Raw genomic sequence first — 115343 nt, forward strand, 5'->3', positions numbered from 1 at the left:
GACGCGATGCACGCCGCCCTCGTACTTCAAGTGCGCCCAGACCCCCTGCGCGGGGTCGGTCGATGATCCCTTGATCGCGACCTGGACGTCCTTGTAGCCGCCGAGATCGGACTCCGTCCGCTCGAGCAGTTCGGTCTTCCAGCCCTTGGAGGCGGCGTACTGCAGGTACATCCGCAGCAGGTCGGCGGCGAACAGCGCACTCTCCGCACCACCCTCGCCGCCCTTGATCTCCATGATGACGTCGCGTGCATCATCGGGGTCTCGCGGAATCAGCAGCCGCCGCAGGCGCTCCTGCGTCTCGGCGACCTTCTCCTCGAGCACCGGAACCTCTTCGGCGAACGCCTCGTCCTCGCGGGCGAGTTCGCGTGCCGCTTCGAGATCGTCGGCGGCCGCGACCCACGCATCGTTGGCGGCGACGATCTTCGACAGCTCGGCGTAGCGCCGGTTGACCCTCTTCGCGCGGGCGGCGTCAGCGTGCACAGCCGGGTCGGAGAGCTCGACCTGGACGGCCTTGTGCTCTTCGATCAGTGCGCGCACCGAGTCGAACATCGCGGGTTCGGACACTGCTTCCCCGGTACGTCAGCGGATGCTGTTGTCGTGCGCGTGGCTGTGACCGCCGCCGGTGGGTGCGGGGATCGACTTCTGCATCTGCACGAGGAACTCGACGTTGGACTGCGTCTCTTTCAGCTTGCCGAGCACGACCTCGAGGGCCTGCTGCGGGTCGAGCCCTGCGAGGGCGCGACGCAGCTTCCAGGTGATCTTGACCTCGTCGGCCGAGAGGAGCATCTCTTCGCGGCGCGTGCTCGACGCGTTGACGTCGACCGCCGGGAAGATGCGCTTGTCGGCGAGCTGACGGCTGAGGCGGAGCTCGCTGTTGCCGGTGCCCTTGAACTCCTCGAAGATGACGTCGTCCATCTTGGACCCGGTCTCGACGAGCGCCGTGGCGAGGATCGTGAGCGATCCGCCGTTCTCGATGTTGCGCGCGGCGCCGAAGAAGCGCTTGGGCGGGTAGAGCGCCGACGCGTCGACGCCGCCGGTCAGCACACGACCGGAGGTCGGGGCCGAGATGTTGTAGGCGCGGCCCAGACGGGTGATCGAGTCGAGGAGGACGACCACATCGCGGCCCAGTTCGACGAGGCGCTTCGCACGCTCGATGGCGAGCTCGGCGACCGTGGTGTGGTCTTCCGCGGGGCGGTCGAACGTCGAGGCGATGACCTCGCCGCGAACGGTCCGCTGCATGTCGGTGACCTCTTCTGGGCGCTCGTCCACGAGGACGACCATGAGGTGCACCTCGGGGTTGTTGTGCGCGATGGCGTTGGCGATCTGCTGCAGCACGATCGTCTTGCCGGCCTTGGGCGGGGCGACGATGAGGCCGCGCTGGCCCTTGCCGATCGGTGCGACGAGGTCGATGATGCGCTGCGTCAGCTTCTCGGGCGCGGTCTCCAGACGGAGGCGCTCCTGGGGGTAGAGAGGCGTGAGCTTGCCGAACTCCACACGGGTCGCTGCGTCCTCGACCGAGAGGCCGTTGACCGCATCGACCTTGACCAGCGCGTTGTACTTCTGGCGGCTGGACTGCTCGTTCTCGCGGGGCTGCTTGATGGCTCCGACGACGGCGTCGCCCTTGCGCAGGTTGTACTTCTTGACCTGGCCGAGCGAGACGTAGACGTCGCTCGGACCCGGGAGGTACCCGGTCGTGCGGACGAACGCGTAGTTGTCGAGCACGTCGAGGATGCCCGCGATCGGGATGAGCACGTCATCCTCGCCGATCTCGGTCTCGAACTCGTCGCCCGTGGTGGCGGGACGACGCTTGTTGCGCTGACGGTTGCGGTTCCCGGCCAGTGCCGACTCCTGCTCGTCATCGGCCTGGTCGGCGTTCTGAGCGCTCTGCTGGGGCGCGTTCTGAGCGCCCTGGTTCTGAGCGGGCTGCGCGTTCTGCGCGTTCTGGGCGTTCGGCTGCTGAGCCCCCCCGTTCTGCGCGCGGTTGCGGTTGCGGCTGCGCGAACGGCTGCGAGAGCGCGACGGGGTCTCATCGCCTGCCGCCTCGGCACCGGATGCTTCGCCCTGCGCCTGCGCTTCGCCATCGGCCTGCTCGGCGTCGGTCTGCTCGGCAGTCTGCGCGGCGTCGGCCTGCTCTCCGGCCTGCTCGGCGTCGGCCTGTGCGGCGTCGGCCTGCGCGGCCTCGGCCGTCTGCTCCGCCTCGGACGCGGTGACCTCGGTGCCCGGCTCTGCGGGCGCCTCGGTGGAGACCTCGGTCCCCTGCTCAGCGGAAGTCTCGATCGCCTCGGCGGCCGGAGCCTCGGGCTCGGCGGCGGGCGCCTCGGCGTCGACGGGCTTCACGTCGGTGCTCTTGGCGCGGCGGGGCGCACGCTTGCGGGGCGCACGCGCGGGCGCGACGGCCTCGACGGGGGCCTCAACCTCTGCGGGGGCCTCGGCCTCGGCGGCCTCGACGGCCGGCTCAGCGGGGGCCTCAGCGGCCGGCTCAGCAGGCGCCTCAACGGCCTCTTCTTCGGCGACGAGCCGTTCGTCGACGGCGACAGGCGCGGCCTCTTCGGCGGGCGCCTCGGCGGCGGGCGCCTCGGCGGCGGGCTCATCGACGGTCGCCTCGGCGACCTGGACGGGCGCATCCTCGAAGGATGCTGCTTCGGTCTCGGCGACGACGTCGCCGGTCACTGTCGCCTCGGCTTCGGGCGCATCGGTGCGCTCCTCGTCCTGCGAGTCGACGGTGTGGATCTCGGAGATGGACTCCACGAGTTCTCCCTTGTGAAAACGGAATGGATATGCACGAACGCACAGTCACAGCGCGTGGCAGAATGTGCCCGCGCGGCCCCGAGAACAGCTCAGATGCCGCAACGGCCGCTGAGCGTTCGGATGGGGCGGGGGATGCGCCAGGGGTTTCGCAGAATTGCGACGGAGGCCAGATTCACGTACTTACGTGGAACCCTCCGCGTACTCCTTCACTGTACCACCCTTGAAGTCGACAGCGAGCAGGAGCGCCTCCCACGGGGTGTCGGTCTCGGCTTCGACCACACGGGCCGCCTCGAGGCGCCGGCCGGGACCATCAGCGAGCACGAGGACGCTCGGGCCCGCACCGGAGACGACCGCCGCGAAGCCACGCTCGCGCAGGAGCCGCACGAGCCGATCCGTGTCGAGCATCGCCTGCGCCCGGTAGCTCTGGTGCAGCTTGTCCTCGGTGGCCGCGAGCAGAAGCTCGGGGCTCTGGGTGAGCGCTGCGATGAGCAGCGCGGAGCGCGAGACGTTGAACACGGCGTCCTCTCGCGGCACCTGCAGCGGCTGCAGGCTCCGCGCGAGCTTCGTCGACATCGTGAACTCGGGGACCAGCACGAGCGGCGAGACACCCCGATGCACGAGGAGCTTCTTGTGCTGCGGACCCGTCTCGTCCATCCACGCGATCGTGAGGCCGCCGAAGAGCGCAGGGGCGACGTTGTCGGGGTGCCCCTCGAGCTCCGTCGCGAGACTCAGCAGGGTCTCGTCTCCGAGGACGACGTCACCCGCCAGCAGTCCCTTCGCCGCGAGCAGCCCGGAGACGACGGCCGCGCCGGATGACCCCATCCCCCGGCCGTGCGGGATCACATTCCGAGCCTGCATCCGGATGCCGGGCATCCGTCGTCCCACGGCTTCGAACGCGTACGCGATCGAGCGCACGACGAGATTCGACGCGTCGCGCGGGACGTCCTCCGCGCCTTCGCCGGACACCTCGATCTCGACGCGGCCCTGCGGCAGCGCCGTGACGATGAGCTCGTCGTAGACGCTCAGCGCGAGCCCGAGCGTGTCGAACCCGGGGCCGAGGTTGGCACTCGTCGCCGGCACGCGAACCACCACCGAGCGCCCCTCGGGCACCATCGCAGCGGCGGCTGCGTTCACGCGGTGGCCTCGCGGGCGAGGCCGAGAACGGACGCCACCTCCGATGTCGTCGCGTCCACGACCGTGGGCTCCACCTTCGAGCCGTCGCTGTTGCGGAGGGCCCACTGGGGGTCCTTCAGGCCGTGGCCCGTCACGGTCAGCACGACACGTGCTCCGGGCTTCACGATGCCGGCCTCCGCGCGATCGAGGAGGCCCGCGACACTGATCGCCGACGCGGGCTCGACGAAGATGCCCACCTCGGCGGCGAGCAGCTTCTGGGCTGCGAGGATCCGGTCGTCGTCGATGGCGCCGAAGTAGCCGTCGGTCGCCTCGCGTGCGTCGAGCGCGAGCTCCCACGAAGCCGGGTTGCCGATGCGGATCGCGCTCGCGACCGTCTCGGGATTCTTCACGACCTCGCCGAGCACGAGCGGGGCGGAGCCTTCGGCCTGGAAGCCGAACATGCGCGGGATGCGGGTCGAAACGCCCGCGTCCGCCTCTTCGCGATACCCGCGGGTGTAGGCGGTGTAGTTGCCCGCGTTGCCCACAGGGATGAAGTGGAAGTCCGGCGCGTCGCCGAGCTGCTCGACGATCTCGTAGGCCGCTGTCTTCTGCCCGTCGATCCGGTCGGGATTGACGGAGTTGACCAGGTGCACGGGGTAGCTGTCCGCGAGCTCGCGGGCGATCTCGAGGCAGTCGTCGAAGTTGCCGCGGATCTGGATGAGCTGGCCGTTGTGCGCGACGGCCTGGCTCAGCTTGCCCATGGCGATCTTGCCCTCGGGGACGAGGACGGCCGCGGTGATCCCGGCGTGCGCCGCATAGGCTGCGGCCGAGGCCGAGGTGTTGCCCGTCGACGCGCAGATGACGGCCTTCGCGCCGTGCTCGATCGCGCGCGAGACGGCGACCGTCATGCCGCGATCCTTGAACGAGCCGGTGGGGTTCATGCCCTCGAACTTGACCCAGACCTCAGCGCCGGTGCGACGCGAGAGCGCGGGAGCGGGGAGCAGGGGCGTTCCCCCCTCGCCGAGGGTCACGACGGTCGAGGTGTCCGTGACGCCCAGACGGTCGCCGTATTCGCGGAGGACTCCGCGCCAGACGTGTGCCATGTCAGTCTCCTTCTACACGCAGGACCGAGACGACGCGCTCCACGACGCCGCTCGCGGCGAGACGGTCGACCGTCTCGCTGAGGTCCTGCTCCAATGCCTTGTGGGTTCCGATGACGAGGCTCGCGGTGCGCGCGTCCTCGCCCGATACGGTCTGCTCGACGGTCGCGATCGAGACGCGCCCCTCGCTGAGGATCCCGGCGATCGTCGCCAGGACGCCCGGCCGGTCGTCCACCTCGAGGGTGATCTGGTAGCGCGTCGTGACGCGGCCGACTTCGACGATCGGAAGGTTGGCGCGTGTCGACTCGCCCACGCCGACGCCGCCCGCGATGTGGCGGCGCGCGGCCGACACGACATCGCCGAGCACAGCGGACGCCGTCTGGACGCCACCGGCGCCCGCGCCGTAGAACATGAGGTTGCCGGCGGCCTCGGCCTGCACGAAGACCGCGTTGTTGGCGCCGTGGACGCTGGCGAGCGGGTGGTCCCTGCTGATCAGAGCGGGGTAGACCCGCACCGAGATGGCCTCGCCCGTAGGGCGAGGCTGGTCGTCGAGTGGTGACGAAGCCGCGGGTCCGGCATCCGTCTGGCCCGTCAGGCGCTCGCAGACGGCGAGCAGCTTGATGACATAGCCGGCGTGACGCGCGGCATCCATCATCGTCTTGTCGATGCCGGTGATGCCCTCGCGGTGCACCGACTCGAGCGGCACGGTCGTGTGGAAGGCGAGGCTGGCGAGGATCGCCGCCTTCTGGGCCGCGTCATACCCCTCGACATCGGCGGTCGGGTCGGCCTCGGCATAGCCCAGGCGCTGCGCGTCGGCGAGCACGTCCTCGAGTTCGGCGCCCTCGGTGTCCATGCGGTCGAGGATGTAGTTGGTGGTGCCGTTGACGATGCCCATGATCCGCTGCACACGGTCACCGGCCAGCGAGTCGCGGAGCGGCCGGATGATCGGGATCGCCCCGGCGGCGGCTGCCTCGTAGTAGACCTGCGCCCCGACCTGGTCTGCGGCCTCGAAGATCTCGGTGCCGTGCGTGGCGAGAAGCGCCTTGTTCGCGGTCACCACATCGGCGCCCGAGTTGATCGCCTGCAGCAGGTAGGAGCGCGCGGGCTCGATGCCGCCGAGCAGCTCGATGACGATGTCGGCTCCGACCACGAGAGTCTCGGCATCCGTCGTGAAGAGCTCCCGCGGAAGCTCTGTCTCTCGGGGCGCCTCGACGTCGCGGACGGCGATGCCCACGAGTTCGAGGGTCGCGCCCGCACGATCGGCGAGCTCGGGGCCGTGGCGCAGGAGCAGCGACGCGACCTGGGAGCCGACGGCGCCGGCTCCGAGGAGCGCGACCCGCAGGCGGCGGTAGTCGGTCACAGGGATTCGCTCCGCTCACTCGGTACAGGCATGAATTTCCCTTCGGTGGTGAGGGTCAGTCCGGCGTCGCGTCCGAGCAGGTCATCGACCGTCTCGCCGCGGACGATGACACGAGCCTCTCCCCCGCGCAGCGCCACGACGGGCGGGCGGGGGACGTGGTTGTAGTTGCTCGAGAGCGAATAGCAGTAGGCGCCGGTCGCCGGCACGGCGAGCAGGTCGCCCGGCGAGACGTCGCCCGGGAGGTATTCGGCATCCACGACGATGTCGCCCGATTCGCAGTGCTTGCCGACCACTCGCGCGAGCACGGGCTCGGCGTCGCTGACGCGCGACGCGAGCCGCGCCGAGTACTGCGCTCCGTAGAGGGCCGGGCGGGCGTTGTCGCTCATCCCGCCGTCGACACTCACGTAGAGGCGGGTCAGGCTCTCATCCACCTGCACCGGCTTGGTCGTGCCGACCTCGTAGAGCGTCACTCCCGCCTGGCCGATGATCACGCGGCCCGGTTCGAACGCCAGATCCGGGACCGGGATGCCGCGCACCGCGCACTCCTGAGCCACGGCGTCGACGATCCCGGCCGCGAGCTCCTCGATGGGCGTGGGGTCGTCCTCCGCGCGATACGCGATGCCGAATCCGCCGCCGAGGTTGAGGACGGGCACCTCACCCCCCGCCAGGAGCTGGGCGTGGAGCTCGACGACGCGGCCTGCGGACTCGCGGAAGCCGGCGGTGCCGAAGATCTGCGAGCCGATGTGGCAGTGGAGCCCGACGAAAGTCAGTCCGTCGATCTCGCGGATGCGGGCGACGGCGGAGGGGGCATCCTCGAGGGTGAAGCCGAACTTCTGATCCTCGTGAGCCGTCGCCAGGAAGTCGTGGGTCTCGGCGTGCACCCCGCTGTTGACGCGGACGAGCACGGCCTGCTGGGCGTCGCGGCGCTCGACGATGGCGGCGAGGCGCTCGAGTTCGATCCAGCTGTCGATGACGATCGAGCCGACGCCCACCTCGACGGCGCGCTCGAGCTCGGCCACGCTCTTGTTGTTGCCGTGGAATCCCAGCCGGGAGGGCTCTGCTCCCGCCGCGAGCGCGACGGCGAGCTCGCCGCCCGTGCAGACGTCGACGGCGAGTCCTTCTTCGGTGACCCAGCGCACCACCTCGCTCGAGAGGAAGGCCTTTCCCGCGTAGTAGACACGCACCTGCGCGTCGTGCTCGGATGCTGCGGCCCGGAACGCCTCGAGCGTCCTCCGCGCGTGATCACGGACCTGGTCTTCGTCGATGACGAAGAGGGGCGTGCCGAAGCGATCGCTCAGCGCGGTCGCAGGGAGCCCGCCGAGGCGCAGGATCCCTTGCTCATCGCGGCTCGCGCCTGCCGGCCACACCCGAGCGGCAAGGGCATTCGCGTCTGCCGGCACAGGAGGAAGGTCGGGTCGGCTCTGCGGGGCGGCGGACACGGGTGAGACCAATCGGTGGGGGCTTCGGCGCGACGTCGTCCGGACGGAGCCGGGCAACGGATGCCGCGGCCGGAGTGCTCACGCGCCGGGCAGTCCTTGAAGTCTAGGGCACTGCGCATGCCCCTCCCGGCTTACCGCCCGGGCGTTCGAATCGGCGTCACGCGCACGTGCCGTTGGCCTGGAGGGCCGGGTCGCCGAGCATCTGTCCGTCGACGTCGAAGTCGGCGATGAGCTCATCGCCGTCGACCTTCAGGGAGGTGAGCGTCAGTCCGGCGGGGATGTACTGCGCGATGCACACCGTCCAGTCCCGCAGCACGGCATCCGCGATTCCCCCGAACTGCTTGCGCAGCCCGGCCGCAGTGATCTCGCCGTTCGCGAGCTCGAGCGTGGAAGGCGTGAGGACGATGTCGCCCTCCGATGCCGAGGGCGTGAGGGCGACCGTGACCGGGATGCCGATTCCGAGCAGCCGCAGCTCGGTGGACATCACCAGGTCAGGCTCGTCGAGCTCCACCGTGTCCACCGGGAAGTCCTCGACTCCCTCGAGCATGGTCTGGAGCTGGTCGGCGTCGAGGCGCACCGAGGCGGTCGCGGCCTCCGCTCCCGCATCCCCCCGGGTCGCGATGCCCTGCGCGGTGACGGTCACATCGCCGGTGAGGGAGCCCACCGTGACGTCCTCCGAGGAAATGGTCACGTCATCGAGCTCGCCGACGATGAGCTGCGGGAGGACGGGACCTGCCACGTCGATGTCGATCGGGTGATCAGCCGGCAGCTCGAGATTGGTGATGATCTGATCGCGGATGCTGCGCTCGACCATTCCGCGCGCGACCCACTCTGCGGCGAACCATGCCAGGACGGCCAGCCCCACCACGATCACGATCGAGATGATCCACGGCCACGCACTGCGCCGACGACGCACCGGCGGCGCCGTGGTCCACTCCGGCAGAGGCTGGGTGGGCTGAGTGTCGCCGGCGGTCATGTCGTCACATCCGTTCAGGCGCCTGGACGCCCAGCAGGTCCAGGCCGTTGCGAAGCACCTGGCCGGTCGCATCGTTCAGCCAGAGCCGGGTGCGGTGGACGGTTTCGATGGGGTCATCGCCCTGCGGGATGACCCGGCAGTTGTCGTACCAGCGGTGATAGAGCCCCGCCAGCTCTTCGAGGTACCGCGCCACACGGTGGGGCTCCCGCAGCTCGGCGGCGAATCCCACGATGCGCGGGAACTCCTGCAGAGCGCCGAGGAGCGCGGACTCGGTCTCGTGGTCGAGCAGCTCGGGCGCGAACTCGGAGCGGTCGACGCCGGATCCTTCCGCGTTGCGGGCGACGTTGTGCGTGCGGGCGTGGGCGTACTGCACGTAGAAGACGGGGTTGTCGTTGGTGCGCTTGCGCAGGAGTTCGGGATCGAGGGTCAGGGGCGAATCGGCGGGGTACCGGCCGAGCGAGTAGCGCAGCGCATCGGTGCCGAGCCATTCACGCAGATCGTCCATCTCGATGATGTTGCCTGCGCGCTTGGAGAGCCGGGCCCCGTTGATCGACACGAGCTGGCCGATCAGCACCTCGATGTCCTTCTCGGGGTCATCGCCCGCCGCCCCGGCGAGGGCCTTGAGGCGGTGGACGTAGCCGTGGTGGTCGGCGCCGAGCAGGTAGATCTTGTGTGCGAAGCCGCGATCGCCCTTGTTGAGGTAGTAGGCGGCGTCGGCGGCGAAGTAGGTGTACTCCCCGTTGGAGCGACGGATGACGCGATCCTTGTCGTCTCCGAAATCGGTCGTGCGCACCCAGACCGCGCCTTCCTGGTCGAACACGTGGCCTTGCGCGCGAAGCCGGTCCACGGCTTCATCGACCAGGCTCGGCTGGCCGTCCGAACCCTCGGCGTGGAGCATGCGCTCCGAGAACCAGACATCGAAGTGCACGTTGAAGCGCTCCAGCGATGACTGCAGCTCGGCAAGCTGGAAATCGTAGGCGAGATCACGCGCGGTGATCACCTGCTCCTCGCCTGAGAGCTCGAGGAGGTCGGCGCGCTTGGCGAGCACGCGGCGGGCGAGCTCTTCGATGTACGAGCCCGCATAGCCGTCCTCGGGCCCCGCCTCGCCCTTCGCGGCGGCCAGCACGGAGCGCCCGAAGCGCTCCATCTGGGCACCGGCGTCGTTGATGTAGAACTCGCGGGCGACCGTCGCACCGCTGGCGAGCAGCAGCCGCGCGATCGAATCGCCGAGCGCCGCCCAGCGGGTGTGGCCGATGTGGAGCGGGCCGGTCGGGTTGGCGCTCACGAACTCGACGTTGATCGTGTTGCCACGCTGGCTCTCGTTCGAGCCGAACGCGGCGCCGGCCTCGACGACGGTCTTGGCGAGCGCGCCGGCGGCCGCGGCATCCAGCCGGATGTTGATGAAACCGGGTCCTGCGACCTCGACGTTCGCGATGCCGTCGACCTCGCCCAGCCGTGCTGCGATCTCGCCGGCGAACTCGCGGGGGTTGGCGCCGACCGCCTTCGCCAGCTTGAGCGCTGCATTGGAGGCCCAATCGCCGTGATCGCGGTTCTTCGGACGGTCGAGCGGCAGATCCGCGGCCGTCAGCCCTTCGCTCGACCCCTCACGTCGCGCCTCCGCGAGAGGGACGATGACGGCGAGGAGGGCGGCGGAGAGGGCATCGGGATTCATAGCCCGTCAAGTCTACGGGCGACGCCTCGCGGTTCCCTGATCAGCCGGGGCCGGCTGCCTACCGTCAGGACAGCTGGACGAGGGTGGTGAAATCGTCGGCAGCGGGATCGGACGCCTCTTCCCACAGCGGCTGACCGGCATCCCCGTCCAGGCTCTCGTGCGAGGCGTCATCCGGAACGACCCACGCGTCGACGCGCATGCGGGCGAGGGCGACGTGTCCGCCGTGGTAGCTGAGGAACGCGCAGTCCGAGGCATCCCGGCCTGTCGCGATGCGCACGAGCGAGCGGCGGTTCGCCAGTCGCGTGGCGTCGATCACATACCAGGCGCCGTCGTAGTAGGCCTCGGCGACCGCGTGGAAGTCCATCGGGCGAAGGCCCGGCGCGAAGCATGCGGCGTAGCGGGCGGGCATGTCCATCGCCCGCAGCAGGGCGATGACGACGTGGGCGTAGTCGCGGCAGACTCCCTGGCCCGTCATGAGCGTGGTGACGGCGCTGTCGGTGCCCTGGCTGAGCCCCGGCGTGTAGGTGGTGCTCGTCGCGACGAAATCGCTGACCGCGGCGATGAGCTCGTAGCCGTGCAGGCCGCGGAACTGGCGGCGCGCCTGCGAGAAGACCTCGTCGGACTGGCAGTAGCGGCTGGGCCGGAGGTAGGTGATGGCCTCGAGGTCGCTCGTGCGGCTTGCCGACATCTGGCCCTCGACGGTGGCCTCGTAGCGGATCTCGAGTCGCCCGGCCTCGCCCGTGAGGCGGTGCAGACGGCTGCCGGACTGGTCGACGATCTCGGTCGGAGTGTAGACGCGCTCGCCCTGCGTGAACGTCAATTCCTCGCTCACCACCGGCACCTGCTGAGCCGCCGTGATCTGGAAGATGAGGTCGACGGACGACCCCAGATCGAGGTCCAGTTCAGCGGTCACAACTCGTTGCACCGAAGTATCCTCGCATGCCGGATCGGGTGCTCCCTTCGCGCCGGCCGAATGCCAGCCGAGCACTCGCCGTGACGAGGTTGTGAGTCCTGTGGTGAGCGCCCTTGTGAGACCCGGTGTCGGCCGTCGGGGAACGCCGGATCGGCTGGTTTCGCGCCGATGCGGAGATTCGTCGAACGTGCCGTACACTCGCCCGCGTGTACCCGCTCGGACGCCCCCGCGCGCGGCGACCCGGGCGGCTTCTGATCGGCTCCCTCGCTGTCGTCGCGCTGGTCTGCGGCATCGCGGTGTGGAGGGCGTGGGCCGACCCTGCGGAGCGCGTGGCTCCGGTCGCGCGCGAGCAGGCGGCCGCGGTGTCGATGGCACCTCTGACATTGCCGGACGATCCGAAGGTCCTGATCTTCGGCGACTCGTGGACCTACGGATCCGCCGCGACCATCCCCACGCTGGGTTACGCGTACGTCCTCGGCGAGAGCGAGGGCTGGGACACCGTCGTCAACGGCGTGCGCGGAAGCGGATATCTGAAGCCCGGCATCGACGGCGGCAGCTACGGCGAGCGCATTGCGCAGCTCGACCCTGCGCTCGACCCCGACCTGGTGATCGTCGAGGGATCCATCAACGATCGGCGACTGTACCCCACGGGATACCGGGATGCCGTCACCTCCGCCTGGGATGACCTCGCCGGCCTCTACCCCGACGCGGCGTTCGTCATCATGGGTCCCGCGCCGCAGGTCCTGCCGGTGGAGAAGGCGACGGCTCGCATCGACGCCGACCTCGCGGAGCTCGCCACAGCCCGCGGCTGGTGGTACGTCTCCCCCGTCACCGATGGCTGGATCACGCAGGCCAACTACGCCTCGGTCATCGACTCCTCCGAGATCGGGCGCGACCACCCGTCCACGACCGGACACGCCTACCTCGCGGAGCGGCTGGCGGAGGCGCTCGACGCGATGACCGGCGCGAACATCGTCACCGCCGACGCCGGCTGACCGTACGGGGCCCCACCGCCGGCAGACCCCATCCCGGCCTGCCGCGGAAACACTGAAGGCCGCTCCTTGCGGAACGGCCTTCAGACCCTGTGCCCCCGACTGGAATCGAACCAGCGACCTTTGGTACCGGAAACCAACGCTCTATCCCCTGAGCTACGGAGGCGTACCGATCGAGGGTATCACCGCCGCGGGGGCGAGCTTCGCGCGTCAGCCCTTCGTGGCGCCTGCCAGCAGTCCCCGAACGAAGAAGCGCTGGAGTGCGAAGAACACGATGAGCGGCATGAGGATCGTCAGGAATGTACCGGCGGCCTGCAGATACCACAGGTTTCCCCACGTGCCCGAGAGTCCGGCGAGGGACTGCGTCATCGGCAGCGATGACGAGGGCGCGAATATTGTGGCCACCAGGAGGTCGTTCCACACCCAGATGAACTCCAGCACCGCGAAGGACGCGAGCGCCGGAGTGGCGAGCGGCAGGACGATCCGGAAGAACATCTGCCCGTGACCTGCGCCGTCGACCCGTGCTGCTTCGATGACCTCACTCGGGATCTCCGAGATGAAGTTGTGCAGGAGGAACACGGCGAKGGGCAGTGCGAAGATCGTATGCGCGATCCAGATGGTTGCGAAGCTGTGGTCGACGTCGCGCATCTCCAGTCCCGGGAAGATCGACACGCCGTTGATCGTGAGGCCTCTCGAGAAGAGGCTCAGCAGCGGGATCAGCGCCATCTGAATCGGCACGATCTGCAGGGCGAAGACCGCGATGAACGCGATGTTCCTGCCCTTGAAGTCGATCCAGGCGAACGCGTAGGCGATCATCGATGCGACAGCCAGGGCGAAGAAGACCACGGGGATAGTGATCGCCAGCGAATTGAGGAACGACTCGCCGAGCGACAGAGCCGTGCCGCCCGAGGTCAGCGCCAGCGCATAGTTCTCGAGTGTGAAGTCCGGGTTCACGAAGACCGTCCACCATCCCGAGGTCTGCGTGTCAGCGGCAGGACGGAACGACGTGACAAGCAGCCCGAAGGTGGGAATCGTCCAGAAGAACGCCAGGATGATGGCCGCGATGGTCGCTCCCCTGGAGGACAGCCTCTTGCGGGCCATCTCCTCATGCTTGCGGGTGTCCCGCGCGACCTGCCGAGCCGAGCGCCCGTCGGGGACCGGCTCGATCACTGCTGTTGAGGTGGTCATCGGATCTCCCTCTGCTTCCGGATCTGGATCACGTTGAACACGATGAGCGGGATGACGAGGATGAACAGGAGGACGGCGAGCGCCGCCGCATGTCCGTAGCTCTGGAACCGCTGCTGCTGGTTGACCATCTCGAAGGCGAGCACTGTCGTGTCTGACCGGCCACCGGTCATGACGGCCACCACGTCGTAGATCTTCAGCGCGCCGATGGCGATCGTGGTGACGACGACGACGATGGAGGGCCGGATGCCCGGAAGCGTCACGTTCGTGAACTTCTGCCAGGCATTGGTGCCATCGAGTTCTGCCGCCTCCATCTGCTCGACGGGCACGGCTTTGATGGCTGCGGAAAGAATGACCATCGCGAGACCGGTCTGGCTCCAGATGAACACCACCATGATGAAGAAGGTGTTCATCAGCGGCGTCCAGGCGAGCCACGACACCGGCTCGCCGCCGAGGGCCACGACGATCGCATTGAAGATGCCGATCTGCTGGCCCTGACGGTAGTCGTACTGCAGCTCCCAGATGATGCCCGCTCCCACGAAGGAGATGGCGAAGGTCATGAAGATCAGGATCTTCAGCACCTTCTCGCCCCGCGCCTTGTCGATGAACACGGCCGCAGCCAGACCGAGGATCGTCGCGACCGTGGGGACGAACAGCACCCAGATGATCGTGTTGATGATCGACCAGAAGCCCTCGGGATTGGTGAAGGCCCAGACGTAATTGTCCCAGCCGACAAAGGTGTCACCGCTCTTGTCGAAGAACGACTGGACGAACGTCGAGATCGCCGGGTAGACGAGGCCCACTAGCAGCAGGATGGTGGCGGGCGCCGTGAAGAGGACGAGCTGGAACAGGTAGCCCGCGCCGCTCGCGGCTCGGTAATCGGCGTAGAAGAGCACTCCGCCGAGAATGATCGCGATCGCCAGGACGTAGAAGACCGCGTTCTCATAGGGCCGAAGCAGCATGAACGCGATGACTGGGATAGCGAAGCATGCGATCAGCCGAAGCCAGAAGTAGCCGCGGCCGGACCGGGGTGCGAACTCGATCAGCACGAGCAGGATCGCCACCACAGCACCGAAGACGAGCAGCACGATCGGGATCTGCACGATCGGCCCCAGACTGCCGAGGGTCTGGAAGAAGCTGTTGAGCGAGATGCCGATCGATGTCGGCCGCGCGCCCTCCACGGGTGGCCGAGTCACCATGAAGATGAAGAGCGCCACGATGAGGATGAGTGCGACGGCGACGACGATGGATGTCGTCCGGCGCCTTCGCGCGAAGTACTCCTCGCGCGCTGCCGCGTCCTTCTCATCGGCGACGGGGACCGCCCTTGGCTTCTGCACCTTCGTCGTGTCAGTCATGGGAACCTTCCGATTCTTCGTCGACCGCTGGATCGATCCCGCCCCGATCAGGCGGTGGGAGGAGGTCCGTCAGCGGAGTCGCGCGGGCTGCGCGCGACTCCGCCGACGGAATTCGACCTAGTTCTCGTATCCGGCCTGGATGTCGCTCAGGACCTCATCGGTGGCCTTGCCGTCGATCCAGTCGACCATTCCGCGCCAGAACGAACCCGAGCCCACCACAGCGGGCATGAGGTCGGAAGCGTCGAAGCGGATCGAGACGGTGTCGTCCTGCACGAGCTTCATCGCGTCCTGGAGGAACACGCTGGATGCCTTGGCCGGGTCGGCGCCCTTGTTGGCGGAGATGACGCCGCCGAGTGCCACGCGGGCGTTCGCGAAGTCGGGGCTCGACATGTACTCGAGAACCTTCTGCGTCGCAGCGTCGTCGGAGAACCCGGCGACGTACTCGCCGCCGACTTCGATGGCCTTGGACGCGCTCTCCGTGAAGGCCGGGAGGACGAAGGCGTAGACATCGCCGTCAGGCGCGACCGTCGGTGCCTGGCCGTCCGCGTTCTCGACGTCGAGGAAGTTCGACGACAGGAACGACGCCTGGTGTGTCATGGCGCAGGTGCCGTTCGCGACGGGAGCGGCCATGTTGGCGAAGGCCGTCGAGTTGATGCTCGAGATGTCACCGAATCCGGCGTTCACGTAGTCCGGATTCTGGAGGATCTCGCCGACGTGGTCGAACGCCTCCTTGATCGGAGCATCGGTGAACTTGACCTCGTTCGCGACCCACTGGTCGTACACGTCAGGTCCGGAGTTGCGGAGGACGAGGTCTTCCACCCAGTCGGTGCCCGGCCACCCGGACGCCGTGCCCGACTCGAAGCCCGCGCACCACGGCGGCTCGCCCGTCGCCTGGCGGATCGTGTCGGTGAGCGTGATCAGCTCATCCCACGTCGTCGGAATCTCGACGCCCCACTCGGCGAACGACTTGGGCGAGTACCAGACGTAGCCCTTGACGTTGGCGAGCATGGGAGCGGCGTAGAAGGTGTCATCGATGGTGCCGTAGGTCTTCCAGTCCTTCGACCAGTACTCGTCGACATTCGACGAGACGGCGTCGGGGCCCGGCTTGACCTCTCCGGTCTCGACGAGAGCCTTCAGGAGTCCGGGCTGAGGCACGATCGCGATGTCGGGTGCGTCGCCGCCGGCCACCTTCGTGACGATGTTGCCCTCGAAGCCCTTGTCGCCCGTGTAGACGACCTTGATGCCGGTGTCCTCGGTGAGCTGGTCGAAGGACTGCTGAAGCAGGTCCGCCTCGCTGCCCGTGATGCCTCCCGAGATGCTGACGGTCTCGCCGTCCACCGAGCCGTCGTCGGTCGAGCTGGTGTCGCCGCCTTCGGCGCATCCGGCCAGAACGACGCTGGCGATCGCGGCGAGGCTGAGACCCGTCGCGACCCTCCGACGCATTGAGCGCCTTGAATTCATTTCTGCCTCCTCGATAAACGACTCGGGCCTCGCCCGACCGTTGCAGGTGATCGTCAGGAACCGTTTCCAGGGCCACGCTAGGGTATGCCCGCGCGGCCCACAATCGGCATGGGGTCACAACTCGATAAACACTGGAAATCAGTGTGGCACTGACCCGACCTGTCGCGCCATGATGGCCGGAACCGGTTCCAGTACTCGCCTGCAGTGAATCGTCGGATGCCGTCCGCCGAAGGCCCACGCCGAACGCCCGACGCGGAATGCGACCGCCGATCGCCGAACGTCGAAGGAGCGTGAACATGGCAGGAATCGCCGATGTCGCACGCACCGCGGGGGTGTCGAAGGCGACAGCGAGCCGTGCGCTGACGGGAACCGGCTATGTGTCGCACAAGACGCGGGACCGGGTGCTCGATGCCGCGGCATCCCTCRGCTACGTGCCCTCGACCGMCGCCGTGAGCCTGGCCACCGGCAAGTCGAAGAACATCGGCGTCGTCATGCCCTACGTCAGCCGCTGGTTCTTCGCGGAGGTGCTCGAAGGAATCCAGGACGCTCTCCTGCGTCACGGGTACGACCTCACTCTCTACGACGCACGGCCGGGAACCGAGGGCCGCGCGCGCGTGTTCGACGAGTTCCTCGCCCGCAAGAGGTTCGACGGGCTCATCGCCGTGGGACTGGAGCCGAGCGACCACGAACTCGAGCGGCTGGTGGCGATGGGTCGCCCCCTGGTGAGCGTGGTCGGCGAGTGGGGCACCACCAACGTCGTCGCGATCGACGATCTCCACGCGGCGCGTAGGGCGACCCAGCACCTGCTCGACCTGCAGCACACGAGCATCGCCTTTCTGGGCGGCGGAGGCGAGCATGGGGCGTATGTGGACGCCATGCGGGTACGGGGGTATGCGGCGACGATGGCGGATGCGGGCCTTCCGTCCAACCATGTTCCCTCCCCCGTGACCATCCCCGGCGGGTATGCCGCCGCCGTCGACGTCCTCGGCGATCCCCGCCGGCGGCCCACGGCGATCGTGGGGACGTGCGACGAGGTCGCGATCGGCGCGATCATCGCTGCTCGTCGCCTGGGGCTGCCCGTGCCCAGCATGCTGAGCGTCGTCGGGATCGACAACCACGAGTACGCGGAGATGTTCTCACTCACGACGCTCGAGCAGTCCCCGCGCGAGCAGGGAGCGCACGCCGTCGACATGCTGCTGAAGCGCGTGCTCGACCCGGCCGAACCACCTGGCGAGCGGCGCCTCGAGGCGACACTCATCGTCCGCAACTCGACAGCGCCGCCGTCCGGCACGCCCTCTGCGGCCGTCGGTGGGGCCGGTCCCCTCGCCGGGTGATCCTCAGGTCCAGCGGGCTCCGGCATCCCGGAAGGTGCGGCCGTCCCACGCGACGCGCTCGACGTCCCCGGCGGCAGAAACACGAATGCCCCGGGCGTGAGCCCGGGGCATTCGACAGCGAGATGCTGAGATTACTTGAGGGTAACCGTAGCGCCAGCCTCCTGGAGGGCTGCCTGAGCCTTCTCGGCGGCTTCCTTGGTCGCGCCCTCGAGCACGGCCTTGGGGGCACCGTCGACGACGGCCTTGGCCTCGCCGAGGCCGAGCGAGGTGAGCTCGCGGACGACCTTGATGACCTGGATCTTCTTCTCGCCGGCGGCCTCGAGGATGACGTCGAACGCCGTCTGCTCCTCGACCTCTTCGGCGGCAGCGGCGCCGGCGGCGGCCGGACCGGCAACCGCGACGGGCGCGGCGGCGGTGACGTCGAAGGTCTCCTCGAAGGCCTTGACGAACTCGCTGAGCTCGATGAGCGTGAGCTCCTTGAACGCCTCGAGAAGCTCCTCAGTGCTGAGCTTTGCCATGATTTTCTCCTTGTGTTTCGATACGGCCGCTAGGCGGCCTACTCATTGACCGGTTTGTCACCGGGCCTGACGTCAGGCCGCGGACTCCTGCTTCTCACGCAGCGCGTCGACCGTGCGAACGGCCTTCGACAGCGGAGCGTTGAAGAGATATGCCGCCTTGGTCAGCGAGGCCTTCATCGCGCCGGCGAGCTTCGCCAGCAGGACTTCACGGCTCTCGAGGTCGGCGAGCTTGTTGACCTCATCCGCGGTCAGGGGGTTTCCGTCGAAGAAACCGCCCTTGATCACGAGAAGAGGGTGTGCCTTGGCGAAGGCACGAAGACCCTTCGCGACGGCGACCGGGTCACCGTGCACGAACGCGATGGCAGACGGACCCTTGAGGTCGTCGTCCAGCGACGTGATCCCCGCGTTGTTCGCGGCGATCTTGGTCAGCGTGTTCTTCACCACGGCGTATTCCGCGTCCTGACGAATGCTGTTGCGCAGCTCCTTGAGCTGGGCAACCGTCAGACCGCGGTACTCGGTCAGCAGAACGGCGGTCGAGTCCTCGAAGTTCTTCGTGAGCTCGGCGACCGATGCTTCCTTCTGCGCCATGGCCACTCCTTGATCGCCTCGCGGGACGGACCCGCGAGGTGGGTGTACGAGACGCTCCGCAGTGGCGGGGCGTCGGCCGAGGCATCCGGTCTGCCAGACAATGAAAAAAGCTCCGGCGCAAGCGCACGGAGCTGGTTCCCGATTGGGAGTTCGTTCGTACACCTGCGCGGGCCCCTGCATTGCAGAGCTTCAATCCTGTGCACTTGCGCGCACACGATGACCAGCGGTCTTCGGCTTGCGTCAAGGTTACCCGATCCCTCGCCCCCGCCCAAATCGCGGCGTTGACTCATCGAAGTCGCCCGCATAGTGCTGCTCGTTGACTCATCTCGATGCGCCCGCGTCGCTCCACCGCTGGACAGATCTCGACGCGACGGGACTCGTTTGATCATCTCGGCACACCGGCAGACCTCCTCGACTCCTGCCGATCGCCCGTGCTCTCGCCGGCAGCCCCCGCAATGCGCCTGCATAGCGGGGGCGCTCGGTGATCGCACGGGCGATCAACGAGGTGCGAGGGAAGTTCACGTCTCGGAACCCGGCTCTCCGCACGGTCGCAGACGCCGGAGGCCGCGCCATGGCGTCATCTGGCTTAGCCCGCCACCCCTACTGCACGGGTGAGCGCCTACGGGCACCGGGATGACCGAGCGCCCGGCCGATTGGCACCCGCGACCGAGCCGCAGCGCTCAACGACCAGGGATGGAGATGCCGAAGGCAGCGAGCCGGGACGCCAGCGCCTCGGCGGATCCAATGTGCGCATCTTCGACACGCACGAACCGTCGCTGTGTGACCCCGCGAATCCAGTCCTCCCTGCGCTTCTCAGCGAGGAGCACATCGTCGAGGGAGCGGCCTGAGCGAAGCGACTCTGCCAGGTACTTGCCGTGTCCATCGAACTCGAGGAATGTCGCGACCTCTTCGAGGTCCAGATCGACGCGGTACACCGACCGGTTCGGCCCCGCCACCGGAACCTGGAGTTCGAACTGCGTGAAGCCGAGCCGGGCGAGCTGCAATCGGGTGACGCTCTCGCCCGGCAGTTCAGCGCGGCCATCGGCGAACCGGATCGCATCCGCCGCCTGCCGGATTCCCCGGGCACCAGGGAAGCGCCCGACGCGTTCAAGCATCTGCGACCGCCAAGCCTCCGCCAGGTTGAAGTCGTATCCATCCTCCGACCAGGCGACTTGTCGCAGTGCCGCATCGGCGAACGTGAGAGCCGCCTCGTAACTGAGGGTGCGGGCGGCGTCGAAGGTCGTCCGCTCGAGCGATGTGCACGGGATCCCGCCGCGCTCGGCCGTGTCCTCGTCAGGGAGCTCCTCGCGGTGCCGTATGAGACCCACACGACTCGAGGACCTACCCCCTGTGGGAAGTGTGACATGCACACGCTCCGGCACATGGCGATACAGCGGGATGCCGTGGAGCACGCCAGACGACTCGTAAGAAGCCACGGCGCCGCCCCCGCGCATCTCGGCGTGCGCCGCGACCACCTGAATCAGGTGTCGCGACTCTGGCCAGAGGTCACGCCACACCCTCTCGCGCACATACCGGTTCTGCTGCAGCCGAATGATCTCGCCCGCGCGGACCGCACTCTCGATGTCTCGCTGTCGCCAGCCGCGTGTCATGAGTTCCCCACGCGTTCGCACCGCGTCGCGCGCCTCGTCGGGAGACACGTGTCGCGGCATCCCCACAGCATCCAGGCACCCGCCCAGCACGATGAGCCCGCCCGCCCAGCCCGTGCAATCTCCCGCTGGCCAAGCCGTTGTGCAGGAGCGGCCAGGTGTGCGCCCGCATAGCAGCCGGGAACACTCGGTAGACATCCATAGCCCGAGCTCTCACCGAGAGCCCCCGTCGCGCGCGCGAATGGCGTGTCCAGTCGGCGATCGCACGGGCGATGGACGGCCGGGAACCATTTCCCACCCCAGCCGCAGGAGAAGTCCTCTCGGCGGTGTGGAACCCTCGGGTGTCGCGGCGGCGGACGTCGGGGACGCGGCGTACGGTGGAACGCGTGACACCTGAGCTCGCCGCACGCATCGTCGCGGACTCCCGCGATCGGGTCGCGTGGGTGCGGGCGAGGTCCCGCGGGATCACGGCGACGGACGTCGCCGCACTGACGTCGGCGAACGCGATCCCCCGTGCGGCCGACGCCAAGCTCATGGGCTCGGGCTTCTCCGGCAATGCGTACACCGACCACGGACGCCAGCGCGAGCCCGAGATCGCCCGATGGGTGGCCGCGACCCACGGCATCCAGCCGTCGTCGGCCCTGTTCCACGCGGTCGTCGAGAAGCGCCACCTCGCCACCCCTGACGGGATCGGCGTCGACCGCGACGGCCGCGTGAGTCTCGCCGAGATCAAGACCACCAACAAGGCGTGGCGCAGCATCCCGCGTTCCTATCTTCGCCAGGTGTGGTGGCAGCAGCACGTGCTGGGCGCCGAGCGGACGCTCGTCGCGTGGGAGCAGCACAGCGAGTTCGTGCCCATCGCCGATGAGCCCCGGTGCGCCTGGGTCGAGCGCGACGAAGCCGAGATCGCCAAGCTCGTCCGTCTGGCGACCGCACTCATCGATGAGCTGCATCGCCGGCACCTGGCCGTCCGGGCGACGGATGGCGAGCGGATGCCTCAGCCTGCGCCTCCGCGCCAGCCCTTCCGCGCGCTCGCCCTCGCCGACTGAGCTGCGCCGCGGCGCGAGCTCGGGCGGCACCCACTGCGACGCGGGCCTGACTGAACTCCACCGGCGACGCGAGCCCGACGCCACGGAAGGCAAGCGGACGACCGCCGTACGGTCCGACCGCCCTGCGCTCGAGGAGCCTAGTGCTCGAGGAGCCGCGCGAGACTGGCGAGGTCGCGCTCCAGGCTGAACTGGACGTCGTCGCCCATCCTGAGCGCCCATTCCGCCTCTCGCGGGCCCTCTAGTCGCGCGGACAGCTCGACCAGCGCACCCCCGGGGGCGGCGGAGGCGTCGTGGTGGACGGTCAGCTCGACGCCGTCGAGTTCCGTCGTGTCGGCATAGACGAACCCTGGCCCGATGGCAGTGACCCGGAACGGCGCCTCTTCGCCGCCCACAGCCTTCGATACGCCGCGTGCACCGAGGCCGAACGGCTCGGACAGCCGGAAGTACTCCATGCTCGGCGCCCAGTCGGGATGAGTCTCGATCGCGCACCACCGCTCGAAGAACGCCGACGCCTGCGCCGTCGACAGCCGACTCGTTCGTGCGATTTCGATCACCTCGCCGAGACTAGCGGCCACCCCCGACAGCTCCTGCGGGAATAGTTGACACGACTCAACGATTGTGTCTATAGTTGACTCTTCTCAACTGTTGATTGATGTCAACCATCTTCGCGCCAACGTCGTCGCGCATCCTTTCCGAACTCGATCCGAAGGATCCGCATGTCCTCTGCCTCTCCTCACGCGCCCGCCGCGCTCGACGGCGCCCCGCGCCCCGCGCGCGAAGTGCTCCCCGCACTGTCGGGCCTCCTGCTCGGCATGTTCGTGTCGATGCTCGCGTCGACCGTCGTCTCGACGTCGCTGCCGGTCATCGTGCACGACCTCGAGGGCAACCAGACCGCCTTCACGTGGGTCGTCACCGCGACGCTGCTGACGACCGCGATCTCCACACCCATCTGGGGCAAGCTCGCCGACCTCTTCAACCGCAAGCTCCTGATCCAGATCGCGATCGCGATCTTCGTACTCGCCACCGCCGCGGCCGGGTTCTCGCAGGACACCACCACGCTCATCGCGTTCCGCGCGGTGCAGGGCATCGGCGCCGGGGGCCTGGCAGCGCTCAGCCAGGTGATCATGGCCGACATCATCAGCCCGCGCGAGCGCGGCAAGTACATGGGGCTCTTCGGCGCGGTCATGGCCGTCGCCACCGTCGGCGGCCCGCTCCTCGGCGGCGTCATCACGGACACTCTCGGCTGGCGCTGGAACTTCTTCGTCGCCCTCCCCTTCGCCGTCCTGGCCCTGATCATCCTGCAGCGCACGCTGCATCTGCCTGCCAGGCCCAAGAAGAAGGCGCGAATCGACTATGTCGGAATCGTGCTGCTGTCGGTCGCCGTCTCGCTTCTGCTGATCTGGGTCACCCTCGCGGGCGACTCGTTCGAGTGGGCGAGCATCGAGACGGTCCTCATGGTCGGCGGGTCGCTCATCGCGACGGCGCTGTTCATCGTGGTGGAGCTGCGCTCCAAGGAGCCGCTCATCCCGCTCGGCCTGTTCCGCAACCGCACCTTCACGCTCTCGGTCATCGCATCGATCGCGACCGGCATCGCGATGTTCGGCGCATCGGTCTTCCTCAGCCAGTACATGCAGCTCGCACGCGGCGCCACGCCCACCGAGGCGGGGCTCATGACGATCCCGATGATCGCAGGGCTCCTGCTGTCGTCCGTCGGCGTCGGCGCGCTCATCACGCGATTCGGGCAGTGGAAGCCGTATCTCATCACCGGCTCGGTGCTTCTCATCGCGGGCTCGTACCTGCTCTCGACGATCCACTACGACACCAACTTCGCGCTCGTGTCGCTCTACATGTTCCTGCTCGGCGCCGGCGTGGGCATGACGATGCAGAACCTCGTGCTGGTGGTTCAGAACACCTCCAAGCCGACCGAGATCGGTGTCGCCAGCTCGGGCGTCACGTTCTTCCGCAGCCTCGGCGGCACGATCGGCGTCTCGCTCATGGGCGCCGCCCTCGCGACGAGTGTCACCAACCTGCTGGCTGATGCCAAGGACGAGCTGATGGCGGCCATCATCGCCCTCGGCGCCAAAGGCGCGGAGATCGCCGACCAGCTGCAGACGGGCACGCTCCCCCAGGTCTCGACGATGCCCGAGTCCGTCCGCGTGATCTTCGAGGACATCTACGCGCAGGGCATCTCGCAGTCGTTCCTCATCGCGGTGCCGTTCGCCATCATCAGCCTCATCGCGGTGATCTTCCTCCCGAACAAGCCACTGACCCGCATGACGACGAGCGAGCGGATCCAGGCGAGCGAAGCGGACTTCGCGACCGTCTCGGTCGCTGAGGGCATGGATGTCCTGACGGCTACGGCCACCATGCGCACCGTGGATGCGGAAGGCGACCGTCAGGGAACGACGGATGCCTCAGCCGGGGCGTCTTCGCAGCGCTGATGTCCGCAGACATGTCTGAACTCGAGTCCTCGGAGGCTCGCACCGATGCGGTGCGGGCCCTCGAGGCCGAGTTCGGCGAGCTCATCACCGGATTCCGGCGGGTGCTCGCAGTGAACGCCGACCGCGTGAGCCCGGGCATGCTCCCCGGCGCATACAAGGTCTTCACGACGATCGTGCGTCAGGAGACGACCACGATCTCGGCCCTCGCCGAGACCCTGCTCGCCGACAAGGGCCAGCTCAGCCGAACGGTGCGAGAGCTCGAGGCACTCGGCCTGGTGAGCCGCGCGCCGGATCCCGCTGACGGCCGCTCCGTGCTCCTCTCCCCTACGCCAGAGGGACTCGAGCGTCTGGCCGCTGCACGGCATCCCCGCGAGGGCGGCCTCATCGATGCTCTCGACCTCTGGTCGGTCGACGACATCGTGCGGCTCACCGAGCTTCTGCACGCCCTCTCGCGCGGTACCACGCCCTGATCGACGCCGCGGGCGATGCAGCATCCTGCATGCTTCTCGGCCCGGTAGCAACCCGGTAACACGGTGGAGACATTCACAGAGTTGACTGTCCCCACCAGACGGCACCAGTGCTGCCAACGTCGACACGCACAGGGAAGGAGCGCCAGATGCGAATCCGGCCGCTACGTCCGAGCTCGATCCACAACGACGAGCCCATCGCGATGCCCGACCCGCCTGAGGTCATGCGGGCGGCGGTCTTCGATGCTCCCGGACCCGCGGCCACGCTGCACGAGGCGTCCCTCCCTGTACCGGAGCCCGTGCTGAGCGAAGTGCTCGTGCGCGTCGTGGCCGCCGGCATCAACCCCATCGACGCCAAAACCCGCTCGGGGTCCGGCGTGTCGGCGGCGATCGGCTCGTACCCCGCGGTGCTCGGCTACGACTTCAGCGGTGTCGTCGTGCGTTCGCCGTACGAATCGCACGCCTTCCCGCCGGGCACCGAGGTCTTCGGGATGCTGCCCTTCCCCCGCACCCAGGGCTCCTACGCCGAGTACGCCGTCGTGCCCACGCTCTCGCTCGCCCGCAAGCCGTCGTCGCTCTCGCACGTCGAAGCGGCCGGCGTCCCCTTGGCGGCGCTCACCGCGTGGGGGCTCGTGGTCGAGACGGCCCACGCGCACGAGGGCCAGCGGATCCTCATCCACGCCGGCAGCGGCGGGGTCGGGCACTTCGCGGTGCAGCTCGCCGCGTACTTCGGCGCGCGCGTGACGGCCACCGGCTCCACCCGCAACACCTCCTGGCTTCGCGAGCTCGGCGCCTCGACCGTCATCGACCACTCTTCGAGCCGCTTCGAGGATGTCGTCTCCGAGGTCGACGTCGTCATCGACCTGGTGGGCAACGCACACGACGCGACCGGCACCCGCTCGCTGACGATCATCCGCCCCGGCGGCCTCTACGTGCTCGTCCCGACGGGATCCTTCCCCGGCTATGCCGAAGCCGCCGGCGCCGCGGGAGTGCGTGCCACCGGCTACAAGGTCATCCCGGACGGCACTGCGCTCGCGACCGTCGGCCGACTGCTCGACTCCGGAGCGGTCCAGGTCTATATCGACAGTGTCTTCGACCTCGCCGACGCCGCCAAGGCGCATGAAGAGCTCGAGAAGGGCCACACGCGCGGAAAGATCGTTCTGCGCGTGAGCGACAACTAGGCAGGTCGGCGGCGCCCGCCCCTGCGGGCTGCCATCAGCCTTGCCCCGCGAGCACCCGTCGTCCCTCGGTGACGATCTCGTCGGCGATCGCGTCGAGCAGCGGGGAGCGCAGGTTCCACTGCTGCCAGAAGAGCGGCACGTCGATCGCTGTGCCGCCGAGCCGCACGAGCCGCCCGTCGCTCAGCTCGGCGCGCGACTGGAAGTCCGGCAGCATTCCCCAACCGAATCCGAGCTTCACCGCGGTCGCGAAGTCGTGGGAGGCGGGAACGAAGTGTCGGGGCGGGGTGTCAGCGGCCACCTCCCATTCGGCGAGCCAGCGGGTCTGCAGGTCGTCGCGGCGATCGAAGTCGACCAGCGGTGCGCGCTCCAGCACGTCGCGTGACACTCCGTCCGGCATCCAGCGAGCGAGGTGGCCGGGAGTGGCGACCGCCTCGTAGCGCATGATTCCGAGCGGGCTGACTCGGCATCCGGCGACGGGCGCCGCCCGGGAGGTCACCGCCCCCATCACCGTGCCCGACTCCAGGAGTCCCGCGGTGAAATCCTGGTCGTCCCGATGCAGTTCGAAGACGACCGGATGCCGCAGTCCGAGCCGCGCGAGGGGCTCCAGGAACCACGTGGCCAGCGAGTCCGCGTTCACCGCGAGCGCCACCGAGACGATGGCGCCCTCCTCGTCCTCGGCTCCGAGCTGGGCCAGCGCGTCGTGCTCGAGGAGTGCGACCTGGCGAGCGAGGCGGACGACGGCCGCACCCGCTTCCGTCGCGCGCACCGGCTTCGAGCGGACCAGCACCACCTGGCCGAGCTGCTCCTCGAGTGCCTTGATGCGCTGGCTGACCGCGGAGGGAGTGACGTGAAGCCGACGGGCTGCGGCCTCCAGCGTTCCCTCGTCCAGGATGGCCGCCAGCGTCTCGGCGAGCTCGATCGGGATCCGCATGAAGCCACACTAACGCTGGTGAAGAAACATGAGCTGTACTGATCTTCCGTCCCCACGTACGGTCGATACCGTGATCTCCCCCGTACTCGCCGGAATCGGCCTCGGCCTCTCGCTGATCGTCGCGATCGGAGCGCAGAATCTGTTCGTCCTGCGACAGGGCATCCGGCGCGAGCATGTCTTCGCAGTCGCCGCGATCTGCGCGGTCTCGGATGCCGTGCTGATCGCACTCGGCGTCTCGGGCGTGGGACTCGTGCTCGCGGCTGTCCCCTGGCTCATCGACGTCGTTCGGTGGGCGGGTGCGGCGTTCCTCCTCGCGTACGGAGTGCTGGCAGCGCGCCGGGCCTGGCGCCCGAGCGGCCAGGCTCTCGCGATCGCCGAGACGGAGGATGCGGTATCCGTCCCGCTCGCAGACGCCCCGACCGGCGCGCCGACCACCACCGCCACCGCGCGGGGAACCCGGCTGGCCCCCGTCGTCCTGACATGCCTGGCGCTGACCTGGCTCAACCCGCACGTGTACCTCGACACGGTGTTCCTGCTCGGCTCCGTCGCCAACACCCACGGCGACGACCGGTGGCTCTTCGCCGCAGGGGCGATGATCGCGAGCATCGCCTGGTTCTTCGGGCTGGCGTACGGCGCCCGTTTCCTCGGCCGGTGGCTGTCGACGCCGCGGGCGTGGCGGATCCTCGACGGCATCATCGCTGTGGTGATGATCGCGCTCGGAGTGAGCCTCGTCGCGATGCCCTGAGCCGGCTACCCGTCGATCTGCGCCTTGCGCGAAGCCACGAGTCGGCGCACCATGTCATCCGGCAGGGGCCGGTCGGGCTGGAAACGGATCGTTCCCTTGGCGACGTCTGATGCGGGAAGCTCCTCCGCCACGGCGGAGACGGCGGCCGGGCTGAAGGGATAGACGCCGATGTGCTTCTTGGCCCGCATGACCGAGATGAGGGGCTTGCCGCGGTAGACCAGTGCCGGCATCCCGTACCCTCTGCCCTGCTCCGCCTCGGGGACCAGTTCCCGCGCAAGGTCGTACACATGCGCGATGGCGTCCTGGTCTGGCTGGTCGAGCTCGGTCAGGTAGTCGTCGACGGATCCCATGGCGGCATCCTGGCATCTCCCCGCGACACCGGCCAGGGCGAACGTGCACGATGGAGGCATGAAACGACTGCACGTGGTGGTCTCGGGCGATGTCCAGGGCGTCGGCTACCGGTACACGATGCTGATCGTCGCGCGTGAGGCCGGCGTCTCAGGCTGGGTGCGCAACCGTCGCGACGGCACGGTCGAGGCCGAGGTCGAGGGGACGCACGAGCAGCTGGACGAGATCCTCGCCTGGATGGCCGAAGGACCGCCCGGGTCGCGCGTGGAGAGTGCGAGCGTCACCGACATGACGCCTCAGTCGGACCGGGGGTTCGAGGTGCTGCCGACGGCGTGACCTGTCATCAGCGCGGAACGCCGGCACGCAGCTCGGCGAACACGTCCGCGGCCGACTCGTGAACAGCCAGCGCCGATGCCTGCCCTGCCCACAGCGAGAGAAGGTCGGCATCGCCGGTGCGCGCAGCCGCGGCACGGAAGACCCCGGTCAGCCAGTTCTGCGCGGGGAACGGTGCGATCATCCCCGCGGTCTCGATCTCTCGAAGGGCTCGATTCGGGATGCCGCGGGCCAGCCGGCCACTCATCGCACGCGTCAGGACGGTGTCGGTGTCACCCGCCCCGGCGATCGCACGACGGTGACCGTCGGTTGCCGCCGATTCCCGCGTGCGGAGGAAGGCGGTGCCGACCTGCACGCCGGCGGCACCGAGCGCGAAGGCGGCGGCGACACCCCGGCGATCGGCCACCCCGCCCGCCGCGATGACCGGGACCCCGACCGCGTCGACGACCTGCGGAACAAGGGCGAAGGTGCCGACGAGCGAATCCTCCGGCCGCCGCAGGAATGACACGCGGTGCCCAGCCGCCTCGGCACCGGTGGCGACGATCACGTCGGCCCCCGCCTCGTCGAGCAGGCGCGCCTCGGCCACGCTCGTGGCCGTCCCGATGATCCGGATACCTCGCGCCCGCGCCGCGGCGACGAGCCACGGCTGCGGAACACCGAACACGACGGACAGCGCGGCAGGGGCCGCGTCGAGGATGGCGGCGAGCTGGTCGCGGATGTCGGGCAGGAAGGCCGTCGGCGCAGAGGGCGGCACGACTCCGGCGGCGTCGAACAGAGGCCGCAGGGCCGAGGTGAATGGAGCCAGGTCGAGTTCGGATGGCGTCGCCTCGTCGCCCGTCGGCAGCCACACGTTCACGGCGAACGGCCGGCCGGTGGCCGCGCGAAGCTGGTCGATCGTGTCGTGGGTGCGCTCGGGCGAATAGCCGTAGAGCCCGTACGACCCGAGTCCGCCGAGCTCGCTCACCCTCGCCGTCAGCTCGACGGACGACAGTCCGCCGAACGGACCGAGGACGATCGGCTCGTCGATGCCGAGAAGCTCCTCCAGCGCGCGTGCCATGCGCCGACGATACCGCCGGGTAAGACGCTGCGGGTCAGTCCAGCGGCCGCAGGATCCGATCCAGGAAGCGGCGGGTGCGCTCCTCCTTCGGTGCGGTGAACAGCTCTCCGGGCGTGCCGCGCTCAGCGACCACCCCTCCGTCGAGGAAGAGCACCTCGTCGGCGGCATCTCGCGCGAAGCCGATCTCATGCGTGACGACGACCATCGTCCAGCCCTCGTCGGCCAGCTCCTTCACGACCTTGAGCACGTCGCCGACGAGTTCCGGGTCGAGTGCGCTGGTGGGCTCGTCGAAGAGGAGCAGGTCGGGCTTGAGTGCGAGAGCGCGAACGATGCCGACGCGCTGCTGCTGACCGCCGGAGAGCTGGAAGGGGTAGGTGTCGCGCTTGCTCGAGAGCCCGACACGGTCGAGGAGGGCTTCGGCGTTCGCGACCGCCTCGGCCTTCGGCACCTTCTGCACCCGCACCGGTCCCTCGATGACGTTCTGCAGCACCGTCATGTGCGGAAAGAGATTGTGGTGCTGGAACACCATGGCCGAGCGGTCGCGCAGCGCGAGTCGGTCCGCCGGCACGGGCGGCGCCGAGAAGTCGATCACGGGACCGCCATCGGCCGTTAGGATGCCGGCATCCGGGGTTTCGAGCCCGTTCAGCGAGCGGAGCACCGTCGTCTTGCCCGAGCCGCTGGGTCCGATGAGCACGACCACCTCGCCGCGACGGAGTTCGAAGTCCACGCCCTTCAGCACCTCGTGGTCGCCGAAGCGCTTGCGAAGGCCCTCGATCCTCAGCAGCGGCCGATCATCGGCGGCCGTGGGCGGCGCGAGAGGATCGTCAATGGGCGACATAGCGATCCAGTCTCTTCTCGATGCGGCCCTGACCGGCCGAGAGCACGAGGCAGAAGAGCCAGTAGATCAGGCCCGCCTCGATGTAGATGAGCAGGAACTCGAGACTGAACGCCGCGATCTCCTGCGCCTTGCGGAACAGCTCGCTGACGAGGATCAGCGAGGCGAGCGAGGTGTCCTTGACGAGCGAGATGAACGTGTTGGACAGCGGCGGAACCGATACGCGGGCCGCCTGGGGCAGGATGATGCGCCCGAGCGCGGTGCGCCGCGGCATCCCGATCGTGTAGGCGGCCTCCCACTGCCCCTGCGGCACCGAGAGCACGGCCGCACGGATGATCTCCGCCGCGTAGCCGCCCACGTTGAGCGAGAACGCGAGGATCGCGCACGGCCACGGATTCCACACGATGCCCAGCGACGGCAGCCCGTAGAAGATGACGAACAGCTGCACCAGCAGAGGCGTCCCGCGGATCACCGAGACGTAGAAGCGCGCGATGCCCGACAGCACGGGGTTGCCGGAGATCCGCATGAGGGCGATCCCCAACGCGATCAGCATGCCGAGCGCGAAGGAGATCACCGCCAGCGGAATGGTGCCTGTGAGGCCTGCCAGCGTGATCGGCCAGAACGAGTCGCGGAAGAGCTGCCAGAGCGCCCCCGCCGAGTCGGCCTGGGCGGACTGCAGGATCGTGTCGAAGGACACCGGCCAGGAGGTCATCGGCAACAAGTATGCCGTGAGGTCACTGCGAGACGTCGACGCCGAAGTACTTCTCGCTGATCTCGGCGATCGCGCCCTCTTCACGCAGCTCGTCGAGGGCCTTGTCGATCGCGTCGACGAGAGCCGTCTTGTCCTTGCCGAGCGCGAAGGCGTTCAGCGCCGGGTCGTCGGTCTCGGCGGCGATCTTGAGCCCGGTCGGGCCGTTCGTCGTCTCGTAGTCGAGGTAGGTGAGGTTGTCGTTGATCGTCGCGTCCACGCGACCCTGCTCGAGCAGTGCGACGGCCTGCGCCCAGCCTTCGACGGCCTCGACGTTGGCGCCGCTCTCCTGAGCCAGGGTGTACCAGTTGCTGGTGAGCGACTGCGCGGTGGTCTTGCCGGCCAGGTCGTCGAAGCTCGAGATCGAGTCGTCGTCCTCCTTCACGACGATGACCCCGGGAGAGACCGTGTACGGCTCGCTGAAGAGGTACTTCGCCTCGCGCTCGTCGTTGATCGACACCTGGTTGGCGATCAGGTCGAAGCGGCCCGCGTCGAGACCGGCGAAGATCGCGTCCCACTGGGTCTCTTCGAACTTCACGTCGAGGCCCAGCTTGTCGGCGACCGCCTCGATGATCTCGACGTCGTACCCGACGAGGTCGCCCGACCCGTCCTCGTGGTACGTGAACGGGCGGTAGGTGCCTTCCGTGGCAACCGTGAGCGTGCCGGGCGTGACCAGCCCGTACTCGTCTGCGGGGGCGCTCGAGCTCGTCGTGGCCGCTCCGCCGCTGCAGGCGGTGAGGACGGCTGCGGAAGCTGCGGCGAGGGCAGTGAGGGTGAGGATGCGACGGCGGGACATGTGATGCTCCTGGATGCTGTTTCGGGTGCTGCTGCGGCTGCTGTGGCGCGCGAGCGAAGTCTCCACGCTAATCGGGGATCTGCCGTGTTCCCTCATCGCGTTACGAAGTGCGACGCCCGAGTTCGCGTGGTCATGCAGAAAGGGCCCCGCCTCACGGCGGAGCCCCTCCTGATGATCCGTGGATCAGAAGATGTTCACGTCCAGCGGGATGCCGGGGCCGAACGTGGTCGACACGGCACCCTTCTGGATATAGCGGCCCTTGGAGCTCGACGGCTTCAGACGCACGATCTCTTCGAGCGCGGCGTTGAAGTTCTCGTTGAGCTGGTCGGCCGAGAACGAGGCCTTGCCGACGACGAAGTGCACGTTGGCGTGCTTGTCGACGCGGAACTCGATCTTTCCGCCCTTGATCTCCTCGACGGCCTTCGCCGCGTTGGGGGTCACGGTGCCGGTCTTCGGGTTGGGCATGAGGCCGCGGGGGCCGAGCACCTTTCCGAGACGGCCGACCTGGCCCATGAGCTCGGGCGTCGAGACGGCCGCGTCGAACGCGGTCCAGCCTGCGGCGACCTTCTCGATGAGCTCGGCGCCACCGACCTCGTCGGCGCCTGCGGCGATCGCGGCCTCAGCGGCCGGACCCGTCGCGAAGACGATAACGCGGGCGGTCTTGCCGGTGCCGTGGGGCAGGATGACCGTGCCGCGGACCATCTGGTCCGCCTTGCGCGGGTCGACGGCGAGCTTGAGCGCGACCTCGACGGTCGAGTCGAACTTCGCCGAACCGGTCTCCTTCGCCAGGGCGACGGCCTCGGTGGGCGTGTAGAACTTGTCAGCCGCGATCTTCGCGGCGGCGGCCTGGTAGGCCTTGGACTTGGTAGCCATTGTCTCTATCTCCCTCAGTCCTCGACCGTGATGCCCATGGAACGGGCGGTGCCGGCGATGATCTTCGAGGCAGCCTCGATGTCATTCGCGTTCAGGTCGGGCTGCTTCGTCTCGGCGATCTCGCGCACCTGCGCCTTGGTCAGCTTCGCGACCTTGACCGTGTGCGGCGTCTTGGAGCCCTTCTGAACGCCCGCAGCCTTCTTGATCAGCTCAGCGGCCGGCGGGGTCTTCAGGATGAAGGTGAAGCTGCGGTCCTCGTAGACGGTGATCTCCACGGGGATGACGTTGCCGCGCTGTGCCTCGGTGGCAGCGTTGTACGCCTTGCAGAACTCCATGATGTTCACACCGTGCTGACCCAGCGCGGGCCCGATCGGCGGTGCGGGGTTGGCTGCGCCGGCCTTGATCTGGAGCTTGATCAGGCCGGTCACCCTCTTCTTAGGTGCCATTGTTCTTTCCTTTCATTCGAGCGGATGCTGTCGCACCCGTTCTCCCGCGCGCCCGGCATCTCCGGACCGCGGTTCCCCCGGGGACGAGCCCCGGGAAGTCTTAAAGTTTCGTGACCTGGTCGAAGCTGAGCTCGACCGGGGTCTCGCGCTCGAAGAGCGAGACGAGGACCGTGAGCTTGCCGCTCTCGGGCTTGATCTCGCTGATCGTGCCGGGAAGACCCGCGAACGAGCCCTCCTTGATCGTGATCGTCTCGCCGACCTCGAAGTCGATCTCGGCGGGGAGGACGCGCGAGGCTGCCGTCTGGCCCTTCTTGGCCGCTCCGGCCTTGGCGGGAACGGTCTCCTTGATCTCGACGAGGCTCTTCAGCATGTTGAACGCCTCTTCGAAGCGAAGCGGGGTCGGGTTGTGGGCGTTGCCCACGAAGCCGGTGACACCGGGCGTGTGGCGCACGACCGACCAGGTGTCTTCGGTGAGCTCCATGCGGACGAGCACGTAGCCGGGGATCCGGACGCGCGTGACCATCTTGCGCTGCCCGTTCTTGATCTCGACGACGTCCTCCATGGGGACCTCGATCTGGTAGATCTCCTCTTCGACCTCGAGCGTCGACTTGCGCTGCTCGATGTTGGCCTTCACCTTGCGCTCGAAGCCGGCGTACGAGTGGATCACATACCACTTGCCCGGAAGCGCGCGGAGCTCGGCGCGGAACGCCTCGTAGGGATCCTCGTCCTCGTCCTCGCCGACGAATCCGTCCTCGAAGACGGGCTCGTCGGGGTCGCCGTTGACATCGGGACCGTCGTAGGGCTCGACGTCGTCGGCCTCGGCTGCGGCCCGCTCGGCCACCTCTTCGGCGATGGAGTCGTTGAGCACCTCGGCGGCGGCCTCCGTCTCGGCCGCTTCGTCCAGGTTCAGTGCGTCGTTCACGATGGCATCCGCTTCGGGGTCGTCGATGTCGATGTCTTCCACGTCGGAGAGGTCCTCTTCGTCGGCGTCGTCCACGACGTGCAGCGCGAGGTGCTCGGCCGCCTCGACCGAGTGCTCTTCGGCAGCCAGCACGTTGCCCTCTTGGGCCTCGTCGTCCTCAGAGGACTGCTCTGCTGCGGTCGCCCAGTCGGCGTCGTCCACATATCTTTCAGACACTTCGTTCACTTCCGTTTCGTGGGTCCGGCGTCCGCCGGCACCCGCGTCGCGACACAGGTGGGTGCTACACGCCCGCTGGGACGCCGAAGACGATGGTCGTCAGCCAGACGAACAGCAGGTCGAGCCCGTAGACGAGCGCCATCATCACGACGACGAAGCCCAGCACGACACCCGTGAACTTCACGAGCTCCTGGCGCGTCGGAGTGACGACCTTGCGGAGCTCCGCGAAGACCTGACGGATGAAGAGCGCAATGCGCGCGAAGAAGCCCAGCTTCTTCTCGCGAGGTGCTGCGACGTCGCTCTTGGCGACAACCTCGCCCTTCGGCTCGTCTTGAACCATCGAACCCACCTGACTACCTTCCGTGTGCCAGCTTCCGCTGACGCGCAGGGCGGACAGGAATCGAACCTGCAACCTGCGGTTTTGGAGACCGCTGCTCTGCCAATTGAGCTACCGCCCTAGAGACCCTGAGGCCTCGGGATGCCCGCGTTCGTCTGCCGTGTCCTGTCTTCAGAGGCTTTGCCCGGAACCCGGGCACGGCAAAAGATTGCAGACTTCTACTGCATGATCCAGTCTACGGCATGCCCGCGGAGGCCGCGAACCKGGACGGCATCCGTGCATCAATAGTCCGAGATCCCGTAGCGCTCAGGCTCTGGCCCGCGGTGGAAAGCCCTGCCGCTCAGGCTGGTCGGCTCGATGCGCACATAGTTGTACTTGAGAGTGGGCACCCACGGGCGCAGCGGCAGGCGGTCGGCCTCGGCCACCTCGTCGCTCGTCGCCAGCCGGCGGGCGTGGCCCCGCACCACCACGCTCCACGCGTCGCTGTCGGTGTGGTCGTCCACCTCGAAGAGGACCTCGTCGTGAACGGTGAGCTCGACGAGCTTGCTGCCCTCGGCGGTGCGGAAGAGGATCGTCCCGCTGTCCACGATGTAGTTCACCGGAAAGACGTCGATCAGGTCCCCGACGCGAGTCACGAGACGACCGAGCTCCTGCGACGTGAGCCGGGCCCACGATTCATCCTCCGTGAGCACAGCGAGAGGGTCGGCGGGGCGGGTGTCATCGTCTTCCATGAGTCCATCCTGTCGCGGCGCACCGGCGCGCGACAGGGGGCGCGAGAAGCGGCCGTCGCTCGCGCCGGCGCCCACGACGATGCGCGGTCCGCAGGTTCCCGCCGGGGACGGGAGACGCTCGCCGAAGGGTTCCGGGTGAGCCCCCGCTCAACCGATCCGGATGAGCTTCTTGTTGACGAACTCGTCCGCAGCGAGCAGGCCCATCTCTCGTGCGGTGCCGGAGCGCTTCACGCCGCCGAACGGCAGTCCCGGCTCGTCGGCGAGGACGAGGTTGACGTAGACCATGCCGGCGTCGATCCTGTCTGCCACGCGGGCCGCCTGCTCCTCATCGGTCGTGAACACGTAGGACCCGAGCCCGAAGCTGGTGTCGTTCGCGAGAGCGATCGCCTCGTCCTCACCGGAGACGCGGTAGACGACCCCCACCGGTCCGAAGAACTCCTCGCGGTAGGCATCCATGTCCCGCGTGACATCGGCGAGGACCGTCGCATCGTAGAAGGCGCCGTCGCGCGTGCCGCCCGTGACGAGCGTCGCACCCTGCGCCACCGCCTTGTCGACCTGCTCCGCCAGTCGCTCGGCGGCCGTGAGGGACGACAGCGGGCCGAGCACGGTGTCCTCCGCGAACGGGTCGCCCACCTTCGAGCCGGCCATGGCCGCGGTGAACTTCTCGAGGAAGGCGTCGTACAGGTCGTCTGTCACGATGAAGCGCTTGGCCGCGTTGCACGACTGCCCTGTGTTGTCCAGTCGCGCGTCGACCGCCGCCTGCACCGTCGCGTCGAGGTCGTCGGTCGAGAGCAGGATGAACGGGTCGGACCCGCCGAGCTCGAGCGCGACCTTCTTGAGGTTGCGCCCGGCGAGCTCGGCGACCGCCGCTCCCGCTCGCTCGGACCCGGTGACCGACACGCCCTGTACCCGGCGGTCGGCGATGATCGTCGCCGCCTGCTCGTTCGTCGCGTAGACGTTCGTGTAGATCCCGTCGCCGAGGCCGGCATCCGCGTAGATCCTCTCGATCGCGGCCGCGGACTCGGGGCACTGCGGAGCGTGCTTGAGCAGGATCGTGTTGCCGACGACGATGTTCGGGGCCGCGAAGCGGGCGACCTGGTAGTACGGGAAGTTCCAGGGCATGATGCCCAGCAGCACCCCAAGGGGAGACCGGCGGATGACGGCCGTTCCCTCGCCCTGGATCTCGAGCGGCTGATCGCCCGTGATCTTCTCGGCGTTGTCCGCGTAGTACTCGGTGATGTCGGCGGCGAAGTCGACCTCACCGAGTGCGGCGACGAGGGGCTTGCCGACCTCGCGCACGGCGATGGCGGCGAGCTCGTCCCKCCGTTCCCGGTGCAGGTCGGCGACCCGGCGAAGCCCTGCCGCACGCTCGGCGACGGGAAGATCGCGCCACGTCCGGAAGGCGGCATCCGCTGTCTCGATCGCGCTGTCGAGCGCGTCGTCCGTGATCGTGGGGTAGGTGGCGAGGGTCTCACCCGTCGCCGGATTGACGACCGCGTATTCGCTCATGTGTTGTCTCCGATTCCTTACTGAGAAGCAGACTGGCGGGCTCGGCGGGCGCTCGCCGGGGCATCCAGCGAGAGCGTCTCGCCACGGAAGAACGCCGGACGCGTGATCGCCTGCCAGATCATGATGACCACACCGAGTCCGATGATGAGCATCCCCAGGATGAACACGATGCCGACGCCGCCGATCTGCGACCCGCTGCCGTAGGCCGGATCCATCGAGTCGATGAGCGTCGTGAAGAACAGCACCGCGAGGATCACGCCGCCGATCAGCGGGAACAGGAACGTGAAGAAGAGGTTGCGCGTCGAGTCGAACCACTGCTTGCGGAAGTACCACACGCACGCGAACGCCGTGATGCCGTAGTAGAAGCAGATCATCATGCCGAGGGTCAGGATGGTGTCCCACAGCGTGTCTTCGCTCACGATGCGCATCACGACGTAGAACGCCGATGCGACGATCGACGACACGATCGTCGCGTGGCTCGGGGTGAAGAAGCGCGGGCTGATCTTGGCGTAGGACTTCGGCAGCGCGCCGTAGTGCCCCATGGCGAGAAGCGTCCGGGCGGGCCCGACGAAGGTCGACTGCAGCGACGAGGCGGAGCTCGTCAGCACCGCGAGCGAGACGAGGAACGCGAGCGGGCCGAGGATCGGGCCGCTCAGGTGGAAGAAGACGTTCTCCTGGATGTCCTCATTGCCCAGGCCCAGCCCCTCGGTTCCGATGCCGGCGAACATCAGCATCGCGACGGCGAGGAGGAGGTAGAGGGTGACGACGGTGACGACCGTGATCGTCGCCGCACGACCGGGGGTCTTCTCCGGGTCCTTCGTCTCCTCGTTCATGGTGAGGGTGACATCCCAGCCCCAGAAGATGAAGATCGAGAGCGACAGGCCCGCCGCGAAGGCGCTGAACGAAGAGACCGCGAACGGGTTGAACCAGCCGATGTCGAACGGCATGTAGTCGAACCCGTTGCCGTTGACGGCCTGGAAGATCGCGGCACCGGCGAAGACGACCAGCACGATCACCTGGAAGCCGACCAGGAAGTACTGCAGCTTCTGCGTCGTCTGCATGTCGCGGTACGACACGAGCGTGGCGCCGAGCATGAACAGCAGGCAGACCCCGATGTTGATCCACGTCACCGACGCGAGGTCTGCGATCGCGTCGTTGCCCGTGATCTGGGCGATGAGGAGGAACAGGAAGTCGACGGCGACTCCGGCGAGATTCGAGAGCACGAGGATCGTCGCGGCGACGAGCCCCCAGCCGGCGAGCCAGCCCACCCACGGCCCGAAGGCGCGGGCCGCCCACGTGAACGAGGTTCCCGAGTCGGGCATGCGCCGGTTGAGCTCGCGGTAGCCGAAGGCGACCAGGAGCATCGGGATGAAGCCGACGAGGATGATCGCGGGGATCTGCGCGCCGACCACGGATGCCGTCGGGCCGACAGCCGCGGTGAACGTGTAGGCGGGTGCGATGCACGAGATGCCGATGACGACCGCGCCGATGAGGCCGACCGTTCCGGCGCTCAGGCCCTTCTTGGTGATGCCGCCGGCTTCTTCGCTGACGGGCGGTGCGAGCGGCGTGGCTTCGGGAATGGTCATCGCTGCTCTCCTTCCTGGATGTGGATGGTCCTCGGGACGACGACCATGGGAACGGGGAGCTCGTGCAGGATCTTCGCTGCGGTCGAGCCGAGGAAGAGACGGCGAGGCTGGGCGAGGCGGCTCGAGCCGACGATGGCCAGCTCTCCCGGCTCCCAGCCGATCGTCTGGACCGCGTCTTCGATGCTCTCACCGCGTGCGACGACGACTTCGGCGTCGACGACGCCGGAGAGGGCCTCGCGAGCGCGGGTCAGAACGTCGCCCGCGTGAGCGGCGCCCGCCACGCGGATGACTCCGGTGTCGACGGATGCCGGGAGGTCGACCGAGACGAGCGACAGGAGTCGCAGCTCCGCACCGGTCTGCGTGCTGAGCCAGGTGGCGGCGTCGAGGAGCGCCTCTGAGCCCGGGCGCGTGCCGATGGCAGCCGTGAGCCGGGTGATGCCGGTGGTCGGATCCACTGCGCGGGAGCCTTCGGGCGCGAGGACGACCGGCACGTCGGCGGAGTGCAGCAGCTCGCTCGCGACGGTGCCCAGCCGGTGACGTCCGCGCAGGCCGCCGTTGGCGGCGCCCACGACGACGTACGAGGCGCCGAACTCCCGGGCAGCGGCGAGCAGACCCTCGGCGAACGACTCGCCGAAGCGGACGTGCGTCGCGTGGGGAACAGCATCCGGAATCCTCTCGGATGCCTCCTCCAGCCACGTCTCGGCCTGCTGCTGCAGGTAGCGGTCGTACCCGGCGTCCGGCGGCGTGATGACGCTGCGATCGTCGGCCGGAAGCACGACGACCACATCGAGGGCGGCACCGGATGCCAGAGCCAGGCGCGCGCCGAGCGCGACGGCGTCCTGACCGGCATCGGTCGCGGTGTAGCCGACCACGATGCGGCGGCTCATCCGTGAGCCCCCTCGATGATGTTGGCGGCGACGAAGCGCCCCATGCGGATGGCGCCGTCGACGTGCTGGTAGCCGGCGCCCGCCATGTCGCTGCACGCGAAGTGGATCGGGCCGACCGCCGAGCGCAGGTCGGCTCCGTAGCGGTGGAGGCCGCCGAGGTCGAAGCTGGCGGCGTAGGCACCGCGCGTCCACTCCTCGCTCCCCCAGTCGCTCTCGTAGTACACGACCGGGTTCTTCGCCTCGGGACCGTAGTAGTGCGACAGCGACTCGAGGATCCGCTCCTTGCGCTCATCGGCCGTCAGGGTGAAGACGTCGTCGGCGTGACGGTCCGATACGAAGCCCACGAGGGTTCCCCGCTCGTCGCCGTGATTGGTGTTGTCGTAGGCCTCATGCGACAGCTCATACGGGCTGAACGCGGTGCCCGAGAGACCCTGCTCGCGCCAGAACGGGCGGTCGTAGACGGCGTGCACCTTGATGACGAACCCCATCGAGAGGTGCTGGTGCATCTGATGCTGCCGGCGCGGAAGAGGGGGGACGAACTGGATCCGGCTGTAGAGGATCGGCGCGTGCGCGAGGATCGCGTACCGGGCGTGCACGGTGAGACCGTCGGTCGTCACGGTGACGCCGGCGTCCGACCACTCGAGCGTGCGCACCGGCTGGCCGAGGAAGACGTCATCGCCGAGGCGCTCGGCGAGGAGGAGCGGCACCTGCTGGAGCCCGCCGACGACGCGCTTGTCGAGGATGAAGTCGGCGTCTACGAGGTGCGAGTAGCTGCCGGCCGAGGCGGCCATGAGCAGCGACTGCAGGAGCGAGAAGGCGTGGACGGGCTTGGTGAGCATCGCGGAGCCGGTGGGGAACGCGAGGTTGCGGACGGCCTCATCGTCGTCGGTCTTGGCGCGAAGCCAGGCCTCCCACGAGATCGAGTCCCACTCGGCCGCCTTGGGGTGCGCCCAGGGACGGTCCGGGTCGATCTCTGCCACCATCGCGTCGATCTCGTCGGTGATCTCGGTGATCAGCCGCTCGGTCTCGGGGGCGACCGGGAAGACGTCCCCCGTGAACCGCACCACTCCGCCGTCGGGACCGATGTACACGGAGTCTCCTTCGCGATACCGATCGAAGGTCTCCAGCCCGAGTTCCTCGATCGTCTCGATGAGGGCGTCCTGATCGGGTGAGACCCACTGCCCGCCGATCTCCAGCATCGCGCCGTCGATGACGTCGGTCCACAGTCGCCCTCCGACGCGATCGCGCGCCTCGAGCACTGCGACCGACAGGCCGGCCTTCCTCAGCTGGTTGGCAGCCGTGAGTCCAGCGGCGCCCGCGCCGATGACCACGACGTCCCGTGTCAGCTCTGACATGTGTTGCTCCTTTGCGAGGGGGAGGATCGCGGTCGGACAGACCCGGCTCCCCCAGCCGGGCCGTCCTCCGCGAGGTCAGTGTGCAGCGAGTGCGGTCGCCAGGACGTCGATGCCCTCATGGAGCAGCGCGTCCGGGATCGCGAGCGGCGGAAGGAAGCGGATCACGTTTCCGTAGGTGCCACAGGTCAGGACGATCACGCCCTGAGCGATGCAGGCCTTGGCGACGGCACCGGTGAGGGCCGCGTCGGGCTCGCCCGTCGTCGGGTCGACGAATTCTGCGGCGATCATCGCGCCGTGGCCGCGCACGTCGCCGATCCGCGGATCGGCCGACTGCAGGTCGGTGAGGCGGGCGGTGAGGAGTGCGCCGATCTCGTTCGCGCGCTCGATCATGCCCTCGGTCTCGAAGGCCTCGATGGCGGCGAGCGCCGCGGCGCACGCGATCGGGTTGCCGCCGTACGTTCCGCCGAGGCCGCCGGTGTGCGCGGCATCCATGATCTCGGCGCGGCCCGTCACCGCAGCGAGTGGAAGGCCGCCGGCGATGCCCTTGGCCGTGGTGATGAGGTCCGGCACGATGCCGAACAGCTCGCTCGCGAACATCGCGCCCGTCCGGGCGAATCCGGTCTGGATCTCGTCCGCGATGAACACGACGTCGTTCGCCCGGCACCACTCGACCAGCGCCGGCAGGAAGCCCTCCGCGGGGACGATGAATCCGCCCTCGCCCTGGATGGGCTCGATGACGACGGCGGCCAGGTTGTCGGCTCCGACCTGCTTCTCGATGATCGAGATGGCCTTCTTCGCCGCTTCCGCACCGGTCAGCCCGTCGCGGAAGGGGTACGACATCGGGGCGCGGTAGACCTCTGACGCGAACGGGCCGAACCCGCTCTTGTACGGCATGGCCTTCGCCGTCAGCGCCATCGTCAGGTTGGTGCGGCCGTGGTAGCCGTGATCGAACGCGACGACCGCCTGCTTCCTGGTGTGCTTGCGGGCGATCTTGATGGCGTTCTCGACGGCCTCGGCGCCGGAGTTGAACAGCGCGCTCTTCTTGGCGTGCTCGCCGGGGGTGACCCGGTTGAGCGCCTCGGCGACGGCGACGTACGACTCGTAGGGCGAGACCATGAAGCACGTGTGGGTGAACTGAGCGACCTGCGCCTGCACAGCCTCGACGATGCGCGGGTGCGCGTTTCCGAGCGAGGTCACGGCGATGCCGGACCCGAGGTCGATGAGCGAATTGCCGTCCGCATCGACGACGACTCCCCCGCCGGCGGCGACGGTCTCGATGGGCACCGTGTGCCCGACCCCCGCTGCGACGGCCGCTGCTTTGCGGGCCATCAGATCCTGGGACCGGGGTCCGGGGATCGACGTGAGGAGCCGGCGCTCCTGGGGCAGGCTCGGCCCACCCAGCGGCGTTGCGGTGACGGTTTCGGTGGCGGTCATGGTCAGGAGCGTACGAAGCGAGAAGGCACGCCTGCACTCTCCACGGTGTACATTCTGTTGCGCCGCCTATACACCCGGTACATCGTGCGGCTGAGGGGATGCCAATGGATGCCGCTTCCGACGCGCCGACGCTGCGCGCGCTGCTGCGCCGCCGCGAACTCCACCTGCACCTGGAGGGCGAGGAGTCGGCCCTCGAATCCGGAGCCCTCGACCAGCTCGTCCGCTGGGTCCACAGCTCGGATCTCGCCGATCCCACCCCGTTCCTCTCGGAGGGTCTCGCCCTGCTGACGACCGGCACGCAGTTCCTCGAGAGCGGCGACGACCCCGCCGTGTTCGCCGGCTACGTGCACCGGCTTGCCGCGCGGTGTCGTCGGACTGGGGTTCGGCACCGAAGTGGTGCGTGACGGCATCCCACCGGCCCTTGCCGGTGCGTGCCGGAACGAGCGGATGCCGCTCTTCGAGGTTCCGTACCGCACCCCCTTCATCGCCGTTGCGCGCGCGAATGCCGAGGCGATCGCGGCCCAGGCGTACGCGCGGCGCAGCTGGGCGCTTTCGGCACAGCGTGCGATCGCGCTGGCCGCGCTTCGACCCGACGGTCTCGGCGCGACGCTCGCCGAGCTCTCCCGGCAGCTCGACACCTGGGTCGGGCTCTTCGACACCGTCGGCGCCCTCAGCCGCGAGCATCCTGCGCGGGGGCTCGGAGACGGGATGCTGGACGAACTGACCGCCGAGGTCGGCGGGGTCCTCCGCCGGGGAGCGCGGGCGGGGTCGTCACTGCGGATCCACGACACGTCGTTCACCATGCAGACGCTCGGCCGCGGCGGCCACCTGCGAGGGGTGATCGCGATCGCCGCCGGTGACCTCGACCAGGAGGGCCGCGGGGTGGTCACCTCCGTCGTCGCCATGGCAGGTCTCGCCCTCGAGCAGCACCAGTCCCTGGCGCGGGCTCACACGGTGCTGCGCACCGGGCTGGTGCAGTCGCTCCTCACCGGCGATCCCGCGCTGGCACGGCGGATCTCCCGCGACCTGTGGGGCGGCTTCCCCTCCGCGCCGGTGCTCATCGGAGTGACCGACGCCGCGACGGCGCGTTCGGAGGCGGTCGCGGAGTGGCTCGCGCTGCGTGCTTCCGAGACGAAGGGCGGCGTGTTCTACGGTCGAGCCGAGGACCAGCTCGTGGTCGTGAGCCACGACGAGGAGGTGCTCCACGAGATCGCGGACCGCTTCCAGGCTCGACTCGGGGTGTCGGAGCCGGTGTCGTACTCGGACTTCGGGGACGGGCATGCCCAGGCCGCCACCGCGCTGCGGCGGGGAGCGGCGCCGCTCACCCGCTTCCGCGAGATCGCGGCATCCGGAGTCCTGTCGGCCCTCGATTCGGACGCCGCCCGGTCGCTTGCCGCCGCCCGTCTCGCTCCCCTCCGCGAGCACGATGCCAGCGAGGGGACGGCGCTGGTCGAGACGGTGCGGGTGTGGCTGGAACAGGATGCCCGCATCGACGCCGCCGCGACGGAGCTCGGCGTGCACCGGCACACCGTGCGCGCGCGGATCGGCCTGGCCCAGGGGCTGCTCGGGACCGACCTCGCGTCCTTCGCCGCTCGCGCAGACCTCTGGGCTGCCCTCCAGGTGGCGGGCCGCGCCTGATCTCCGCCTGCGTTCGTACTCGACCGCGGATATTGTGACCGGCGCGCCGGGCCWGGCCCGGCGCGTCGGTCACCATCCCCGCAGCTGGGCACTGCGGACCGCCCTTCTCGGGTCCTGAACTCCAGCGGCATCGGCCGGCAAGCCGAGAGGCCCCCACCTCAGCGCGGGGCGTGCGCTTCGAGGAACTCGTAGACGTCGGTGGTGTCGACCCCCGGGAACGCGCCCGTCGGCAGCGTCGCGAGGAGGGTGCGCGGGGTTCGCACGTTGGGCCACGAGTTCTCGCGCCACGCGGCCTCGAGGTCGGCGGGCGCCCGGCGGCAGCAGACCTCGACGGAGTGCTTCGACACGCCGCGGTTGGGCGTGTCACGTCCGAGGAACCACTTGGTGTCGTCGAACCGGACCCCGACCGAGACCGAGTGCGCGCCTTCGCTCGAGGATTCGACGCGGGCGGTGCACCAGTAGGTTCCGTTGCCGGTGTCGGTGTACTGGTAGTACGGGTTGAAGTGGTCGTCCTCATCGAACACGACGCGTGACGTCCATCGCCGGCAGCACAGCTGGCCCTCGATCGACCCGAGACGGTCAGTCGGGAAGTTGACGTCGTCGTTCTCGTACGCCTTCGTGATCGTGCCCGACTCGTGCACCTTCAGGAAGTGCACCGGGATGCCGAGATGAACGGTCGCCAGATTCGTGAAGCGATGCGCGGCCGTCTCGTACGACACGGAATACGCGTCGCGCAGGTCTTCGATCGAGATCGCCCGGTCGTTCTTGGCGTCCTGAAGGAAGGGTACGGCGTGCGCCTCGGGGATCAGCAGCGCCCCGGTCAGGTAGTTCGTCTCGACCCGCTGGCGCAGGAACTCCGGGTAGCTGGTCGGCTCGCGGTGCCCGAGGATCCGGCTGGACAGCGCCTGCAGCACCGCCGTCCGCGGGTCGCCCTTCGCGGTCAGCCGACTCGACAGGTACAGGCGCCCGTTCTTGATGTCGGCGACACTTCGCGTCGTCTGCGGCAGGTCGGGAACGTAGTGCAGCGTGAAGCCCAGATGAGCGGCGATGTCGGATGCCGTGCGCTGGGTCAGCGGGCCGCCCGGGTGGTCCACCGCGTCCAGAATCGCGCGCGCCTGCACCTCGAGCTCGGCGAAGTAGTTGCTCTGGGTGCGCATCAGCCGGCGGAGCGCGACATTGGCCCGACGCGCCTCCTCCGGGGTTGCGGCGCGCTCGTCGCGCAGGCGATCGATCTCACCCTGCAGCGCGAGCATGGCCTTCAGCGCCTCGGTGGGCAGGGTCTTGCCGATGCGGAACGGCGGGATGCCGAGCGCCTGGAACGTGGGTCCCTTCATCGCCCGCTCGAGACCGATCTCGAGCGTCGCACGCTCGTCGAGCGGCTCGGACTCGAGCAGCATCTCGAGCTGGACGCCGAGCACGCGGGCGATCGCACGGAGCTGGGTGAGCTTGGGCTCGCGCCGTCCGTTCTCGATCATCGAGAGCTGGCTGGGGGCGCGGTCGACGGCGGCGGCGAGCTCGTCGAGGGTCATGCCGCGCTGGGTGCGCAGCTGACGGATGCGGCGGCCGATCGTGAGTGAGTCCACTTCTTCATCGTCTTCGGCATCCGTGATGGCGGTCTCGGTGGAGGACAGCGTCATTGCCGCAGTCTCTCACAAAAGCAGAACTTTGCCGAAAGTTCACCGCTCGATCAGCGAGTAGCGCGTCAGATCTTCACACAGAGTGGTCGCAGAGCCACCCCGGCGCTCGAACAGCACGGAAGCACCGGGCCATCACATCAGAGGAGACCGACATGACGATCCACGCCACCCCCGGCCGGCCGCCACTGCGCGCAGGCGACCAGACGCAGACTGCCGACGAGCTCCGGGAATCCTGGGACGCCGACCCCCGGTGGGACGGCGTCGAGCGCACGTACACGGCCGAGGACGTCATCCGGCTGCGCGGATCGGTTCGTGAGGACAGCACGCTCGCCCAGCGCGGGGCCGAGAACCTCTGGAATCTGCTCCACACCGAGGAGTACGTGCGCGCGCTCGGCGCCTACACCGGCGGCCAGGCGGTTCAGCAGGTGCGGGCCGGGCTCAAGGCGATCTACCTCAGCGGATGGCAGGTCGCCGCCGACGGCAACCTCGCTGGCCAGACCTACCCAGATCAGAGCCTCTACCCCGCGAACTCGGTGCCGGCGGTCGTGCGCCGCATCAACAACGCGCTCATCCGCCAGGACCAGATCGAGCACGCCGAGGGCGAGACGACCCAGGACTGGCTCGCGCCGATCGTGGCGGATGCCGAGGCCGGCTTCGGCGGACCCCTCAATGCCTACGAGCTCGCGCACTCGCTCATCCAGTCGGGCGCCGCCGGCATCCACTGGGAAGACCAGCTCGCGAGCGAGAAGAAGTGCGGGCACCTCGGCGGCAAGGTTCTCGTGCCGACGCAGCAGCACATCCGGACCCTCAACGCGGCTCGGCTCGCCGCCGACGTCGCCGGCGTGCCGACCGTCATCATCGCCCGCACCGATGCGCTGGCCGCTGACCTGCTCACCAGCGACGTCGACGAGCGCGACCAGGTGTTCACGACTGGCGAGCGCACGCCCGAGGGCTTCTACCGGGTGCGGCCTGGCCTGGAGTCGGTGATCAGCCGGGGCCTCGCCTTCGCGCCCTACGCCGACCTGCTCTGGGTCGAGACCGGCGAGCCCGACATCGAGCTGGCACGGGAGTTCGCCGCGGCGATCCACGCCGAGTTCCCCGGCAAGCTCCTCGCCTACAACTGCTCGCCGAGCTTCAACTGGAAGCGGCACCTCACGGACGCGCAGATCGCGACGTTCCAGGCGGAGCTGGCCGAACTGGGCTACAAGTTCCAGTTCATCACCCTCGCCGGCTTCCACGCCCTGAACCACTCGATGTTCGACCTCGCCAAGGGCTACGCCGAGCGCGCGATGAGCGCCTACGTCGAGCTGCAGGAGGCGGAGTTCGCAGCCGAGGCCCAGGGCTACACCGCCACGAAGCATCAGCGCGAGGCCGGAACCGGCTACTTCGACTTCGTCTCCACGGCGCTCAACCCCGACAGCGCCACCCTCGCCCTGGTGGGATCCACCGAGGCGCAGCAGTTCCACTGATCGACGGATGCCGCGCCCGGCCACCCCGCCGGGCGCGGCATCCGCCCCACCCTCAGGTTCGGCTCGGCTTCCAGCGACGGATCGCGACCGAACCCCGCGACAGACAGGACACGAAATGACCATCACCGACACCTCTCCCCCGACGACCGGGCATGCGAGCCGACCGCACTCCGGGCACCCGCGGCCCGTGGCTCAGCCCGTCGCGCCGCCGCCGTCCGGCAGCGCCATCCGGGTCGCCGGGCCCATGCGGCCGCGCTACGACGAGATCCTCACGCCGGACGCACTCGGCTTCCTGACCGAGCTGCACAGCCGCTTCGGCCGACGCCGGCACGACCGGCTCGCGGACCGCCTGCGGCGCCGGTTCGAGATCGGCAACGGCCACGACCCCCAGTTCCGTGACGACACCCGCCACATCCGTGACGACGCCGGATGGCGGGTCGCCGGGGCGGGACCGGGGCTCGAGGATCGGCGGGTCGAGATCACGGGGCCCACCGACCCGAAGATGACCATCAACGCGCTCAACTCCGGGGCGAAGGTGTGGCTCGCCGACCAGGAGGATGCGACCAGCCCCACCTGGGGGAACGTCATCGAGGGGCAGCTGGCGCTGCGCGATGCCATCCGCGGGGAGCTGGAGTACACCAGTGCCGAGGGGAAGCGCTACGCGGTGACGGCGGAGCAGACTCCGACGATCGTGATGCGGCCGCGCGGGTGGCATCTGACCGAGGCGCACCTGCGCTGCACCGACCGCACCGGCCAGGAGCTCGCCGCATCCGGATCGCTGGTCGACTTCGGGCTGTACTTCTTCCACAACGCCGCACAGCTGATCGCGAACGGCCGGGGCCCGTACTTCTACCTCGCCAAACTCGAATCGAGCGAAGAGGCCAAGCTGTGGGACGACGTGTTCACGTTCAGCGAGGCCTACATCGGCATCCCGCACGGCACGATCCGCGCGACGGTGCTCATCGAGACGCTGCCCGCCGCGTTCGAGATGGAGGAGATCCTGTTCGAGCTGCGCGACCACTGCGCGGGGCTCAACGCGGGCCGCTGGGACTACATCTTCTCGATCATCAAGAACTACCGCGGCCGCGGAGCCCGGTTCGTCCTCCCCGACCGCAGCGAAGTGACGATGACCGTTCCCTTCATGCGCTCGTACACCGACCTGCTCGTGCAGACGTGCCACAAGCGCGGAGCGTTCGCGATCGGCGGGATGAGCGCGTTCATCCCCAACCGGCGCGACCCGGAAGTGACCCGGGCGGCGTTCGAGAAGGTCGCCGCCGACAAGAAGCGCGAGGCGGGCGACGGGTTCGACGGCACGTGGGTGGCGCACCCCGACCTGATCCCGGTCGCCCGGGCGGAGTTCGACGCGGTGCTCGGTGAGCGGCCGAACCAGGTCGACCGGCAGCGTCCGGACGTGCAGGTGAAGGCAGCGGATCTGATCGACGTGCACATCGGCCGCCCGATCACCGCCGGGGGTGTGCACGCCAATGTGTCCGTGGCGATCCGCTACCTCGAGGCGTGGCTCCGGGGCCTGGGTGCGGTCGCCATCGACAACCTCATGGAGGATGCCGCGACCGCTGAGATCTCACGCTCGCAGGTATGGCAGTGGATCCACCAGGACCGCGCCACCGAGGACGGCACCCCGATCACGCGCGGGTACATCGAGGGGCTCATCGGTCAGGTGCTCGACGAAGCCGACCGCGGCCCCGGCGACCGGTTCGACGACGCCGCCGAGATCTTCCGCGAGGTCGCGCTGGGGAACGACTTCCCCGCGTTCCTCACCCTGCCGGCGTACTCGAGGTTCCTCGTCGAAACCGGGTGATCGAGCCGATCACCGGCCTCGCATGACCGGAGACCGGATGCCGTGACCCGCTGCGGGCACGGCATCCGGTCTCTTTCACGCGTTTCGTCGAGTTCGTCCCGTGCCGTTCGACGCACAGAGCGTAACGTCACTCAACGGAAAGGACAGCCCGATGAAATACCTCATGCTCGTCATGGTCGACCCCTCGCTGGAGGAGAAGGACCCGGAGCTGATCTCGATCGAGGAATGGGTCGATGAGACCTACGGAAGCGGCAAGGCGACCGACGGCGACCGCCTGCGTCCCGCCGCCGACGCGAAGACCGTGCGGCGGCGCGGTGGCAGGGCGATCGTGACGGACGGGCCGTTCATCGAGTCGCACGAGTGGATCGCAGGATTCGACATCCTGGAGTGCGAGAGCCTCGAAGAGGCGATCGAGGTGGCATCGCGGCATCCCATGGCTGCCGGGGGTGTCATCGAACTGAGGCCGTCCTGGCCGCTCGACCTCTGACGGGCCCGATCTGCGCCGGTCAGGGATTCGGCACAAGGCTCCGCGACGAGGCATCGGCCGGCCCTGCCGCAGCCGCCTGGGCGGCAGCCGCCTGGGCGCGAGCCAGCCGGTTCGCGCGTACGCCGCTGGCGAGCACCCATCCGAGCAGCCAGGCAACCGTGACGAGGGTGATCGCGAAGGAGGCGCGCAGCGCGACGTCCTGATCGGGCAGCGCGAAGAGGGGCACAAGCGACAGGGCTCCGCCGATCACGGTGCCGACGGCCCCGGTCAGAGAGAGCCAGCATCCTCCCCAGAGCCACCACACGAGCCCGCCGGCCGCCATGAGCGTGACCGACGAGATCACGGCACCCCACATCAAACCGTCCATGGCGCTCAGAGTACTCCTTGGGCCAGAAGTCCGCGCTCCCGTGCCACGGCGTCGGTACCCCTCGACGATCTCGACGGTCGTCGACTTGCCCGCACCGTTGGGTCCGAGCAGCGCGAACGTCTCGCCGCGCTCGATATCGAACGACACGTCATCGACGACCACCCGATCCCCGTAGGCCTTGCGGAGGTTCCGCACCTGCACCGCGCTGGTCTGCATGCACCCACTCTCGTCGGTGACAGGCGTGGGCACAGCGCCCCTCCGGTGTAGGCGGCATCCCCCATTCGGTGGAGAGAGATCGCTCCGCGCCCGGCGCGCCTGCCCGGGTACGCTCGTGGGGTGACCGAACGCGCTCCCCTGTCTCGCAAGCTCTCCGCCATCGCCGAATCCGCGACCCTGAAGGTCGATGCGAAGGCGAAGGCGCTCCAGGCCGCAGGCCGTCCCGTCATCAGCTACGCCGCCGGTGAGCCCGACTTCTCCACTCCCCAGTTCATCGTGGATGCCGCGATCGAGGCCCTGCACGACCCCGCCAACTACCGCTACACGCCGGCGGTCGGACTCCCGGTCGTGCGCGAGGCCATCGCCGCGAAGACCCTGCGCGACTCCGGACTCGAGGTGTCTCCCTCGCAGGTCGTCGTGACCAACGGCGGCAAGCAGTCGGTCTACCAGGCGTTCCAGGCGGTCGTGAACCCCGGCGACGAGGTGCTGCTGCCCGCGCCGTACTGGACCACATACCCCGAGGCGATCGCTTTGGCCGACGGCGTGCCCGTCGAGGTCTTCGCCGGCGCCGAGCAGGACTACAAGGTGACGGTCGAGCAGCTCGAGGCCGCCCGCACCCCCCGCACCACCGCACTGGTCTTCGTCTCGCCCTCCAACCCGACCGGCTCGGTGTACACCCCCGAAGAGACCAAGGCCATCGGCGAGTGGGCCGTCGAGCACGGCATCTGGATCATCTCGGACGAGATCTACCAGAACCTCGTCTACGAAGGCGTGCGCGCGGTCTCGATCGTCGAGGCGGTCCCGGATGCCGCTTCCCAGACCATCCTCGTCAACGGCGTCGCCAAGACCTATGCGATGACGGGCTGGCGCGTGGGGTGGATGGTCGGCCCGGCCGACGCGATCAAGCTCGCGGCCAACCTGCAGTCGCACCTGAGCTCCAACGTGAACAACGTCGCGCAGCGCGCGGCGCTGGCGGCCCTCACCGGACCCCAGACCGAGGCCGAGGAGTTCCGCCTCGCGTTCGACCGGCGCCGCAAGCTCATCGTCTCGGAGCTCGCCAAGATCGAGGGGGTCACGGTGCCGAACCCGCTCGGTGCGTTCTACGCCTACCCCGATGTGAGGGGTCTCCTGGGTCGCGAATGGCATGGCAAGCGCATCGAGACTTCCCTCGAGCTCGCCGACCTCATCCTCGACCAGGCCGAGGTGGCCGTCGTGCCCGGCGAGGCCTTCGGCCCCTCCGGCTACCTGCGGCTGTCGTACGCCCTCGGCGACGACGACCTGCTCGAGGGCGTCCGGCGCATGCAGGAGCTCTTCGCCTAGGCCCGGGGGCGCTTCGACTTCGCCCCCGGGCGGCGGCGTGCCCGCACCGCTCGCCGCTCCACACCCGCCGGCACCCCCTACCCGGCGACGCTCGACGCTCGACGCTCGAAGCTCGACGCTCGACGCTCGACGCTCGACGCTCGACGCTCGACGCCCGACGCGCGACGCGCGGCCTCCGTGTGCACAACTGCGGGGAATGTGCCCGACGCGCCGGGACGGAGCCGGCGTGTCATACAGAATGTCCGCAGTTGTGCACAGCCTCTCGCCGGACGGCGCTGCTGCGCCGTGGAGGCAAGGCGGGTCGGCTAGAGCTGACGCTCAACGCTCGACGCGCGGCCTCCGTGCGCGCAACTGCGGGGAATGTGCGCGACGCGCCAGGACGGAGCCGGCGTGTCAGGCAGAATCCCCGCGGTTGTGCACAGCCTCTCGCCGGACGGCGCTGCTGCGCCGAGGAGGCCCGCCGGGTCGGCTAGAGCTCGACGCTCGACGCTCGACGCTCGACGCGCGACGCGCGGCCTCCGTGTGCCTCTCGACGGACGGCGCTGCTGCGCCGAGGAGGACAGGCGGGTCGGCTAGAGCTCGACGCCGACGAGGACCGGCTCGGGCTGGAGGATGAGCCCGAACTCGGCCTGCACCCGGCCCTGGATGAAGCGGGCGAGCTCGGCGAGCTCCTCGGCGGTCGCGCTCCCCCGGTTGGTGAGTGCCAGCGCGTGCTTCGTCGAGAGCCCCGCGCGGGAGCGCGGAAGGTGGAAGCCCTTGCGCACGCCGGCGTGCTCGATCAGCCAGCCTGCGCTGACCTTGACGTCGGGCTGGTGAGCGGCCGGGGCCGGCACGAAGCCGTCCCACCCGGCGAGGGGCATGACGAGCACGGGGTCCAGGTCAGGGGCGACGGGCCAGCGGGGGCACTCGTCGGGAAGCGTCCGCGCGAAGGATGCCGTGACCACCGCATTCTGGAAGAACGAACCGGCACTGTACGTGTCGGGGTCGGCGGCGTCGAGCACCATGCCCTTGCGGCGACGGGTCTCGAGCACGTGATCGCGTATCCACGACACCGAGACGGTCTCGCCTGGAGCGAGTCCGAGCGCCGTGCGCAGCTGCGCGCCGGCGATCGGCCGCTCGGTGTGTCCGACCTCGGCGAGCTCGAGCGTGACGGAGAGGATCACGGCCGAGCGCAGCGGCACCGAGCCGTAGTGATGCTTGAGCACCGAGGTGCGGAAGCCGAGGCCGAGCTCTGCCGCGGGAACCGTCACGGGCTCGAGCGCACCCTCGTCGAGGAGATCGACCTCGACGAGCGTCTGCACGATCTCCTGGCCGTACGCGCCGATGTTCTGCACCGGGGCCGCGCCCACGGTGCCCGGGATGCCCGACATCGCCTCGATGCCTGCGAGCCCGTGCTCGACCGCGTAGGCGACGAGCTCATCCCAGTCGTGACCCGCCTCCGCGCGAAGCCGCACGAAACCGGGCCGAGGGGACGGCATCCGCTCGATTCCACGCGTCAGCACGCGGACGACGGTGCCGTCGAACGGCTCGTCACCGGCGAACAGGTTGGAACCCCCTCCGAGGACGAGCCAGTCGTCGCCGTCGCGCCACACGTCGGTGAGTGCGTCGACGAGCTCGTCAGCGGTGTGCGCTTCGACCATGCGCGCGGGCACACCGCCGGTGCGCAGCGTCGTCAGCTGCGCGAGCGGGATGGGCGGGGCGACGGGCATCGGCTATACGAGACGGACGCGGACCTGCGCCTTGCCGAGCACAGTCGTCTCGCCGTGCTTCACAGTCAGGTCGATGCGGGCCGATGCGTCGTCGACGGCGCCGACCTTCGCGATGATCGTCAACTCCGCGCCGGTCTCGGGGTCGACGACCACGGGACGCGTGAATCGCACGCCGTAGTCGAGGATGCGGCCGGCGTCGCCGAGCCAGGGTACAAGCGTCTGGACAGCGAGGCCCATCGTGAGCATGCCGTGCGAGAGGACGCCGGGGAGCCCCACGGATGCCGCGATGTCGTCGCGGTAGTGGATCGGGTTGAAGTCGCCGGACGCGCCCGCGTAGCGGACGAGCGACTCGCGAGTCAGGTGGACGGTGCGCTCGGCGACGACGTCGCCCACGGAGAGGCCGGTCACGCGTCTCCCTCCCCGACGAGCAGGATGGACGTCGCGGTGACGACATGGGCGCCGGAGGCGTCCGTGATCGCGGACTCGCTCGTGACCATCGCGTTGCCTCCGAGAGTGCGGATGCCGGTGACCGAGAGCCGGCCGGTCAGCTCGTCGCCGGCGACGATCGGCCGCGTGTAGGCGAAGCGCTGCTCGGCGTGAAGGACGTTCTGCAGCACGATGCCGGAGTCGGGCTGGGCGAGCAGCTGCTGGAGTGTGAGCTCCTGCACGACGATCGCGAACGTCGGCGGGGCGACGACGTCGGCGTAGCCGAGCGCCTGCGCGGCGGCCGGGTCGATGTGCTGGGGGTCTTCGGCGAAGACGGCGCGGGCGAACTCGCGCACCTTCTCGCGGCCGACGAGGTACGGCGAGGTCGGCGGGAATTCCCGCCCGACGAGCTCGGGATTCACTGGCACCGTGCCATCCTACCCAGCGGCCGCTGACGGACTCGCCCGACAGCAGCCCTCAGGCCTTGCGCCCGCGGATCGCCTTGTAGGCCATCTGGCCGGCGATGAAGGTGAGGAAGACTGCGAACAGCACGTTGGCGACGAACGGGTCCACATGGGCCGCGATCCACGCGCCCAGGGCGGTGGTCGTGCAGGCCGCCGCCCCGATGACGGCCGCCGCCACGAGGTCGACGTTCCGGCGGCGGACGTTGCCGACCGTCCCCGAGATCGCTGTCGGAATCATCATGAGCAGCGATGTGCCCTTGGCCACCAGGTCGCTCGTGCCGAACACGAGCATGAGGGCCGGCACGACGATGATCCCGCCGCCGACGCCGAGCAGACCCGCGAGCGTGCCCGTCACCACACCGAGGATGAGCAGCCCGATCACCGAGAGCACGGTGAGCGGGAACTCGGCATCCCGCGACGGGATGACGACGAAGAGCATGACGATGACCACCGCGAGGAAGGCCACGAAGCCCCATCGGAGCGCGGTGACCGAGACGCGCGGCAGCAGCCAGGTGCCGATCTGCGCGCCGAACACCGCGCCGAGCGCGAGGATCAGCGCCGGAATCCAGGCCACCGATCCGTGCACGGCGTAGGAGATGACCCCCACGGTCGCCGTCGGGATGATGGCGGCGAGCGAGGTGCCGGCCGCGAGCCGCTGATCGAACCTCAGCGCCAGGACGAGCAGCGGCACGATGACCGTTCCTCCGCCGACGCCGAACAGCCCGGAGAGCAGGCCGGCCAGCAGGCCCACGCCGACGCAGACGAGGAAGAAGACGGGCGTGCGTGCGGCGCGCGGGGGCGCCTCAGGCACGGTCACTCGACTCCGTTGATGACCCAGCCGTCGCCGGTGTCGATCAGGTAGTACTCCCACAGATCTTCGACCGACTCAGGGTTCTCGAGCGGGGTGCCGTCGTCGTCCACGAGGCTCGAGAAGCTCTCGGATGTGCTCACAGTGATGACATCGTCCGCATCCTGCACGACACCGGTCACGGTGAGGACATAGTCGTCGGTGCCCTCGCCGAAGGATTGGGCGTTCTCCTCGAACGTCGCACAGTGGGTTATCTCCATGTCGGCGCGGAATGCCTCCGTCGTCGACGCGAAGTACTTGTCGCAGTCGGCCTGCTGCCAGGCCTCGTCGTAGAGGCGAACGGTCGAGACAGCCGCCGTCTCGTCGGCTTCGGACGGTGCCGACCCTGCCGAGCTGGTTCCGCTGTCGGAGGATGTTCCGCCCTGTGACTCCGCCACTCCGGAGAGGCCGGCGATGACCAACGGGATCACGATGATCGCGGTGATGACGGCGCCGAGAGCCAGCACGCCGAGCACGGTCCAGACGATCCACAGACGGGACGGCGCCGCTGCGGGAGGAACGGAGGGATACCCTGGTGCGCCGCCATGCGCAGGGACTCCCGCGGGGGCCGATCCAGGCATGACGTCGGGGTTGGCCGACCCGACCTGCTTGTCTCCGACGAATGTGTACGCGGTCGGGGAGGGCGCGGGGACCGCGGCGCCTGTGAGGGGCGCCGGCTGAACGCGCTCCGTCCACTGCATCCCGTCCCACCAGCGCCGCGCGCCGTGCCCATCGTCGTACCAGCCGGGGGGTGTCGCGCTCATGGTGGCAAGACTAGTGGGCGGGCCCGCCACGTCACAGGCAGGCCGCGACGCAGCGGCGGCAGCATCCCGTCGCGTACTGGGCAGGATTGGAGAAGCGGGATGCCGGCGGCCCTGCGTAGCGTGGAACGCGGGTCGATCCGACCTGAGAGCGTGAGGAGAAGAGCATGGCCGGGAAGACGACCGCGAGTGAAGGACTGTCGACCGAGGAGCGGGAGGCGGTCAAGAACCGGGCGAAGGAGCTGCGCGCCGAGGCGAAAGCCGGGAAGGACCGGGCGGCGGGCGAGAAGATCCTCGAGGAGGCGATCGCCGCGCTGGAGGGCGACGACAGGACGCTCGCGGAGGGATTCAGGCGAGTGGTCGGCGAGGTGGCGCCGCAGCTCGTCCCCAAGACCTATTACGGGATGCCGGCGTTCGCGAACGCCGAGGGCAAAGTCGTCGTGTTCCTGCAGCCGGCCTCGAAGTTCAAGGCCCGCTACTCGACCCTCGGATTCGAGGGACCCGCGAAGCTCGATGACGGCGACATGTGGCCCACGGCGTTCGCCCTGCTCGCCTGGTCTCCCGCTGTCGAGCGTCGGATCCGCGACCTCGTCGCGTCGGCCGCGGGCTGACACCGGCCACGGGCTGACGTCGTCCGCGGGCTGAGGTCGTCCGCGGCTCACGTCGTCCGGGCGCTGACGCCGTCCGCGGGCTGAGGTCATCGGCGGTGGGCGCCGCCTGATTTGCCGTCGGCTGCTCGGATTCAGGCACGACAACGCCCTCCACGCGCACGGCGTGGAGGGCGTTGTGTGTCTGGATCCGCTGCGGCTCCGGCTCGAGGTCAGCGCGTGACGCGGCGACGCGAGACGGCGACGTAGATCCCGAGCACGATGATCGCGCCGATGATCGAGCCGATGATGCCCGAGGGCTGCAGGAAGCCGCCCGACGGGTCGGCGCCGAACAGCAGGAATCCGAGGAATCCGCCGACGAACGATCCGATGATGCCGAGCACGATCGTCATGAGGATGCCGATCTTCTGCTTGCCGGGGATGACGGCGCGAGCGATGAAGCCTGCGATGAGGCCGACGATGATGAGGCCGATGATGGTACCGAGCATGAGTTCTCCTACGGCTGGGTTGTCGGGCGAGGGGATTCTTCCCGACGTCGGGTGTTGCGACGGATCACGCTAGCAATCCACCACATTCTCGCCATGATGGCTGGACGCGAGCGATGGCCGTGTGTATGATCCCGGCGCGCCAGCGAAGGCAGGACGAGCGGCGAAATAACCCACCGAGGAGCATGTCGTCAAGCCCCGCACGCTGAGGGGGGTTTCGGGCCGACACTCACGGAATGGACACGCCACCTTCGCGCCACGCGCTCCCCGATCTGGTCTGCTTCTCGCACCTCCGCTGGGACTTCGTCTATCAGCGCCCCCAGCACCTGATGAGCCGATTCGCCCGCACACGACGGGTGTCGTTCATCGAGGAGCCGCTGTTCGAGCCGACCGAGCGTCCCTACCTGCGCGTGACGACAAGGGACGCGGGAGTAGACGTGGTGGTCCCCGTGCTCCCCGAGGACATGCCCGCCCGTGAGTCGATCGCGGCGCAGCACCAGCTGTTCAGTGCGTACATCACCGAGCACTGCGCGACTCCGCCCACCTTCTGGCTGCAAACCCCCATGGCCGTACCCCTCGCGCCGACGGAATTGGCCGGCATCGTCATCTACGACTGCATGGACGAGCTGAGCGCCTTCCACGGCGCCTCACCGTCGCTGGCTTTCAACGAGAAGCAGCTGCTGGGCCGCGCAGATCTCGTCTTCACCGGCGGCCGGGCGCTCTACGAGGCGAAGCGCACCCGGCATCCGAGCGTCCACTGCTTTCCGAGCGGCATCGACCGGGCGCACTTCGCCACTGCGCGTGCCCATCGCCACGGAGGAGGATGCCCGGCGGAGTTCCGCGACATGCCGCAGGGCACGCGGGTCGGCTTCGCGGGCGTGATCGATGAGCGCCTCGACATCCCTCTTCTGGCTGACGTCGCGGACGCGCGCCCGGAGTTCCAGTTCGTCATGGTGGGTCCCGTGGTGAAGATCGACCCCGAATCGCTCCCCCGGCGCGAGAACATCCACTACCTCGGCATGCGGTCGTATGACGAGCTGCCGGCGTACATGGCGGAATGGGATGTCGCGATGATGCCGTTTGCGCGCAACTCCGCCACCCGGTTCATCAGCCCCACCAAGACCCCGGAGTACCTGGCCGCAGGGCTTCCGGTCGTATCGACGAGCATCCTCGACGTCGTGCGCCAGTACGGCAGCGCCGGCCTCGTCGCCATCGCCGACGAGCCCGGGGACTTCGCCGCGGCGCTCGATGCGGCGGTGGAGACGAGGAGCGATCCCGGCCGGCTCCGCGCCGTGGATGCGGCACTGGCGCAGTCCACCTGGGAATCGGTCTGGGAGCGCATGGCCGCGCTGGAGCGCGCACGCATCCGGGTCGCCACCCCTGCGGAAGCGCCCGTTCCATCCGGCGGCAGAGCGCGCGCGCAGTGATGGAAGGCGACCCGGCGGCGCCCGAGATCTGGGGCGGAATCGAGTGCACCGTGAACCGGGTGGGCTCCGAGTACCGCAGCCAGTTCTCGTTCAGCGGGCACCCCGACCGGGTCGAGAGCGACCTGGACGCCTTCGAGGAACTCGGCCTGGCGGCGATCCGATATCCCATCCTCTGGGAAGACGTTCACACCCCGACGGGATCCCTCGACTTCAGCAGAGCCGACCGGGCCATGGCCCACCTTCGAGGAAGTGCGATGCGTCCGATCGTCGGGCTGCTCCACCACGGCAGCGGCCCGCCCATCACCGACCTGACCGATCCGCAGTTCCCCGAGAAGCTCGCCGGCTTCGCGACGGCCGTCGCGCGGCGCTACCCCTGGGTGGACGCCTACACCCCCGTCAACGAGCCGTTGACGACCGCCCGCTTCTCCGGTCTGTACGGCCACTGGTATCCCCATGCGCACGACGATCGCTCCTTCGTGGCGATGCTGCTGGCACAGGTGCGCGGCACGGTGCTGGCCATGCGCGCCATTCGCGAGGTCAACCCCGCGGCGGAGCTCATCCAGACCGAGGACCTCGGCCGCGCCGCCGGAACGCAGCGCCTGCAAGGGCAAGTGGTGTTCGAGAACCTGCGGCGCTGGCTCTCGTTCGACCTGCTGTGCGGGAGGGTCGTGCCGGAGCATCCGCTCTACCCCTACCTGACCCGCAAAGGCGGCGCCGATCCCGCGGCTCTCGCGTGGATCGCCGAGAACGCCTGCCCGCCCGACATCCTGGGAATCAATCACTATCCGCGCAGCAATCGCTGGCTCGATGACCGTCTCCCGCTCTACGACAGGAGGGCGCACGGAGGCAACGGACGCCTCCGCTACGCGGATGTGGCCGCCTGCGATGCGCCCGGCGTGGACCGCCCCACCGTGCTGTCGCTGATTCAGGAGGCGTGGCACACCTATGGCATCCCCGTCGCTTTGACCGAGGTTCATGTGGACGGGGATGCCGGCACCCGTGTGGCCTGGTGGCGCAATGCGATCGAGGCGACCGAGGCCGCCCTCCGGTACGGCGCCGACGTGCGCGCTGTGACGGCATGGAGCCTGCTCGGCTCGTTCGACTGGAACACCCTCTGCACCAGCACGGGCGAGTGGGTCGACTATGAGGAGGGCGTGTTCGAGCTCTCGACCGGATGGCCGCGGGAAACGGCGCTCGCCGAGGTCATCCGCGAGACGAGCGGGGTGTCGCTCGCCGCGCGGATCGCGTGACGATTCACCCGCCGCCGGTCACCAGGCGCCCGGCGCGTAGTCCTTGAGGAAGACCCCGAACAGGTCTTCGCCGGCCTCGCCGCGCACGATCGGGTCATACACCCGCGCTGCTCCGTCCACCAGATCGAGCGGGGCGTGGAAGCCCTCCTCAGCCAGACGCACCTTTGTGGGATGCGGGCGCTCGTCGGTGATCCAGCCGGTGTCGACGCTCGTCATGAGGATGCGGTCGCTCTCGAACATCTCGCGCGCGCTCGTGCGGGTGAGCATGTTGACAGCGGCCTTGGCCATGTTGGTGTGCGGATGCCCCGGTCCCTTGTAGCCGCGGCCGAAGACGCCTTCCATCGCGCTGACATTCACCACATAGGTGCGCCGAGACTCACTGGCCGCCATCGACGGCCGCAGCTTCGAGACGAGCAGGAACGGCGCGGTCGTGTTCGCGAGCTGGACTTCGAGCATCTCGAGAGGATCCACCTCCTCGACGCGCTGCACCCAGGAGTTCGAGTGATCGAGGTCGGGGACGAGTCCCCCCGCGTCGATCGCCGTGCCGGCCGCGAGCCGCTCGAGGGAGCTCGATCCGGCAGCCATCGCCTGCTCGGTGAGCTCGTCCGCGCGGGCGGCGGCCGCCGCGAGGATCGGATGGGCGCTCACCGAGCGCTCGAGCGCCTGGGGATGCTGGTCGTTGGTGTGCCCGAACGTCACGAGCTCGGGCAGCGGACCGCTCGGCAAGGGCGCGAGCTCGGCATCCACCAGCGGCTGATAGGCACCCGGCGAGCGCCGGACCGTCTGGGTGGCGTTGTTGATGAGGATGTCGAGGGATCCGGCGGCCGCCACATCCTCGGCGAGCCCGATCACCTGCGCCGGGTCGCGCAGGTCGATGCCGACGATCTTGAGGCGGTGGATCCACTCCCCCGAATCCTCGAGGCTGCTGAAGCGCCGCACAGCGTCGCGCGGGAACCGGGTGGTGATCGTGGTGTGCGCGCCGTCGCGCAGCAGGCGCAGCGCGATGTACATGCCGATCTTGGCGCGGCCGCCCGTGAGGAGCGCGCGCTTGCCGGTGAGGTCGGTGCGGGCGTTGCGCTTCTCGTGGCTCATCGCCGCGCACGACGGGCAGAGCTGGTGATAGAACGCGTCGACGACCGTGTACGGCTGCTTGCAGATGTAGCAGCCCCGCGCCTTGAGGAGGGTTCCCGCGGTCGGCGCCGTGGTCGCGGTGCTGATCGGGATGCCGCGCGTCTCGTCGTCGATGCGGTCGGGCGCGCCGGTGGCCGTGGCCGCCACGACCTCGCGGTCGGCCTGGGCGATCGCGTCGCGGATCTCACGGCGGCGCACCTTCTTCACCGCCTTGAACATCGCGGCCGTCGCACGGCGCACGGCGACGTAATCGGGGTGGGACTCATCGACGCCCGCCATGCCGTCGAGCACCCGCAGCGTGATGGCCAGCTCTGTCGGATCGATGCCGCTGGGCGGGAGGTCGGAGGCGGCAGGAGTCTCGGGAGGCACACACGATTTTACGTCGACCGCGATGTGCGGATCCTGTTACCGTGCGACGGTGACCTCCGTGCCCGGCGAACCGACAGCGCTCCGGCGCATCCACGTCTCGGCAGCGGTCATCTTCGACGACGAGGGACGACTGCTCGTGGTCCGCAAGGCAGGAACGACGGCCTTCATGCAGCCCGGCGGCAAGCCCGAGCACGGCGAGTCGGCGAGCGAGACCCTCAGCCGCGAGCTGGACGAAGAGCTCGGCCTCCGTCTCGACCCCGGGGAGCTGCGCGCACTCGGATCCTTCACGGCAGCCGCGGCGAACGAGCCGGGCTTCCTCGTGGTCGCCGAGGTGTTCGAAGCGGACATCGGCGCCCAGCTCCCGCGGGTGGGCGCCGAGATCGCGGAGCTGAGATGGGTCTCGCGAGCGGATGCCGATCAGCTCGAGATCGCCCCGCTGGCGCGCGAGTACTTCCTTCCGCTCTGAGTCCCCGGTCCCGCGCCTCCACCGGCTACGCTCGCGACGTGAGCGACTACGACGTGGTGGAGATGGGCGGCCTCGACGAGTGGCGGGAGCACTACGGCGGATTCCGCCCCGAGAGCTCGCGCGACGGGCGGCGCGTCGTCGACCACGAGATCACGATGCAGTACATCGGGATGACGGCGAACGCCTTCGAGCCCGGTGAAGAGGCCGGCTACTGGCACGCGCACGCACGCGTCGAGGAGCTGTACGTCTTCCTGGCGGGGCGCGGGCAGATGGGCCTCAACGACGATGTGGTCGACGTCGGACCCGGAACGGTCGTGCGCGTGCATCAGGACGTGTGGCGCACCTGGCGCTGCCTTCCCGACAGTCCGGAGCAGCTGCGCTGGCTCTGCATCCGCGCCGGCGGCGACGAGCTGCCGCACTTCCCGGACGACAGCCGGCGCGACAACGACCGCCCGTCGCCGTGGTGAGTGCCGGTCGAGGCTGAGATCAGGGCGTCCACCACGGCCGAAGCGGCAGATCGCCTGTGCCTCCGCTGCCGTCCGGCCTGACCGCCAGCACGTGGTGCAGCTGGATGCCGCCGGTCTCGAAGGCCAGTCGCGATCCCGCCATGTAGAGGCCCCAGATCTTCGCGGCGGGGAGGCCGACGTCGGCGACCGCCTCGTCCCAGTGATCCACGAGATTGGCGCACCAGTCTCGCAGCGTGAGCGCGTAGTGCGGACGCAGATTCTCTTCGTGCAGCACCTCGAGACCGGCATCCTGCGCCGCCGTGATGATGCGACCAGACCCGGTGAGCTCGCCGTCCGGGAAGACATAGCGGTCGATGAAGCCCTGTGTCGAGGGCTCCGTCTGGTTGTCGCACCGGGTGATGCAGTGGTTGAGCAGCAGCCCACCCGGGCGCAGGCGAGACTGCAGGAAGCGGAAGTACGACGGATAGTTGCGGACGCCGATGTGCTCGAGCAGCCCGATCGACGACACCGCGTCGAAGCTGCTCTCGGTGATGTCGCGATAGTCGCTGAAGCGGACTTCGGCGAGGTCGGCGAGTCCGGCATCGGCGATGGCCTGCTGCGCCCACGCCGTCTGCTCCCGCGAGAGGGTGACCCCGATTGCCTTCACGCCGTGCCGCGCGGCGTAGCGGACCATTTCGCCCCACCCGCAGCCGACATCGAGCAGCCGGTCGCCGGGCTTCAGGCGGAGCTTCTCGAAGATCAGCCGGTACTTGTTCTCCTGGGCGTCCTCGAGCGAGGCATCCGGAGCCGGATAGCACGCGCACGTGTAGGTCATCGAGGGCCCGAGCACCCACTCGTAGAACGTGTTCGAGACGTCGTAGTGGTGATGGATCGCCTCGGCGTCGCGGCTCTTGCTGTGCCGGAGGCCGGCGGCGACGCGGCGCCAGCGCGCCGGCACCTCCTCCGGAGGCGGAGCGATCGGCTTCAAGTGCTCCACGCCGATCGAGCGCACGATCTGCGCCATGACCTTCGCCGGCGGCCGCGCGAACTCGAGACTCTCGGCGAGCGCCTTGAGCAGGTCGTACGGATCGCCCGGATGGACTCCATGGATGTCGAGATCGCCGGCGATGTAGGCCCGCGCGAGCCCGAGATCGCCGCGTCCGGTCGCGAGGTACGTGGTGCCCCGGGGTGTCTTCAGCTCGAGCCCGAAGGGCGCATCTTCGGGGCCCGATGAGCTGCCGTCATAGGCGGTGATCCGCAGCGGCAGCCGGCCGCCGACGAAGATCTCGAGGATCTCGGCGAGGGTGAGCTTCGCTGTCGTCGGGGACGCGTCGGCCTTGCCGGCCGCGTTCTCGGTGAAGGTGATCATCGTCGTTGCACCGCCTTGGCATAGAGGTCGAGAAGCCGGGAATCCGGGTCGTACCGGCGCTTCACCGCGCGGTAAGCGGCACCGCCATAGAGAGCGTCGAATTCATCCCGCGAGTAGAACGCGTCGGAGTAGAGCGACTTGTGGCCGTCCAGCTCGCTCACTCTGCGCTCGATCATCCGGTTCGTCTCACCCTCGGTCGCGCCCACCGGGACGGTCGACCAGAATCCGACGTTCACGTACGTCTCGCGAGGGCGCAAGGGGTACAGCGGCCAGTCCGCGTCACCGCGCAGCCGGATCGGGCACAGCCAGATCGGCTCGATCGGAACGTTCCCGAGGAACCAGTCGACGAACTCGGCGCAGGTCGAGATGGGCACCTCGATGTCCTGGATCACGCGCTCGCGCGACGGCCGCCCGTGCAGGTGCTCGAGCCGATCGCCGATGTCGAACCGGCGTTCCAGCCGCATGAGCGTCGCGTACGAACGGCTGCGGCGATACCGTCGCGGCCAGAATCTGCGAACCACGGGATGCTGCGCCCCGAACGCCTCGGAGCACCAGAACCAGTCGGCATCCCATCGCCAGAGATAGTCGTGGATGCTGAGGCGGTCGGTCTTGGTGCCCTCCTCGTGCTGGATGGAGCGGTAGTACACCTGCTGCCTGGTGTAATCGCTCACCGGGCCGGACGCCGAGGTCTGCGCGCCGACGCAGAGGTAGCTCTCGTCGGAGCTGAAGACCACCCCGTCGAGGTAGTCGACCTGGACTCGGTCGAACTGGCGGGTCTGGATGATCCCGTCCATGGCGGCGACGAGCGCGGCGAGGTCGTGGAATCGCAGGTGCCTGAGGGCGACGAACGGCTCGACCGGCTCGAGCTCGATGCGCAGCCGGACGGCGTAGCCCAGGGTGCCGTAAGAGTTCGGGAACGTCCGGAAGAGGTCCGCGTTCTCGTGCGGCGACACCGTGACGATCTCGCCGGCTCCGGTGAGGATGTCCATCTCGAGCACGGACTCGTGCGGCATCCCGTTGCGGAAGGAGGAGGACTCGATGCCGAGGCCGGTGACGGCACCTCCGAGTGTGATCGTCTTCAGCTGAGGAACGACGAGCGGCGCGAGCCCGAAGGGCAGCGTCGCTGCCACGAGGTCCTCGTAGGTGCACATCCCGGCGACGTCGGCCGTCCGGGCGACCGGGTCGACCTCGATGACGCCCGTCAGCCCGGTGGTGTCGAGGCCGGGGACGTGCGTCTTGGAGCGTGACCGGAAGAGGTTCGAGGTGCGCTTGGCGAGTCGGACCGGTGCTGACGCGGGCACGGCGCGATAGCTCGCCAGGAGACGCTCCACGCCGTCGGCGTGGGCGGTCCGGGCGTCGATCGCCGTTGCTGACACGCCCTCACGTTAGTCCGAGCCGCGACTCGGGTGAAGGGGTGATTCCGGCGAAGATCAGGCCTGGTCCGGCCCTCCGCCTGCAAGGAGCAGGCGCTTGATCTCGTCGAGTTCCGCGCTGTTGCGGATGAGGAGGGCCCGGAGCTCTTCCGCTGTCGCGGTCGCGGGCACCTGCGTTGTCGCGGTCGCCGGCACCTCCGCCGACGCGGTCGCCGGCACCTCCGCCGGCGCTGGAGCGACAGCATCCGTCGCCGGCTGCTCGACCGGTTCGGGAGCCTCGGCCCCCTCCCCGGCGTCCTCCACGACGTCATCGCCCTTGCGAGGTGCGAGGAAGAGGTTGGCGAGATAACCGGTGAACGTGCCGAAGATGCCGACACCCACCACGATGATCATCGTGCCCACAAGTCGACCGGCGTCGGTCACGGGGTAGCGGTCGCCGTAGCCCACCGTCGAGATGGTCACGATGGTGTACCACAGGGCGTCGGAGGCCGTCGTGATGTTCGCCCCCGCGGCGTCGTACTCGACGTAGAGGATCGTCAGACTGCCGAACTGCAGCACCAGGATGCCCATCAGGAGCAAGACGAGCAGCGCGCTTCCGGCCCGGTCCTTGATGAGCGTTCGCAGGATGGTCTTCGCGCCGAGCTCGCGGAAGAGGCGGAAGACGCGAATGAGCCGGAAGACCCGGAGGACCTTCAGCTGGGGGAACGGGAGGCTGGCGAGCAGATCGGCCCAGCCGGCGTGCCGGAAGAAGTACCCGGTGCGAGACGGGGCGGTCACCATCCGGTACGTGAAGTCGCCGAGGAAGATGAGGCTGAACAGCGCGTTCATGACGCCCAGGACGGTCTGGAGGTCCTCGTTGTCGACAATCGTGATCACGAGGACCAGATTCAGGATCGACAGGATCGACAGGATCGCGATGAAGATCTCGTAGCCGGTGCTCTTCAGCTCGGTGCGCGCCCTTTTGGTCATACCCGGAGTCTGCCAGGTCGTCCGAAAGTCGATCGGCGGCGATGTATCAAGCGGGCACTTCCGCTCTCTCCTCAGCGTGGACACAATTGGCCCTATGACGCACGCGGGCGCGGCATCCGTCGATTCGGTCGAGCCTGCCCGCTGGGAGCGCGCGGCCGACCTGTTCATCCGCTGGCGCGAGGGCGACAGCCGCTCGATGGACGAACTGGTCCGGCTGATGACTCCGGTGCTCTGGCATATCGTCCGCTCGTATGGATTGGATTCTGCGCTGGCGCAGGACGTCGTGCAGACCACCTGGCTGACTCTCGTGCGGCGCCATGCCTCGATCCTCGATCCTCAGGCGGTGTCGGGCTGGCTCACGATGTGCGCACGGCGGGAGGCATGGCGCGTCGGAAAGCAGCATCGGCTGGCGAACCCCACTGAGGAGGAGGCGCTCGAAGCGCGCCTTCCCGTGCGGGAATCCGCCGAGCAGACCGCGACGGCGGACGACGAGAAGTCGCGTCTCTGGGCGGCGGTCGGCAGCCTCGATGACCGATGCCGTCATCTGCTGAGGATCGTGGCCTTCGACGACCGTCCGGATTACGCACGCATCGGCGAGGACCTGGCGATGCCTGTCGGATCCATCGGACCGACGCGCCAGCGCTGCCTGGCTAAACTCCGCGCCGTACTCGAGGGCGCCGGATGGGAGAGAAATGAACACTGACGACTTCAGCGCCGACGCGGCGCTGTTCGCGCGACTCCGCGAGGTGTGGCAGGACGTGGACCCGGTGCCGGCGGACCTCGTCGACCGGATGGTCGCGGCGGTGGCCGTGGAGGACCTGTCGCGGGAGTACGCGCTGCTCACGCTCGTCGAGGGGTCCGCTCCTGCCGCCGTCCGGGGCGAGACCGACACCGCCACGCTGCAGTTCAGCGACGGCGAGACGAGCGTGCTGCTGCACGTCACCGCCACGGAGGACGGGTCCCGCCGCATCGACGGGTGGGTCGACACCAGCGCTCTCGCGATCCGCCTGGTGCAGGGGGATCACGACTGGCCGGCGGAGGTCGGCGAGCACGGTCGCTTCGCGCTCGACTCCGTTCCGGCAGGCGTATCGCAGCTGCGGATCGTCGTGCGAGGAGCCGACGGCGACGTGCACGACTTCCGCACCCCTCGGTTCGAAGTGTAGGCACTCGAGCTGCTCAGCCCGAGGTGATCACCCCGCCGTCCGGCTCCTCGCCGCGCGGAGACAGGAGACAAGGACATGGCCGACGAACCCACCTGGCGAGACCGAGACACCGCCTCGCGCGGAGTGCTCCTCGACCCTGCGCACGACGCGGTGGACGGCATCCGGGCCCATCCGACCGTGTATGTGCCGGGGCACCTTCTGATCAGCGGCGACCCAGGACCCGCACTGGAGCTGCTCAGCGCCGCGGCCGTCGCGTTCGGGTGGGAAGTCGAGCCCGTGCAGGTCCGCGACAACCGCAATGCCGGCGGCAAGGAGCTGCGCAGCACTGAGCTCACGCGCGCCGACATCGTGAAGGACGCCCGCTCTGATCGCGATGAGCCCGTGGATGCCTGGCGGCTGCTGCAGCGAGCGCGACGGCTCGCGGGGTGGCTGGAGCGGCCCCGTCGGCAGCTGGCCGGTCCGGCCGTCCTCGATCCAGGCTGGCCGCGTCTCCGGCGGTCAGCGCTCCGCCGGTCGGCGCGAGTGCCGGAGGGCCATCCCCTGCGTTCGGTGGGGCTCGACCACGTCCTGTCTGTCGACGAGATCGGCGTCAACCCGTTCGCGAGGACGAACCCGTTCGCGAGGACCAATCCCTTCGCGAGGACCAATCCCTTCGCGCGCACCAATCCCGCCGCCGACCTCGAGAGCTACGCCTCGGCCGGGAGCGGCGGCCTCGAGGTGGTGACCTACGTCGGGGCGGCGCCGCGGGCGCAGCACGACGTGGAGAAGGGCGGGCGCAGACCTGTCGTGGCGGTGATCGACACCGGATGCGGAGAGCACGCGTGGCTGCGCGGCCCGGCGGACGCGGATCCCTGGGTGGACTCGCGCCTGGCCTCGCCCACGCCGCCGGAGGTGGTCGGCATCGACCAGCCCGAGACCAACCCTGAGGCCTTCCCCGACCAGACCGGACCACTCGACGGACGCCTCGACTCCTCGTCGGGTCATGGGACGTTCGTCAGCGGTATCGTCCGGCAGGCGGGCCCCGACGTGAACATCGTCGCGGTCCGCGTCTCGGACAGCGACGGCACCGTGATCGAGCTCGAGCTCATGCACGCCCTTGAGGAGCTGCTCGCGCTCGTGGACGACGGGGGGCAGCAGATCGACGTCATCAATCTCTCACTCGGGTACTACCACGAGACCCCCGAGGACGGGCTCTTCTCGACGGGGCTCTACGACATCCTGGTGGACCTCCGCAGTCGCGGGATCGTTGTCGTGTGCTCGGCCGGCAACGACGCCACGGATCGTCCCGCCTTCCCGGCGGCGCTCTGGGAGGGCAGCGATCCGGGACTCGGGCTGGGGCCCGAACCGGCGGGCATCGCCGCGCACTTCTCGGTCGGGGCGCTGAACCCGAATCGGCGGTCGGTCGCGCTGTACAGCAACCTCGGCTCCTGGGTGCGCGTCTACGCCCCGGGAACCTCCGTGCTCAGCACCATCCCCACGTCGTTCGAGGGCGGCATCGCAGCGCCGGCTCGCGACGACGTGGGCGGGCTCGAGCGGACGATGATCGATCCGGACGACTTCTACGGCGGGTTCGGGATCTGGAGCGGCACCTCTTTCGCGGCACCCTATGTGTCGGGCCTCATCGCCCAGGGGATGGCCGCGGAGCTCACCTCGGCAGGCTCGCGCCCGACGCGGGGATTCGAGGACGTCTACGCGCAGCTCTCTGGCAAGGACACCTCGGTATGGGATGCCGCCGCCATCGCAAGCAGGGCCGCTGCGGGCGAGGCCGGCTGAGAAGTGGGAGAAGCCCGCCCGTGACGGCGAACATCGCAGAGAACGACGTCGGGAAGACGCGAGTGCCCCCATCGGCCGACCCGCTCGCGCTCTACCGGCACGGCGTGGATCAGGTGAACGAGGGCCGCTATGCCGAGGCGCGCCGAACGCTCGCGCGCGCAGCGGACGCCGCCGAAGCCCGGGGCGAGGTCGACATCGCCGCTCGCGTCGCCGGCACCTCCGGCTACCTGCTCGCGATCTCCAGCGATGCGGAGGAGGGTGAGCGGCTCTGCCGGGAGGCCCTTGCCCGACCTGGTCTGGCGCCCGAGACCGTGGCGATCCTGCACGGGCAGCTCGGATCGATCGAGATGTCGCGCGGACGACTCGACAGCGCGTCGGAGTGGCTGAGCAGAAGCATCCGGGGCCTCGCCCACGACCCCCTGCGCGCCGCGAACATGCGGATGAACCGGGCTCTCGTCGACATGGACCGCGGTCAGTTCGAGGCGGCCAAGGCCGACCTGGAATGGGCGGAGCGGGCCTACCTCGAACAGGGTGACGTGCTGGCCGCGTCGCAGGCGGAACACAACCACGGCTACGTCTCGATGCTCGAGGGAGACCTCGTCCGCGCGCTGCAGACGATGGAGCGCGTGCGCGCTCCCCTCGACAGCGAGTCGGAGCTCTGGGCCGCGACGAACGAGCTGGACCGTGCCCAGGCGCTCAGCGACGCGGGCCTCGTCACCGAGGCCGAGACGAGCCTCGCGAATGTCGCCCGGGTGTTCGCGAAGCTGTCCGCGGTGCGTGAGCAGGCCGATGCCGAGTACCTGCTCGCGCGGTCGCTGCTGCGCCATGCGCCGCTGCGGGCGGCGCGAGTCGCCGCCGCTGCCGGGCGGCGCTTCCGGCGTGTCGGGAGCGATGCCCGGGCCCTGAGGGCCGAAGCGCTGCATCTGCGCGCGCTGCTCGCCGCGGGTTCGGACGACGACCCGGGCGCACCTCGGCGCCGCCTGCCCGCTGCGGAGCACATCGCCTCCACGGCGCGCGCGCTGGAGAGACAGGGCTCGCGAGGGGATGCCGCCGCCCTACGCATGGCCGAACGGCTGGCGCGCGTGCGGCGGACAGGCCGCGATCGGGAGGGGCACGGACCCCGTCTGCTCAGGGCGGTCCCGCTGGAGGTCACCCTCATGACGTATGAGCTCCGGGCCGAGCACGCGCGACTCGACGGCCGCGAGGGCCTCGCTCGACGCGAGGCCGCCCGGGGGGTGGAGGTGCTCGAGCGGTCGCAGAAGTCGATGGGCAGCCTCGAACTGCAGGGCGCGGCGTCGATGCTCGGGCGGGGGCTGCTCAGGGCGGGCCTCTCCTCGGCAGTGCGATCGGGCCGCCCCGACCTCATCTTCGAGTGGTCGGAACGGGCCCGCCACACGAGCCTGCAGGTCGTGCCGCTGCGCCCGCCGCCCGACCCGGACTCCGCGGCGGAACTCGCTGAGCTGCGGATGATCCGGGCCGCGCATCCCGGCGGCGACTGGCTCCTCGACCCTCGCGCGGCGGCCCTGCGGGACCGCGCGCGGGAGCGGCAGTGGTCGAACACCGGGACCGCGTCGATCCACGAGCGCGTGGGGTTCAGCGAAGCGCGGTCGGCTCTGAGCGACGGCGATGCCATCGTCGCGTTCGTGTACGACGGACGGGCGCTCGCCGCCCTCGCTGCCACGACCCGTCGAACCGACGCCGTGCACTTGGACTGGCACGCCGTGCGCTCGACCATGGCGGGCCTGCGGTCAGACCTCGACATGTCGGCATCCGTCCGCTCCGGACCCTTCGCCCCCGCCGTCCACGCGTCGCTCGACGACCGGCTCGCCGCGCTCTCGCGGCTCCTGCTCGCGCCGATCGCCGCCGTGACCGACGGCGCATCGCGCCTCGTGATCACCATGCCGGGCGTGCTCTCGGGCACACCATGGGCGATGCTCCCGGCCCTCAGAGGCTGCGCCGTCACCGTGACACCGTCCGTGTCGCGCTGGGTCCGCCAGCGGGCCGGCGAAGCCTGGCGCGCCGAGTCCGTCGGCTTCGCGGCGGGCCCGCACGTCGCCCGCGGGGAGGAGGAGGTCACTCGCTCTGCGGCGGCGTGGCCCGCGGAGAAGCTTCTCCACGCCGACCCATCGACCGTGGATGCCGTGGCCGACCTGGCGACGCGGGTCGACATCCTGCATATCGCGGCTCACGGTCGTCACTCGAGCGACAACCCGCAGTTCTCCGCGGTCGAGCTGGCGGACGGTCCGCTCTTCGGCTACGACATCGACCGCATGGGCCGCGTGCCGCAGACCGTCGTGCTCTCGGCCTGCGAGCTCGGCCGCTCCTCAGTCCGGTGGGGCGAAGAGGCGATCGGGATGACCCGCGCGTGGCTGCATGCCGGCACGCGATGCGTCGTCGCCTCTCCCGTGGTGGTCACCGACGATGTCGCCTGCGAGCTTCTCGGGGCGATGCACGAGCGTCTGGCCGCCGGCGCGCTGCCCGCCGAAGCCCTCGCGCTCGCCGGGGAGCGGACCGGCATCGTCTCGCCGTTCCACGTGCACGGCACGGGGTTCTGAAGCCGGGGTCAGCCAACGCGCGCCGGCTCGAGCGAGAGCGCGAGCCACTGGCGGAGCGTGTCGAAGTGCTCGGCGTCGTCACTCCAGTCGGGCTCGGTGAGCACCCATCGATGCATCAGCCGGGCAGCCGTCTGCGTGCGGTGCCCGGCATCCAGAAGCTCGGCGAGCGCCTCGGCCTCTTCGTACCGCAGGCTGCACACGAACTCCCCGGTGCCGATGAGAAGGCTCTCCACGACGTCGGCGAGGCGATCGACCGTCTCTTCGAGGTGATTCCACGCGCCGGACGCGCTTCCCGCTCCCGGTCGGTACGTCATCGTCGTGCTCATCGCTGTTCTCCTCGTTCGGGGCGGAGGTTCCGCTCACCATGCAAGAGGTGCAGCGGCGTCACCTGATACCTCGAGACGGCTTCGGATGCCGATCCGCGGCGCGTGTATCAGCGCGGCCGGTTCCTGCTCCTTGAGCTGTGAGGGGACCCAGACGCCTGGGTGAATCGGCACCCCGAGACAGAAGGAACTGCCATGACTCATCCCTTCCCGCTCGATGACGTGCCTGAGGACGTCGTCAAGCACCTCGCCGCAGAGCTGGGGATCGCCAAGCCGCGCCTGGTCGCGGCATCCGAGACCCGCCTGCCCACGGGAGAGATCGCCCGGCTGGTGTCGGCGGCCGACCCCGAGAAGCCCAACTCCGTCGCCCACATCACCGTCAGTGAAGCAGGCGTGATCCGGCCGCTGGCCGGCCTCGAGCGCCTCCTCGGCGGCGAGAAGCTGTTCGTTCCCACCTTCGAGCCCGGACGGGAGGTGGCGCCCGTGACGAAGGAGCCGGTGACGATCGACCCGACCACCAACGACTGGCGGCTCAATCGCTGCGAGCGGGTGACCGAGACGATCACCGTGACCGTTCCGAAGTCGTCCGCGCCGCCCAAGGCAGACGTCTATCTGCTCGCGGACACGACGGGAAGCATGGGGTCGGTGCTGGCATCGGTCGCCGCGGGAGCGAGCGCGATCCTGAACAACCCCGCCCTCGCCGGGTTCGACGTGGCGTGGGGTGTCGGCAACTACCGCGACTTCCCCGTCGACGGCGGCGCGCACAACTCGTTCGCCTTCGCCCACCAGGTCTCGCCGACCACGGCTCTGCCGACCGCGGATGCCGCCATCGCGGCCTGGGCCGCCGGCGAAGGAGCCGACGGACCCGAGGGGCAGCTCTACGCGCTGCACCAGGTCGCGACGGACGCCGGGATCGGATGGAGACCGGATGCCCGGCGCATCCTGGTGTGGTTCGGCGACGCCCCCGGGCACGACCCCATCCCCACGGCCCTCAGCGGACTCGCGGCCGACATCACCGAGGCGACGGCGACCGCCGATCTCGTGGCCGCAGGCATCGCGGTCGTCGCCGTCAGCACCACCACCGGCTTCGCCACAGCGCTCGACGATGACCCCAACTCGGGAGCGATCGACTACGCGCCCTCCGTGCCGGCGGGCGCCGCAGGTCAGGCGACCCGGATCACGGCCGCCACCCCCGGCGGATCGCACACGACGGGCATCAACCCGGCCGACATCGTCACGACCCTGTCGGACCTGATCGCCGACGCCGTCTCGTCGATCGGCTCGGTATCGCTCGTCCCGACGGGAGACACCGCGCAGTTCGTGGAGTCGATCACCCCGGCGAGCTACGGTCCGCTCCCCGGCGACGAGGAGCACGTGCTGACCTTCGAAGTGACCTGGCTCGGTGTCAAGGACTGCCGCGAGCACCCCCAGGTGTTCACCGGCACGATCGACGTCGTCGCCGACGGGGTCGTCGTCGCCCAGAAGCGGGTACGGGTCACCGTTCCGCAGTGCCGCTACCACTACTCGGTCGAGTTCGTCTCGGGAGCGGCGAACGGCCGTGAGCCCGGGCCGTTCGTGCAGGGGCAATACGCGACGGCCGTGACGATCTACAACCCGGGGACCTGCGCGGTCGATGTCGAGAAGCGCTTCGCGGCGCTCGTCGTCGAGAGCAAGGTCGTGGGACGCGAGCCTGATGTCGTGCCGGCGAAGCAGTTCGCGGCGATCACGCTGCAGGCGGGTGAGGCGACGTTCGACGACGAGGTCGCGCTGAAGGAGCTCGGCGGCGCTGCCGGCGGACTGTTCTTCGGCGTCCTCGACATCGTCTCGGACCGGCCGCTCTCGGTGACGGCGACCCACACCGCCGGCGGCAAGGGCGCCGGCATCGGACCATCGATCACCTCACGGACGATCGAGGCGCATCGCGCACCGTGATGCGTCACCCCTCGTCGTCCCGGCCGGAGCAGCCGATCCTCCGGCCGGGACGATGTTCGTGCGGGCGCTGCCGACCGTCGTCCTCTCCCCTGCTGTCCCCGGGACTCGCGAACCCATGAGTTCCTTCCGAACCCACGCACGGTTCCACATGGGCTGGGCAACAACGCATGGGTTCGCGAGTCCGGCGGCCGCGCCTTGGCGGGCGGGCTGGATCGGCGGGGCGGCACCCGGCGGGGCGGGCCTGCGATGCCGACGACGGGAGTAGCGTGACGCTCGTGAAGCGAACCTGGCCCTTCCTCGTCCTCGGCGTCCTGCTCGCCCTCGTCGGGCTTATCTGGACCCTGCAGGGTCTGAACGTCCTGCCTGGATCTGCCATGAGCGGTTCACCTCTCTGGGCCACCATCGGCCCGTTCGTCCTGCTCGCGGGCCTCGCCCTGATCGTGGTCGGCATCGTGCTCTCGCGGAGGCGCAAGACGCCCTGACGATGGCGGCCCGCTGAATTGGCGGCATCCGGGCGACTGATGCGAGGATTCTGCTGATGAAACTCGCAGCGAAGATCGCGACAGCCGCGTCCGTGGCCGTCGTGGTGGGCCTCATCGCGATCGCGGCTCCCGTCATCGTCCCGTTCCTGCCTCGGCAGGTGCAGGTCGCCGTGGGCGGAACGCTCGACACCGTGCCCGGCACCGTCGACGAGCTGTTGTCGCAGACCCTCGATGGCGCCCAGGCCGGCGACGTGCGCGTGACGCACGCCGACGTGGACGAGGAGTACGTGAAGGCCGGGTCCATCTGGCCGTGGAGCCTGCCGGCCGGCTGGGGGTTCCCGCGCAACCGCGGGATCGCCGACACTCCCGGTCACCACTGGAACGGGATGGGACTGAAGGCCGCCTTCTCGATGTGGGCGACAGCATCCCTCGATGCCGTGAAGGGCGGCGATCTCTCAACGGATGCCGCGAACGAGCTGCTTGACGAGGTCGAAGATGCGACTCAGACGCTGCTCGACGCCGGCGTGCTGACCGATCGAGGATTCATCGAGGACGCCGTCACTCCGCTCCGTCCCTGACTCGCCACGCCGCGACCGGGTCGCTCGGGGCTTCCGTCAGAAGCCGAGGCCCAGCATCCAACGCCGACCGATCGGTCAGCTGAGCTGGAGGGTGATCGTCCCGCTCCTCTGCGTCGGCTCGCTCACCCGGGACACGCACACGCAGATCTTGGAGCTGGCGTCACGCTGGCGTTCGCTGTAGAACACGTCCCGGTGGTCGATCACGCCGTGCAGGTCGAGCACGCGCGCTTCGCACAGCCCGCACTCCCCCTTGCGGCAGTCGTAGAGCGCTTCGACCCCCGCGCCTTCGAGCGCTTCGAGCAGGGTCGCCGACGGCGGGACGACCGTCTCGACCCCCAGTGCGGGGATCCGGACGGTGAAGGACTCGGCTTCGTACCAGCCGCTGTTGCCGAAGGTCTCGAAGCGCAGCTGCGCGGGTGCGAGCTCTCGCTCCAGCCACGCCCGCCGGACGGCATCCATCAGCCGGATCGGTCCGCACATGTACAGCTCGCCTGCGGGATCGACGCTTCCGATGAGCTCGGTGACGTTCAGAGTGGTGCCTTCGTGGCGCACGTGCACGTGAAGTCGGGCGCCGTGGGTCGCTTCGAGTTCGGACAGATAGGCCATCTCGGCCCGCGACCGACCGCAGTACACGACGCGGTAGTCGGCGCCGATGGATCGGAGGGATGCCGCCATCCCGGCGATCGCGGTGATCCCCACGCCGCCGGCGAGGAGAACGTAAGAGGGCGCGCCGAAGCGCAGCGGGAAGTCCTGGAGCGGCTCGGTCATCTCGATCACATCGCCCTCGCGGAGGGCGTGCATCACCGCCGCTCCCCCGCGCGATGCCTCGGATTCGAAGACGCTGATCGCCACGGTGAGGCCCGCGGGTGCCGCGTCGACGATCGAGTACGACCGGGTGACGTCGTCGCCGTCGATCGAGATCCGCACGTCGACATGCGACCCCGGGGGCGCGGTGACGGGATGATCGGGACGCAGGACGATGCGACGGATCGCCGGAGTGAGCGCGATGTTCTCGACAACCGCCGCCCGCTGCCAGACGACGGTGTGCGCGCTGGCCACGCCTACGCTCCCACGGCCGCGGGTGCCGGCATCCGGCCCTCGGCCGCTAGCCGACGCTCGATCAGCCGACGCACCCACATGCCGCCGGCGTCGATGTTGAGGCTGTAGAACTCGTAGTCCGGGTTGGCGTCGATCGCGGCCTGCTGCGCCGCCAGCATCGCCTCGTCCTCGCCGAAGACTCCGTGCACGCCGTTGCGCAGCTGGGTGGTGATGAGCTGGCTGTCGAGGCGGTAGTTGCGCTGGAACGACCAGAAGTAGTGGCAGGTGCGGTCGGTCTCGGGCGAGATCGTGTTCATCACGTACCCGTTGACCCCCTGGCTGCGGTCGCCCTGCGGAGCGCCGGTGCCCGCCTTCGCCACACCGACGTCGATGCGGATCGTCGAGGGCGCTTCGAAGTGGATGATCTGCCACCGGTCGACGCGCCCCTCGAACCCGGGGAACTTGTCGCGCATGTTCTTCAGCCAGAACGGCGGCGGCTCGATGTCGAGCATCCATCGTTCGACCTTCACCGTCGTGTCGGTGTGCGTGGTGACGAAGTCCGATTCGCTGAGCTCGTCCTGACCGATGCTCGACGAGTGCACGAACTCCTCGTGCGTGAGGTCCATCAGGTTGTCGAGCACCAGCTGGTAGTTGCAGGGCGCGTAGATGAGCTCGCCGTCGCCGGTCCACTCCGGGTCGGTCATCTGGCTCATGTCGGGAATCATGTCGGGATCGGCCAGCGCGGGGTCGCCGACCCAGACCCACGCGTACCGGTACCGGTCGACGATCGGGAACGACGGCACGAGCGCACTCGGGTTGATCGTCTCCTGAGCGGGCATCGAGACGCACCGCCCCGCCGAGTTGTAGCGGATGCCGTGGTACGGGCACTGGATCTCGTCCTTGCCGACGACCTTGCCCATCGACAGGGGCGCGAGCCGATGCCAGCACGCATCCGCCAGGGCCACCGGGCGGCCGTCCTCGGTGCGGTACAGGGCCAGCGGCCGGCCGGCGATCGTGCGTGCGAGCGGCTTGCGCGTGATCTCGTAGTCCCACGCGGCCACGTACCAGGCGTTGCGCGGGTGATCCAGAACCTTGCTGGTCGTGCTCGTCTGCATGCCGACTCCCTCGTCAACTATCTATGTAGGTAGATAGTACAGAATCGAGCGCGCTCGCGACTACAGTTCGGCTCATGAGTCTGCGCTTCGCCCTTCTCGCCCTGCTCACCGCGCAGCCGATGACCGGCTACGACCTCGCGAAGGCATTCCACAGTTCCGTCGGGCACGTGTGGCACGCGCCGAACTCCCAGATCTACCCCGAGTTGCGCAAGATGGAGCAGGACGGCCTCATCGCGGGCGAGAACGTGACCTGGGGCACGCGCGGCACCAAGACCCGCTACGAGGCCACTCCCGCCGGCGTGCAGGCATTCCGGGCATGGATGGAGACGCCGCTGGAGTACTCCCGCGAACGGGACCCCGCGCATCTGCGCGCCGCGTACTTCGAATGGACGGATGCCGCCACCGCACGGGCTCAGCTGCGCGCCCATCGGGCGCACCACGAGGAGCTCCGCGCGCAATGGCTGGAGCAGCTCGAGTTGATCCGCGCGCGGGAGCATCCCATCGTCAAGCGCCGTCTGGAGAAGTTCCCCGCGAGCGAATGGGAGCGCATCGTCGCGTTCAAGGAGTTCGCCTATGAAGGCCTCATCGCGCAGGCGGACCAGGAGATCGCCTGGACCGAACGAGGACTCACGCTGGTGGACCGGCTCGAGAGACGAGGGGACGCATCCGGGATCCCCGCTTAGAGATCAGCCCCGCGCGGAGTCAGACGAAGCGCAGCCAGTTCGCCCCGCTGCCGGTCTCGACGCGCTCGATCAGCTGCAGGTCATCGCCGTCGACCGAGTACAGCGAGACGAACGTGGAGCGTTCCCCTGCCGCGACCAGGTGCCGGCCATCGGGGCTGAGGGCGAAGCCGCGTGGCTGCGGCTCTGTCGGAATGAACCGCCGCGCCGGGCTCAAGGTGCCGTCCGCGTCGACCGCAACGGCGGCAAGCGTGCTCGCGCTGCGCTCGGACGCCCACAGCGTGCGTCCATCGCCGCCGAGATGCAGGTCCGCGCCCCAGATGAGATGCCCCGCCCGCGGGTCCGCCCCGAACGTGCTGTGGCGAAGTCCTGCCGACGGATCGAAGGCCGTGGCTGACCCGACCTGCGAGAGCAGCCCCGTCTCGGCATCCCGCGCGTAATGGAGCACTTCGCCGGAGAATTCGGTGAGCACGTAGACAGCATCCTGGTCACTGCTGAACGCGAGGTGGCGTGGTCCGCTGCCGGTGGGCGCGGGCACCGAGGCGGGCTCGAGCGGCACGAGCGAAAGGTCATCCTCGAGAGCGAACTGCGCGATGAGGTCGGCGCCGAGCGACACGAAGTAGGCGAATCGGCCGTCTGCGCTCGCGAGCACCGAGTGCAGGTTCGGGTAGGCGATCCGCGAGACAGGTTCGCCGACGCCGTCGGGTCCGGCCGGGGCAGTGATGCCGTACCCCCCGCCGTACGAGGCGCCGAGGAACACCGATCCGCCACGGCTCAGGGCCACGTAGTTCAATCCGCCGCCGTTGAGATCACGACGCGCGATCGGCGTCAGGACGCCCGTTGTGCGGTCGAGTGAAAGGGTGACGATCGCGGCCGGATCGCCCTTGACGGCCGCGTGGACCAGGGACCGGGTCGGGTCGGCGACGAAGGTCGAGCAGCCCGGAAGGCCCTCGGTCGTGGCGAGCCTCTCGAGCGAGTCGCCGGAGAAGCGGAAGGAGGAGATCGTGCCGTCGCCGGCGTTCGCGACCAGGACAAGAGGATCGGTCATGCCTCGATGCTACGAGAATGCTTTTCGGACGCTCGACACAAAATCGTCGAATGACGATGCCGCCGGAGCCCGCTGCGTCCCGTTAGGCTTCCTCCCATGGCGGCAGCGCGCGACGGAGCCCGCTCGACCGGCACGGTCGCGCACAAGGTGCTCAACAACAACGTCGTGATCTCGCTCGACGAATCGGGTCGCGAGCGCGTCCTCATGGGCAGGGGCCTCGGCTTCCAGCTCAAGCCCGCCGATGTCATCGACCCGGCGAAGGTCGAGAAGACGTTCGTGCTGGATGCCGGGGCCGACGGCGACCGCGAGAAGCAGCTGCTGAGCGACGTCCCCTACCCCGTCATCGAAGCGGTCACGCATGCGGTCGACGAGGCCGAGCGGATGCTGGGCCGCCAGCTGGGCCGCCATCTCACGATCGCGGTCATCGACCACATCCAGTTCGTCCTGGAGCGCCTCGATAAGGGCCTGCGGATCCCGACGACGACGATGCCCGAGCTGCGCGTGCTCTATCCGCAGGAATACGAGGCGGCCCAGCGCATGGCAAGCTCGATCGCCACAGCCCTCGAGCGTGACCTGCCGCCCGAGGAGTCGGTCTTCCTCACGATGCACGTGCTCAACGCGACGCGCGACGAGCCGAACGGCACAGCAGCTCTTCTGCTGAGGCGCGTGCAGCACGTGGTCGACGTCGTCCAGCACGATCTCGGCGTGCACCTCGACACCGGCAGCCCCGACTACGCGCGGTTCGTGCTGCATGTTCAGTTCCTGCTGCAGCGTCTCGTGAACCGCACGATGCTCGCCAGCGGAGACACCTCGTTCTTCGAATTCGCCCGGCGCAGCTACCCCCGCTCGTTCGCGATCGCGGAGGACGTCAAAGCGTATGTGCACGGGGCCACGGGCTCCGAGCTCACCGACGAAGAGCTGCTCTATGTCATCGTCCACGTCGAGCGTCTGAAGACCCAGCTGGCGTCGAGCACCGCCGAGCCCATGGTAGAGTGACCGACGCAGGGTTTTTCAGCCCTGACGAGCATTCCGGATTGTTACCGCTTCGGCGGGCAAAACCTGAACTCACATCGCGTTTCGCGCGATGAACGAGTTCAGGTCTTTTTTTTGCCCTGAAACAGGCGATACGGCCCRGGATGCCCGCAAGAATCACACGGCTGCAGTGGAGCGGCGAAAGGAAGGCGGATCCCGATGGCGGATTACGCGAAGACCGCGGCGGGMGTCCTGAAGGGCGTCGGCGGCGAGGAGAACGTGAAGTCGCTCGTGCACTGCGCGACCCGGCTTCGATTCATCCTCAAGGACGAGGCCAAGGCGGATGCCGCGGCCCTGAAGTCGACCCCGGGCGTGATCACGACGGCACAGGCCGGCGGTCAGTACCAGGTCGTCATCGGAAACGACGTGCCCGAGGTGTACGCCGAGATCGGGAAGATCTCGAAGTTCGGCGGAGCCGGCGAGGCGCCGGCGGTGGAGGGACCCAAGGGCAACCTCTTCAACCGCTTCATCTCGATGATCTCGGCGATCTTCACTCCGCTGCTGTGGACCCTTGCAGGGACGGGTCTGCTCAAGGCGTTCCTCGCGGCAGCCGTGACGTTCGGATGGATCGCGGTCGACACGACGACCTATGTCCTGCTCAACGCGCTGTCGGACGCGTTCATCAACTTCCTCCCACTGGCACTCGCGATCACCGCCGCGCGCTACTTCAAGGCATCCGAGTTCACCTCGCTCGCGATCGCCGGCGCGCTGCTGTACCCCTCGATCACGGCGATGGTCGGCGCGGAGGCCCTCAACTTCCTCGGCATCCCGTTCACGATGGTCAGTTACGTCTCGAGCGTCATCCCGATCATCATCATCGTCTGGCTGCAGAGTCACGCGGAGCGATTCCTCTACGCGAAGCTCCCCGCGGCGATCCGGCGCTTCGTGACGCCGATGATCGTCGTGCTCGTCGCCGTGCCACTCGTCTTCGTCGTGATCGGCCCCATCTCGGCCATCATCTCCGGCTGGGTCGGCGGCGGCATCGGATGGCTCTTCGCGACGGCCCCGTGGCTCGGAGGTGCCGTCATGGGCGGCCTCTGGCAGGTCTTCGTGATCTTCGGTCTGCACTGGGGACTCGTGCCGCTGTTCACCCTCGAGTTCCAGACCACCGGACAGATCCTCCTCATCGCGCCGGTCTTCKCCGCCGTCCTCGCGCAGGCTGGTGCTGTCGCCGGCGTCTGGGTGCGGGCACGAGACAAGAACCTCAAGTCGCTCGCCGCTCCCGCCACGCTCTCCGGCTTCCTCGCCGGCATCACCGAGCCCGCCATCTACGGCATCAACCTGCCGCTCAAGCGCCCCTTCGCGTTCGGCGTCGTGGGGGGCGCGGTCGGCGGCGCGATCCTCGCCATGGGCGGCGTCTTCTCCACCGCATTCGTCGTCCCGTCCGGCCTGGCCCTGCCTGCCCTGTTCGGCAACGGCAACATGGTCGTCCTCGCGATCGGCCTGGCCGTCGCGATCATCCTCCCGTTCCTGCTGACCGTGCTCGTCGGCTTCAAGGAGCCCGAGGCGATGGAGGCTGCTCTCGGCGAGACCAACGACATCGAGGTGCTGAGCCCGCTGGACGGCGTCGCCGTGCCGCTGAGCGAGGTGGCCGATGCTGCCTTCGCCGACGGCTCCCTCGGCCAGGGAGTGGCGATCCAGCCGCGCTCGGGTGCCGTGTACGCGCCTTTCGATGCGACGGTCGTCGCTGCCTTCCCCACCGGCCACGCGTTCGGGCTGCGCCACGCGGACGGCGCCGAGCTGCTGATCCACATCGGGATCGACACCGTCAAACTCGCCGGCAAGCACTTCACCGTCGCGGTCACCACGGGCCAGCAGGTGAAGGCGGGTGACCTGCTCGTCGAGTTCGACGGCGACGAGATCGCTCGGGCCGGCTACGACCTGACGACACCGGTCATCATCACGAACCCCGATCTGTACCCGAGCATCGGAAACGCGGCACGCGGTCCCGTCGCCCACGGGGAGCCCCTGTTCTCGGCGCTGGCCGTCGAGTCGGCACTCGTCTCGAAGTAGAACCCGCGAGGGGCGGGGTGCCCACACATCCCGCCCCTCACCCTGACTGGAGCCAGAATGACCACCACCCCGTTCCCCTCGCAATTCCTCTGGGGCGGCGCCACCGCCGCAAACCAGCTCGAGGGCGCCTATGACGCAGATGGCAAGGGTCCGTCCGTGCAGGACGTGCTGCCTCGCGGCGGCATCGGCGCACCGCGCACGGCCACACCGACGCCCGACAACCTGAAGCTCGTCGGCATCGACCACTACCACCGCTATGCGGAGGACATCGCGCTCTTCGCTGAGATGGGCTTCAAGACGTATCGCTTCTCCATCGCCTGGAGCCGGATCTTCCCGAACGGCGACGAGACAGAGCCGAACGAAGCGGGTCTCGCCTTCTACGACCGTCTGCTCGACGAACTCGACAAGCACGGCATCGAGCCGCTCGTGACGATCTCGCACTACGAGACCCCCCTGCATCTCGCCGAGGCCTACGACGGCTGGACGAACCGGCAGCTCATCGGCTTCTACGAGCGCTACGCGCGCACGCTGTTCGAGCGGTTCGGATCTCGCGTGAAGTACTGGCTGACCTTCAACGAGATCAACTCGCTGCTGCACGCTCCGTTCATGTCGGGCGGCATCAACACCCCGGCCGAGGAGCTCACGAAGCAGCAGCTCTTCCAGGCGATGCACCACGAGCTGGTGGCATCCGCCCGCGCCACCCGCATCGCTCGCGAGGTCGCTCCGAACGCGCAGATCGGCTGCATGGTGCTGTCGATGCCGGTGTATCCGCTCACGCCGTCTCCCGTCGACGCCCTCGCGACTCTGGAGGCCGACCACGCCAATCTCGTCTACGGCGACGTCCACACCCGCGGCAGCTACCCGGGATACTTCCTGCGGACTCTCCGCGAGAACGGCATCCAGCTCGACATCACCGAGCAGGATCGGGAGGACCTCACGAATACGGTCGACTTCGTCTCGTTCAGCTATTACATGAGCATCTGCGAGACCGGCGACCCGGCGAAGAAGGTCTCGGGCCAGGGAAACATCATGGGGGGCGTCGCCAACCCGACCCTTCCGGCCAGCGAGTGGGGCTGGCAGATCGACCCGATCGGGCTGCGCCTGGTGCTCAACCAGTTCTGGGACCGCTGGCAGAAGCCGCTCTTCATCGTGGAGAACGGGCTGGGAGCGCGCGACCAGCTGGTCGAGGTCGACGGAGTCAAGACCGTGATCGACGACTACCGGATCTCGTACCTGAACGACCATCTCGTTCAGGTCGGCGAGGCCATCCTCGACGGCGTCGATGTGCTCGGGTACACCACCTGGGGATGCATCGATCTCGTGAGCGCCTCCACGGCACAGCTGAGCAAGCGGTACGGCTTCATCTACGTCGATCGCAACGACGACGGCACCGGCACTCTCGAACGGCACCGCAAGAAGTCGTTCGACTGGTATGCGGAGGTCATCAGCACCAATGGCGCGAGCCTGACGCGCTGAATCCGGGCGCGGGCCGCAGCCGACAGGCTGCGGCCGATCCGCAGGGCACCTGGTCTACCTGAGCACGGGCCGGTCAGCAGGTGACATCCACCCGGACGTCCAGGCCATCGGCTTCGACGGCGCCATCACGAACGGCGGCGCCTTCGCCACCAGCGACGGCGAGACCGTGCTCGCCCGCACGATGCCGGTCGACGCCCTCGCCCAGCTCACCGAGTACTTCGACGCGCACGGCACGCACTATTTCCTCCAGTCCGACACCGGTGTGTATGCAAGTGCGGGTGCCCGCCGGCTCATGGATGAGGTCATCGGCGCCCTCCGCGGCGAGGTCGAGCCCTCGGTCGCTCCGAGATTCCGCGACCTGTCTGAGGCGGATCTCACGCAGATCGCGAAGGCCGTCTTCATGAGCGAGTCGGCCGGCATGGTGACTCAGCTGCAGGCCGACCTGGGCGAGCTCTTCCACGTCGTCCCCGGCAGCATGCCGCTGCCCGGCGGATCCAACGGCGAGGTCGGGATGCGGGGCACGACGAAGGGATCGGCGATCCTTCACGTGCTCGAGCGCCTCGGTGTCGATCCCTCCACGGCGATCGGCATCGGCGACAGCTGGAACGACGTCGAGATGTTCGAGGTCTGCGGGGTCGGCATCGCGATGGGCAACGCCGATCCCGAGCTGCAGGCGCTGGCCGACGAAGTCACGACGAGCGTGAGCGCCGACGGCGTCTACAACGCGTTCGTGCGCCACGGCCTGGTCTGACGCGAGCGACGGCACCGTTCGTAGATGTGAGGCACTCCTGCGAAGGGTGAGTCTCGAAGGACACGGGACGGTCGGAACCCCGGCGGGCGGCAGCCAAGGAGAATGGGACGGTGATCGATCCCCTCGAGTTCTCGCCCTGGGACTTCTGGCGCGACGCGGACCCCGCCGCACAGGAGCGGCAGCGGGCACTCCAGGCGGATCTCGGAGCGCGGCCGGGCCACAGGTTCGGCGTGGACTGCTTCATCTCCGACGCGGCATCCGTCGAGAATGAGGAGCTCCAGCTCGGTGACCGGACCTATATCGCTGCGGGGGCATACGTCACGGGCAGCCTCATAGCCGGGCGGGATTGCAGCATGAACCCGTACGCGGTCATTCGCGGGAACGTCCGGCTCGGCGACGGTGTGCGCATCGGAGCGCACACGTCGATCCTCGGCTTCAATCACACGATGTCCGACCCTGATGTCGAGGTGTTCCGTCAGCCGCTGCAGAGTCAGGGCATCACGGTGGGCGACGACGTCTGGATCGGGTCCCACGTGGTGATCCTCGACGGAGTGGCCATCGGCGACCGGTCCGTGCTGGCGGCGGGAGCGGTCGTGACGAAGGACGTGCCCGGCGGGGCCATCGTGGGCGGCAACCCCGCGAAGCTCATCCGGTGGAGGGTGCCACCCGGCGACACGGCGGAGCCTGAGGCGCAGAGCCTCGCGACCCGCGTCTCCGACTTCGCGGACCGGGCTCGATTTCAGGCCGGTGCGATCCTCGATCGCGCGTGGATGCCGGAGGCGCGGCTCTTCCGCGACAGACCCGGCGCCGGGGTGACGGTCCGGGCCCAGTGCGATGCCATCGAGATCGCAGACCTGCTGCTCGGCAGCGCGCCCCCACAGCTGCCCGCCGAGGAGCAGATCGCCCGCCTGCAGGAGTGGCAGGATCCGACAACAGGCCTCGTCGGCCCGCTCGGCGGCTCGGGGGCACAGCGACCCGCCGACCCGGCGGACCCCGATGCGGCGTACCACGTCCTCAGCGTCGGCTACGCGCTCGACCTCCTCGGAGCGCGATTCGAAGCGCCGATCAGACTCGTGACGGACTCGAGCGCTGCCGTGATCGAGGCCCTCTCGGCCCTCCCGTGGTCGGCGAATCCTTGGCACGCAGGACACTGGGTCGACGCGTACGGCACAGCGATCCGCTGGAGTGCCGATCGAGGGGACGCGGTTCCGGCGGGCTTTGCCGAGGCGCTGTTCGGCTGGCTCCTCACGCGGGCATCCCCCGACACCGGCATGTGGGGCACGGCCGACGGCTCCGGCGACCTGCTGCTGGTCGTGAACGGGTACTACCGCGCCACGCGGGGAACCTTCGCCCAGTTCGGCGTGCCCGTCCCGCACCCCGAACGCGTCATCGACTCGGTGCTGCGCCACGCCCGGGACGCCCGGCACTTCGCACCAGGCCGGCTCGACGCGTGCAACGTGCTCGACATCGCCCATCCGCTCTGGCTCACACGCGACACGGGATACCGGTCCGCTGAGGTCGAGGCTCTCGCGCGACAGCTCCTCGATGAGGCGCTGGGCGCGTGGGTGGACGACCGCGGATTCGCGTTCCGGCTTCCACATGCGACCACCCGTGGGCTCGCCGAGACCGAACCGGGCCTCCAGGGCACCGAGATGTGGCTCGCGATCGTGTGGTACCTCGCCGATCTCTGCGGCGTGGCATCTTCGCTCGGCTACCGGCCGCGTGGCGTGCACCGCCCAGAGCCCGCGGCATCCCTCGCCATCAGCTGACGAGCAGGACGCGCAGGATCAGCGCGCGTCTCGCAGCACCGCGGCGAGCGCGTCGAGCTGGGTCGCATCCTCGAGCGCTGAGCCGACAGCCGCGACGCGCACGCCGGCATCCAGGAATGACGCCACATTCCCGGCGTCGAGGCCGCCAGTCGCGACGAAGCGCACCTGCGGGAACGGCCCGCGGATGTGACGGAACCAGTCCGTGCCCAGCCACGCGGCAGGAAACGCCTTGAGCCAGGTGAGCCCCAGCGAGACGCCCAGCTGAACCTCCGACGGCGTGGCGACGCCGGGCAGGATCGGGATGCCGCGCTCCCCCGCCGCCCGCACGATGAGCGGGTCGATTCCGGGCGAGACCAGGTACGCGGCTCCCGCCTCGGCGGCCTGCACGACCTGTTCGGGCGTGACGATCGTGCCGGCGCCGACGACCTTTCCGCGCTCGGCGGCGAGGCGCACCACTTCGCGAAGCGCGCGCTCGTCCTCATCGGTCTGGAGCGGGACTTCGACGGAATCGATGCCGAGGTCCCACGCCGTCGCGGCCAGGCGCGCCGAACGTTCGACACCCATGCCGCGCAGGATCGCCATCACTGGTGCACCCGCGAGAGCCTGCTCGAAGAACGCGGAATCGGTCATATCAGCTGCTCTCCTCGACGAAGTCGCCGGTCGTTCGCAATGTCAGCGCGGCACGGCGGTGGCCCGCCCGGAGTCTCTCGCCCGGGTCCTCGCCTGACAGCCTGGCAGCAAGGTAGCCGCCCGCGAAGGCGTCGCCTGCTCCGACCGCCTCGACGACCTCGACCCGCAGCGCCGGCTCGAACACCCGCAGCGTCCCGATGTAGGCGGTCGCCCCCACGTCGCCGTCCTTCACGATGACCTCGGGCACGTCGGGGAACAGTTCGCGGATGTCGTCGTCGCGCTGCGTTCCCCACAGCGCTTCGGCTTCGTCACGGCCGGTGAAGAGGACATCCGCGCGGCGCGCGAGGGCGGCGAGCGGAGGGGCTGCGGCCTGGAGGCTCCACAGAGCAGGCCTGTGATTCACGTCGAAGCTCACGGGGATGCCCGCCTCCTGCGTACGTTCGATCACCCGCGCGAGGAACGCGGCGGCCGACGCCGAGATCGCGGCGGTGATCCCCGACACATGGACGAGGTCGATGCCCCTGAATGAGAGGTCATCCGCATCGACCGGCGAAAGGTGCGACGCGGCCGAGCCCGCGCGATAGTAGGCGACGCCGCGCCCGGGGTCCTTCACGTAGAGCCCCGTGGGATGCTCGTCGTCCCGGTCGACACGCGCCGTGTCGACCCCTCGGGCAGTGAGCTGCGCGAGCAGTCGGTCGCCCAGCGCGTCCGAGCCCAGCCGGCTGTACCACGCCGCCCGATGGCCGAGGGCTGCGACGTGGGCGGCGACGTTGGACTCGGCTCCCCCGGCGTCCAGCCGGAAGCGGGTGGCCGTCGCCACCGACTCCGCAGTCTCAGGAGCCACCATCGCCATCGTCTCGCCGATCGCGAGCAGCGTGCGCTGTACCACGAGCGGCTAGCGCAGATCGGTGACGGGGGCCGCGTCCATGTCGTCGAAGGCCTGGTTCTCGCCGGCCATCGCCCACACGAAGGAGTACGCGGCCGTGCCGACGCCCGAGTGCAGCGACCAGCTCGGCGAGATGACGGCCTGTCGGTCGGCGATCACGAGGTGACGGGTCTCTGTGCGCTCTCCCATGAGGTGGATGACGCGAGCATCCTCGGGCACGTCGAAGTAGAGGTAGCACTCGGTGCGGCGGTCGTGGGTGTGCGCGGGCATGGTGTTCCACATCGAACCGGGATGCAGCTCGGTCACGCCCATCACGATCTGGCATGAGCGCACGCCGTTCTCGTGGATGTACTGGTTGAGCGTGCGGCGGTTCGACGTCAGCTGGTCGCCCAGCTCGCGCACGGTCCCCTCGCCGGGTGAGACCAGGGCTGCCGGGTAGGTCGTGTGGGCGGGCGCCGAGAAGAGGTAGAACTGCGCGCCCCCGGCGTCCGGGCCCGTTGCCTCGGCGTCAGCGTCAGCATCGGCGTCGGCGAAGGTCACCTCCCGGATGCCCCGGCCGAGATAGAGGCAGGCCCCCTTCACCAGCGTGTAGACCTCGCCGTCTGCCGTCACCGTGCCGGCGCCGCCGACGTTGATGATGCCGACCTCGCGGTGCTCCAGGAAGTAGTCGCTGCGGATCTCGGGGTAGCCGCCCAGGGCCAGCTGGCCACCCGCGGGAACCGCGCCGCCGAGGACGATGCGATCGTGGTGCGTGTAGGTGACACGGATCTCGCCGGCCGCGAACAGATCGGGAACGAGGTAGCTCGCCCGCAGCTCCTCACTGGTCATGCCCGGGATCTGAGCGGGGTTGGTGGCGTAGCGCTGCTGCATGGGAGTGCTCCTTGTGGGTGTTTTCAGGTCAGCGGACGAACCGGCCGCCATCGACGGGGATGACGGCTGCGGTGACGGCAGCCTCCTGCGGTGCGACGAAGGTCGTGCTGAGCTCGCCGATCCCCGAGATCCGCACGGTCACGGCGTCTCCGGCAGCGAGGGGGCGATGGGCGGCCTGCGCGTCTGCGAGCTTCTGGGGAGTGCCTGTCGAGATGACGTCGCCGGGCTGGAGGGTCATGACCTGGCTGAGGTGATGCACGACGAACGCGACGGAGAACACCGTGGTCGAGGTCGACTGCGACACCGTGACGACCCCATCCCGCACGACCTCCACAAGCAGGTCCTGCGGATCGGCGATGGCATCGGCCGTCACCAGCCACGGACCGAGCGGCGCGAAGCCGTCGAAGCACTTGCCGAGGGCCCACTGGCTCTGCTTTCGCTGCCACGAACGATCCGAGACATCGTTGAGGATCGTGTATCCGGCGACATGCGCGAGGGCCTCCTCGACCGACACCGCGTGCGCACGGCGCCCGATGACGATGGCGAGCTCTCCCTCGTAGTCGGCATCCGTGGCGACGGACGGGATCACGACCTCATCCGCCGGACCGGCGAGGGTGTTCGGCGTCTTGACGAACACGTCCGGGGTGGCGGGATCATCGGCAGTGGGGTCGACCCCATCGGGCACGTGCCCGCGGTAGTTGTACCCGAGGCAGAGGATCTTGCCCGGCGTCACAGGCGCCGCGAGCGTGGTCAGATCCAGCGCAGGCAGCGACGCGGCATCCGCCTGAGCCACCTCGCGTCGCGCGGCGGCGAGTGCGGCGTCGTCGGCGATGAGCGCGATCACATCGTCGGCGAGGTGCCCGAGGTCGAGGACTCGGTCCCCCTCGCCCGTCGCCACGACAGCACCGGGGCGGACGCCGCGGGCGCTCCTCAAGCTGACGAGCCTCACCAGTACCTCGTCCAGTCGGGGCGGGTGACGCGCATGAGGGCCTCGAGGAAGAAGTAGTCGCCCCAGAGCGTGCCTTCGTCCACGCCGTTGTCCTTCGGGAGGTCGTACACGCCATGCAGCAGCAGGGCGTCCGCGTCCTCGGGGTATTCGGGCGTGTAGTTCTCGATGAGGGAGGTCAGGATCGAGTGGGCCCGCTCCGTCCAGGTCTCTGCGCGGGCCGCATCCGTCTCGACGCTCGCCAGCTCGAGCAGGCCGCAGACGGCGATGGCCGCGGCGGAGCTGTCACGCGGCGCGGTGCTGCCGTCGGTGTAGACGAGATCCCAGAAGGGCACCTCGTCGGCCGGCAGGTGGGCGAGGAAGTAGTCCGCGCAGCGCCGGGATGCGTCGAGCAGGCGCTCGTCACCGGTCTCGGTGAAGTTCATCGCGAAGCCGTAGATGCCCCACGCCTGCCCGCGTGCCCAGCATGAGTCATCGAACGCACCCTGCTCGGTGGCACCTCTCAGCGCCTCGCCGGTGTCGGCGTCCCAATAGAAGGTGTGGAACGTCGAGTCGTCCTCGCGCAGAATGTGCTCACGCAGCTGCGCGGAGTGGCGCCGGACCGCGTCGGCGAAGCGCTCGTCGCCCGTCTGCTCGCCGGCCCACGTGAGCAGCGGCATGTTCATGAGGCTGTCGATGATGGTCCGACCCCGCTGAGCGGGATCGGACAGATCTCCCCACGCCTGGATGATGCCGGCCGGTTCGAGGAACCGGCGCATCAGGTGCTCCGCCGCGAGCAGCGCCGCCGCCCGTGCATCCTCGTCGTCGAGCAGCCGCCAGGCCGCGACGGTCGACAGGGTGTACAGGAACCCGAGATCGTGGGTCTCGAGGTCTTCCTCCGCACGCACGCGCCGCTCGAAGTCGGCCGCGTCAGCGAGCGCGGCATCCCGGAACTCATCGTCCCCGGTGAGCTCCCACGCGAGCCAGAGCTGACCCGTGCGGAAGCTGGTCGTCCAACCTCGGTTGCCTCCGACACCGATGCCGCCCGCCGCCGGGCGGAGYAGATAGCGCTCCGAGGTGGTGGTGTCATCKGGGTAGCGCGGGCCGAAGGTCGAGATGTTCCGGCGGATCGTCGACAGCGCAGCGGCGATCGCCGTGTCGGTCGAGGTCCTGCTGATGCCCGGGACGGGCGGGGTGGACGTCATTGAGGGGAGTCTTTCGTTCAGGGAGGCCTCGCCCGCGCTACGCGGCGACGACCCCATCGAGATCGAGCACGGGACGCAGCGTGAAGCGGGAGTTCGTCCACGCGAAGAAGAGGATCGCGGATGCTGTCACGCCCACTCCGATGGCCGGCGCGGCCGTGAACACGCCGGCCTGCACCACGAGCGCCACGAGCGACACAGCAGTGAGGTACCAGCGACGGATGCCGAGCACGGCGCTCGCCCGGAGCACGTCGAGGAGCGGCGCCCGAGGCGCCTCCGCGATCGCGACGAGAGCGAGGAGGCCGACCGCGACCGTCAGCACGGCGAGCACCCCGAGGAGCGGCACGACGACCACGGCCGCGGACGTCGCGGACAGCATCCGCACATCCACGAGCGCGATCGTGACCACCGCGACGACGACCGCGCCGACGACGAGCGCCCGACGCCAGGTGTCGCGGAGTCCCGCCCGGAAGGCGCGGATCGGGCCGAGCCCGCCCTCCGCGTATTCGCGGAAGGAGCGGAACGCGGCCGCGACGCCGGGCGCGGAGAGGGGCGCGGCGAGCGCCAGGAGCGGCCACGAGTGCATCGGATCGGTGGTGACGAGCAGCACCACGAAGGGGAGGCACGACACCAGCAGGAGAAGGTTCACGATCAGGCCGAGGTACAGCATCCCGATGATGCTCGCCCAGTTCTGGTGCGATACGAGGTGCTTCATGTCAGCCCTTCAGCCCGCTCGTGGCGATGCCCTCGACGAAGTACTTCTGTCCGAGCAGGAAGATGATCGCGATCGGGATCACCGAGATCGTCAGGCCCGCGAACAGGAGCGCGTAGTTCGTGTCGTAGAGGTTCGAGACGAAGCTCTTGAGCCCCAGCTGGATGGTCCACAGGTCCGGGTTGCGCAGATAGATGAGCGGTCCGAGGTAGTCGTTCCAGGTGTTGACGAACGTGAGGAGGGTGAGGCTCGCCAGGGCGGGGATCGACAGCGGGAGCATGATCCTGCGCCAGATCGCGTACTCGCTGAGGCCGTCGAGACGCGCGGCCTCGGAGAGCTCCTCGGGGATCGTCTCGTAGAACTGCTTCATCAGGAAGACGCCGAACGCGCCGAACGCCTGCAGCAGGATGATCGACCACAGGGTGTTCGACACCTTGAAGTTCGACAGCAGGATGAACTGCGGGATCATGTAGGACTGCCACGGCACGGCGATCGTCCCGACGTACAGGAGGAACAGCACATCGCGGCCGCGGAAGCGCATCCGGGCGAAGCCGTAGGCGGCGAACGAGCCGGTGAGCACCTGCAGGAACGTCACCACGACCGCCAGGAACAGCGTGTTGCGGATCCAGACGAGCATGTTCGACTCGGTCCAGATGTCGATGTAGTTGTGCCAGACGAACGTCTCGGGCAACCACTTCACCGGCACCGAGAAGACCTCGTTGGCCGACTTGAGCGAGCTCAGCACCATCCATGCGAACGGAGCGAGCAGGCCGATCGCGAAGATGACCAGTCCGACGTACATGGCGATACGCGCAACGCGCCTGCCCGGAGTCAGAGTCCTCGTGTCGATGTCCGCGCGGCGCGGCTCCTCGCCGTCGGCGAGTCGGCGCAGCCCGCGCCGCGACGATGCGGGGGCGGTGAAGTCGGATACCAGGAGTTCGGCGTCCGTTTCGATCTGCTCGGCCATCAGATGCTCCGCTTCCTGTTCCAGAGGAACTGCAGGATCGTCACGATGATGCACATGAAGAAGAGCACGACCGCGGCCGCCGAGGCGTAGCCGAACTGGCTCTCTTCGAAGCCCTTGCGGTAGATGAACTGCGACATCACGAGCGTCGACTGGCCGGGGCCGCCCTCGGTCATGACGAGGATGAGGTCGAAGATCTTGAACGAGTTGATCGTGAGCATCACGGTGACGAAGAACATGGTGGGACGAAGGCACGGGAGGGTGACGTTGACGAACCGCTGCCAGATGCTGGCTCCGTCGACCCGGGCCGCTTCATGCAGCTCCCGGGGAACGGTCTGGAGCCCGGCGAGGAACAGGATCATGTAGTAGCCCATGTCGCGCCAGGTGCTGACGATGACGACGGCGGGCATCGCCCACTGGGGCGAGGTGAGCCAGCCGGGAGGGTTCTGGATGCCGATGAACCGGAGGAACTCGTTGATCGGGCCGTACTCGGGGCTGAAGAGAAGGTTCCAGACCACCGCGATCGCGACGATCGAGGTGATGTAGGGGAAGAACGCCGCTGTGCGGAAGAAGGCGACGCCGCGCAGCTTGTTGTTGAGCAGAAGCGCGAGACCCAGCGAGACGACGATCGTCAGCGGGATGTGCATCGCCGAGTAGTAGAGCGTGTTGATGACCGAGATGCGGAAGCTGCCGTCGCCGATGAGGCGCTGGAAGTTCGCGAGCCCCACCCAGTCGGCCTTGCCGAACACGTTCCAGTTCGTGAACGACATGTAGAAGAGCACGATGATCGGAACGAGCGTGAGCAGTGCGAACCCGATGAAGTTCGGGAGGATGAAGCTCCACCCGATGAGGGCGTTGCGCAGCCGCAGCCTCGAGCCGCGGCGGTAGGCCGGGACGGGCGGCGCAGCCTGGGGCTCGGTGGCGATGATTGTCGCCATGGGGACCTCCGGTTTCAGGAAGAGTGGGGGCGGTGGCCGGCCCGGCCCGAGTCAGGCCGGGCCGGCCACCGAGGGGACTCAGTCGAGTCCGACCTCATTGGAGACGCGGTCCTGCGCCTCTTTGATGGCCTGGTCGACGGGGGTCGAGCCCGACATGATCGCCGTGTGCATGTCGTTGAGGATGCCCTGGATCGCCGCCGTCTTGCTCGACGTCGGGTTCTCCGGGTGCACCTCGTGGGTCGAGTACGCGAACTTCGACAGGTCGTCGGTGGGTGCACCGTCGACGGCGAAGTAGGTCTCGACGACCGGGTCGGTCAGGAGCGCCGGGGTGATGCCGATGCCCGCGAGGACCTCAGCGCCCTTCTCGCTGGCTGCGAAGGCGAGGAAGTCCTTGGCGGCCTGCACCTTGGAGTCGTCGATCGCGGCGTTGATGCCGAAGCCGGTCGGGTCTCCGAAGGTCACGGGCGTGTTGTCCAGGCCCGCGGTCGAGTCGTCCAGCTGCGGGATGGGAGCGATGCCCCAGTCGAAGTCATCCGCGTCGCCCGAGGCCTGCTGGGCGATCAGCGTCGCGACGAACCACGTGCCCATCTGCAGCATCGCGGCGTTCTGCTTGCCGAACTCGCCCTGGTAGGTGAGCTGGTTGGCAGCGCTCGTGTTGTAGTCGATCTGGTCGCCCGCGGCCTGGAGATCGAGCACGTTGTCGTAGAAGGGCGCCATGTACTCGTAGTCGCCCTCGAGCACGTCGGTGTCGGACTGCGCACTGGCGAAGCCCTGGACGGTAGACTGCCAGCGGTGGAGGTAGGCCGCCTTTGCGGCGCTTCCGGATGCTGCGAGACCCGAGTTCAGGTCGGCAGCGGCGTCGTTGTAGTCATCCCACGTCCACGAGCCGTCGGGGTAGTCGACGCCCGCCGCGTCGAAGAGCGCCTTGTTGTAATACAGGACCCAGGAGTCGTTGCGGTAGGGCACCGCGTACGACGCGCCGTCGACCTCGTACGAGCCTGCGCCGCTGATGCCGTCAGGAAGCTCGACATCCGACACGTCGAGGAGCTGGCCGCCTTCGACGAACGTCGGGACGAACTTGACCTCCTTCTGCGTGATGATGTCCGGGCCTGAGCCCGCGGCCAGGTCGGCGGTGAGGAGGGTGTTGTACTCCGCCGCGTCATAGCCCTTGAGCTCGATCGTGACGTCGGGGTTCTCCTCGTGGAACGCGTCGGCCAGCGCCTGGAACTCGGGCGTGGTGTCGAGGCTCCAGCCGGACAGGCTGAGGGTGACGGGGCCCGCGGACTCCGAAGGCTCCGAGCTTTCGCCGGCGCCGCTGCTGCAGGCGGCGAGCGCCAGCGTGGCCACGACGGCGACGCCGGCTGCTGCTGCGAATTTGCGCTTCATTCTTGCTACTCCTTTGTGATTGCTGAGAACCCGCCTTCGGGTCCCCGTCGGGCTGCCGGTCCGCTCAGGCGGGACCGGGGTCTGCGAGGCGACTCGTGGTCACCAGGCCGTCGGGCCAGGTGGCGGTCACCGTGGTCTCCCCGTCGCGCTCGTCGAGCGAGACGGAGGGTTCGGCTGTCGAGACGGCCGGGAGGCCGGCCAGCTCGACGAGCGCGGCGACCCACTCGCCGGCGGCGAGAGGGTGGTCGATGTAGGGCACGACGGCGTCGGGGCCCAGGGGGCTCGCGTCGCGGCGCGAAGCGATCCCCGGCGTGCCGCCTCCGAGGAGGGAGCGGATGCCGCTCCGCAGCCTGCCGGTTCGCACGACGGCTTCCACGCCTTGGGCGTCGCCTGCCGGCATGTCACCGGCGAGAGGCCACCCCCCGATACGGAGGATCAGTCCTGCGCTGTTGGACGCGAGGGCGTCGGCGCGCATCACGCGCAGCTCCCAGGGCCCCCGGACGAGCGAGTGGACCGTGAGCCGGGCCGCCACCTCGGCGTCGCCGTCGATCCCGGACCCGTGGCGGTGGAGGGCGGGCCGGGGGGCGAGCCAGTGGGCGCGCGAGGTCGACGCGGCGATGCCGAGGCGGCCGTGCTCGTCATCCTGGATCCGCACGTCGATGAGCGTCATGGCCGCACGGTGCGTGGCCCTGCCCTGAGAATCGACGATTGCGACCGACTGCTCGAGCGGCTGCTCCCAGCCGGTCGCGTCGACGAGCGGGCTCGTCGCGGTGGAGTAGCCGATGCGCGCATAGAGCGGGGAATCGCCGACGAGGCTGCCCTCGGCGGCGTGGTCGGTGCCGTGGTTGACAAGGCGGACGATGCCGTCGTCGCTCGTTCCCGACACGATCCAGCCCGCGGAGCGGACCGCGCGCAGAGTGTCGTCCACCTCGACCGGCAGGGGTTCTGCCGCCGCGGCCCACACCGGGTGGTCGGCCGGAAGCGAGATGCCGATCAGTCCCTTCACCGCCCAGTAGGGCGAGCCCGGCCCGGAGTAGGACTGCGCGAGGGCGCGCCACTCGTGGTGCCAGCCCATGGTGAGGAGGCCGTCCTCGCGGTCGGGCACGCCGTTGCCCGCGAAGTGGCCGACGATGCGGTCGGCGGCGTGACGCAGGCGCCCGGCTGACAGCGAGGGAACCTGGGCCATCACGCCGATCCAGAACGGGGCCGCGGCCGCGAAGCGGTAGATGAGGCTGCGGCCCTGGATCATCGGCGAGCCGTCGGCGCCCACCAGGGCGATGGCGTCGAGGAGGAAGCGGTCCAGCGCGGCGACGTCCGAGGCGGTCCGGCCGGCGGCGAGTTCCGCCGCACCCTGCATCCGCGCCCACAGGACCGGATAGAGGTGCAGCGCCCAGCCCACGTAGTGGTCGTACGACCGCTCGAAGCCGTCCGACAGCCATCCGTCTTCGCGCACGAGCGAGTCATGGAGGGCGAGGTCGGCCGCGATGTCGTCAGCCGACCAGGGACCGCCGACGGAGCGGAGGAAGGTCTGCACCACCACCCGGAACCACAGCCAGTTCGTCTTCGGGTAGCTGTCGTCTCCGACCACCGGAGCGAGATAGTCGATGACGCGCTGCTGGGTCAGCCCATCGAGCCGATCCCAGATCCACGGCCGCGTCATGTCGAGGACGAGCGCGATCGAGGCGGCCTCGACCTTCGCCTGGGGGTGCTCGTCGAGGCGGACCCACCGGTCGTCTGCGTCGGGGTCCACGCCGGTCGTCACACCACGCCGGTAGAAGTCTGCGAGGTCGTCGAGCCCCTGACCCTGCTCGCCGACGATTCGGAAGCCGGCCAGGAGGAAGGTGCGGGCGAACCCCTCGAGACCGTCCACTGCGCGGCCGTAGCCGCCCTCCTCACCGGGAGGGGTGATGCGGGCAGCGCCCGGAGAAGCCCAGGCGCGGGCCCCGGCGAGCAGGCGGTCGGCGTACTCGAGCCATTGATCGCGCGTCCAGTCGGCCGCGTGCGCCGCAGTGTGCGGCGCCGTCTGCTGGTCGATCGACACGCAATCTCCTTTGAGTGAGTCGTTCGCTGAATGAAGCGATCGGTTGGGAGCGTATCAACCGAAATTGATCATTGCAAGGAGTTTATAGATTGGTTATGATCGTTTCTGATCGGTTTCCTCAACGCGACGCCGCGTTGGCCGTTCGATGCAGAGGAGTCGGCCCGAACGATGGTTGCCCAGACGGATGCTGTCGACCTGCGAACCGCTGCGTCGTTTCGGGGCCCGTTGGCCGATGTCTTCGAACGCCAGGCGGGTGTCGCTCGCGGCGGCCTCCCGAGTGTGCTTCCCTCCCTGCTCAGAGCACCCGGGGACGCTCTGCCCGTTCCTCCGGGAGCCGATCGCTCGGGGTGGCCGGGTGCCGTCGATGCTCCCACGGCCGACGCGGTCCTCGCCCGCGCCTCAGCCGACATCGGTCTCCCCTGGCCCCAGCCCCGCGCGCACGATGCCGCCAGGGTGCACTCCGACGGCGACCGCGACACGTGGGAGCAGGCCGCCTTTGCGCGCCAGCGGCGCCTGAGCCGTGCGGTGGTCGCGGCCGCCGTGACCGACCAGGACGACTGGTACGCAGAGGTGCTGGACGGCGTCATGATGCTGTGCGAGCAGAGCTCGTGGTGCTGGCCCGCCCATGACGATGTGTTCCGCGAGCGCGGATGGGTGCTGGGCGACGTGGATGCCCCGTACCTCGACCTCGGTGCGGGCGAGGTCGTGGGCCAGCTCGCCTGGCTCGACCACCTCGTCGGCCAGGACCTCGAGGAGCGGTATCCGGGTGTGCGGGCACGCATCCGGCGCGAGGCCCGCCTCCGTGTGATCGAGCCGTTCGTCGGACGCCGGGAGTGGCACTGGCTGGGGCTCGACGGCGACGTCCACAACTGGAGCCCCTGGATCCACGGCAACGTGCTCGTCGCGGCGCTCGTGCTCATGGAGGCCGACGACCCCGCGCGCGCCGAGGTGGTCGCGCTCACCATCGAGGGGATCGACCGGTACGTGGCGGTGCTCCCCCGCGACGGCGCGATCGACGAAGGCTACGCCTACTGGTGGAACGGCGCCTGCCGGGCCCTCGAGGCGCTGGACATCCTGTCCTCCGCGACGGACGGCCGCCTCGACGCGTTCGAGGTGCCCGCGCTCCGCGCCACGGTCGCCTTCCCCCACCGGATGCACCTGGGTGGATCGTGGTACCTCAACCTCGCCGATGGCCCCGCGCGGCCACCTCTCGCGCAGCCATGGCACTGTCTCCACCGCGCCGCGCGTCGGGTGGGAGACGCGGACGCCGAAGCCCACGCCGCCGCCCACCGCGGGCGTGCGTCGGAGAGGTGGGAGCCGGGCGCTGATCCCCACGGGGGTGCCGCCGCGGATGAGATGGATGGCCTCGGTCGTCTGCTGCGCGGGATGACCGACCGGGCATGGGTCGCCGCCGCGGAGGGTTCGTCGCCGCTTCCGCGCGATTCGTGGCTGCCCTCGACTCAGGTGCTCGTCGCACGCCAGGCCGCCGGTTCGGCGGCCGGACTCGCGCTCGCGGTCAAGGGCGGGCACAACGGCGAGCATCACAATCACAACGACGTCGGCTCGTTCGTCATCGCCGCGGACGGCGTGCCCGTGATCGTCGACGCGGGACGCCCGACCTACACGGCGCAGACCTTCGGCCCTGACCGGTACGCGATCTGGACGATGCAGAGCGGCTGGCACAACGTGCCGGTCATCGGCGGGCGGGAGCAGCTGCCGGGCCGGGAGCATTCAGCCCGCGGCGTGGCGGTCGAGGTGTCGGATGAGGCGACCTCACTCAGCCTGGACATCGCCGGAGCCTACGACGGGGTGGCCTCGTGGCACCGCTTCGCGCGACTCGAGCGCACCGGGCGCGTCGCGATCGACGACGCGTGGGATGCCGTCGGCCTCGACGGCGAGACTTCGGTGCGACTTCTGATCGCGGGCGAGGTGGTGATCGAAGGCGACTCCGCCCTCGTGACCCCGCTCGAGGATGCGACACCGGTGCGCGTGCGGTGGAGTGCCGCCGCCGCGAGGCTCGTCCAGCGCGAGCTGGACGATCCGATGCTGTCCGCGGTGTGGGGCGAACGCCTGACACGGCTCGACCTGATCCCAACCGCCGTGGACCGCCTCTCGGTCACGGTAGAACTAGTCAAGACGACCGGTGAGGACCCCCGATGACGGACCACGAGATCCAAGCTCCGCTGGGCGCCGAGCGCCGCGCCTACGTGATGGCGGCGCTGGGCCGCGAGGGCGTCGTGCGCATCGCGCAGCTCATCGACGAGCTCGGCGTCGCGCCCGTCACGCTCCGGCGCGACCTGGCGCAGATGGAGCAGGAAGGGCTGCTGGTGCGGGTGCACGGCGGCGCGGTGCCGGCCGGCGACGCCGGGTCAACCACGGGGACGCCTGCGGGCGGCCCCGTGGTGGACGCAGGGTCGATCGCGGTGCTCGTCCCCTCGCTGAACTACTACTGGCCGGGGGTCGTCCGCGGTGCGGAGGCGGAGGCCAAGCGGCTCGGCATGGGAGTCGTGCTGCGCGGGGCTTCGTACGAGCTTCAGGACGAGCGCCCGGTGCTGGAGCGGCTGGTGCACACCGACAACGTGCGGGGACTCATCGTCGCGCCCAACACCGACACGCCCCACGCGCAGGATGTCGTCCAGTGGCTCGCCCAGTGCGGAGCGCCGAGCGTCCTGGTCGAGCGGGACGCGGTGCTCCTGCCGGGAGGCACTCCCGTCGAGTCGGTGACGACCGACCATGCTCTCGGCGCCGTGCTCGCCGCGCGCCATCTCGCCGCGCTCGGCCACCGCAAGGTGGGGCTGATCATCTCGCGCGACTCCCCCACCTCGCGCAAGATCACGCGGGGATGGCAGGCGGCGTGCCGCGAGCTCGGACTCACACCGACGGATCACTTCGAGTCGATGCTCCCTCCGCGCACCAGCCCCGACTTCTCGGCCGTCGTCGATGCGGCCCTGGACTCCGCGCTCACCAACGGCGTGACTGCTTTGGTGGTCCACTCCGATCCCGAGGCGATGGCATTCGTCGACCTCGCACTGAACCGCGGCATCTCGGTGCCCCACGACCTCTCGGTGATCGCGTACGACGATGAGGTGGCCGAGCTGTTCACGCCCGCGCTGACGGCCGTCAGTCCGCCCCGCGGCGACGTGGGCCAGGCCGCCGTCGACCTGCTCGCGCGGCGTCTGGACGACCCGAACCGACCCGTGCACCGAGTCGTGCTGAGTCCCACCCTCAACGTGCGCGGATCGACAGCTCCGCCGCGTCGCGCCTGACCTGATCCCGCCCGTCGCGCCGGCGCATGAGGACGGTCCGGCGCCGCCGTCAGACTCCGGCGAGCACAGCCTCGCGCCACGCGGTCAGCGCGACGGCGATCGCGCGCGAATCCGCCCAGGGGATCTCGGGCGCTTCCAGGCGCCCTTCGGCCAGCGCGAGCGATACGGCATCCGCTTCGGCGGCCATCGGCTGGATCGATGGGAACGTCAGGACGCGCTCGTCCGAACCGCGGCGGACGATCACGCTGGTTGCACTCCCGGCGCGGTCTCCCCATGCATCCGGAAGCTCGATCGTGCCCTTCTCGCACCGGATCACGGCGGACGCCGGCAGATCGCGCAGAATCGACGTCTCGAGCGCTGCCACCACTCCGCCGAGGCCGAACTCCGCACGCGCGTGCCCGTCGACCCCCTCGACGACGTCGCCGGATGCCGAGAGCAGGGCGACCCAGGACGGCACGGCGTCGTCGGGCCGCGGCATCCCACCCGCCCGTGCCACGTCGACCGCGAGCGAGACCGGATAGCAGCCGACATCGAGGATGGCGCCGCCGGCCAGTGCGGGGTCGAAGAGCCGTCCGCTCCGGGAGCCGGCCTCGAAGCCGAAGGCGGCCTCGACCCGCTCGGGGGCGCCGAGCTCTCCGCTCGCGAGGATCGCTCGCAGATTCTCCGCCAGCGGACCGAAGCGCGTCTTGAACGCCTCGACGAACGGCCGTTCGGCGCGCAGGGCCGCCGCCAGGATCCGTTCGACCTCGTCGGCCGTGGGACTCGCCGGCTTCTCGCACAGCACGGCCTTGCCGGCCTCGAGCGCGCGGATCGCGAGGTCGGCGTGCGTGGTGTGGACGGTGCCGATGTAGACGGCATCGACGTCGTCGCGCGCGAGGATCGCGTCGTACGTGCCCGACGCCTCTGCTCCATGCTCGGCGGCGAAGGCGGCGGCGCGCTCAGGCGACGAGCTGCCCACGGCGTGCAGCACTCCATGAGTCGAACTGCGCAGTCCGGTCACGAAATCTCTGCTGATCGCTCCGGGTCCGAGGACGGCCCACCTGGTCTGTTGCATGCGCCCGATGCTATCGATTCCCGGCGTGCGCTTCGGTGCGGAGGCTCGCTCGTCGGCCACGTCTGCGGAGAACCCGGACTGCCCGGACGGACACCACGTCGGCCGGAACGAGGGATCACCCTCGCTCCGGCCGACTGTGGGGTCCTACTTGAGGCGGAACTGCGCCTTCAGCTCCGAGCCGTCATCGCTGCGGATGATGACGTCGAGACATCCGGTCGCACCCTTCGTCGTCTTCCAGTTGTACTGGAACCGGCCCGACTGGGCGTCGTAGACCAGCGAGGTGCCGCCTGTGACGGTCGTCTCGATCTCGTCGACCGGTGCCGACGGGTCACAGGAGTGCTGCACCGTGCGCAAGCCGGCGATCGCGCTTGTCGACGTCAGCTCCTGGTCGCCCGCGAACAGCTCGAACTTCAGGGAGACAGTCGAACCCGCCTTGACGACATTCACGATGTCTCCCATGTCGACCGGGGCGTAGAAGCCCTGGAACGTCCACGGGGTGACCGTGTACGACCGCGTCTCGGTGTGCTCGTTGCCCGCACGATCCTTGGCGAGAGCGGTCAGCGTGTGCGTGCCGACTGCGGTGCTGTAACCGGTGACGGCGCATCCGTCCTCGCCTGATACGGCATCCGCTGCCGTGCAGTCCGGCGCAGCCGGCACCGCGCCGTAGACGAACGACCCGCCATCGGCGATCGCACCGCTCCAGGTGAGCGTCGGCGCTTCGGTGTCCACCTTGGCGGTCAGCTCCACGACCTCCGAGACGTGTCCGGCGGTGTCCGTGGCCCGCGCCGCGAACACGTGCCGGCCTTCCGGCAGCTCGACCGGTGACGAGTACGCCTGCCAGGCCGCGCCGTCCAGGCGATACTCCACCGATGCGAGCGGCGACGGGGCCGCGTCTGTCGCGACCACCGTGACGCGGGGGGCGGTGGTGTACCAGCCGGTGGCGCCCGGCTCCGGGGAGTCCAGCGTGACGACCGGTGCGCCCGAGCGGACGTCGATCGTGAAGGTGGCCGTCATCCTCGGATCGGCGTTGAACGAGACCGTCACCGTCTTCGTGCCTGTTGTGGCGGAGTCGAACCCCGTCGCGGTGTACTCGGAAGGATCGAGCACCCGCGAGCCCCCCGACGCCAGCTCACCCGACACCTCGAGCCCGGCAGGTTCGAACTCGTCACCGACTTCGTAAGCCGTCTTGCTCGGGGGTGTCTTGATGGCGATCGACATGGGTGTCGGCACCTTGGGCAGCGTGACGGATGCTGTCGGAGCCGATCGGTCGCCATCGCCGAGCTGGTTCACCCCGGCGATCTCGTAGGCGTGCGTCGACCCGAGGTCGAGGTCCTTCACCGTGCAGCTCGTCCCGTCCACCTCGCAGACCGGCGCGGTTCCTCCCACCTCGTAGACGTGGTAGCCCGTGAATCCGCGGCCGGGCGTGGCTGCGGCATCCCAGGTGACGGTGATGGAGGTGTCACCGGTCGCAACCGCCTTCGCGTTCAGCGGGGCCGGGGCCTTGGTGATGTCCTTGACCGCGAGCCACGAGATGACCGGCTTCTCCGCACCGGCGCCCTCGTTCGTCACGACGTACTGCACTGTGGCGGGCGCGTCGAGCGTGAAGGTGAGCTCGGCGGCGAGCGGAGTGTTCGTGCCTGCGAGCGGGATGGTGGCCTTCGCGAGCTCGACACCTCCGGCCGAGACCGTCTGATACATCGATCGGCTCAGGTTCCACCATTCGGTGAAGCCGCCGGTCAAGGTGTACGTTCCCGCGTCGAGGGGCAGCCGGTAGACGAGCTTCGTCGTGTCTTGGTAGAGACCCGTCGAGTACTTGTCGTTGATATCGGTCGTGCTCTTGACCTTCATCCCGTCGGCGACGTAGCCCCACTGGTCTGCGGATGCCGAGACCTGGTCGATCTTGTCGTTGCGCAGTGCGGGAACCGACTTCTTGACGGCGGCGTACTGCGGGGAGTCCGCTCCGCCGGTGCCCGAGTCGATGTAGTACACCAGGAGCGACGGGACGATCTCGAAGGCCGCGACGACCGGCTGCCCGCTGGCGGTGAGGCGCCCCGTAGCCGTGAGCTTCGCGTACTCGGCTCGGGGCTGGGCGACGGATGCGGCATCCCAGGTGACCGAGGTCGGGGTGCCGGCGACATCGACCTTCGCAGGCAGCGGTTCCTTCAGGCCCAGAGCACCCAGCACGCCCAGGTCGCGCGGCAGCGTCTGGACGTAGACGAGCGCGAGGCGGGCGTTGAAGCCGCTCGTGCCGTTCGTGCCGAACTCGAGGTCGACCACGCCGGCGGTGTCGAGCGTGACGGACTGGGCCACCGGTGTGGCGGCACCCGTCGACACGGCGGTCTTGGTCGTCGACTTGCCGGCCGCCTTCACCGTCGAGTAGACGTTCGTCGTGGTCGCCGCCCGCGGCGCCTGCACGCCGACGATGTTGTAGTTGCCGGCGGGGAGGGTCAGGTGGTACGTGATGGGCTTGCTGAAGTCCGCCCCGACGTACGACGAGCCCCAGTCCGCGGGGGTGCCCGCCGCCACGGTCGTCGCGGTGGTCGAGTACCCCCACGTGGTGCCCGCCGTGGTGCCGTCCCACTTCTGGTCGCTCGTGCCGTTGAGCAGGTTGGCGAATGCGCTCTTCACTGCCGAGTAGACCGAGCCGGCCGGAGCTCCCGAGGAGCCCGAGTCGATGAAGTACGTCAGGTCGGCCGGGACGACGACGACCGTCGCGCTGAAGCGCTGGTAGACCCCCGCACCCGTCTTCTCGGACGTGCGACCCGTCGCGGCGAACGAGGCGAGCTCCGCCGTGCTCTTGGCGGCGTCGACCGAGCCGAGGCTCCACGTGACCTTCGCCGGTGCCCCGGCGAGTGTGAGGGTCGCAGGAAGCTTGCGGTCCTTCGGCGTGATGGTGACGACACCGAGATCGATGACGTCCGTGCTCACGTCCTTCGGCGTGAGGCGGTCAGCGGCGGCCGAGAGGCGCGCCGCGAGGGCGATGGCGCCCTCGGCGTCGAGCCCGTAGGCCACCGGGTCGGCGACGGCTGCCTTCGCGTCCGCGAGGACCGCGGCGAACACGGCCCACGTCTCGGCGCTGTACTCGCTCTCGCTGAAGCCCTTCACCGAGTCGGCGAGCGCCGACAGCGGGTTCCTGTCGACCTTGGTCGAATCCGCGTTCGCCTTCACGACTCCGACGGCGTCGACGTTGATCGACTCCGTGTTCGCCGTCTTGATGACGACGGTGTGGGCGGCGTTCTTCAGCCCGCGCAGGACGAACGTCGTCCGCTCGCTTCCCGATGCGTACGTCGGCGCGGACGCGACGATCTGCACGCCGTCCACGACGACGTCGAGCGTCGGCGTGCCGCTGTTCGTGCCGATGATGTCCAGACCCGTGCCCGTGAAGGCGTAGGTGAGGGCGGCGCCCTTGGCGGTGCTCTTCGACGCCGTGCGCTGCCACTCGAACATGCCCTGGCCGTTGATGTGGCTCCAGTTCGCGTCGAAGCTGAGGACCTTCTTCGACGTGTCAGCCCAGCTCGTCCGGTGCATGCCGTCGATGACATCCGTGTAGTACGGGGTGTAGCCCGCGACCGGCACGACCTTCAGGTTGTCGAACTGCACGAAGGTGAAGCTCGACCCCAGCTGGATACGCCCCGTCGCCTGGGGAGCGGGATCCGTGTAGCTCGCAACCTCGATTCCGTTGACGGATGCCGTGTACACGGCGCCCGCGACCTTGACGGCGATGCTGTTCCACACGCCGGGCCCGGCCTTGAAGCCTGCGGCCGCGGGCACGGTGCCGGTCGAGAGCGTGCTGCCGAACCGCAGGAAGGTCCAGGTGCCGGCCGCGTCGACCTTCAGCTCCGCAGCCGAAACGCTCTGGCCGTTGGCCGTGCCGCCCTGCTCGCGGGCCCCGATCGTGGCGTACTGCGCTCCCGCGGCCTCGAACAGGACATCGGCAGAGACCGTGTAGTTGGCCCAGCGGGAATCGCCGATCGTCGTCTTCGGGTCGCCGCCGTTCCAGGCGCTCCCGGCCATGCCGGGGCCGACCTGCTGACGCAACACGCGGGAGTGCGCGGCATCCGTCGTCGCCACCGACTCGAACGCGCCGTTCGTGTCGTTCGTGTACCGCGGCGTCGCGCCGTTGTCCTCGCTCTGCACCGTCGGCGTGCCGGCGGGCTTCACCTTGCTGCCGCGGGCATCGACGAAGGACTGGCCGGAGTCGACGAGCGCGCGGGTGCCGGGGTCGTAGCCCTTGATGTTCCCGAGGTCCTTGTAGTCGAAGTCGTCGGCGTAGATCGTGCCGTCGTTCGTGACGCCGTTGACGCTGCCGGACGCGTCCGTGTCGAGCACGTCACGGCCGCCATCGACATCCGTGTACTCCTTGGAGCTCGGCAGCGAGCTGCCGTAGCCCTCCTTCGCGACGAGGGTGCCATCGGCGCGCTTCGTCGCGTGGTCGAGCGAGGTGGCCGTGGCCGTCGACCAGGGCTTGACGGTCACCGAGTACATTCCGGTGGCGTCGGGCGCGAGCTCGGCGACCGGCTGGAGGTAGTTCGCGTCGTACGCCTCGCCGGCGTCGGCCGCCCGCGTCTCCCACACCTCGACGGTCTGGTCGGCGCCGAGCTTCAGCTCCTTCGCGGTGATCCGGTAGGTCTTGGTGAACTTGCTGTCGTTGACGATCACCGTCGAGAAGTCCGAGGCATCCGGGGCGGCCAGCGTCGTGTACGACGCTCCCCCGGCGCGCGCGCCGCTCGGCGGGTTGCCCGTGCCGAGCTCGCTGCCCGACGCCTTCGGGATCGCGCGCCAGATGCCGGCGGTGTTGTCGCCGTTCTCCCACCCGAGCTTGGCGAACTGGGTGAACTGCTCGAGGACGGCGAGGCCGCCGTCGTAATAGATCCACCCTGACCAGGGGTCGCGGGCGTTGACGAGCTCCTTGGACGAGTACTGGAAGCCGTCGTAGAAGGAGCCGATCGCGGGCTGGAACACGTTCATCGTGCGCCGCGAGGCGGTGAACCCGGTCGTGATCCAGTTGCCCATCTCGAGGGCGCTGTTCGTGCCGCCGAACTGGGTGCCGACGCCGCCCTGCTCGTCGCTCGCGTTGTTGTTCGGCCGGTCGGCGGAGTTGGAGAAGGTCGACTGGCCCTCCGAGTTCCACACCTCGCGATCGAGCTGCTCGGCGATCTTCTTCATGTTGCCGGCGCTGTCGTCGGCGCTCGAGTAGTGGAAGCCGACGATGTCGACCGCGTTGCGCAGCGACGGGTCGGTCGACGAGGTCATGGCGTTGCCGAGAGCGACGGGCGGGGTTCCCACCGTGTCGCCCGCGATCGTCCTGATCGCGGTGAAGAGGCGCTTTTCATCGGCGCTCTTGAAGCCGTTGTTCGGGTCGCCGCTGGAGGCGCCCTCGTATCCCTTGGCGTCGCCGCGCACCCATCCCGCGAAGTCCTTGTAGAGCTGCTGGTCGGGAGTGCCGGTCTCGTTCGTGTCCGGGTTGATCGAATCCACCATGATGCCGTACTCGCGGTAGGCGGCCAGGACCGTGTTCTTGAACCAGATGTACTGGTCGGCGTGGCTCGCCACCCAGGTGGGGCGGTTCCAGCGCAGGAGGCTCAGGTGGATGTCGCCGTGCGCGACGAGCTGGGCGTCGGCGGCGAGCTGGAAGCCCGGCTCGCGGAGAACGTTCGGGTACTCGTCCCGGGAGCGCATCGTCGAGGCGTTCGGACCGGTCGAGGTGTTGCGGTCGTTGCCCATCTCGATCTTGACGGTGTTCATGATCGGGTGATCGCCGCCGAAGAGCGTCTCGATGAGCTCCCAGTACTTGTCAGGATGCTGCGACTTGTAGTCGAGGAGGAGCGCGCTGGTCGAGTTGGCCGACAGCACGCCGAAGCCCTTGAAGGTCAGGCCGTTCCTGTTCTGAGCCGTCGCCGCGATATCTGCGCCCGCCACCGTCACGACGACCGGGTCCGCCCCTGCTGCCTGCGCGGCAAGCGGCGCGGTGAGCGGCGCCAGCACGACGGCGGCCGTCACAGCCGCAGTCACCGCGATCCGCGACCGGCGCGAAGCACCTTCATCCTTCGAGCGGGGCATCATTGCTTCCCACATCTGCGTTCTCCATCCGTCGTACCGCAGCGCACGGCACCGTGCGTCTGAGATTCTCCGCCGTCGCACGCGCTTATCGAAGCGATCCGAACATAAACGTTCATCCTTGATTCAAAACGAACATCGAATTAGCATTCGACTGTGGACCCTCCTGCCGAGCCGACGCCGTTCGGCCTCTCCCGACGCGAGCGCATCCTCGACGAGTTGCGGCGCGCGGGCGCCGTCCGGGTCTCAGACCTCGCTCGAGAGCTCGGAGTCGCGGAACTCACGGTTCGCAGAGACATCAGCCAGCTGGCGGACCGCGGGCTGCTCACGCGCGTTCACGGCGGAGCGACTCTCCGCAGCCGCCTGGACACGACGGTTCCGGCCGGGTCGGCGGCAGCGCCACCCGTCCGCTACCGCGTCGGCATGGTGGTGCCGTCGCTGAGCTACTACTGGCCGCACATCATCATCGGCGCGCGCGCAGCCGCGACCGATCTCGGTGTTCAGCTCATCCTGCGCGGCGCGAGCTACTCCGTCGACGACCAGCGACGGCAGATCGCATCGCTCATCGAGGGAGGCAGTCTGCACGGGCTCATCGTCGCACCGGAGACGCTGGGTGCCGACGGGCGGGCGCTGCTTCACTGGCTCGAGTCCTTGCCGATCCCGGTCGTCCTCTCCGAACGACGAGTGCCTTCCACGCTCGCGCTGACGAGCCTCGAATGGGTCACGACGGATCACGTCTTCGGCGGTTCTCTTGCGGCCGATCATCTGGCGTCGCTCGKCCATCGACGAGTGGGCATCCTCACGTCCGTCGGGTCACCGACATCCTGGCAGCTGCGCCGAGGCTGGGATCGCGCAGTCACCGAACTGGGACTCGAATGCCCCGTCGACGTCGATGCGACGCTCGACGCCATGGACGGCATCGCCCGCGACGCGCTCATCGCCGATCTCCTCGAACGATGCCGGCAGACCTCGACGACTGCGCTGCTCATCCACAACGACCCGCAGGCGGTGCTGGTGCAGCAGCATGCGCGAGACCACGGCTGGACCATACCCACCGACCTCGCGATCATGGCCTACGACGACGAGGTCGCCGAGAGCGCGGAGCCGCCCATCACGGCGCTTCGCCCGCCGAAGCAGCACGTCGGCCGTCTCGCCGTCGAGACGATGGTGGACCGCCTCACCGACGGCGCCCGGCGCCCCGTGCAGCGGACCTACGTCCTGCCCGTTCTTCATCCTCGTGAGTCGACAGTGTCGCGTGGCGTCGCCACCGCGGCCGCCGGCCACGCCGTTCCCGCGGTTCGGTGACGAAATGTGCCTCGCGTCTGTCCACCTCACGGAGCGCCCGCGGCGTTGATGGCCCTTCCGGCTGCCCGCGGTGAAACACTGGAAGCCCGCTGTCGCGCCTGCGCGCCCTGACCCACCAACGGAGCGAACGATGACACAGCTCGAAATCGGCACCACCGCCCCCGACTTCACCCTGACCGACGCCACCGGTGCCGACCGATCGCTGTCGGATTACCGCGGCCGAAAGGTCATCGTGTACTTCTACCCGGCCGCATTCACGCCTGGATGCACGACCGAGGCCTGTGACTTCCGCGACAACCTGGGCTCGCTCACGGGCGCCGGCTACACGGTGCTCGGAATCTCGCCCGATCCGGTCGAGCGGCTCAAGGAGTTCGCCGACGCTGAGCAGCTGGCCTTCCCGCTGCTGTCGGACGAGGGTGCTGAGGTCGCCAAGTCGTGGGGGGCCTGGGGGGAGAAGACGGTCGGCGACCGCACGTTCGAGGGCCTGATCCGCTCGACGATGGTCGTCGACGAAGAGGGTCGGCTTCAGTCGATCGAGTACCACGTCGACCCCCACGGGCACGTCGGACGACTGCGCGAGGCGCTCGCCTCCTGACGAGGCGTCCGGGCCGTCGCGACTGGTCCCGAGCGGTCATTCTGATCGAGGATGCCGCGCTGCCGGTTCCAGGTTCTCCACGACGCGGTAGGTGGACAGACTCCCCGGTCCGACGACCTCGGAGGACACCAGCTCGAGGTGCGCGGCATTGGGAAACAGCTTCTTGCCCTGGCCGAGGGCGACGGGGAAGGTGATGAGGCGGTACTCGTCGATGAGTTTCGCGTCCCGCAGCTKGGCGATGACAGACTCGCTGCCGATCACGACGATGTCGTGCGCTTGTGTCGTCTTGCCGACCCACTCTTCGAGGGGACCGGAGACCGGCCGCGAATTCGTCCAGACGGCGTCGGGCAGATCGCGATGGGTTGCGACGGCCTTCTGCGCGTCATTCATCTGCAACGCGAACTCTGAGTCGCGGGGTGGCCAGAGTTCGCTGAAGTGATCCCAGGTGCGCCGGCCGAACAGCAGCACGCCCTTCTGCATGATGCTGCCGAGGCGGAACTTGTCGCCCGCGATACCCTCGGCCCCATACCGCATCGCCCAGCCGCCGGCGGTGGTGCCGTCGTTGCCGTCGGGGTCCTCGACGACCCCGTCGAGCGTGATGTACTGCACGACGATCACTCGTCCCATGGTGTGCCCCCTCCGGGTGGTCAACTCGCGTTGAGGACGGCTCCGGCGCTCTCGATACGTTGGCGGAGGGTCGCGTGCTCGGCTGCTTCGAGCGCTTCATCGCCCTCGAAGAAGTTCGGATGCCCGACACCTGTTGCCAGAAAGGCAGCGAGGCTCCCCCGGATGTAGGTCCCCCACGCGTTGGAGCACGCTGCGTAGCATTCGACCTCGGGCTTCAGCCCTTCGTGCGTGAACGTCACCTGCGAGCCCGCATCGGATGGGGTGATCTCGAACCGGACGGTCGTGCCGTTCCACTCCTGCTTGTCATCGACGAAGCTGAGGTAGCTGCCCGTGACGATCCATGCGATGCGGCGACCGGGTTCGAGCTCGGTGACCCGGAACCCGCTGTAGTGCAGGCCTGGCACGACATAGACGAACTCGTCGCCCTCGGCCGTTGTGGTGCCCGTGATGCGGCCCCACCAGCCCGCGACATCGTTGATCGCGTCGTAGACCTCTGCGGGCGTTCTGTCGACCGTGATGGTGGCGGTGTAGTCGGCGCTCATCGTGTGACTCCCTTGTTCCCGTGAGACGCTAGTCCGCTTACTTGCATCATGCAAGTGCTAATGTCGAGTCCATGCTGGGCAAGACGTACGACACGCAGGTGTGCTCGATCGCGCGATCGCTCGAACTCGTCGGCGAGCGGTGGAGCCTGCTGATCATCCGAGACGCTCTGTTCGCTCGGGTCACGCGGTTCGGCGACTTCCAGCACAATCTCGGCATCGCGACGAACGTGCTGGCCGCACGCCTGGATGCCTTCGTCAACAGCGGCATCATGCACCGCGAGGGTTCGGCCGACTATGTGCTCACCACCAAGGGGCAGGCGCTCGCGACCGCGCTGATCGCCTTGACGGAGTGGGGAGACGACTGGGCAGCGCCCGGCGAGCCGCCGATCCTGTATCGACACGGATCGTGCGGTCAGCCAGTCAGTGGGCGGGTCGTGTGCGAGGAATGCGGAGTGATCGACGCCGGCGAGGCGAAGGTGCAGATCGGACCCGGGATGCCGGCGGAGTACGTCGCCGCGCGCCGCGGGGGTCAGCGGGCGCCATAGTCGCAACGCAGCGCGCCGACGATGAACGGGAATGCTGTGGCCGCGACGACTGCTCCATTGACCGGCAAGGACATGAGGGCTAGCGTGACGCCCAACGGGTGCTTGAGAGCGCTCCCATGCGACTCTTCTCGCGTCCGACATCCTCCGTTCCAAAGGAAACGTCGTGACCACTCGCCTGGCTGTCGCCTGCCCTCGCTTGCCTGCTCGCCCCGATCTGCGCCCCATCGCCATCGTGCTTGCCTTCGCCCTCGTCGTGGGCGCTCTCGTCATCGGCCTCCCACGAAAAGCCAGCGCCGCGACGGTGGGCGCCGGGTCGTACACCACGACACTTCCCGCCGGGCAGCTTCTGCCCTCGGGGTGCGGCGATCTTTCCACCAACCCGAGAGCCGCGCTCACCGCGAACGCCCCTCAGGGGCCGATCCCCACCAACGACTGGTGGACATCGATCCTGTGGAAGAAGACCGACTGCGCGTTCGGCGAGCCCCTTCACGCACATCCCGCCTCCTACGACACGTTCCCCGGAGGCCTCGGGATCTCCCACACGACGACTCCCGTCGTCACCGGCAGCGCCACCGGAGTCGGTGAGTACAAGTTTCCCTATATCCGGGACGTGCTCGTGGGGATGCCCGGACTCCAAGCCGGCAGAGTGATGGTCGACGGCTGGTCGGACTGGACCGTCTCACCGCAGTGGACCGACGGCGTACGGACTATGACGGCCACCATCGGCCATGGTCTGCCGATGTCGTACTACCGCGTGTCCGGTGGGGGCGCGCAGCTGCTCGTCGACGGGTCGCCGAGGATCTGGAGCTCGGGCGGAAGCCGGATCGGCTTCACGATCCGTGGTCATGACTATGTCGCTTACGCCCCGACCGGTGCACTCTGGACCGTGAACGGTGGCGTGATCACTTCCAGCCTCGCCGGGAAGTCGTACTTCACCGTGGCGGTGCTTCCGAGCACGGCATCCAGTACGGACGCCCAACGCAACTCATTCGCCGACAGCTATGGACGGTTCGCGCACTCGCACGTCACCGGAACAGCTGTGGACTACCGCTACGATCCTGCTTCCGGCTCGGTGCAGACCACCTATCGGCTCATCACGACGCCGCGTGAGGGCAGCCAGTCGGGAACCGTGGTGGCGCTCTACCCCCATCAGTGGAAGGCCTTGTCGGGCGGCACCCCGATCGCTGATGAGTACGTCTCCCCACGCGGACGGATGAAGACTCTCGTTGGCGTGACGTCGTTCACCACGACGATGAAGTTCCACGGCATCCTGCCCGAAGTGCCCGCAGTGGCAACGTCCTCCGGCGCCGACCGGACCGAGATGGACCGCCTGCTGAACGAAGTCGCCAACGATCCTGCCGGTGAGCAGAAGCCGGACACGTACTGGGCCGGCAAAGCCCTCGGACGGGCCGCCCGGATCGCCGAGATCGCTGACCAGCTGGGCAACACGGCCGTCCGCGACAGGGCGCTGACCACGATCAAGCAGACACTGACCAACTGGCTCACCGCCTCGGCCGGCGAAACGGACCACCTCTTCTACTATGACCAGAAGTGGGGCACCTTGATCGGCTACAACGCGAGCTACGGCTCCGATCAAGAGCTCAATGATCACCACTTCCACTACGGCTACTTCATCGCCGCCGCAGCCACGCTGGCCAAGTTCGATCCGACCTGGGCCGGGGCCGGCCAATACGGAGGCATGATCGACCTGCTGATCCGCGACGCGAACAACTACGACCGCTCCGACGTCCGATTCCCCTACCTCCGTGACTTCGACGTCTACGCCGGTCACGACTGGGCCTCCGGGCACGGCGCCTTCGCCTCCGGGAACAACCAGGAATCCAGTTCGGAAGGGATGAACTTCGCCGGCGCCCTGATCCAGTGGGGGCAGGCCACCGGGAACGCCGCCATCCGCGACGCCGGCGTGTATATCTATGCGACGCAGGCGGCGGCCATCGAGGAGTACTGGTTCGACGTCGACGACGAGGTGTTTCCTGCGGCCTTCCCGCATAGCACCGTGGGGATGGTCTGGGGCGACGGTGGCGCGTACGCCACGTGGTTCACCGACATGCCGGAGAAGATCCACGGCATCAACCAGCTGCCCATCACCGGCAGCCACCTGTACCTGGGGCTCAACCCCAGCTACAACAAGATCAACTACGACGAGATCGTGCGCAACGCCGGTGAACCGCGAGCGTGGCAGGACATCCTCTGGGAGTTCCTCGCCCTCGGTGACCCCGACCTCGCCCTGAGCAAGTTCCGCGCCAACCCGGGCTTCGCATCCGAGGAAGGGGAGAGCAAAGCACACACCTTCCACTGGATCCGCAACCTGGCCGCCTTGGGAGTCCTCGACCCCACGCTCACCGCAGATCATCCCCTCGCGGCTGCGTTCATCAAGGGTGGTCAGCGGACCTATGTCGCGGCGAACGTCTCATCGTCTGCGCTGACGGTGACCTTCTCCAACGGCACGAGAGTCAACGTCCCGGCCGGCAAGACCGTGGCCACCGGTGCACAGAACTGGTCGGGAGGGAACGCCATCGGCCGACCGGGCCCGAGCGGGACTCCGACACCGACACCGTCGCTGCCACCGACACCGACGGCCACTCCGACTCCCACTCCCACTCGTACGCCCTCTCCCACTCCGACTCCGACTCCCACGCCCACGCCGACGCCGACGCCGACGCCCGTCGCAGTCGGCACCCTGTACCTGGGCGTCAACGGGTCTCTCGGGGCGGCAAGTGCCGCTGGCGCGAGAACGCTCGCCCCCGCCAACGCGGAACTCGACGGCAAGCCGCAGAACGCCATCACGTTCACCGCCTCCCATCTGACGCTGCGCTTCTCGGGCGGCGCTCCGACATTCGATCTGCTCGTCGACGCCGGCCAGGCCGTGGGGAACGCCACCCAGCTGCGGCTGTCGTATGACCTGACCGGCGACGGCACCTGGGATCGGGTCGAGACCTACCGATATTTCGCCACAGATCCCATCCCGGGCTACGAGCACTACCGGCAGACCGCGCAGCTGCTGGTCGCCACGGGGGCACTGGGTGATCTCCGCAACGGGACGGTCAAGGCCGAGGTGTGGCATGCTCTCGGCAACCAGCCGGGCACGCTCGGGGTCGGCAACCAGTCAGTGCTGGTGCTTCCGTACAGCTGAGGTGAGAGTGCGAGCAGACGGTGGGGCGCTCGCGGATCCGTCAGCGGGAAGAGGTGCCCGCGTTGAGCCGCTTGTTCCACGTCAGGGCATACCGCCACAGAGCGAACTGCTGCCAGCGAACGCCGGGAAGAACGCGGGCTGCGCTCTCCCGCACCTCCGAGTACGTGTGGGGAGGCGGCCACACCGTCGGCGCGGAGTGTTCCCAGTAGTTCCGGGTGCGCGAGAAGAACTGATGTTGAGCGACGCCGGCCAGGCCGAGCAGCCGGTCGCGAGGGGTCGTCGCCCGTGCGAGGCCGATGATCGCAACGACGCCACCCGGGGATGTGAGGTCCGCGAACCGCTGCAGCGTGTCCGGCAGGCTGGGCAGGTGGTGGATGGTGGCGACCGAGGCCACGACGTCAAAGGTCCGGCCGAAGTCGTAGGTCATGACGTCCCCGCGAATCCACTGGATCCCGTCGTGATCCGCAGCCGCTCTCGCCAGGACCTCGGCATCCAGGTCGACCGCGGTCACGTCGGGCAGCGCGTCTCGCAGATCGCCGGCCAGCTCCCCGTTTCCCGTGCCGACATCGAGAGCAGATGTCGCGCTCGGCGGGATGGCTTTCATCACGATCGGATGGAAGTGGATGTTGTGGTTCCAGCGCGACCGCTCGGCTTGTCCCATCCGACCATTCTCCCCAGCCGATCCCGAACGCACGACAACATTCCTCAGCGTGCGCCGGTTCGGTGATGGCTGCGGTTCTGGCGTCACTTCGCGCCTATGGTGGATCGGGTGACGCCGACCCCGCTGCGAGCCGTCCTTCTGGACATGGACGGCACATTGGTCGATTCGCATGCGGTCGTCGAGCGTGTCTGGACGCAGTGGTCCCACAAGCACGGTGTCGACCCGACGCGCACCCTCGAGGTCATCCACGGTCGGCAGGGCCACGAGAGCATGGCGATTCTGCTGCCGGGCCGGCCTGACGAGGTGAACCTCGCGGAGAACAGCGAGCTCCTGGCCGCCGAGACGGCGGAGCTGGACGGCGTCGTCGCGATCGACGGCGCGGCGCAGCTCTTGGACGATCTCTTCGGCATCCCGCACGCGCTCGTCACCTCCGCCACGCAGAGTCTGGCGTTTGCGCGCATGGGGGCGGCAGGACTGCGGATCCCGGACCTCTGTGTCACCGCGGAGGATGTCCGCAGGGGCAAGCCGCACCCCGACGCGTTCCTGCTCGCCGCGGCGCGCCTCGGAGTGGATCCCTCCGACTGCATCGTGGTCGAGGACTCGGCCAGCGGGATCGCCGCGGGAATCAGCGCCGGGATGAGGGTGCTCGGCGTCGGTCGCCACGCCGAACACGGCGACCCGACGTGGATTGTCGATTCCGTTGCAGCCTGCCGGGTTACCTCCGCCGCCGATGGCCTTGTGCTTTCCTTCACCGGGTGATCGGTCGATAGGACCTGCGGATCAGCGGACGGCCAGGATCCCCCACCGGCGCGGCCTTGTCTTCGCGGCGGTGCTGGACGCTTCTTATCGATACCTAGACATTCGCATTCGGTGTGGCTGTTTGTGCCAGGTTGGCGAGCAGTTGGAGGCGTTCCTGGGTGGCCGATCCGGGCTCCGCGGAGAACACGATCATCTGGAGTCCGCGGTCGGATGCGAGGTCCATCGCTTGGAAGGTGAGGTCGAGGTCGCCGACCACGGGATGGTGGACGAGTTTGAGGCCGGTCCGGTGCTCGCGGACGTCGTGAGTTCCCCAGAGCTTCCGGAACAGATCGCTTCGGGTGGACAGCTCGCCGACGAGGTCACTGAGTTGCCGGTCGTACGGGGAGCGGCCGGCCTCGGAGCGGAGCACCGCGACGATCTGGCGGGTCTGCGCTTCCCATTCCCGGTAGAAGGCCTGGGCACGCTCGTCGAGGAAGATGAACCGAGCAGCGTTGACTGGGGACGGGGCGTCGAGCATCTCGGAGAAGAGAGCTGCCCCCAGCCGGTTGGTCGCCACAGCATCAAGGCGGCCGTTCTGAATGAAGACCGGCACGGTCGACATGGAATCGATCGTCTGTCTCATACCTGCGGTGAGGTGCGTCTTGCGAGGCGCGCCCTTTCGCTGCAGTGGGTGAGCGCCCGCATTCGCGGCCCGGATCAGGTCGTACAAGTGCGCGTGCTCGGCTTCGTCGAGTTGCAKGGCGCGGCTGACACCGTCGATCACCGCTTCCGAGACTCCCGCTGCGTTGCCCCTTTCGAGGCGCTTGTAATACTCGGCGCTCATTCCGGCCACCATTGCGACTTCTTCGCGGCGAAGCCCCGGAACCCGGCGGCGACCGCCGAAGTCGGGCAATCCCACMTGCGACGGCGTGAGCTTCGCACGCCGCGTGGTGAGGAACTCGCTGATGGGGTTCGGGCTGTCCATGCCATCGAAAGTACGCCGACTCTCGACGTGTAGCGGGTCCCTGCCGGGGCACCCATAGGTGGGGCCACGCTCATTCCCGCGAAGAGGCGTTGACTCGAACCATCAGCCGCTCGCCGCAACCGGCGCAATCGTCACCGCTGCCAGCAGTAGCCAGCCCGCGCCCGAAGAGAAGGACAGTACTCATGAAGAACGCACATCTCGGGACCCTCGAGGTCTCCCGCATCGGCCTCGGCGCCATGACTATGGCGGGGACTTACACGAGCGGCGGCGGTCTCGACAACGACGAGTCCATCCGCACGATCCACCGCGCCTTGGACCTGGGTGTCACCCACATAGACACCGCCGAGATCTACGGCCCCTACCTCAGCGAAGAGATCGTCGGCCGAGCCATCAGGGGCCGCCGCGATCAGGTGAAGATCGCCACGAAGTTCGGCCTGGTCTCCCACGCCGGCGGCGGACCCGGTGTCATCGACAGCAGTTCAGCGAACGTGAAAGCCGCCGTCGAGGGCTCACTGCGGCGGCTGGGAACCGACCACATCGACCTGTACTACCAGCACCGCGTGGACCCGAACACGCCCATCGAGGAGACCGCGGCTGCAGTCAGCGAACTGATCGCCGACGGCAAGGTGCTCCACTTCGGTCTCTCCGAAGCGTCCGCAAAGACCATTCGCCGGGCACATGCGGTGCAGCCGGTCTCGGCGCTCCAGACCGAATACTCGCTGTGGAGTCGCGACGTGGAAGCAGAGATCCTCCCCCTGCTCCGCGAGCTCGGCATCGGGTTCGTTCCCTACTCGCCGCTCGGGCATGGCCTGCTGACGGGGCAGATCCGTTCCGTTGCCGACATCCCTGATGACGACTGGCGCAAGACCAACCCGCGGTTCGTGGGCGAGA

104 protein-coding genes and 2 tRNA genes (2 of these 106 running past the window's edge) are annotated in these 115343 nt (G+C 68.8%); 40 read left to right on the forward strand and 66 right to left on the reverse strand.

All coding sequences use genetic code 11. The features are described from left to right. The 9 genes from prfA to AC1DP3_RS08910 form a co-directional block, all read right to left on the reverse strand. A protein-coding gene (prfA, locus tag AC1DP3_RS08870) for a peptide chain release factor 1 (protein ID WP_477292904.1) crosses the window boundary here: on the reverse strand, positions 1-549 show its 5' portion. 531 nt of this gene lie to the left of the window's left edge; only the first 549 of its 1080 coding nucleotides appear in the window; its start codon is at positions 547-549; its stop codon lies beyond the left edge, outside the window. Positions 550-579: 30 nt separating this feature from the next. Further along, the gene (rho, locus tag AC1DP3_RS08875; protein WP_477292793.1) at positions 580-2748 is read right to left on the reverse strand and encodes a transcription termination factor Rho; all 2169 of its coding nucleotides are present in this window, start codon (positions 2746-2748) and stop codon (positions 580-582) included. 180 nt (positions 2749-2928) lie between these two features. Further along, on the reverse strand, positions 2929-3861 hold the full coding sequence (gene thrB / locus AC1DP3_RS08880; RefSeq protein ID WP_477292905.1) for a homoserine kinase: 933 nt from the start codon (positions 3859-3861) through the stop codon (positions 2929-2931). Between the two features lie 17 nt (positions 3862-3878). Next, a complete protein-coding gene (gene thrC, locus AC1DP3_RS08885; protein WP_477292794.1) occupies positions 3879-4964 on the reverse strand; it encodes a threonine synthase in 1086 nt (361 codons plus the stop codon). A 1-nt stretch (position 4965) separates the two neighbouring features. Next, a complete protein-coding gene (locus AC1DP3_RS08890) occupies positions 4966-6321 on the reverse strand; it encodes a homoserine dehydrogenase (protein WP_477292795.1) in 1356 nt (451 codons plus the stop codon). Continuing rightward, positions 6318-7760: a diaminopimelate decarboxylase gene (gene lysA / locus AC1DP3_RS08895; RefSeq protein ID WP_477292796.1), complete on the reverse strand. Its 1443-nt coding sequence runs from the start codon at positions 7758-7760 to the stop codon at positions 6318-6320. The genes AC1DP3_RS08890 and lysA overlap by 4 nt, the downstream gene beginning before the upstream one ends. A 157-nt stretch (positions 7761-7917) precedes the next feature. Next, positions 7918-8736, reverse strand: coding sequence for an LmeA family phospholipid-binding protein (locus AC1DP3_RS08900; RefSeq protein ID WP_477292797.1), 819 nt, complete (start codon positions 8734-8736; stop codon positions 7918-7920). A 4-nt stretch (positions 8737-8740) separates the two neighbouring features. Continuing rightward, a complete protein-coding gene (gene argS, locus AC1DP3_RS08905) occupies positions 8741-10408 on the reverse strand; it encodes an arginine--tRNA ligase (RefSeq protein WP_477292798.1) in 1668 nt (555 codons plus the stop codon). Positions 10409-10472: 64 nt separating this feature from the next. Further along, positions 10473-11333, reverse strand: coding sequence for a transglutaminase-like domain-containing protein (locus AC1DP3_RS08910; RefSeq protein WP_477292799.1), 861 nt, complete (start codon positions 11331-11333; stop codon positions 10473-10475). Positions 11334-11527: 194 nt separating this feature from the next. Here AC1DP3_RS08910 and AC1DP3_RS08915 point away from each other — a divergent pair, with 194 nt between their 5' ends. After that, complete coding sequence (locus AC1DP3_RS08915) at positions 11528-12316, forward strand: SGNH/GDSL hydrolase family protein (protein ID WP_477292800.1); 789 nt, start codon at positions 11528-11530, stop codon at positions 12314-12316. Between the two features lie 90 nt (positions 12317-12406). On the opposite strand, the gene AC1DP3_RS08920 is transcribed toward AC1DP3_RS08915, so the two are convergent. From AC1DP3_RS08920 to AC1DP3_RS08935, 4 genes are all read right to left on the reverse strand, one after another. After that, positions 12407-12479 (reverse strand) — tRNA-Arg (locus tag AC1DP3_RS08920). A gap of 44 nt (positions 12480-12523) precedes the next feature. Then, positions 12524-13501, reverse strand: a complete 978-nt coding sequence (locus AC1DP3_RS08925) for a carbohydrate ABC transporter permease (RefSeq protein WP_477292801.1) — start codon at positions 13499-13501, stop codon at positions 12524-12526. Further along, the gene (locus tag AC1DP3_RS08930) at positions 13498-14853 is read right to left on the reverse strand and encodes a carbohydrate ABC transporter permease (protein ID WP_477292802.1); all 1356 of its coding nucleotides are present in this window, start codon (positions 14851-14853) and stop codon (positions 13498-13500) included. The genes AC1DP3_RS08925 and AC1DP3_RS08930 overlap by 4 nt, the downstream gene beginning before the upstream one ends. Before the next feature lie 117 nt (positions 14854-14970). After that, entirely contained in the window at positions 14971-16296 is a 1326-nt protein-coding gene (locus tag AC1DP3_RS08935; protein WP_477292803.1) for an ABC transporter substrate-binding protein, read from the reverse strand. 314 nt (positions 16297-16610) lie between these two features. Here AC1DP3_RS08935 and AC1DP3_RS08940 point away from each other — a divergent pair, with 314 nt between their 5' ends. After that, positions 16611-17648: a LacI family DNA-binding transcriptional regulator gene (locus tag AC1DP3_RS08940; RefSeq protein WP_477292804.1), complete on the forward strand. Its 1038-nt coding sequence runs from the start codon at positions 16611-16613 to the stop codon at positions 17646-17648. Positions 17649-17779: 131 nt separating this feature from the next. On the opposite strand, the gene rplL is transcribed toward AC1DP3_RS08940, so the two are convergent. From rplL to AC1DP3_RS08955, 3 genes are all read right to left on the reverse strand, one after another. Then, complete coding sequence (rplL, locus tag AC1DP3_RS08945; protein WP_477292805.1) at positions 17780-18166, reverse strand: 50S ribosomal protein L7/L12; 387 nt, start codon at positions 18164-18166, stop codon at positions 17780-17782. A 72-nt stretch (positions 18167-18238) separates the two neighbouring features. Then, positions 18239-18754, reverse strand: coding sequence for a 50S ribosomal protein L10 (rplJ, locus tag AC1DP3_RS08950; RefSeq protein WP_477292806.1), 516 nt, complete (start codon positions 18752-18754; stop codon positions 18239-18241). Positions 18755-19434: 680 nt separating this feature from the next. Further along, positions 19435-20364, reverse strand: a complete 930-nt coding sequence (locus tag AC1DP3_RS08955) for a hypothetical protein (protein ID WP_477292807.1) — start codon at positions 20362-20364, stop codon at positions 19435-19437. Between the two features lie 383 nt (positions 20365-20747). Between AC1DP3_RS08955 and AC1DP3_RS08960 the strand changes: the two genes are divergently transcribed. Next, positions 20748-21410 (forward strand): YqaJ viral recombinase family protein, encoded by a 663-nt coding sequence (locus AC1DP3_RS08960; protein ID WP_477292808.1) that lies wholly within the window; start codon positions 20748-20750, stop codon positions 21408-21410. A 137-nt stretch (positions 21411-21547) separates the two neighbouring features. On the opposite strand, the gene AC1DP3_RS08965 is transcribed toward AC1DP3_RS08960, so the two are convergent. Then, a complete protein-coding gene (locus AC1DP3_RS08965; protein WP_477292809.1) occupies positions 21548-21964 on the reverse strand; it encodes a hypothetical protein in 417 nt (138 codons plus the stop codon). Between the two features lie 162 nt (positions 21965-22126). Between AC1DP3_RS08965 and AC1DP3_RS08970 the strand changes: the two genes are divergently transcribed. From AC1DP3_RS08970 to AC1DP3_RS08980, 3 genes are all read left to right on the forward strand, one after another. Then, positions 22127-23851 (forward strand): MDR family MFS transporter, encoded by a 1725-nt coding sequence (locus AC1DP3_RS08970; RefSeq protein WP_477292810.1) that lies wholly within the window; start codon positions 22127-22129, stop codon positions 23849-23851. Positions 23852-23862: 11 nt separating this feature from the next. Further along, positions 23863-24321 carry a MarR family winged helix-turn-helix transcriptional regulator gene (locus tag AC1DP3_RS08975; protein ID WP_477292811.1) on the forward strand — a complete coding sequence of 153 codons (459 nt, stop codon included), beginning with the start codon at positions 23863-23865 and terminating at the stop codon, positions 24319-24321. Positions 24322-24467: 146 nt separating this feature from the next. Next, positions 24468-25499, forward strand: coding sequence for an NADP-dependent oxidoreductase (locus tag AC1DP3_RS08980; RefSeq protein ID WP_477292812.1), 1032 nt, complete (start codon positions 24468-24470; stop codon positions 25497-25499). A gap of 34 nt (positions 25500-25533) precedes the next feature. Here AC1DP3_RS08980 and AC1DP3_RS08985 read toward each other — a convergent pair whose 3' ends face one another. After that, positions 25534-26430, reverse strand: coding sequence for a LysR family transcriptional regulator ArgP (locus tag AC1DP3_RS08985; protein ID WP_477292813.1), 897 nt, complete (start codon positions 26428-26430; stop codon positions 25534-25536). Between the two features lie 70 nt (positions 26431-26500). Between AC1DP3_RS08985 and AC1DP3_RS08990 the strand changes: the two genes are divergently transcribed. Further along, the gene (locus AC1DP3_RS08990) at positions 26501-27175 is read left to right on the forward strand and encodes a LysE/ArgO family amino acid transporter (protein ID WP_477292814.1); all 675 of its coding nucleotides are present in this window, start codon (positions 26501-26503) and stop codon (positions 27173-27175) included. A 5-nt stretch (positions 27176-27180) separates the two neighbouring features. Here AC1DP3_RS08990 and AC1DP3_RS08995 read toward each other — a convergent pair whose 3' ends face one another. Then, on the reverse strand, positions 27181-27525 hold the full coding sequence (locus tag AC1DP3_RS08995) for an iron chaperone (RefSeq protein WP_477292815.1): 345 nt from the start codon (positions 27523-27525) through the stop codon (positions 27181-27183). 58 nt (positions 27526-27583) lie between these two features. Here AC1DP3_RS08995 and AC1DP3_RS09000 point away from each other — a divergent pair, with 58 nt between their 5' ends. Continuing rightward, a complete protein-coding gene (locus AC1DP3_RS09000; protein WP_477292816.1) occupies positions 27584-27859 on the forward strand; it encodes an acylphosphatase in 276 nt (91 codons plus the stop codon). A 7-nt stretch (positions 27860-27866) separates the two neighbouring features. Here AC1DP3_RS09000 and AC1DP3_RS09005 read toward each other — a convergent pair whose 3' ends face one another. The 15 genes from AC1DP3_RS09005 to gabT form a co-directional block, all read right to left on the reverse strand. Then, positions 27867-28913: an NAD(P)H-dependent flavin oxidoreductase gene (locus tag AC1DP3_RS09005; RefSeq protein ID WP_477292817.1), complete on the reverse strand. Its 1047-nt coding sequence runs from the start codon at positions 28911-28913 to the stop codon at positions 27867-27869. A 34-nt stretch (positions 28914-28947) separates the two neighbouring features. Then, positions 28948-29751, reverse strand: coding sequence for an amino acid ABC transporter ATP-binding protein (locus AC1DP3_RS09010; RefSeq protein ID WP_477292818.1), 804 nt, complete (start codon positions 29749-29751; stop codon positions 28948-28950). Then, positions 29738-30460 (reverse strand): amino acid ABC transporter permease, encoded by a 723-nt coding sequence (locus AC1DP3_RS09015; protein ID WP_477292819.1) that lies wholly within the window; start codon positions 30458-30460, stop codon positions 29738-29740. The genes AC1DP3_RS09010 and AC1DP3_RS09015 overlap by 14 nt, the downstream gene beginning before the upstream one ends. Positions 30461-30482: 22 nt before the next feature. Further along, positions 30483-31292, reverse strand: a complete 810-nt coding sequence (locus AC1DP3_RS09020) for an amino acid ABC transporter substrate-binding protein (protein ID WP_477292820.1) — start codon at positions 31290-31292, stop codon at positions 30483-30485. A gap of 183 nt (positions 31293-31475) precedes the next feature. Beyond that, positions 31476-32165 (reverse strand): 50S ribosomal protein L1, encoded by a 690-nt coding sequence (rplA, locus tag AC1DP3_RS09025; RefSeq protein ID WP_477292821.1) that lies wholly within the window; start codon positions 32163-32165, stop codon positions 31476-31478. Positions 32166-32179: 14 nt separating this feature from the next. Then, positions 32180-32611 (reverse strand): 50S ribosomal protein L11, encoded by a 432-nt coding sequence (gene rplK / locus AC1DP3_RS09030; RefSeq protein WP_477292822.1) that lies wholly within the window; start codon positions 32609-32611, stop codon positions 32180-32182. Between the two features lie 100 nt (positions 32612-32711). Beyond that, positions 32712-33749 (reverse strand): transcription termination/antitermination protein NusG, encoded by a 1038-nt coding sequence (nusG, locus tag AC1DP3_RS09035; RefSeq protein ID WP_477292823.1) that lies wholly within the window; start codon positions 33747-33749, stop codon positions 32712-32714. A gap of 64 nt (positions 33750-33813) precedes the next feature. Next, a complete protein-coding gene (gene secE, locus AC1DP3_RS09040) occupies positions 33814-34089 on the reverse strand; it encodes a preprotein translocase subunit SecE (protein WP_477292824.1) in 276 nt (91 codons plus the stop codon). A 45-nt stretch (positions 34090-34134) separates the two neighbouring features. After that, positions 34135-34207, reverse strand: a tRNA-Trp gene (locus AC1DP3_RS09045). Between the two features lie 160 nt (positions 34208-34367). Beyond that, positions 34368-34817 carry a pyridoxamine 5'-phosphate oxidase family protein gene (locus tag AC1DP3_RS09050; protein ID WP_477292825.1) on the reverse strand — a complete coding sequence of 150 codons (450 nt, stop codon included), beginning with the start codon at positions 34815-34817 and terminating at the stop codon, positions 34368-34370. A gap of 147 nt (positions 34818-34964) precedes the next feature. After that, positions 34965-36326, reverse strand: coding sequence for an NAD-dependent succinate-semialdehyde dehydrogenase (locus tag AC1DP3_RS09055; RefSeq protein WP_477292826.1), 1362 nt, complete (start codon positions 36324-36326; stop codon positions 34965-34967). Positions 36327-36343: 17 nt separating this feature from the next. Continuing rightward, on the reverse strand, positions 36344-37912 hold the full coding sequence (locus AC1DP3_RS09060; RefSeq protein ID WP_477292827.1) for an APC family permease: 1569 nt from the start codon (positions 37910-37912) through the stop codon (positions 36344-36346). After that, positions 37909-38799: a universal stress protein gene (locus AC1DP3_RS09065; protein WP_477292828.1), complete on the reverse strand. Its 891-nt coding sequence runs from the start codon at positions 38797-38799 to the stop codon at positions 37909-37911. Before AC1DP3_RS09065 ends, AC1DP3_RS09060 begins: the two co-directional genes overlap by 4 nt. After that, positions 38796-40154 carry a flavin monoamine oxidase family protein gene (locus AC1DP3_RS09070; RefSeq protein WP_477292829.1) on the reverse strand — a complete coding sequence of 453 codons (1359 nt, stop codon included), beginning with the start codon at positions 40152-40154 and terminating at the stop codon, positions 38796-38798. The genes AC1DP3_RS09065 and AC1DP3_RS09070 overlap by 4 nt, the downstream gene beginning before the upstream one ends. 75 nt (positions 40155-40229) lie before the next feature. Then, positions 40230-41588: a 4-aminobutyrate--2-oxoglutarate transaminase gene (gene gabT, locus AC1DP3_RS09075; RefSeq protein ID WP_477292830.1), complete on the reverse strand. Its 1359-nt coding sequence runs from the start codon at positions 41586-41588 to the stop codon at positions 40230-40232. Between the two features lie 104 nt (positions 41589-41692). Between gabT and AC1DP3_RS09080 the strand changes: the two genes are divergently transcribed. Together AC1DP3_RS09080 and AC1DP3_RS09085 are read left to right on the forward strand one after the other, a co-directional pair. After that, complete coding sequence (locus AC1DP3_RS09080; protein WP_477292831.1) at positions 41693-41992, forward strand: PucR family transcriptional regulator ligand-binding domain-containing protein; 300 nt, start codon at positions 41693-41695, stop codon at positions 41990-41992. Further along, entirely contained in the window at positions 41943-43226 is a 1284-nt protein-coding gene (locus AC1DP3_RS09085) for a helix-turn-helix domain-containing protein (RefSeq protein ID WP_477292832.1), read from the forward strand. Before AC1DP3_RS09080 ends, AC1DP3_RS09085 begins: the two co-directional genes overlap by 50 nt. 158 nt (positions 43227-43384) lie before the next feature. On the opposite strand, the gene AC1DP3_RS09090 is transcribed toward AC1DP3_RS09085, so the two are convergent. Then, positions 43385-44863: a helix-turn-helix domain-containing protein gene (locus AC1DP3_RS09090; RefSeq protein ID WP_477292833.1), complete on the reverse strand. Its 1479-nt coding sequence runs from the start codon at positions 44861-44863 to the stop codon at positions 43385-43387. 152 nt (positions 44864-45015) lie between these two features. Between AC1DP3_RS09090 and aceA the strand changes: the two genes are divergently transcribed. From aceA to AC1DP3_RS09105, 3 genes are all read left to right on the forward strand, one after another. After that, positions 45016-46332 (forward strand): isocitrate lyase, encoded by a 1317-nt coding sequence (gene aceA, locus AC1DP3_RS09095; protein WP_477292834.1) that lies wholly within the window; start codon positions 45016-45018, stop codon positions 46330-46332. A 115-nt stretch (positions 46333-46447) separates the two neighbouring features. Then, complete coding sequence (gene aceB / locus AC1DP3_RS09100; RefSeq protein WP_477292835.1) at positions 46448-48151, forward strand: malate synthase A; 1704 nt, start codon at positions 46448-46450, stop codon at positions 48149-48151. A 151-nt stretch (positions 48152-48302) separates the two neighbouring features. Continuing rightward, positions 48303-48638 carry a YciI family protein gene (locus AC1DP3_RS09105; RefSeq protein ID WP_477292836.1) on the forward strand — a complete coding sequence of 112 codons (336 nt, stop codon included), beginning with the start codon at positions 48303-48305 and terminating at the stop codon, positions 48636-48638. Between the two features lie 19 nt (positions 48639-48657). Here the strand turns inward: AC1DP3_RS09105 and AC1DP3_RS09110 are convergent, their stop codons facing one another. Further along, positions 48658-49221, reverse strand: coding sequence for an ATP-binding cassette domain-containing protein (locus tag AC1DP3_RS09110; RefSeq protein ID WP_477292837.1), 564 nt, complete (start codon positions 49219-49221; stop codon positions 48658-48660). A 120-nt stretch (positions 49222-49341) separates the two neighbouring features. Here AC1DP3_RS09110 and AC1DP3_RS09115 point away from each other — a divergent pair, with 120 nt between their 5' ends. Continuing rightward, on the forward strand, positions 49342-50541 hold the full coding sequence (locus AC1DP3_RS09115) for a pyridoxal phosphate-dependent aminotransferase (RefSeq protein WP_477292838.1): 1200 nt from the start codon (positions 49342-49344) through the stop codon (positions 50539-50541). A gap of 572 nt (positions 50542-51113) precedes the next feature. Here the strand turns inward: AC1DP3_RS09115 and AC1DP3_RS09120 are convergent. Genes AC1DP3_RS09120 through AC1DP3_RS09140 form a run of 5 tightly spaced genes read right to left on the reverse strand, consistent with a single transcriptional unit; the run spans position 51114 to position 54751 of the window. Beyond that, positions 51114-52250, reverse strand: coding sequence for a UDP-N-acetylmuramate dehydrogenase (locus tag AC1DP3_RS09120; protein WP_477292839.1), 1137 nt, complete (start codon positions 52248-52250; stop codon positions 51114-51116). A 3-nt stretch (positions 52251-52253) separates the two neighbouring features. Next, positions 52254-52658: a MaoC/PaaZ C-terminal domain-containing protein gene (locus AC1DP3_RS09125; RefSeq protein ID WP_477292840.1), complete on the reverse strand. Its 405-nt coding sequence runs from the start codon at positions 52656-52658 to the stop codon at positions 52254-52256. Further along, a complete protein-coding gene (locus tag AC1DP3_RS09130) occupies positions 52655-53104 on the reverse strand; it encodes an FAS1-like dehydratase domain-containing protein (protein WP_477292841.1) in 450 nt (149 codons plus the stop codon). The genes AC1DP3_RS09125 and AC1DP3_RS09130 overlap by 4 nt, the downstream gene beginning before the upstream one ends. A gap of 49 nt (positions 53105-53153) precedes the next feature. Beyond that, a complete protein-coding gene (locus AC1DP3_RS09135; RefSeq protein WP_477292906.1) occupies positions 53154-53951 on the reverse strand; it encodes a sulfite exporter TauE/SafE family protein in 798 nt (265 codons plus the stop codon). Between the two features lie 2 nt (positions 53952-53953). Next, positions 53954-54751 (reverse strand): DUF2510 domain-containing protein, encoded by a 798-nt coding sequence (locus AC1DP3_RS09140; protein WP_477292842.1) that lies wholly within the window; start codon positions 54749-54751, stop codon positions 53954-53956. Positions 54752-54915: 164 nt separating this feature from the next. Here AC1DP3_RS09140 and AC1DP3_RS09145 point away from each other — a divergent pair, with 164 nt between their 5' ends. Then, positions 54916-55359, forward strand: coding sequence for an iron chaperone (locus AC1DP3_RS09145; RefSeq protein ID WP_477292843.1), 444 nt, complete (start codon positions 54916-54918; stop codon positions 55357-55359). A gap of 209 nt (positions 55360-55568) precedes the next feature. Here the strand turns inward: AC1DP3_RS09145 and AC1DP3_RS09150 are convergent, their stop codons facing one another. After that, complete coding sequence (locus tag AC1DP3_RS09150; RefSeq protein WP_477292844.1) at positions 55569-55844, reverse strand: GlsB/YeaQ/YmgE family stress response membrane protein; 276 nt, start codon at positions 55842-55844, stop codon at positions 55569-55571. A gap of 233 nt (positions 55845-56077) precedes the next feature. Here AC1DP3_RS09150 and AC1DP3_RS09155 point away from each other — a divergent pair, with 233 nt between their 5' ends. Both AC1DP3_RS09155 and AC1DP3_RS09160 read left to right on the forward strand, forming a co-directional pair. Beyond that, positions 56078-57268 carry a glycosyltransferase gene (locus tag AC1DP3_RS09155; RefSeq protein WP_477292845.1) on the forward strand — a complete coding sequence of 397 codons (1191 nt, stop codon included), beginning with the start codon at positions 56078-56080 and terminating at the stop codon, positions 57266-57268. Beyond that, positions 57265-58518, forward strand: coding sequence for a hypothetical protein (locus AC1DP3_RS09160; RefSeq protein ID WP_477292846.1), 1254 nt, complete (start codon positions 57265-57267; stop codon positions 58516-58518). Before AC1DP3_RS09155 ends, AC1DP3_RS09160 begins: the two co-directional genes overlap by 4 nt. An 18-nt stretch (positions 58519-58536) precedes the next feature. On the opposite strand, the gene AC1DP3_RS09165 is transcribed toward AC1DP3_RS09160, so the two are convergent. Next, entirely contained in the window at positions 58537-60018 is a 1482-nt protein-coding gene (locus AC1DP3_RS09165) for an SDR family NAD(P)-dependent oxidoreductase (protein WP_477292847.1), read from the reverse strand. A gap of 49 nt (positions 60019-60067) precedes the next feature. On the opposite strand from AC1DP3_RS09165, the gene AC1DP3_RS09170 reads away from it, so the two are divergent. Beyond that, positions 60068-60484 (forward strand): NUDIX hydrolase, encoded by a 417-nt coding sequence (locus AC1DP3_RS09170; RefSeq protein ID WP_477292848.1) that lies wholly within the window; start codon positions 60068-60070, stop codon positions 60482-60484. A gap of 38 nt (positions 60485-60522) precedes the next feature. Continuing rightward, on the forward strand, positions 60523-60951 hold the full coding sequence (locus tag AC1DP3_RS09175; protein ID WP_477292849.1) for a cupin domain-containing protein: 429 nt from the start codon (positions 60523-60525) through the stop codon (positions 60949-60951). A 19-nt stretch (positions 60952-60970) separates the two neighbouring features. Here AC1DP3_RS09175 and AC1DP3_RS09180 read toward each other — a convergent pair whose 3' ends face one another. The 3 genes from AC1DP3_RS09180 to AC1DP3_RS09190 are packed head-to-tail and all read right to left on the reverse strand — an operon-like array spanning position 60971 to position 64641. Then, the gene (locus AC1DP3_RS09180) at positions 60971-62299 is read right to left on the reverse strand and encodes a class I SAM-dependent methyltransferase (protein ID WP_477292850.1); all 1329 of its coding nucleotides are present in this window, start codon (positions 62297-62299) and stop codon (positions 60971-60973) included. Further along, on the reverse strand, positions 62296-63675 hold the full coding sequence (locus tag AC1DP3_RS09185; protein WP_477292851.1) for an FAD-binding oxidoreductase: 1380 nt from the start codon (positions 63673-63675) through the stop codon (positions 62296-62298). Before AC1DP3_RS09185 ends, AC1DP3_RS09180 begins: the two co-directional genes overlap by 4 nt. 54 nt (positions 63676-63729) lie before the next feature. Then, a complete protein-coding gene (locus AC1DP3_RS09190) occupies positions 63730-64641 on the reverse strand; it encodes an ion transporter (RefSeq protein ID WP_477292852.1) in 912 nt (303 codons plus the stop codon). 94 nt (positions 64642-64735) lie between these two features. Between AC1DP3_RS09190 and AC1DP3_RS09195 the strand changes: the two genes are divergently transcribed. The 4 genes from AC1DP3_RS09195 (at position 64736) to AC1DP3_RS09210 (ending at position 70132) form a co-directional block, all read left to right on the forward strand. Next, positions 64736-65344, forward strand: a complete 609-nt coding sequence (locus tag AC1DP3_RS09195; protein WP_477292853.1) for an RNA polymerase sigma factor — start codon at positions 64736-64738, stop codon at positions 65342-65344. Continuing rightward, positions 65334-65804: a hypothetical protein gene (locus tag AC1DP3_RS09200; protein ID WP_477292854.1), complete on the forward strand. Its 471-nt coding sequence runs from the start codon at positions 65334-65336 to the stop codon at positions 65802-65804. The genes AC1DP3_RS09195 and AC1DP3_RS09200 overlap by 11 nt, the downstream gene beginning before the upstream one ends. 75 nt (positions 65805-65879) lie before the next feature. Continuing rightward, entirely contained in the window at positions 65880-67577 is a 1698-nt protein-coding gene (locus AC1DP3_RS09205; protein ID WP_477292855.1) for a S8 family peptidase, read from the forward strand. A 20-nt stretch (positions 67578-67597) separates the two neighbouring features. Then, positions 67598-70132: a CHAT domain-containing protein gene (locus tag AC1DP3_RS09210; protein ID WP_477292856.1), complete on the forward strand. Its 2535-nt coding sequence runs from the start codon at positions 67598-67600 to the stop codon at positions 70130-70132. 8 nt (positions 70133-70140) lie between these two features. Here the strand turns inward: AC1DP3_RS09210 and AC1DP3_RS09215 are convergent, their stop codons facing one another. Further along, entirely contained in the window at positions 70141-70458 is a 318-nt protein-coding gene (locus AC1DP3_RS09215; RefSeq protein WP_477292857.1) for a hypothetical protein, read from the reverse strand. 192 nt (positions 70459-70650) lie between these two features. Between AC1DP3_RS09215 and AC1DP3_RS09220 the strand changes: the two genes are divergently transcribed. The 3 genes from AC1DP3_RS09220 (at position 70651) to AC1DP3_RS09230 (ending at position 73447) form a co-directional block, all read left to right on the forward strand. Then, positions 70651-72387, forward strand: coding sequence for a hypothetical protein (locus AC1DP3_RS09220; RefSeq protein ID WP_477292858.1), 1737 nt, complete (start codon positions 70651-70653; stop codon positions 72385-72387). Between the two features lie 275 nt (positions 72388-72662). Further along, the gene (locus AC1DP3_RS09225; RefSeq protein ID WP_477292859.1) at positions 72663-72869 is read left to right on the forward strand and encodes a hypothetical protein; all 207 of its coding nucleotides are present in this window, start codon (positions 72663-72665) and stop codon (positions 72867-72869) included. A gap of 56 nt (positions 72870-72925) precedes the next feature. Then, complete coding sequence (locus AC1DP3_RS09230) at positions 72926-73447, forward strand: hypothetical protein (protein ID WP_477292860.1); 522 nt, start codon at positions 72926-72928, stop codon at positions 73445-73447. Between the two features lie 75 nt (positions 73448-73522). Here AC1DP3_RS09230 and AC1DP3_RS09235 read toward each other — a convergent pair whose 3' ends face one another. Both AC1DP3_RS09235 and AC1DP3_RS09240 read right to left on the reverse strand, forming a co-directional pair. After that, on the reverse strand, positions 73523-74506 hold the full coding sequence (locus AC1DP3_RS09235) for a PDR/VanB family oxidoreductase (RefSeq protein ID WP_477292861.1): 984 nt from the start codon (positions 74504-74506) through the stop codon (positions 73523-73525). 2 nt (positions 74507-74508) lie between these two features. Next, positions 74509-75600, reverse strand: a complete 1092-nt coding sequence (locus AC1DP3_RS09240; RefSeq protein WP_477292862.1) for an aromatic ring-hydroxylating oxygenase subunit alpha — start codon at positions 75598-75600, stop codon at positions 74509-74511. 74 nt (positions 75601-75674) lie between these two features. Here AC1DP3_RS09240 and AC1DP3_RS09245 point away from each other — a divergent pair, with 74 nt between their 5' ends. Then, the gene (locus AC1DP3_RS09245; RefSeq protein WP_477292863.1) at positions 75675-76283 is read left to right on the forward strand and encodes a PadR family transcriptional regulator; all 609 of its coding nucleotides are present in this window, start codon (positions 75675-75677) and stop codon (positions 76281-76283) included. Positions 76284-76302: 19 nt separating this feature from the next. Here AC1DP3_RS09245 and AC1DP3_RS09250 read toward each other — a convergent pair whose 3' ends face one another. Further along, positions 76303-77328 (reverse strand): lactonase family protein, encoded by a 1026-nt coding sequence (locus AC1DP3_RS09250; RefSeq protein WP_477292864.1) that lies wholly within the window; start codon positions 77326-77328, stop codon positions 76303-76305. Between the two features lie 96 nt (positions 77329-77424). Between AC1DP3_RS09250 and AC1DP3_RS09255 the strand changes: the two genes are divergently transcribed. The 5 genes from AC1DP3_RS09255 to AC1DP3_RS09275 all read left to right on the forward strand — a co-directional run bounded on the left by AC1DP3_RS09255 (position 77425) and on the right by AC1DP3_RS09275 (position 84369). Beyond that, positions 77425-78324, forward strand: a complete 900-nt coding sequence (locus AC1DP3_RS09255) for a PRD domain-containing protein (protein WP_477292865.1) — start codon at positions 77425-77427, stop codon at positions 78322-78324. A gap of 195 nt (positions 78325-78519) precedes the next feature. Continuing rightward, positions 78520-80373: a beta-glucoside-specific PTS transporter subunit IIABC gene (locus AC1DP3_RS09260; RefSeq protein ID WP_477292866.1), complete on the forward strand. Its 1854-nt coding sequence runs from the start codon at positions 78520-78522 to the stop codon at positions 80371-80373. Between the two features lie 57 nt (positions 80374-80430). Further along, a complete protein-coding gene (locus AC1DP3_RS09265; RefSeq protein WP_477292867.1) occupies positions 80431-81849 on the forward strand; it encodes a glycoside hydrolase family 1 protein in 1419 nt (472 codons plus the stop codon). A gap of 49 nt (positions 81850-81898) precedes the next feature. Further along, positions 81899-82600 carry an HAD hydrolase family protein gene (locus AC1DP3_RS09270; protein ID WP_477292907.1) on the forward strand — a complete coding sequence of 234 codons (702 nt, stop codon included), beginning with the start codon at positions 81899-81901 and terminating at the stop codon, positions 82598-82600. A 110-nt stretch (positions 82601-82710) separates the two neighbouring features. Continuing rightward, positions 82711-84369, forward strand: coding sequence for an acyltransferase (locus AC1DP3_RS09275; RefSeq protein ID WP_477292868.1), 1659 nt, complete (start codon positions 82711-82713; stop codon positions 84367-84369). Positions 84370-84387: 18 nt separating this feature from the next. Here AC1DP3_RS09275 and AC1DP3_RS09280 read toward each other — a convergent pair whose 3' ends face one another. The 10 genes from AC1DP3_RS09280 to AC1DP3_RS09325 form a co-directional block, all read right to left on the reverse strand. Beyond that, positions 84388-84999: a bifunctional 4-hydroxy-2-oxoglutarate aldolase/2-dehydro-3-deoxy-phosphogluconate aldolase gene (locus AC1DP3_RS09280; protein WP_477292869.1), complete on the reverse strand. Its 612-nt coding sequence runs from the start codon at positions 84997-84999 to the stop codon at positions 84388-84390. A gap of 1 nt (position 85000) precedes the next feature. Beyond that, positions 85001-85888, reverse strand: coding sequence for a sugar kinase (locus AC1DP3_RS09285; protein WP_477292870.1), 888 nt, complete (start codon positions 85886-85888; stop codon positions 85001-85003). Between the two features lie 6 nt (positions 85889-85894). Next, complete coding sequence (kduI, locus tag AC1DP3_RS09290; RefSeq protein WP_477292871.1) at positions 85895-86755, reverse strand: 5-dehydro-4-deoxy-D-glucuronate isomerase; 861 nt, start codon at positions 86753-86755, stop codon at positions 85895-85897. A 28-nt stretch (positions 86756-86783) separates the two neighbouring features. Continuing rightward, positions 86784-87689, reverse strand: a complete 906-nt coding sequence (locus AC1DP3_RS09295; RefSeq protein WP_477292872.1) for a fumarylacetoacetate hydrolase family protein — start codon at positions 87687-87689, stop codon at positions 86784-86786. 11 nt (positions 87690-87700) lie between these two features. Next, positions 87701-88885 carry a glycoside hydrolase family 88 protein gene (locus AC1DP3_RS09300; RefSeq protein ID WP_477292873.1) on the reverse strand — a complete coding sequence of 395 codons (1185 nt, stop codon included), beginning with the start codon at positions 88883-88885 and terminating at the stop codon, positions 87701-87703. Positions 88886-88922: 37 nt separating this feature from the next. Then, entirely contained in the window at positions 88923-89597 is a 675-nt protein-coding gene (locus AC1DP3_RS09305) for a ferredoxin-NADPH reductase (RefSeq protein ID WP_477292874.1), read from the reverse strand. Position 89598: 1 nt separating this feature from the next. Then, positions 89599-90561 (reverse strand): carbohydrate ABC transporter permease, encoded by a 963-nt coding sequence (locus tag AC1DP3_RS09310; RefSeq protein ID WP_477292875.1) that lies wholly within the window; start codon positions 90559-90561, stop codon positions 89599-89601. Continuing rightward, entirely contained in the window at positions 90561-91496 is a 936-nt protein-coding gene (locus AC1DP3_RS09315) for a carbohydrate ABC transporter permease (RefSeq protein ID WP_477292876.1), read from the reverse strand. Before AC1DP3_RS09315 ends, AC1DP3_RS09310 begins: the two co-directional genes overlap by 1 nt. A gap of 78 nt (positions 91497-91574) precedes the next feature. After that, entirely contained in the window at positions 91575-92882 is a 1308-nt protein-coding gene (locus AC1DP3_RS09320) for an extracellular solute-binding protein (protein ID WP_477292877.1), read from the reverse strand. A gap of 64 nt (positions 92883-92946) precedes the next feature. Next, a complete protein-coding gene (locus AC1DP3_RS09325; RefSeq protein ID WP_477292878.1) occupies positions 92947-94923 on the reverse strand; it encodes a DUF2264 domain-containing protein in 1977 nt (658 codons plus the stop codon). A gap of 168 nt (positions 94924-95091) precedes the next feature. On the opposite strand from AC1DP3_RS09325, the gene AC1DP3_RS09330 reads away from it, so the two are divergent. Both AC1DP3_RS09330 and AC1DP3_RS09335 read left to right on the forward strand, forming a co-directional pair. After that, positions 95092-97083 carry a heparinase II/III domain-containing protein gene (locus AC1DP3_RS09330; RefSeq protein ID WP_477292879.1) on the forward strand — a complete coding sequence of 664 codons (1992 nt, stop codon included), beginning with the start codon at positions 95092-95094 and terminating at the stop codon, positions 97081-97083. Beyond that, a complete protein-coding gene (locus tag AC1DP3_RS09335; protein ID WP_477292880.1) occupies positions 97080-98189 on the forward strand; it encodes a LacI family DNA-binding transcriptional regulator in 1110 nt (369 codons plus the stop codon). Before AC1DP3_RS09330 ends, AC1DP3_RS09335 begins: the two co-directional genes overlap by 4 nt. A 49-nt stretch (positions 98190-98238) precedes the next feature. Here the strand turns inward: AC1DP3_RS09335 and AC1DP3_RS09340 are convergent, their stop codons facing one another. Next, positions 98239-99243 (reverse strand): Gfo/Idh/MocA family protein, encoded by a 1005-nt coding sequence (locus AC1DP3_RS09340; RefSeq protein ID WP_477292881.1) that lies wholly within the window; start codon positions 99241-99243, stop codon positions 98239-98241. A gap of 144 nt (positions 99244-99387) precedes the next feature. After that, positions 99388-105255, reverse strand: a complete 5868-nt coding sequence (locus AC1DP3_RS09345) for a PxKF domain-containing protein (RefSeq protein WP_477292882.1) — start codon at positions 105253-105255, stop codon at positions 99388-99390. A gap of 201 nt (positions 105256-105456) precedes the next feature. Here AC1DP3_RS09345 and AC1DP3_RS09350 point away from each other — a divergent pair, with 201 nt between their 5' ends. Beyond that, a complete protein-coding gene (locus AC1DP3_RS09350) occupies positions 105457-106605 on the forward strand; it encodes a substrate-binding domain-containing protein (RefSeq protein WP_477292883.1) in 1149 nt (382 codons plus the stop codon). Positions 106606-106735: 130 nt separating this feature from the next. Beyond that, on the forward strand, positions 106736-107200 hold the full coding sequence (gene bcp, locus AC1DP3_RS09355; RefSeq protein WP_477292884.1) for a thioredoxin-dependent thiol peroxidase: 465 nt from the start codon (positions 106736-106738) through the stop codon (positions 107198-107200). Positions 107201-107236: 36 nt separating this feature from the next. On the opposite strand, the gene AC1DP3_RS09360 is transcribed toward bcp, so the two are convergent. Together AC1DP3_RS09360 and AC1DP3_RS09365 are read right to left on the reverse strand one after the other, a co-directional pair. Further along, a complete protein-coding gene (locus AC1DP3_RS09360) occupies positions 107237-107827 on the reverse strand; it encodes a dihydrofolate reductase family protein (RefSeq protein WP_477292885.1) in 591 nt (196 codons plus the stop codon). Positions 107828-107847: 20 nt separating this feature from the next. Beyond that, complete coding sequence (locus tag AC1DP3_RS09365) at positions 107848-108369, reverse strand: SRPBCC family protein (RefSeq protein ID WP_477292886.1); 522 nt, start codon at positions 108367-108369, stop codon at positions 107848-107850. Positions 108370-108440: 71 nt separating this feature from the next. Here AC1DP3_RS09365 and AC1DP3_RS09370 point away from each other — a divergent pair, with 71 nt between their 5' ends. Further along, a complete protein-coding gene (locus AC1DP3_RS09370; RefSeq protein ID WP_477292887.1) occupies positions 108441-108914 on the forward strand; it encodes a winged helix-turn-helix transcriptional regulator in 474 nt (157 codons plus the stop codon). Between the two features lie 163 nt (positions 108915-109077). Continuing rightward, positions 109078-112068: a glycosyl hydrolase gene (locus tag AC1DP3_RS09375; protein WP_477292888.1), complete on the forward strand. Its 2991-nt coding sequence runs from the start codon at positions 109078-109080 to the stop codon at positions 112066-112068. 40 nt (positions 112069-112108) lie between these two features. On the opposite strand, the gene AC1DP3_RS09380 is transcribed toward AC1DP3_RS09375, so the two are convergent. Continuing rightward, on the reverse strand, positions 112109-112729 hold the full coding sequence (locus tag AC1DP3_RS09380; RefSeq protein WP_477292889.1) for a class I SAM-dependent methyltransferase: 621 nt from the start codon (positions 112727-112729) through the stop codon (positions 112109-112111). Between the two features lie 108 nt (positions 112730-112837). On the opposite strand from AC1DP3_RS09380, the gene AC1DP3_RS09385 reads away from it, so the two are divergent. Continuing rightward, a complete protein-coding gene (locus tag AC1DP3_RS09385) occupies positions 112838-113488 on the forward strand; it encodes an HAD-IA family hydrolase (RefSeq protein WP_477292890.1) in 651 nt (216 codons plus the stop codon). A 94-nt stretch (positions 113489-113582) separates the two neighbouring features. Here the strand turns inward: AC1DP3_RS09385 and AC1DP3_RS09390 are convergent, their stop codons facing one another. Then, positions 113583-114452, reverse strand: coding sequence for a helix-turn-helix transcriptional regulator (locus tag AC1DP3_RS09390; protein WP_477292891.1), 870 nt, complete (start codon positions 114450-114452; stop codon positions 113583-113585). Positions 114453-114634: 182 nt separating this feature from the next. Between AC1DP3_RS09390 and AC1DP3_RS09395 the strand changes: the two genes are divergently transcribed. After that, positions 114635-115343, forward strand: partial view of an aldo/keto reductase gene (locus AC1DP3_RS09395; protein WP_477292892.1) — the 5' portion only. 272 nt of this gene lie beyond the right edge of the window; the window shows 709 of its 981 coding nt (coding positions 1-709); it begins with the start codon at positions 114635-114637; its stop codon lies beyond the right edge, outside the window.

It is taken from the genome of Microbacterium sp. P5_B6 (genome assembly GCF_056400345.1).

Bases quoted from the DNA above. Each gene is read 5' to 3' on its own strand.
- thrB (WP_477292905.1), bottom strand. From the start codon at position 3,861: ATGGTGCCCGAGGGGCGCTCGGTGGTGGTTCGCGTGCCGGCGACGAGT.
- thrC (WP_477292794.1), bottom strand. From the start codon at position 4,964: ATGGCACACGTCTGGCGCGGAGTCCTCCGCGAATACGGCGACCGTCTG.
- AC1DP3_RS08900 (WP_477292797.1), bottom strand. From the start codon at position 8,736: ATGACCGCCGGCGACACTCAGCCCACCCAGCCTCTGCCGGAGTGGACC.
- argS (WP_477292798.1), bottom strand. From the start codon at position 10,408: ATGAATCCCGATGCCCTCTCCGCCGCCCTCCTCGCCGTCATCGTCCCT.
- AC1DP3_RS08930 (WP_477292802.1), bottom strand. From the start codon at position 14,853: ATGACTGACACGACGAAGGTGCAGAAGCCAAGGGCGGTCCCCGTCGCC.
- AC1DP3_RS08935 (WP_477292803.1), bottom strand. From the start codon at position 16,296: ATGCGTCGGAGGGTCGCGACGGGTCTCAGCCTCGCCGCGATCGCCAGC.
- rplL (WP_477292805.1), bottom strand. From the start codon at position 18,166: ATGGCAAAGCTCAGCACTGAGGAGCTTCTCGAGGCGTTCAAGGAGCTC.
- rplJ (WP_477292806.1), bottom strand. From the start codon at position 18,754: ATGGCGCAGAAGGAAGCATCGGTCGCCGAGCTCACGAAGAACTTCGAG.
- AC1DP3_RS08955 (WP_477292807.1), bottom strand. From the start codon at position 20,364: ATGACACGCGGCTGGCGACAGCGAGACATCGAGAGTGCGGTCCGCGCG.
- AC1DP3_RS08970 (WP_477292810.1), top strand. From the start codon at position 22,127: ATGTCCTCTGCCTCTCCTCACGCGCCCGCCGCGCTCGACGGCGCCCCG.
- AC1DP3_RS08975 (WP_477292811.1), top strand. From the start codon at position 23,863: ATGTCTGAACTCGAGTCCTCGGAGGCTCGCACCGATGCGGTGCGGGCC.
- AC1DP3_RS08980 (WP_477292812.1), top strand. From the start codon at position 24,468: ATGCGAATCCGGCCGCTACGTCCGAGCTCGATCCACAACGACGAGCCC.
- AC1DP3_RS08985 (WP_477292813.1), bottom strand. From the start codon at position 26,430: ATGCGGATCCCGATCGAGCTCGCCGAGACGCTGGCGGCCATCCTGGAC.
- AC1DP3_RS08995 (WP_477292815.1), bottom strand. From the start codon at position 27,525: ATGGGATCCGTCGACGACTACCTGACCGAGCTCGACCAGCCAGACCAG.
- AC1DP3_RS09000 (WP_477292816.1), top strand. From the start codon at position 27,584: ATGAAACGACTGCACGTGGTGGTCTCGGGCGATGTCCAGGGCGTCGGC.
- AC1DP3_RS09005 (WP_477292817.1), bottom strand. From the start codon at position 28,913: ATGGCACGCGCGCTGGAGGAGCTTCTCGGCATCGACGAGCCGATCGTC.
- AC1DP3_RS09010 (WP_477292818.1), bottom strand. From the start codon at position 29,751: ATGTCGCCCATTGACGATCCTCTCGCGCCGCCCACGGCCGCCGATGAT.
- AC1DP3_RS09015 (WP_477292819.1), bottom strand. From the start codon at position 30,460: ATGACCTCCTGGCCGGTGTCCTTCGACACGATCCTGCAGTCCGCCCAG.
- AC1DP3_RS09020 (WP_477292820.1), bottom strand. From the start codon at position 31,292: ATGTCCCGCCGTCGCATCCTCACCCTCACTGCCCTCGCCGCAGCTTCC.
- rplA (WP_477292821.1), bottom strand. From the start codon at position 32,165: ATGGCTACCAAGTCCAAGGCCTACCAGGCCGCCGCCGCGAAGATCGCG.
- rplK (WP_477292822.1), bottom strand. From the start codon at position 32,611: ATGGCACCTAAGAAGAGGGTGACCGGCCTGATCAAGCTCCAGATCAAG.
- secE (WP_477292824.1), bottom strand. From the start codon at position 34,089: ATGGTTCAAGACGAGCCGAAGGGCGAGGTTGTCGCCAAGAGCGACGTC.
- AC1DP3_RS09050 (WP_477292825.1), bottom strand. From the start codon at position 34,817: ATGGAAGACGATGACACCCGCCCCGCCGACCCTCTCGCTGTGCTCACG.
- AC1DP3_RS09060 (WP_477292827.1), bottom strand. From the start codon at position 37,912: ATGACCATTCCCGAAGCCACGCCGCTCGCACCGCCCGTCAGCGAAGAA.
- AC1DP3_RS09065 (WP_477292828.1), bottom strand. From the start codon at position 38,799: ATGAGCCGCCGCATCGTGGTCGGCTACACCGCGACCGATGCCGGTCAG.
- AC1DP3_RS09070 (WP_477292829.1), bottom strand. From the start codon at position 40,154: ATGTCAGAGCTGACACGGGACGTCGTGGTCATCGGCGCGGGCGCCGCT.
- gabT (WP_477292830.1), bottom strand. From the start codon at position 41,588: ATGACCGCCACCGAAACCGTCACCGCAACGCCGCTGGGTGGGCCGAGC.
- AC1DP3_RS09080 (WP_477292831.1), top strand. From the start codon at position 41,693: ATGGATGCCGCTTCCGACGCGCCGACGCTGCGCGCGCTGCTGCGCCGC.
- AC1DP3_RS09090 (WP_477292833.1), bottom strand. From the start codon at position 44,863: ATGACGCTGTCCTCCACCGAGACCGCCATCACGGATGCCGAAGACGAT.
- aceA (WP_477292834.1), top strand. From the start codon at position 45,016: ATGACGATCCACGCCACCCCCGGCCGGCCGCCACTGCGCGCAGGCGAC.
- aceB (WP_477292835.1), top strand. From the start codon at position 46,448: ATGACCATCACCGACACCTCTCCCCCGACGACCGGGCATGCGAGCCGA.
- AC1DP3_RS09105 (WP_477292836.1), top strand. From the start codon at position 48,303: ATGAAATACCTCATGCTCGTCATGGTCGACCCCTCGCTGGAGGAGAAG.
- AC1DP3_RS09110 (WP_477292837.1), bottom strand. From the start codon at position 49,221: ATGCAGACCAGCGCGGTGCAGGTGCGGAACCTCCGCAAGGCCTACGGG.
- AC1DP3_RS09120 (WP_477292839.1), bottom strand. From the start codon at position 52,250: ATGCCCGTCGCCCCGCCCATCCCGCTCGCGCAGCTGACGACGCTGCGC.
- AC1DP3_RS09140 (WP_477292842.1), bottom strand. From the start codon at position 54,751: ATGAGCGCGACACCCCCCGGCTGGTACGACGATGGGCACGGCGCGCGG.
- AC1DP3_RS09145 (WP_477292843.1), top strand. From the start codon at position 54,916: ATGGCCGGGAAGACGACCGCGAGTGAAGGACTGTCGACCGAGGAGCGG.
- AC1DP3_RS09150 (WP_477292844.1), bottom strand. From the start codon at position 55,844: ATGCTCGGTACCATCATCGGCCTCATCATCGTCGGCCTCATCGCAGGC.
- AC1DP3_RS09155 (WP_477292845.1), top strand. From the start codon at position 56,078: ATGGACACGCCACCTTCGCGCCACGCGCTCCCCGATCTGGTCTGCTTC.
- AC1DP3_RS09180 (WP_477292850.1), bottom strand. From the start codon at position 62,299: ATGATCACCTTCACCGAGAACGCGGCCGGCAAGGCCGACGCGTCCCCG.
- AC1DP3_RS09190 (WP_477292852.1), bottom strand. From the start codon at position 64,641: ATGACCAAAAGGGCGCGCACCGAGCTGAAGAGCACCGGCTACGAGATC.
- AC1DP3_RS09195 (WP_477292853.1), top strand. From the start codon at position 64,736: ATGACGCACGCGGGCGCGGCATCCGTCGATTCGGTCGAGCCTGCCCGC.
- AC1DP3_RS09200 (WP_477292854.1), top strand. From the start codon at position 65,334: ATGAACACTGACGACTTCAGCGCCGACGCGGCGCTGTTCGCGCGACTC.
- AC1DP3_RS09205 (WP_477292855.1), top strand. From the start codon at position 65,880: ATGGCCGACGAACCCACCTGGCGAGACCGAGACACCGCCTCGCGCGGA.
- AC1DP3_RS09215 (WP_477292857.1), bottom strand. From the start codon at position 70,458: ATGAGCACGACGATGACGTACCGACCGGGAGCGGGAAGCGCGTCCGGC.
- AC1DP3_RS09220 (WP_477292858.1), top strand. From the start codon at position 70,651: ATGACTCATCCCTTCCCGCTCGATGACGTGCCTGAGGACGTCGTCAAG.
- AC1DP3_RS09230 (WP_477292860.1), top strand. From the start codon at position 72,926: ATGAAACTCGCAGCGAAGATCGCGACAGCCGCGTCCGTGGCCGTCGTG.
- AC1DP3_RS09240 (WP_477292862.1), bottom strand. From the start codon at position 75,600: ATGCAGACGAGCACGACCAGCAAGGTTCTGGATCACCCGCGCAACGCC.
- AC1DP3_RS09245 (WP_477292863.1), top strand. From the start codon at position 75,675: ATGAGTCTGCGCTTCGCCCTTCTCGCCCTGCTCACCGCGCAGCCGATG.
- AC1DP3_RS09250 (WP_477292864.1), bottom strand. From the start codon at position 77,328: ATGACCGATCCTCTTGTCCTGGTCGCGAACGCCGGCGACGGCACGATC.
- AC1DP3_RS09255 (WP_477292865.1), top strand. From the start codon at position 77,425: ATGGCGGCAGCGCGCGACGGAGCCCGCTCGACCGGCACGGTCGCGCAC.
- AC1DP3_RS09265 (WP_477292867.1), top strand. From the start codon at position 80,431: ATGACCACCACCCCGTTCCCCTCGCAATTCCTCTGGGGCGGCGCCACC.
- AC1DP3_RS09280 (WP_477292869.1), bottom strand. From the start codon at position 84,999: ATGACCGATTCCGCGTTCTTCGAGCAGGCTCTCGCGGGTGCACCAGTG.
- kduI (WP_477292871.1), bottom strand. From the start codon at position 86,755: ATGCAGCAGCGCTACGCCACCAACCCCGCTCAGATCCCGGGCATGACC.
- AC1DP3_RS09305 (WP_477292874.1), bottom strand. From the start codon at position 89,597: ATGAAGCACCTCGTATCGCACCAGAACTGGGCGAGCATCATCGGGATG.
- AC1DP3_RS09310 (WP_477292875.1), bottom strand. From the start codon at position 90,561: ATGGCCGAGCAGATCGAAACGGACGCCGAACTCCTGGTATCCGACTTC.
- AC1DP3_RS09315 (WP_477292876.1), bottom strand. From the start codon at position 91,496: ATGGCGACAATCATCGCCACCGAGCCCCAGGCTGCGCCGCCCGTCCCG.
- AC1DP3_RS09320 (WP_477292877.1), bottom strand. From the start codon at position 92,882: ATGAAGCGCAAATTCGCAGCAGCAGCCGGCGTCGCCGTCGTGGCCACG.
- AC1DP3_RS09330 (WP_477292879.1), top strand. From the start codon at position 95,092: ATGGTTGCCCAGACGGATGCTGTCGACCTGCGAACCGCTGCGTCGTTT.
- AC1DP3_RS09335 (WP_477292880.1), top strand. From the start codon at position 97,080: ATGACGGACCACGAGATCCAAGCTCCGCTGGGCGCCGAGCGCCGCGCC.
- AC1DP3_RS09340 (WP_477292881.1), bottom strand. From the start codon at position 99,243: ATGCAACAGACCAGGTGGGCCGTCCTCGGACCCGGAGCGATCAGCAGA.
- bcp (WP_477292884.1), top strand. From the start codon at position 106,736: ATGACACAGCTCGAAATCGGCACCACCGCCCCCGACTTCACCCTGACC.
- AC1DP3_RS09365 (WP_477292886.1), bottom strand. From the start codon at position 108,369: ATGAGCGCCGACTACACCGCCACCATCACGGTCGACAGAACGCCCGCA.
- AC1DP3_RS09370 (WP_477292887.1), top strand. From the start codon at position 108,441: ATGCTGGGCAAGACGTACGACACGCAGGTGTGCTCGATCGCGCGATCG.
- AC1DP3_RS09380 (WP_477292889.1), bottom strand. From the start codon at position 112,729: ATGGGACAAGCCGAGCGGTCGCGCTGGAACCACAACATCCACTTCCAT.